We start from the raw sequence: 111,379 nt of genomic DNA on the forward strand, positions 1-111,379 counted from the left end.
AGGTGTACCGCGAGCGCTTCAAGCCTTCCGCGCAGCTGGACAAGCCCTATGCGCTGGTCGGCGTGAACATCATCGCCGCCCCCACCGACGAGGAGGCGCGCTTCCTCGCCACCTCGCAGCAGATGTCCTTCGCCGACATGTTCCGCGGCGTGCGCAACCTGACCCAGCCGCCGATCGCGGACATCGACAGCTACTGGTCGCCGCAGGAAAAGATGCAGGCTTCGCAGATGCTCGCCTGCAGCATCATCGGCGGCCCGGAGACGGTGCGAGCGGGCATGCGCGCGTTCGTCGAACGCACCGGGGCGGACGAGCTGATGGTGGTGTCCGACATCTTCGACCCGGCGCTGCGCCAGCGTTCGTTCGGGATCATCGCCGACGTCCGGCCCTGAGCTTCCAGGCTTGAGGACGGTGGGTACCTACGCACTCGAATCCGTGTTCGCCCCGGCATCGCTGGCCCTGGTGGGCGCGAGCCCGCGCGAGCGTTCGCTCGGGCGGCTGGTGCTGCGCCAGGTCATCGACGGTGGCTTCCCGGGCCGCATCGGCGTGGTCAACCGCAACTATCCCGAGATCGAGGGCGTGGTCACCGCGCCGCGGCTGGCGGAGCTGGGATTCGCGCCGGAGCTGGTGATCATCGCCACGCCGCCGGAGGCGGTGGCGCGCGCCGCGTCGTCGGCCGCCGATGCCGGGGCGCGCGCGGTGATCGTGTTGACGCGTGGCATGGGTGACGGCCCCGACTCGCATAACGCCGCGCTCGGTGCGATCGCACGCGCGCGCGGCCTGCGCGTGGTCGGACCGAACTGCCTGGGCGTGATCGCGCCGCATTCAAAACTGCATGCCAGCTTCGCCGCGCACCGGCCGCCGCCGGGTGACCTCGCGCTCATCTCGCAGTCCGGCGCCGTGGCCGCGGCGATGATCGAATGGGCCGGCACGCGCGGAGTCGGGTTCTCCGCGGTGGCGTCGCTGGGTGACGCGGTCGATGTCGATTTCGCCGACCTGCTCGACTGGTTCGCCACCGACCGCCACACCCGCGCAATCCTGCTGTACCTGGAGCGGGTGCGCGACGCGCGCAAATTCCTGTCCGCCGCGCGTGCGGCCGCCCGCGGCAAGCCGGTGGTGGTGGTGCGCCCGGGCCGCCACGCGCATGCAATGGGGCCGATGACCAGCCACGCCGCCGCGCTCGCCACGCCCGACGCTGTGTACGACGCGGCGTTCCGGCGCGCGGGCCTGCTGCGCGTCAACGCACTCGACGAGCTGTTCGCGGCCGCCGAAACGCTGTCGCATCTGGGCAGCGTGCCCGGCAAGCGCCTGGCGGTGCTCACCAACGGCGCCGGCACGGGGCTGCTGGCGCTCGATCGCCTGCAGGATCTTGGCGGCACGCCGGCGAAGCTGGCGCCGGCCACCATCGAACGCCTGGACGCCGGACTCGTGCGCGGCTGGTCGCGCGCCAATCCTGTCGACCTGCTGGGCGATGCCGACGGCCCGCGCTATGCCGCCGGCCTGGAAGCACTGCTCGACGACCCCGGCAACGACGCCGTGCTCGTGGTCAATGTTCCGACCGTGCTGTCCGATCCGCGCGACACCGCCGAGGCCACGGTGCGCGTGCTCAAGGAGCGGCCGCGTGGCGCGCCGCGCAAGCCGGTGCTGGCGCTGTGGCTGGGCGATGGCCACGGCGCCGCCGACCTGCTGGGTGCCGCCGGCGTGCCGACGTATGCCAACGAAGCCGAGGCCGTCCGCGGCTTCATGTACCTGGTGCGCCACCGCGAGGCTCAGGCGGCGCTGATGGAGACGCCGCCAAGCCTGCCCGAGGGCTTCGGCGTCGACCGCGCGGGTGCGCAGGCGCTGGTGGACGCGGCACTTGCCGAAGGCCGTGAATGGCTGGACCCCTGCGACACCGCGCGGCTGCTGGGCGCCTACGGTATCGCCATCGCCACGCCCGTGCTCGCCACCGATGCCGATGCTGCGGTGCGCGCCGCGCAGCCGCTGCTCGATGCCGGTCGCACCGTGGCGGTCAAGGTGCTCTCGCCCGACATCGGCCACAAGTCCGACGTCGACGGCGTGCGCCTGCACCTGGCCAGCGCCGCCGCGGTACACGAGGCCGCCGCCGACATCCTCGAGCGTGCGCGCCGGCTGCGGCCGGACGCCCGCATCGATGGCGTCAGCGTGCATCCCATGGTGCTGCGCCCAAAGGCGCGCGAAGTGATCGCCGGCATCGCCGACGACCCGGTATTCGGGCCGGTGGTGGTGTTCGGCCGCGGTGGCACGGCGGTCGAGGTGATCGACGACAAGGCGTTGGCGCTGCCGCCGCTGGACCTGCGCCTGGCGCACGAGCTGATCGGTCGCACGCGTGTCTCGCGCATCCTGCGCGCCTACCGCGACGTGCCCGCCGCCGATGAACGCGCACTCGCCCTGGTGCTGGTGAAGCTGGCGCAGCTGGCCGCCGACATCCCCGAGGTGCGCGAGGTCGACATCAACCCCCTGCTGGCCGACGCGTCGGGCGCGATCGCGCTTGACGCCCGCATCGCGGTGGCGCCTTCGACGCGCCTGCATCGCGGCCGCGGCCACCCGCGCTTCGCGGTGTTCCCGTATCCGACCGAGCTCGAGCGCACGCTGGCCCTGTCCAACGACCGCACGGCCGTCGTGCGCCCGGTGCGCCCGGAAGACGACGCGATGTTCCGCCGCTTCTTCGAACGCGTCAGCGCCGAGGACCTGCGCCTGCGCTTCTTCCGCGCGGTGCGCGACTTCAGCCACGACTTCATCGCCCGCCTGGTGCAGCTGGACTACGCGCGCTCGATGGCGCTGGTGGCGATCGATGTGGAGTCGGGCGAGATGCTCGGCGCCGTGCGCCTGCTCGCCGACTCCGACTTCCGGCGCGGCGAGTACGGGATCATGGTGCGCTCCGACCTCAAGGGTGCGGGCCTGGGCTGGCGGCTGATGCAGGAAATGATCGAAGTCGCGCGCTGGATGGGGCTGGAAGCCATCGAAGGCCAGGTGCTGCGCGAGAACAGCACCATGCTCGCCATGTGCCGGCGGCTCGGCTTCAAGGTCGTGCCGGATCCAGAGGACGCCACGCTGATGCTGGTGGAGCTGCCGGTGGCCGTCGCTGCGGGATAATGCGCATATGCGCAAGATCCTGCACATCGACATGGACGCCTTCTACGCGTCGGTGGAGCAGCGCGACGATCCCGCGCTGCGCGGCCGGCCGGTGGTCGTGGCCTGGCGCGGCGCGCGCTCGGTGGTGTGTGCGGCGTCGTACGAGGCGCGCGTGTTCGGCGTGCGCTCGGCGATGCCGGCGGTGCGCGCCGAGCGTCTGTGCCCGGACGCGGTATTCGTGCCGCCGGATTTCGCGCGCTACAAGGCGGTATCAAGGCAGGTGCGCGAGATCTTCCTGCGCCATACCGACCTCGTGCAGCCGCTGTCGCTGGACGAGGCCTACCTGGACGTCACCGCGCCGAAGATCGCTTCGCCCAGCGCCACCGAATCGGCGCGCATGATCCGCGCGGCGATCCGTGACGAAACCGCGCTCACTGCGTCGGCCGGCGTGGCGCCCAACAAGTTCCTGGCCAAGATCGCATCGGACTGGAACAAGCCGGACGGCCAGTTCGTGATCCGGCCGTCGCAGGTCGACGCCTTCCTGGCACCGCTGCCTGTCGGCCGCATTCCCGGCGTCGGCAAGGTGATGGAAGCGAAGCTTGCAGCGATCGGCGTGGCCACGATGGGTGACCTGCGCGGCTTTGCGATCGAGGAGCTGCAGCAGCGCTTCGGCAGCTTCGGCGCCAGCCTGCACCGTCGCGCGCACGGCATCGACGAGCGGCCAGTGGAGCCGAACCAGCCGGTGCAGTCGATCTCCGCGGAAGACACCTTCGCCATCGACCTGCCGCTGGAGGAGATCGAGCCCGCGATCCGCGCGTTGGCGGCCAAGGCCTGGGCGGCCAGCCGCAAGACCGAGCGCGTCGGCCGCACGGTGGTGCTGAAGCTCAAGACCGCGCAGTTCCGCATCCTGACGCGCAGCTACACGCCCGAATCGCCCCCGGCCACCGAAGCCGAATTCACCGCATTCGCGCTCGCGCTGCGCGAACGCGTCGACCTGCCCGGGTCGACACGCTACCGGCTGGTCGGCGTAGGCCTGGGCGGATTCCGCGAGCCCGCGGAGCTGCCGGAGCAGGCGACGTTGTTCCCGGAGTCGGATGTCGTGTCGACCGCCGGTTGAGCGCCGTGCCGATGCGTCGATGCGGGCCAGCGCATGCACCGACACATGATCGCGCGCGCCGCGGTGTAGCCTGCCATGGTGGCGTCGGCTCCCCGACCGGCGAAGGTACGCAACATGGCATTCGCCTGGCCCCTGGTGCTGTTCGACCTCGATGGCACGCTGGTCGACAGCGCCGCCGACATCGCCGAAGCGGTCAACCGCACGCTCGATGAGCTCGGCCACCCGCGCCAGCCCGAAGTGCTGGTGCGCAGCTGGATCGGCCTCGGCACGCGCGTGCTGATGGACAGCGCGCTGCAGCACGTCGGCAGCCGCACGCCGGTGGATGAGGTGTTGCCACGGCTGATGCGCCATTACGGCGATTGCCTGCTGCTGCAGGCGCGCCTGTACCCCGGCACCGTGGAGACGCTGGACGCGCTGCACGCCGACGGCGTGGCGATGGCGATCTGCACCAACAAGCCCGAACGCTACGTGCGCCCGCTGCTCGAAGCGATGGGCATCGGCGACCGCTTCGACGGCATCGTCGGCGGCGACACGCTTGCCGAGCGCAAGCCGCACGCGATGCCGCTGCTGCACCTGGCGGCACAGCATGGCCGCACCGTGGACGAATGCCTGATGGTCGGGGACTCCGAGGCCGATGCCGCCGCCGCGCACGCCGCCGGCATGGACCTGGTCCTGCTGCGCCACGGGTATCCGCGCGGCTTCGACCTGGAGCGCGCGGGAGCGGTGGCGGTGCTCGACGACTTGCCTGGGTTGTTGGCGCTTCGGGGGTAGGGGGCAACCCCTCACCGCACCGGCTGATACCTCAACGTCAGCCCGTACTCCCGCCCCGGCTGGTTGTACCAGCCCACCGTCTCGTAGTCGCGGTCGAAGACGTTGCTGGCGCGCGCCAGCAGGCTCCAGTCGCGGTGGAAGGCGTACTCCAGGCGCAGGTCGGTGGTGGCGTAGCCGCCCAGGCGCACGGTGTTGGCGGCATCGTCGTAGCGGCTGCCGGCGCCCTGCACGGTGATGCCGGCGCGCAGCGGGCCGAAGCCGCGGTCAAGGTCGATGCGGCCGGTGGTGCGCGCGCGGCGCGCGAGCAGGTTGTCGTCGTTGATGCCGCCGCTGCGGTCGCGCGGATCGGCGTGGCTGAGCTGGGTCGACAGGTCGAAGCCGGCGAACGAGGTGCCGAACGTCAGTTCGGCGCCGCGGATGCGGGCTTCGTCGATGTTCTCGCCCACGCCTTGCCAGGTCGGCGGCGCATAGGTGAACACGATCAGGTCTTCGATCCGGCTCTCGTAGATGTTGAACGACCAGTTGAAGCGTTCGGTGGCCTGCGACACCCCCAGGTTCAGGCTGGTGGACTCCTCGGGCTGCAGCAGGGGGCTTTCCGAACCCGGGTAGTACAGGTCGTTGAAGGTCGGCGCCTTGAAGCCGGTGCCGAGCGTCGCGCTGAAACGCAGGCCGTTGTCGAACGCCAGGCCCCAGCCGAGGCCACCGGTCACGTGGTCGCCGAACTGCTCGTTGTCGTCGTGGCGCACGCTGGCCTGCCAGCGCTGGCGGCCGGTGCCGCCGTCGTAGGCGAGGAACACGCCGGTGTTGTCGCGCTCGTCCACGATGAAGCCGGTGGTGCCATCGACGCGATCGCTGCTGTAGTCGACGCCCATGCTGAGCAGGTGCGCCGGCGCCAGCTGTACGTCGGCCTGCACCGAGGCGGTATCGCGGCGGGTATCGAAGGTGCTCACGAAGGTGTCGCCCTGGTAGTCGTCGGACGTGTCCTTGCTGCGGCCCACTGCCGCGGTCACGCCAAGGCGGCCACCCTCGGGGGCGTAACGCAGCTGCGCGCCGGTCACCTGCTGCCGCGTCTTCGAGCGGTTGGTCCAGGAGCCGTCGTACTCGTTCTCCCCGCTGGCATCGAGGAAGCTGCCTTCCACCGTCAGGGCATCGGTGACGTGCAGGCCGCCGCGCATGGTCACCGAGGCGCTGCGGTAGCCATCGTCGTCGGGCTCGTCGGTGAAGCAGCCGGTGAACAGCGTGCCCGAGCCGCGGCAGGCGTCGATGCCGTCGGTCTCCTGGTAGCCGCCGTGTGCCGCGACCCAGCCGCGCTCGCCGCCGTAGTCGAAGCCGCCGCTGAAGGCGCGGCTGTTGTTGCTGCCACCGCTCACCGACAGTTGCGGCGTGAAGCCGCTGGCCCTGCCGCCGCGGGTGAAGATCTGGATCACGCCGCCGATCGCCTCCGAGCCATACAGGCTCGAGCGCGGGCCACGCACGATCTCGATGCGTTCGATCTGCGCGACCGGAAAGTCCTGGAACGCCGCCATGCCGGAGCTGGCGGCGCCCACCTTGACGCCGTCGATCAGCACCAGCACGTGGTCGGACTCGGCGCCGCGCAGGAACACGCTGCTGAGCTTGCCGCGGCCGCCCTGGTTGCCGATGTCCACGCCGGCGCGCCCGCGCAGCAGCTCGATCAGGTCGCGCGCCTGGCTGCGCTCGATCTCGTCGCGATCGATGACCTGCGCCGGCACCAGGCTGTCGGCGAGCAGTATTTCGGTGCGGGTGCCGGTGACGATGACCTCGTCCAGGTCGGTGGCCTGCATTGCACCGCTGGCCATCGCGGCCGGGGACAGGGCGAGCGCCACTGCGAGGGAAAGGAACTGGTGCTGCGGCTTCATCGGGTTCTCCATGCGTCGCGCACGCCCGCGCGACTGTGTCGTGGGGTTGCGGGCAGGGAGCGGGGACGGGAGGGTGACGTGGACGACACGGCGCGCTACCGCCGCGACGCCCTCCGCGTCACAACCAGTGTGTCTTCCAGGCCGGTCTCCGGGCTCGCGGGCGGAGCGATGTCGCTGCTCCAGCCCCGGCGCCTTCCCATGCCTGTGCACAGTGGCGGTTTGCCGGGGTGTTCCACGCTTACCGTTGCGGGGGCAGCGCCGGAATGCCTCGTACGCCGTGACGGCGGGCGGAAGGTCACCGGCTTCCCGTTTCAACCGTTGGGGAGAACCCCGCCGGTCACCAGAAAGAGCGCGCAGTCTACGGCATCGCTCCACGGCGCGCCAAAGGCATCCGGCGTGCGGGGCGGGCAGGACGGGCCGCGGCGGGCGGATAGAATGCGCGGCTGCAATACGCACATCGGGGCGAAATGACGGAGTCATGGTTCACGCAGCGCTGCGCGCTGCCTTCAGAGGCGCACCGCGCCCGCGCGCGCGCGCGCCAGCAGCAGCTCACCAAGCCTGCCGGCGCGCTCGGCCGGCTGGAAACGCTGGCGATCGAACTGGCGGCGCTGCAGGCCAGCGACCGCCCCGCGGCGTCGCGTGCCCCGGTGCTGCTGTTCGCCGGCGACCACGGCGTGGTGGCGCAGGGTGTCTCCGCGTATCCGGCCGAAGTCACGGTGCAGATGCTCGCCAATTTCGCGGCTGGTGGCGCCGCGATCGCGGTGCTGGCGCGCGAGCTCGGCCTGCCGCTGCACCTGCGCGACGTCGGCACGCTGGCCGAAGCGCCCTTGCCCGGCGCCGTCGTCGACAAGCCCTGCCGCGGCACGCGCGACCTGAGCGTGGAGGCGGCGATGGCGGCCGGCGAGCTTGCGCATGCGCTCGACGCCGGGCGCCGCGCGGTCGACGAGGCGCTGGCCGATGGCGCCGACCTGCTGTTGCCCGGCGAGATGGGGATCGGCAACACCACGGCGGCGAGCGCGCTGGCCTGCGCGCTCGCCGCGCTGCCGGTCGCCGACCTGGTCGGCGCAGGCACCGGCCTCGACGCCGCGCGCATGGCCCACAAGCAGGCGGTGGTGGAGCGCGCGCTGGCGCTGCACGGCGCGGCGATCGCGGCGGCGCCGCTGCCGGCGCTGGAAGCGCTGCGCCGCGTCGGCGGCCTCGAGATCGGCGCGCTGGCCGGCGCGATGGTGGCGGCGGCGCAGCGCGGTATCCCGGTGCTGGTCGACGGCTTCATCGTTTCGGTCGCTGCGCTGGCCGCGGTGCGGCTCAATCCGGGCGTGCGCGCCTGGCTGCTGTTCTCGCACCGCTCCGCCGAACGCGGCCACCAGCGCGTACTCGACACCTTGGACGCGTCGGCGCTGCTGCAGCTCGACCTGCGCCTTGGCGAAGGCTCGGGTGCGGCGCTGGCGCTGCCGCTGCTGCGCCTGGCCTGCGCGCTGCACAACGACATGGCGACCTTCGCCGAGGCCGCGGTCGCCGACAGGCCGCCGGCATGATCGTCGACCTGGTGCGCCACGCCGATACCGGCCGCCGCGGGCACCTGGACGGGCGCCATGATCCGCCGCTGCGCGACGGTGCCATCCTCGCCCCGTGCCGGCGCCATGCCGGCATCGCCTGGGCACGCGTGACCAGTTCGCCGCTGCGCCGCGCGCACGACACCGCACTGGCGCTCGCGGCGCCGGCGGGCCTGGCGGTGCAGCGCGATGCTGGTTGGGCGGAATTCGACTTCGGCGACTGGGACGGCCGCGCGGGCATGGACCTGCCGGCTGCCGCGCTGGCCGCGTTCCACCACGATCCACGCGCCAATCCGCCGCCCAACGGCGAAGCCTGGGATGCGTTCGAAGCGCGCATCGGCAGGGGACTCCAAGCACTGCTCGCGTCCGCGGATCCCGGACCGCAGCTGGTTGTCAGCCACGGCGGCGCGCTGCGCATGGCGCTGACGCTCGCCTGCGGCCTGCCGCTCGCCTCCGCCTGGGCGCTGCGCATCGACTACGGCACGCGCCTGCGGCTGCGGCTCGAGACCGGCGACGACGGCCGCCCCTGGGGCGAAGTGCTCGAGCTGGCGCAGCCATGAGCCTGCGCCGGCTGATCCTGGCAGTACAGTTCCTGACCCGCCTGCCGACGCCGCAGGTGCGCGACTTCCGCGACGACGACCTGTCGCACTCCGCGGTGTACTACCCGCTGGTCGGCGTGCTGATCGGGCTGCTGCTGGCCGTGCCGCTGTGGGGATTCGACCAGCGCCCGTGGCTGGCGGCGGTACTCGCCCTGCTCATGTGGGTATGGGTGACCGGTGCGCTGCACCTGGACGGCCTCGGCGACGTGGCCGATGCCTTCGGCGCCGCGCATCGCGATCCGCAGCGTTTCCTGGCCGTGCTCAAGGACCCGCACATGGGCGTGTTCGGCGTGGTCTCGGTGGTGATGCAACTGCTGGTGAAGCTGGTGCTGCTGGCCGAACTCGCGGGATCGCCGTGGTGGTTCGGGATCGTGCTGGTGCCCGCCTGGGCGCGCTGGGGCACGCTGTGGTGGAGCCGCCTGCTGCCGCCGATCCAACAGGCCGGCATGGCCGAACGCTTCTCGTGGAAGCTGGACCTGCACGTGGTCTGGCTGTGGGCGATCGCGCTGGCTGCGGCCAGCGTGCTGGCGCCGCCGCTGCTGGTCGCGCTGCCGCTGGCGCCGCTGGTCGCGGCGTACTGGCGCCGCCGCCTGGGCGGGATTTCCGGCGACTGCCTGGGTGCCAGCGTGGAGGTGGTGGAAAGCCTGCTGCTGCTGGCGCTGGTGCTTGCCGCCGGCTGGTCGCCGGGCGCGTGGTGGCAGGCCTTCTAGCGCGCAGCGGGGTTCAGTCGCCGTCGGGCCGGTCGAAGTAGTCCGGCGAAGGCATCGCGTCGTCGTCTTCCTGCATCACCGTGGTGGTCACCGGCCCGGCGGGCGGGCGGTTGCGCGGGGGCGGCAGTTCCGCGATCGCGGCCTCCGCCGCAGCCACCAGTTCCACCCGGCGGGCGTCGGGGACGTCCTGCCAGTGGCAGTCGCGCAGCGCGCCTTCAAGCGAATACAGCAGGTTGAGGCTCGGCTTGAAGCCCGCGCGCTTGATGCGCATGAAGGCCTCCAGGGGCCCGGCCTCGATGAGGTCCTCGGGTGTTTTCAACCCGACCTGGCGCAGCCACGCGGCCGACTTCGGCCCGATGTTGCGCATCTTGAGCGGCTGCGCGCTCATGAACCCAGTGATTCGACGTACACCTGTGCGATCTCCTCGAGCCCCTTCTGGTCTTCAACGTGGAAGCGACCGGGAACCGGACTGTCGAGGTCGAACACCCCCAGCAGCGCACCTTCGTGGAACAGCGGAACCACCAGCTCCGAGCGCGATGCGGCATCGCAGGCGATGTGGTCGGGGACGGCGTTGACGTCCTCGACGCGCTGGGTTTCCCCACTGCGGGCAGCCGCGCCGCACACGCCGCGGTCGAGCGGGATGCGCACGCAGGCTGGCTGCCCCTGGAACGGTCCGACCACCAGTTCGGTGCCGTCGAAGAAGTAGAAGCCGACCCAGTTGAGCTCCGGCAGCGCGTGGTAGACCAGCGCCGAGAGGTTGGCGGCGTTGGCGATGCGGTCGTGCTCGCCGGCCAGGAGTGCGCGCGCCTGGGCGACGAGCTGGGCGTACTGCTGCGGCTTGTCGCCGCTTAGAATCTGCGTCGTGAACATGAGCACGAGTGTAGCGCGGGGCGTGTTGGTGACCGGCACCGACACCGGCGTGGGCAAGAGCATGACCAGCGTCGCGCTGCTGCACGCGCTGCGTGCACGCGGCCTGCGTGCGGTGGGCATGAAGCCGGTCGCGGCCGGTTGCGAGGCCACGCCGCAGGGACTGCGCAACGACGACGCGCTCGCGCTGCAGGCCGCCGCCGGCGATCCACGGCCCGCCTACGAAGACGTGAACCCCTGGGCCCTTCCGGAGCCGACCGCGCCCCAGCTGGCCGCGCGCAGCGCCGGGGTCCAGGTATCGATGCCGCCGATACTCGCGGCTTACGCCCGCCTGGCCACCAACGCCGACGTGGTCGTGGTGGAAGGCGCGGGCGGCTGGCTGTCGCCGCTGGCCGATGGCATCGAGCACGCCGATCTGGCGCATGCGCTCGAGCTGCCGGTGGTGCTGGTGGTGGGCCTGCGCCTGGGCTGCCTGAGCCACGCCAGGCTGAGCGCGCGCGCGATTGCCGCCGACGGCTGCCGCCTGCTCGGCTGGGTCGGCTGCGCGGTGGATCCCGCGTTCGACCGCCGCGACGACTATCTCGACCTGCTGCGTGCGGCGCTGGCCCTGCCGTACCTGGGCGTGGTGCCGCACGCGGCTCCGACAGCGGATCCGGCCACGCTGGTGCCGCATCTCGGCATGGCCGCGGCGGCGGTCGCCAACGTCAGCGGGCGATTTCCGCTGCGCCCCTGACTTCCTGCACGTTTGCCGAAGCAGGGCGATGCCATACTTGCGAGTTCGGAATTACCTCCCCCCAAGGACCTCCCTATGCGCCGCATCGTCCTGATCCCGATCCTGCTCGTGGCCCTCGTGGCCTGCGGAGGGGAGGAGCAGCAGCAAGCGCCGCCGCCGCCCGAACTCGGGGTCGTGACCGTGCAGCCGGTGGACGCGCCCCTGCGTCGTGATCTCGTCGGCCGCCTGGCCGCCTACCGCAGCGCCGATGTGCGCGCCCGCGTGCCGGGCGTGGTGCAGCGCCGCGCCTACCAGGAGGGCAGCGACGTCACCGAAGGCCAGGTGCTGTTCGAAATCGACCCGGCACCGCTGCGCGCGGCCGCCGGCGAAGCCCAGGCCGCGCTTGCGCAGGCGCGCGCCAACCAGGCAAATGCCGCCGCCTCCGCCAGCCGCGCGCGCGGCCTGGCGCCGCAGAAGTTCATTTCCCAGTCCGACCTCGACAACGCCCTGGCCGCCGAGCGCAGCGCCAACGCCGCCGTGCAGGCGGCGCAGTCGGCGGTGGAGAGCGCCAACATCAACCTCGGCTACGCCACCGTGCGCGCGCCCATCTCCGGCCGCGCCGGCAAGCAGCAGGTCACCGAGGGCGCGCTGGTGGGGCAGGGCACGGCGACGCTGCTGACCACGGTCGACCAGATCGATCCGCTGTTCGTGAACTTCAGCATGGGCGCCGGCGAACTCGACCAGGTGCACGCGATGCAGCTCGATCGCGAAGGTCCCGTCGCGGTGCAGGTGCTGCTGCCCGACGGCAGCGTCTACCCGCACGCCGGCGAGATGGACTTCTCCGGGGACAGCGTCGACCCGGAGACCGGCGCGGTGTCGCTGCGCGCCACCCTGCCGAACCCGGACCGCCGCCTGCTGCCCGGCACCTTTGTGACCCTGGTGGCAACACTGGGCGTGCAGCATGGCGTGTTCACGGTGCCGCAGGCGGCGGTGCAGCGCGACGCCACCGGCCCGTATGTGATGGTGGTCGGCGCCGACGACACCGTCGCACGCAAGGACATCACCACCGCCCGCGCCGAGGCCGGCAGCTGGATCGTCACCGCGGGCCTTGTCCCCGGTGATCGGGTGGTCGTCTCGGGCCTCCAGCGTGCGCAGGTGGGGCAAGCCGCGACCGCCACGCCGTGGCAGCCGTCGGCGGCACCCGCCACGCCCGGCGCAGCGCCCGCGTCGCCCCCCGCGCCCACACCTGCAGCGCCGTCCGGCGCCCACCCCGATGCAGCGGAACCGGCAGCGGATGACGCAGCGGCCGGCGACGACGCCTCCACGCAAGGCTGACGCCGATGCCCCGTTTCTTCATCGACCATCCGGTCTTCGCCTGGGTCATCTCGATCCTGATCGCGCTCTCGGGCGTGATCGCCGTGCTCAACATGGGCGTGGAGTCCTATCCGAACGTCGCGCCACCGCAGGTCACCGTGGGCGCGAGCTATCCCGGCGCCGATGCCGCGACGACGGAACGCGCGGTCACCCAGGTGATCGAACAGCAGCTCACGGGCATCGACAACCTGCTGTACTTCAGCTCGACCTCGAGCTCGTCGGGCCGCGCCAGCATCACCCTGACCTTCCAGACCGGCACCGATCCCGACATCGCGCAGGTGCAGGTGCAGAACAAGGTCTCGCTGGCCACCCCGCGCCTGCCGACCGAAGTCACCCAGCAGGGCGTGGTGGTGGCCAAGGCCAACGCCGGCTTCCTGATGGTGGTGGCGCTGCGCTCGTCGAATCCGTCGTTCGACCGCAACGCGCTCAACAACCTGATCGGAGCCAGCGTGCTCGAGCAGATCGCGCGCGTGCCCGGCGTCGGCAGCACCCAGCAGTTCGGCTCCGAGTACGCCATGAACATCTGGCTCAACCCGGAGAGGATGCAGGGCCTTGGGCTGTCGGCCAGCCAGGTGCTGGGAGCGGTGCGCGGTCAGAACGTGCAGTTCGCCGCCGGTTCGATAGGCGCCGACCCGGCGCCCGTGGGCCAGGGCTTCACCGCCACGGTGTCGGCCGAGGGCCGCTTCGCCAATCCGGAGCAGTTCGGCGACATCATCCTGCGCGCCGATTCCGACGGCGGCACGGTGCGGCTGAAGGACGTGGCGCGGATCGAGATCGGCGCCCAGGGCTACGGCTTCGACACCAAATTCAACGGCCAGCCGACCGGCGCCTTCGCCGTGCAGCTGCTGCCGGGCGCGAACGCGCTGACCGTGGCAGAGGGCGTCAGCTCGCGCATGGACGAGCTGCAGGGCAGCTTCCCGCAGGGCGTGGAATGGTTCTCGCCCTTCGACAGCACCACCTTCGTCACCATTTCCATCAAGGAAGTGGTGAAGAGCCTCATGGAGGCGATGGTGCTGGTGTTCCTGGTGATGCTGATCTTCCTGCAGAACCTGCGCGCGACCATCATCCCGACGCTGGTGATCCCGGTGGCGCTGCTGGGGACTTTCCTGGGGCTCAGCATGATCGGCTTCACGATCAACCAGCTGACGCTGTTCGCGATGGTGCTGGCGATCGGCATCGTGGTCGACGACGCGATCGTGGTGATCGAGAACGTCGAACGCATCATGTCCGAGGAACACCTGCCGCCGCGCGAGGCCACGATCAAGGCCATGGACCAGATCACCGGCGCGGTGGTGGCGATCACCGTGGTGCTGGCGGCGGTGTTCATCCCCAGCGCGCTGCAGGGCGGCGCCTCGGGCGAGATCTACAAGCAGTTCGCGATCACGATCGCGGTGGCGATGGGCTTCTCGGCCTTCCTGGCGCTGGGCTTCACGCCGGCGCTGTGCGCGACCTTCCTCAAGCAGCACGAACCGCATGACCCTGCTGCGCCTGAAGGTGCCGGCAAGCGCAAGAACGTGGTGTTCCGCACCTTCAACAAGTACTACGACCGCATCGCGGCGGTGTACGTGCGGCACATCGGCAGCGCCGTGAGCCACGCCCCGCGCTGGATGCTGGTGTTCGCCGCGCTGACCGTCATCGCCGGCCTGCTGTACGTGCGCCTGCCCGGCAGCTTCCTGCCCGAGGAGGACCAGGGCTACGCCATGGCCATCGTGCAGCTGCCGCCGGGCTCGACCCTGCAGCGCACGCAGGCGGTGTTCGAGGACGTGCGCACCACGCTGGAAGACGTGCCCGGCTTCGAGGGCATGATGCAGGTGGCCGGCTTCAGCTTCGTGGGCCAGGGCGAGAACGTTGGCATGGCCTTCATCAAGCTGACCGACTGGGGCGATCGCGACGGCACGGTGCAGGACTTCCTGCAGGCCGCGAACGGGGCGCTCCATGGCATCCGTGATGCGCAGATCTTCGTGGTCAACCTGCCCACGGTGCAGGGCCTGGGACAGTTCGGCGGCTTCGACATGTACCTGCAGGACCGCGCCGGCCTCGGTCGCGAGGCGCTCACGCAGGCCCGCAACCAGCTGCTCGGCTCGGCGTCGCAGGATCCGGCGCTCACCGCCGTGCGTCCGAACACGCTCGAGGACGCACCGCAGCTCAAGCTCACCGTCGACCGCGTGCAGGCCCAGGCCATGGGCCTGTCGGTCAACGACATCTACAGCGCGATCCAGCTGATGCTGGCACCGGTGTACGTCAACGACTACTTCGCAGACGGCCGCGTGAAACGCGTCAACATGCGCGCCGATGCGCCCTATCGCACCGACCCGGGTTCGCTGTCGCGCTTCTACACGCCGGCCGCGCCCTCGGCCGACGGCACGCCGAACATGATCCCGCTGACCAGCGTGGTGGACTCGGAGTGGGTGATGAACACGCCTTCGCTGACCCGCTACAACGGGTACTCGGCGGTGAACATCGTCGGCTCGCAGGCGCCCGGCCACAGCTCGGGCGAGGCCATGGGCGCGATGGAGCGCATCGTGACCGACGAGCTGCCCGCCGGCTTCGGCTACGACTGGGCAGGCATGTCCTACCAGGAGATCATCGCCGGCAACACCGCGACCCTGCTGCTGGTGCTGTCGGTGGTGGTGGTGTTCCTGTGCCTTGCCGCGCTGTACGAGAGCTGGTCGATCCCGGTGTCGGTGCTGCTGATCGTGCCGCTGGGCATCCTTGGCGCGGTGGTGTTCACCATGCTGCGCCCGGGGCTGACAAACGACATCTTCTTCAAGATCGGCATGGTCACGGTGATCGGCCTGGCGGCGAAGAACGCAATCCTGATCATCGAGTTCGCGGTGCTCGAGCGCGCCCAGGGCAAGCCGCTGCGCGAGGCGGTGATCGAAGCCGCGCGCATGCGCTTCCGCCCGATCCTGATGACGTCCTTCGCCTTCATCATGGGCGTGCTGCCGCTGGCGCTGTCCACGGGTGCCGGCGCCAACGCGCGCCATGCGCTGGGCACGGGCGTGATCGGCGGCATGCTGTTCGCGACCTTCCTCGGCCTGCTGCTGATCCCGGTGTTCTTCGTCAGCGTGCGCCGGGTGCTGGGCGAGCGGCTGGACGATCCGGCGCCCGCTACGCGGCGGAGTAACGGGACGCTGCCGCCCCCTGCAGCGGGTTGATTTGATGCACGCCTGCGGGCCGGAGTGATCCGGCCCGCTTCTTTTCTGCTGCGAGGACTTGCGGCGCTGCGCTGACGCGGCTCGATCCGTGACGCGTGCACGGGCCGGCTTCGCTCCGTGCGCGCATCTGGTAGAACGGTGGCGCAGCTGCCGGGAGACCGGCCACGGCGCGGCCGCAAGGGGAAGGGGTGGCCAGCGGTAGAAATATCCTGACAGGGAGGTCGGCGATGGTGTGCATCAGCGGACTGGCGGGCCGCGTGGCAAGGGCCGCCGTGGAGGGACCGGGTGCCGCGCCGGGGCGAGGGCGGTGCCATGCGGTGCTGGTCGTCCTGCTTGCCTTGTTGCTGCTGCCAGCCTGCCAGTCGACGGAGCCGCTCGGCCGGATCATCCTGCCGAACCAGGTCAACCCCTGGGATCCGCCAGTGAATCCCGATCCCAGGCATGTCGTGCGGCTCCATGGTCGCGCGCCGGCGACGTTGGACTTTCTGTTCAGCATCGGCTTCATGACCACGAACCAGGAAGGCGACTGCTACAAGCACCTCGGATTCTGGGAGGGCGGGGGCGCGAAGGGGTGGGAGTACGAGCTGCATCCGGTGCGCAATGGCGACGAGTGGGTAGCGGACTGGGTGGTTGATCGTTATCTGCCCGGACGCTGCGGGTGGAACATCAAGGGGAACGCCATGCTCATGGTGACGCCGCTCGAAGTCCGCGAAGGCGACTCGGCCGGCCCTGTCATGAGACTCGTAGTCGCGGACGCCAGGGCGCTGGATGAGAACGCGCCGCGCTGCGAGCCACGTAATCCGCGGTGTACGGAAGAGCGAAGCCGATTGCTCGCCAATACCGATGATGCCATTCCCGTGCAGGTCAGGTGCACGCGTGATGGAGGGAAAGTTCGAGGCCCAGGGGAGAGGGTAATTATTTGCGACCGGTTTCCCGAGCACAAGATCACGCATGGCCTGAAAGCGCATACGCAAAAGATCAGGATCGATCTTTACGACCTCGATCATGAGGAAGTGCCGTAATTTTTGAACCTGTGACGACAAGGAGGTCAGTCATGAGTGATCGAGTGCAAAATCCTGGCCCGCCCCCTGAGTGGTCGCGCCGCATCGACTATCGGAACGAGCTGGAACTGGCGCGATTCAGTCGCGTTAGCTACCTGGATGGAGTTGCAGCTTCCAACCGCGACAACAATCCGGATTTCGAACATCTGTTCGATGTAGCGCTTGGTGAAAAGTATTGGAAGAGCGAATCGGATTGGAACGTCGATCACCCCACTGGTTTGGTCGCCCAAGTCTTTTCCAACGACAATCAGAAGCGCCTTGTCATCGCCATCCGGGGAAGCGACAACGCCGCTGACTGGAGCGGCCCGAACCTGGCGCTCGCGCGCGATGGCGAGCTGCTCGACCTGCTCGGCCTGCCGTCTCCGGGTACTGACAGGACGCGGGCACAAATGGCCTCGATCCAGGAGAAGCTTCTACCCGGGGATGCGTGGGACCCGCAGTTTCGCGAGGCGCTGGACTTCGCGCTCAAGGTGCAGGACACCTACGGGGCACAGGGCTATCGGATCGAGGTGGTGGGTCATTCCCTCGGCGGCGCCCACGCGCAGGTTCTGAGCCATACCTTCGGCTGGGATGGGCGCTCGTTCGATGCGCCCGGGGCGGCCAATATCGTGCAGTCGCAGGGCTATCGGCAATGGCTGGAGGACAACGGCGCAACCCCTTCCCTCGTGCCCCGGTTCCGTCCATCGTTCTTCGCCGCGGACGGTACCGGCTTCCTGAACTACGAGGTCAACAACAGCGTGGTGTCCAAGAAGTCGGGGCCGCACCTTGGGGAGTCGCAGTCGATTTCCAGCTTCACCGGCCGCGAGGGGCTCGCGTCGCATACGCGCTATGCCGCAGGTGTCGTGGGAGGCGCGATCAACGAGACGCCGCTGCTCCGGCAAGCCCTGAAGACCATGGGGGGAGCGCGGCTGGCATCGACGATCGGCCACGCCGCGCACGGCAGCCATCACGGCATCGATGCGCCGGATCGTCATGGCACGGACCGCATCGTCGCGGGTTTCGAAGAAGCCGTGCGACGGCAGGAGCGTGGTGACCGACAGCCATTGCCGATCTGGGGCCACCATGAAGCGCAGGATCCGAAAGCGCTCGCCGGTGTTACGCAGTGCCGCCCGCTGCTCGCGCAAGCGTCCCTGGAACAGCAGCAGCGTGCGGTGCGATCCCTGTTCGACGGACCTGATGACGGGCCATTCGCGCGCTTTTTCGACGCGACCATGGCCGGTGATGCCGATGCCGTGCGCAGGGTCGCGCGGGAGCTGTGCGCGGGTCCCGAGGCAACGGCGTGGTTGCAGTCCGGACGCGAGCGGCTGAAGGCGCTGGAGCAGGCCGGCGCGGGGAGCCATCAGGCTATCGAGGCAACCGCAGAGGTGTCCCGGCAGGACGATGGCGTGCCCCCGCTCGGGCCGGAACGCATGTGTTGAGCAACGGCCGGTCCCTCGATGGCGGCGGCCCTTCGTGGGAGCCATCTTCTTTTGTGGGAGCGGCTATAGCCGCGACGGCCCGCCGAATCGCGGCTATAGCCGCTTCGTGGTCGAGATCGATGAGGCGGCCGCGCATGCGCCGTGGCCGTCGCGGACCATGCCGGCCTCACCGTGCCAGTAGCCGTTGCGGGCACCGAGCGCCGGCAGCGGAGCAGCGGCGTCGCGCGCGGCGTCGAAGCGTTCCACGATGTCGCGGGTGCCCTCTGCCTGCGGATAGATCCGCAGCAGGTCGACGCCGAGGTCCGCCAGCGCGGGCAGCTCCGGCCCGAGGTCGGTGGTTTCTTCGCCCTGCACCTGGATGCCGTTGATGCGCAGGAAGGGCCGCCCCTCGCGCGTGGCCAGCGGCATGCCGTCGGGGTAGTCGATGCAGCGGAAGCCGCACTGGTCCTTGGCGATGTCGAGCGCGCGCGCGGTGAAGCAGCGCGCCGACAGCGCCAGCGGCAGCCGGCCCCAGGCGATCACCTCCAGTTGGGGCATGGCGTGGCCGTCGGCAAGCATCGCGTCGCGCAGCTCGGCCACGAGCTGGCGGCCCTGCTCGACGCCCGGCACCCAGCGGCGCAGGCCGTCTTCAACCAGCATCGCCAGCGCCTGGTGGTTGTAGACGCTCAGCGTCGGCCCGCCCACGAATTCGAGTCCGGCGCGCCGGCACAGCTGCACCGCCGACAGGTCGTTGGCCTCGAGCCGGAAGCCGCCGTGGTCGACCTGGCGCTGCAGCACGCCGAGTTCGGACTCGGCCTCGATCAGGGCCAGGCTCGACAGCACGACCTCCTTGCCGGCGGCGGCCAGTTCCTCGGCCAGCGCCAGCCAGTCGACGGTGCGCAGCTCGCGGCGCTTGCTGCACACGGTTTCGCCCAGATAGACGACGTCGACCGGCCAGCCGGCGACCTCGCGGTAAAAGGCGAGGGTGCGTTCGCGCGGCCAGAAGTACTGCAGCGGCCCGAGACTCAGCTTCATGTGGATGGTCCTTTCGTTGCCGCGCGGGTCAGTGCCAGGCGCGGTGGTAGGGGCCGAGCGTGGTCTGGTGGCCCTCGGCGTGCGCCGACAGCTCGGTCTGCCAGCGCTCCTGCAGCGTCCATGCGGCGGGGTCGGCGCGGTAGCGGTCGATCGCCGCGCGCCAGGTGCGCGTGACCGAGGCGACGTAGGCCGCGCCGCGCTGCCGGCCCTCGATCTTCAGCGCCACCACGCCGGCGCGCGCAAGCCTCGGCAGCAGCTCCAGCGTATTGAGGCTGGTCGGCTCCTCAAGCGCGTGGAAGACCTCCCCGCCGACCTCGAAGCGCCCCTTGCACACCGTCGGGTAGCCCGCCGGTTCCTGGGGCTGGAAGCGGTCGATCAGCACGTTGTTCAGGCGCGCGGTGCGGGTGCCGTCGTCGAACTCGTCCCAGCGCACGAACTTCGCCGGCGAGCACACGCCGTGGCGGTTCGGCGAGGCGCCGGTGACGTAGCTCGACAGCTGGCAGCGGCCCTCGACCATGATGCACAGGCTGCCGAAGGCGAAGACCTCGATCGCCACCGGTGCGCGTTCGCACAGGCGCTCCACCTGCTGGATCGAGAGCACGCGCGGCAGCACCGCGCGACTGATGCCGAAGCGCTCGAAGGCGTAGCGCAGCGCCGGCTCGGTGGTGGCCGAGCCCTGCACGGACAGGTGCCGGGGCAGGCCGGGATGCGTGCGTGCGGCGTAGTCGAGCACCGACATCTCGGCGGCGATGATCGCGTCGCAGCCCAGTTCCGCGGCCTTGTCGACCGCCGCATGCCACTGCGCCACGCGCGCGCTGTCGGGATAGGTGTTGAGCGCGAGGTAGACCTTCGCGCCCCTGGCATGTGCATACCGGATGCCTGTGCCCAGTTCGTCGTCGCTGAAGTTCAGGCCGGGAAACGCGCGGGCGTTGGTCTGGTCGCGCAGCCCGGCATAGACCGCGTTCGCGCCGGCGTCGACCGCCGCCTGCAGGGCCGGCAGGTTGCCGGCAGGACACACGAGTTGCATGCGGGGATTCCCGGGCGCGGATGGATGCGCATCCTCGCCGCCGCGGTCCATCGGCGTCGTTGACCTGGATCAGGTGGATGGCATCGACGGCCCGCCCGGTGTGATCGCGGACCACAGCGCATCCACCCGCCGTTCCACGTCGGGATCGAGCCGGATCGGCTGGCTCCATGCGCGGCTGGTTTCGCCGGGCAGCTTGTTGGTGGCGTCGATCCCCAGCTTCGAGCCGACGCCGGCCACCGGGCTCGCGAAGTCGAGGTAATCGATCGGCGTGTTCTCGACCAGCATCGTGTCGCGCGCCGGATCCACCCGCGTCGACACCGCCCACAGCACCTGCGACCAGTCGCGCACGTCGATGTCGTCGTCGGTGACGATCACGAACTTGGTGTAGGTGAACTGCCGCAGGTAGGACCAGATGCCCATCATGATGCGGCGCGCGTGGCCGGGGTACTGCTTGCGGATCGAGACCACCGCGATGCGGTACGAACATGCCTCCGGCGGCAGGTGGAAGTCGACGATCTCCGGGAACACCTTGCGCAGGATCGGCACGAAGATGTCGTTGAGCGCCAACGCCAGCACCGAAGGCTCGTCGAAGGGCGCGCGGCCCATGTAGCTGCCCTGGTAGATCGCGTTGCGGCGCAGGCGCATGCGTTCGATGGTCAGCACCGGGAAGTGGTCCTGCGCGTTGTAGTAGCCGGTGTGGTCGCCGAAGGGGCCTTCCAGCGCGGTTTCTCCGGGATGGATCACGCCCTCGATCAGGATCTCGGCCCCGGCCGGCGCGTCCAGGCCGCTGCGCTCGCTGTGCCAGATGCGCGTGCGCTGGCCGCGCAGCAGGCCGGCGAATTCGTACTCCGACAGCGTGTCGGGCACGGGCGCCACCGCCGCCAGCGTGGTGGCGGGATCGGCGCCGATCGCGACCAGCACGGGGAAGGGCTCGCCGGGGCGGTCGGCCGTCCAGTCGGCGAAGTCCAGCGCGCCGCCCCGGTGCGGCAGCCAGCGCATGATCACTTTGTCGGGACCGATCACCTGCATGCGGTAGATGCCGATGTTCTGCCGAGGCTTCCGCGTGCCGCGGGTGACCACCAGGCCGAGGGTGATCAGCCGGCCCGCGTCGCCCGGCCAGCAGCGCTGCACCGGCAGTCGCGCCAGGTCGATGTCGCCGCCTTCCAGCACCTCGTCATTGAATGCCGCCTCGCGCACGGCCTGTGGCGCCACCAGCGCCAGCTGCGCGAGTTCCGGCCAGGTCGACAGCGCCTGCTTCAGGCTCGACGGCCAGCGCGGTTCCTTGATCGACGCCAGCAGTTCGCCCAACTCGCGCAGCGATGCCAGCGGCCGCCCGGCCAGCGCGGCCTCGATGCGATCGCGGTGGCCGAACAGGTTGCCCAGCAGTGCGTGCTGCGAGCCGGCGGGCCGCTCCATCAGCAGCGCGGGGCCGCCTTCGCGCAGCGCGCGCAGGCACAGCGCGGTTGACTCGAGCTCGGGATCGACCGGAGCCGTGACGCGTCGCAGCTGGTCGTCGCGCTCCAGCCGCGACAGGAATGAACGCAGGTCGTGGAAAGCCACGCGGGTGCCCCGGGATCGTGTCGAGGGCGACAGGGTCGCGCCCCGTCGCCTCTCGGCGCCCTGACCCCGGTCAAGCGCGCCGTGCATCGACGCTGGCCGGCAAGGATCGACCGCGGTTGATCCAGGTCAGTGCCGGCCTGGGCCGTGGAGTGGTCTGCTGGCAGTCAGGATCCAGAGGACCGTAGGCGATGGCATGGGCGTGATGGTTGACAGTTCGCTGGCGCGCGCGCGCCTGGCGATCGGAGGCATCGACCGCGCGCTGGTGCTGCTGCTCGGCTTGCGTGCACGAGTGGCTGCCCACGTTGGGCATTGCAAGGCGCGCGCCGGCCTGCCGCTGGTGGACGTGGAGCGTGAAGCCCGCGTCCACCGGCGTGCCGAAGCCATCGCACGACGCGTCGGGCTGCCGCCTGCGACCGCAAGCGGCCTGGCCACGCTGGCCATCGCCGATGCCCGCCGCGTGCAGGGCATCGCCGCGGATTCCCCCTCTTCCGTCCACGTCCCGCCCACTGGAATCGTCCCGGCCATGCATCGCGCCTCCGCATCCCTCCACGTCCCCACCACCCTGCTGCGGCTGCTGCCGCCGCCCACGCGCTGGGCGCCACTGCTGCGGGCGATTCCTGCCGGCCTGCAGCAGCGGCTGCTCGAACGCGCCATGGCCGCGGTGCTGGCGGCGCCGGTCGCCGACGGCAGCCTCGACTTCATGGCCGACCGTCGCCTGGGGATCGAAGTGACCGACCTCGGCCTGCGTTGGGTGGTGGAGCTGCGCGGCGGCCGGCTGCAAGCCGGCGATGGCGATGCCGAAGCGAGCGTTCGCGGCACCGCCGCCGACCTGCTGCTGCTGGCGAGCCGGCTCGAGGACGCCGATACCCTGTTCTTCCAGCGTCGCCTGGTGCTGACCGGCGACGTCGAGCTGGGCCTGACCGCGCGCAACACGCTCGAACGGCTGCCCTGGGAGTCGGTGCCGCTGGCGCTGCGCATCGGACTCAACCGCGGCGCCAGGTTCGCGCGCACCGCACGCGCCGTGCACCGGCGCGCGGAGGCATGAAAAAACCCGGCAGCGCGAGCTGCCGGGTCCTGTGATGCGGGCATCGAGCGGGGAGAGAGGTCGCGCGATGCCCCGGTCCCGTTGCCGGGACCGTCGACGCCTCTTACTTGCGGCTCTTGCCGGCAGCGGCCTTGGCGGCGCCCTGGACGGCGTCCTGCGCCTTGGCGGCGGCCTGCTCGACCTGGCCCTTGGCGATCTGGGTGATGGCTTCGTTGGTGGCCACGGCCTGGCCGAAGACTTCCTGGCCGGCGCTGACCGAGCGCTCGACGCTCTCGCGGGCCAGCTGCGCGCCCTTCGGCCACACGGCCTTCAGGCCGTCGACGTCACGCACCTGGGCCAGCTCGCCCCAGAAGGCGAAGGCGGCATTGGTGTTCGCTTCGATGGTCGACAGCTGCAGGCCGAAGGCCTTCTCGGCACTGGCCAGCGCCAGGCGGTTGACCTCGGCGGCGGTGTCGGCGAACTGGCGCGTGGCGCTGCCAAACTGCTCGTTGATGTTCTGGTACATGGCGGGTTCCTGCTGGTGTCCGGCAGGGATTGCCGGTTTGTGCGATGCAGCATAGTCGGCCTTATGTTGCGGTGCAACAACCGCTCGTCGGGACGTTCAGGTTCCCTGATGGCAGCGCGCTATGGTCTCAACCCCGGTAGCGGCACCCGGAGGTGCAGGTCTCATGCACCACCACTTCCGACAGCAGCGGGAGTGCCGGCTTCAGCCGGTCCCAGACCCACATCGCCAGGCGCTCGCTGGTCGGATTCTCCAGCCCCGGAACGTCGTTCAGGTAGTGGTGGTCCAGCTGCTCATACAGCGGCGCGAACGCGGCCTTGATGTCGGCGAAGTCCATCACCCAGCCCGACTCCGCGCCCGGCTCGCCGGAGACGTGCAACTCGATCCGGAACGAGTGGCCGTGCAGGCGCGCGCACTTGTGGCCCGCCGGCACGTTGGGCAGCAGGTGCGCGGCCTCGAGGGTGAAAACCTTGAAGATATCCATGGCGCGATTCTACCCGGGCACCCGAACCGTGCCTTCCATCAGCACCCGCGCGCTGCGGCTCATGATCGCCTTGGTCACCGTCCAGCGGCCATCGGCTTCGCGCGCCTCGGCGCCCACCCGCAGCGTGCCGGAGGGATGGCCGAAGCGCACCGCCTCGCGCGTGCCGCCGCCGGCGGCCAGGTTCACCAGGGTGCCGGGGATCGCCGCCGCGGTGCCGATGGCCACCGCGCAGGTGCCCATCATCGCGTGGTGCAGCTTGCCCATCGACAGCGCGCGCACGTTGAGATCGATGTCGGCCGCGGCGATGGCCTTGCCGCTGGATGACACGTAGTCCGCCGGCGGCGCCACGAAGGCGACCTTGGGCGTGTGCTGGCGCGTGGCCGCGCCGGCGATGTCGTCGATCAGGCCCATGCGCACGGCGGCGTGCGCGCGGATGGTCTCGAACATGGCCAAGGCCTTGGAATCACCGTTGATAGCGTCCTGCAGCTCGGTGCCGGCGTAGCCGATGTCGGCGGCGTTGACGAAGACGGTGGGAATGCCGGCGCTGATCATCGTCGCCTTGAGGGTGCCGACGCCCGGCACCTCCAGGTCGTCGACGAGGTTGCCGGTGGGAAACATCGTGCCGCCGTCGTCGCCGTCATCGGACGGATCCATGAACTCGAGCACGATCTCGGCCGCCGGGAAGGTGACGCCGTCGAGCTCGAAGTCGCCGGTCTCCTGCACTTCGCCGTTGGCGATCGGCACGTGCACCACGATGGTCTTGCCGATGTTGGCCTGCCAGACGCGGACGGCGAACGTGCCGTTGTCAGGCAGCCGCGCGCGGTCGATGAAGCCGTTGGCGATCGCGAACGGCCCCACGGCCGTGCTCAGGTTGCCGCAGTTGCCCGACCAGTCGACGAAGGCGCTGTCGATTGACACTTGGCCGTAGAGGTAGTCGACGTCGTGTCCCGGCTGCGTGGCCGGACCGATGATCACGCACTTGCTGGTGGACGAGGTCGCGCCGCCCATGCCGTCGGTGTGCTTGGCGTAAGGGTCGGGCGAGCCGATCACGCGCATCAGCAGCGCATCGCGGTCGGGGCCCGGCGCCTGCGCGGACGCCGGCAGGTCTTCGAGGCGGAAGAACACGCCCTTCGACGTGCCGCCGCGCATGTAGGTGGCGGGAATCCTCAGTTGAGGCGCGGGGTGCTGGGGGCCGTCGGTCATGGAATGCGCTCGGATGGTGCCTCGCGTCATTGTCCCATGGCATTCCGGGGCCGCGGCTGCGGGCCGCCCGGCTCAGCCGTCGGGGATTTCAGGTTCGACCAGCTGCGCAAGCTGGGCCAGCGAGTCCTGCCAGCCCAGGTAGCAGAAGTCCACGGGGATGACGTCCGGGATGCCCTGCTGGACGACGCGCAGCACCGTCCCGGCCACGCTCGCCTCCAGTTCCACGGTGACCGACATTTCGCCGGCAAGGGCAGGGTCGTCGAACCGGTCGGCGTGGACGATCTTCCGGTTCTCGACAAGCTCGGTGTAGCGGGCGCTGAAGGATTCGACCTTGCCGGTGCCGAGGTTGGTGAATGACATGCGATAGCCGCCGCCCACCCGCGCGTCCATCTCGTGGACCTTGCCGACGAAGCCGTGTGGCGGCAGCCACTTGGTCAGGGCGTCGGTGTCGACGAAGGCGCGGTAGACGCGCTCGGGAGGCGCGCGCAGCACGCGGTGCAGGGTGACGGTTCCGGGCATGCGGGTTCCTCCCCAGGAGTGAACCCGCCTGATACGCCCCCTGGCGTTACGCCGCTGTCGTGGCCGCCAGGAAATCCTGGGCGAAGCGCTGCAGCACGCCGCCGGCCTCGTACACCGAGACGTCCTCGTCTGAATCGAGGCGGCAGGTCACCGGCACTTCGGCGCTGCTGCCGTCCGTGCGGCGGATCACCAGCGTCAACGTGGCGCCCGGCGCGGGCGTGCCGACGACGTCGAAGGTTTCGGTGCCGTCGATGCCGAGCGTGAGTCGCGTGGTGCCCGGCTGCAACTCCAGCGGCAGCACGCCCATGCCGACGAGGTTGGTGCGGTGGATGCGTTCGAAGCCTTCGGCGACGATCACTTCCACGCCCGCAAGGCGCACGCCCTTGGCGGCCCAGTCGCGGCTCGAACCCTGGCCGTAGTCGGCGCCGGCGATGATGACCAGCGGCTGCTTGCGCGCCATGTAGGTTTCGATCGCTTCCCACATGCGGGTGACCTGGCCTTCGGGCTCGATGCGCGCCAGCGAGCCCTGGCGGATGTTGCCGTCGGCATCGCGCACCATCTCGTTGAGCAGCTTCGGGTTGGCGAAGGTCGCGCGCTGCGCGGTGAGGTGGTCGCCGCGATGGGTGGCGTAGGAATTGAAGTCCTCTTCCGGCACGCCCATTTTTGCGAGGTACTCGCCGGCGGCGCTCGAGGCCATGATCGCGTTCGAGGGCGACAGGTGGTCGGTGGTGATGTTGTCGCCGAGCACGGCCAGCGGACGCATGCCGGTCATCGAACGATCGCCGGCCAGCGCACCTTCCCAATAGGGCGGGCGGCGGATGTAGGTCGACATCGGGCGCCAGTCGTACAGCGGTTCCACGCGCGTGCCGTCATCCACCGCCAGGCGGAACATGGGCTCGTAGACGCGGCGGAACTGTTCGGGCTTGACGCTGGCCTTGACCACGGCGTCGATCTCTTCGTCGCTGGGCCAGAGGTCCTTGAGCGTGACCGGCTGGCCGTCCGTGTCGATGCCCAGCACGTCCTTCTCGATGTCGAAGCGGATGGTGCCGGCGATGGCATAGGCGATCACCAGCGGCGGCGAGGCCAGGAAGGCCTGCTTGGCATGGGGATGGATGCGGCCGTCGAAGTTGCGGTTGCCCGACAGCACGGCCACCGAATAGAGGTCACGGTCGATCACTTCCTGCTGGATCGCCGGGTCCAGCGCACCCGACATACCGTTGCAGGTGGTGCAGGCGAAGCCGACGATGCCGAAGCCGAGCTGTTCCAGTTCCGGCAACAGGTTCGCTTCTTCAAGGTATAGCTGCACCGCGCGCGAGCCCGGCGCCAGCGAGGTCTTCACCCACGGCTTGCGCGTGAGTCCGCGCGCGTTGGCGTTGCGCGCCAGCAGCGCGGCGGCAATCACGTTGCGCGGGTTGGAGGTGTTGGTGCAGCTGGTGATGGCCGCGATGATCACCGCGCCATCGGGCAGCAGGCCTTCGGCTTCCTGCGCGCGGGCGCCGGCGAGGTTGCCGGAGATTCCGCGCTCGGCCAGGTCGCTGACCGGAAGGCGGCGGTGCGGGTTGGACGGGCCGGCCATGTTGCGCACGACCGATGACAGGTCGAAATGCAGCGTGCGCTCGTACCGCGCGTTGGCAAGGTCCGTGGCCCACAGCCCGGCGGTCTTCGCATAGGTCTCGACCAGCGCCACCTGCTCGTCGGTGCGGCCGGTGAGGCGCAGGTAGTCGAGCGTGTTGTCGTCGATGAAGAACATCGCCGCGGTGGCCCCGTATTCCGGCGCCATGTTGGAAATGGTGGCGCGGTCGCCGATGGTCAGCGCAGCGGCGCCCGGGCCGCGGAATTCGAGATAGGCGCCGACCACCTTCTGCTGGCGCAGGAACTCGGTCAGCGCCAGCACCACGTCGGTGGCGGTGATGCCCGGCTGCGGCCTGCCCGCGAGTTCGACGGCGACGATCTCGGGCGTGCGCATCCACGAGGCGCGACCGAGCATCACGTTCTCGGCCTCAAGCCCACCGACGCCGATCGCGATCACGCCCAGGGCGTCCACGTGCGGCGTGTGGCTGTCGGTGCCGATGCAGGTATCGGGGAAAGCCACGCCGTCCTGCGTGTAGATCACCGGCGACATCTTCTCCAGGTTGATCTGATGCATGATCCCGTTGCCCGGCGGGATGACATCGACATTGCGGAAGGCCTTCTTCGTCCAGTCGATGAAGTGGAAGCGGTCGGCGTTGCGACGGTCCTCGATCTCGCGGTTGCGGGTGAACGCGTCCGGGTCGAAACCGCCGCATTCCACCGCCAGCGAATGGTCGACGATCAGCTGCACCGGCACCACGGGATTCACCTGCGCCGGGTCACCGCCGGCGTCGGCGATGGCATCGCGCAGGCCGGCCAGGTCCACCAGCGCGGTCTGGCCGAGGATGTCGTGGCAGACGACGCGCGCGGGGAACCAGGGGAAATCCAGGTCGCGGCGGCGCTCGACGAGCTGCAGCAGGTAATCATCGATACGCGCGGGATCGGCGCGGCGGACGATGTTCTCGGCGTGCACGCGGGCCGTGTAGGACAGGGCGTCCCAAGCGCCGGGCCGCAGTGCCTCCACCGCCTCGCGGGGATCGAACCAGTCGAGCGAGGTTCCGGGAAGGGGCTTGCGATGCTTGCTGTTCATCATGAGTTGCAGGGGCGCGGGTGGGGAACGCCCATTGTATCGCCGCGGCGCGCCTTGCCCTGGATCAATTCCAGGAACGGCTCGTCAGGCCAGTATGGATACACGGGCCAAGCCTGGCCCGGCGCGAGGAGGGCGATATGCCGGAATACAGCTGGATACTCGCTTCCATACTGCTGCTGGTGCCGTCCCTGGTCGTGGGATTCCTGCGCTTCGGACTGCGCAAGGAGCCTTCGGCAATCAGTGGCTGGGGCGGCGTGCTGTTCGCCCTGATGACGTTTGCCGCCGCGATCTGGATCATTCTCGAAAAAGTCTCCTGATCGCCGGGGAGGCATCAGCGACTCATTCATCCTGTCCGTCCTCATGCCCGGCCGACCGGCCGGCGGCGTCGTGGCGCCGCGGGCCGTACCAGAGCGGCAGTTTGTCCCGGGTGCGCGCCACGCGCCTGGGCGAAGCCAGGAACCGCAGGGTGAAGCGCAGCTTCTCGCCCAGCGAATAGGTGTGCATCTTCCGCGCCGAAGTGACGACGGGTGCGCGCAGGATCGCCACGCGCCCCAGCCGGGCCAACGCCCGCCCGAACGCCACGTCCTCGGCCACGTACAGGGCTTCGTCGAATCCGCCCGCGGCGTCGAACGCATCGCGCGTGCAGAAGATGAAGCAGCCCGGCGTCACGCGGAACAGCCGGAACAGGGCGATCGACGCCGATTCGAAGATCCGTATGTGCAGCGGCAACGGCCGCATGAAGCGGACGGCCGTGCCACCGCCCGGCGCGCCGGAATCCAGCGCCTGCATGGCCGCGTCCACTGCCTGCCGGGTGACCAGGGTATCCGCATCGATGAACAACAGCCGGTCGCCGGCGGCAGCCTTCGCCCCCGCGTTCCGGGCACCCGCGATATGGCGAAGGTCGACCTGCACCACGCGTGCCCCGCGGCCGCGGGCGATCGCTGCCGTCGCATCGGTCGAGGCGTCATCCACCACGATCAACTCGACAACGCGGCTGGATGCGACGGTGGCGATGGCCACCGCGTCGAGGGTGGCGCCGATGACCGGCGCTTCATCGTGCGCGGGAATAATGATTGAAAGCACGTCCGCTCCGGTGGATTGCCCTGAATATCTGGATCGCTTCCAGTCTGCCGCAGGCGCGTGAAGACAATCCGGATAATCCCCGGGGGCCGATTGATAACATTCGCAAATTCCGGATTCGACGCGGCCGGCATTCGAACCTAAACTGCGTCGTTTATCCCCCGATGAAACATGGAGTAATACCCGGTGGCCAATCTCGCAACCGTTCTGAAAGCCGAAATCGCCCGTCTTGCCCGCAAGGAAACCAAGACTCAACTCGACCCCCTCCGCAAGGCCAATGCCGGCTATCGGCGCGATATTGCCGCGCTCAAGCGCGAGGTGGCGGCGCTGTCGCGGCAGCTGAAGTCCGCCGGGCGCCCTGCGAAGAAGGTGCAGGCCGAAGGCGACGAAGGCCGCAAGCTGCGTTTTTCGGCCAAGGGACTGAAGACCCACCGCGAGAAGCTGGGCCTGTCGGCCGCCGAGTACGGCCAGCTGGCCGAGGTCAGTGCGCAGTCGATCTACAACTGGGAAGCCGGCAAGACCGTGCCGCGCCAGGCGCAGGTGCAGGGGCTCTCGGAGCTGCGCGGCATGGGCAAGCGCGAAGCCGCCAAGCGACTCGAAGCCGCCAGCGAGTAATCCGCGGGGTCAGGCGGCCAGCAGGCCGATGACCAGCGCGTTCACCAGGTCGATCACGAACCCGCACACCAGCGGCACCACGAGGAAGGCCTTGGGTGCCGCGCCATACTCGCGCGCCACGGCCGTCATGTTCGCCACCGCCGTGGCGGTCGATCCCAGGGTGATGCCGCCAAAGCCTGAGCAGATCACCGCGGCCTCGTAGTCGCGGCCCATGGCGCGGAACACGATGAACGTGGTGAAGCCCACCACCATCGCGATCTGCAGCGTCATCGCCACCGCGATGAAGCCCAGCATCGGCTGCAGCACCCACAGCTGCAGTCCCAGGCGTGTCCCAGCATCAGCGCAACGTTGAGCCAGAACACCGCCAGCAGCACGGCTTCGTAGTCGAGCGTGTCGCGCGAGTCGCCGCCGTACAGGCGGCCGACCTCGAGCGTGGCGTCGGCGGAGGGCATCACCGGGTGCCGGCGGCCGCGATCAGTCCCACCATGTTCGATGCCAGGCCGAGCTCGGCGGCTTCTGCGATGCCGAGCTCGTCGGTGAAGTGGGGCGCCCAGGCCAGCGTGGTGCCGACCCCGCCGGTCAGCGAGATCGAGCCCACCATCAGCCCCGCGCCGTAATACAGCGCGCAGACCACGGCCGCGCACAGCACGCCGCCCAACACCGGCTCCGGGATGCCGTAGCGGCCTAGCGTGCCGATCCGCGCGGCGAGGCCCTTGCCGGCGAACAGCAGCAGGATCGCCAGCGTGATGCTGACGAAGGCGTCGAAGGACAGGACGCCGTCGACGATGGCTTGGGGCATGGTTCCGTCCTCATCGCGGCACAGGCGCCCGCGACATGCATGCCATTGTCGCGCCCGCCGCACCGCGTGGATTGACCATCGTCATTGTCTCGCACGCCCGCTGCCGCGAAACTGGCCGCGTGGCGCTTGTTGCGCGACGCCGCCGATCCGCCCACCGCAAGGGACCCCGATGACCGCAGACAGCCCGTCGCTCGACACCATCCAGAACCGCACCTTCGACGAGATCTCCGTCGGCGACAGCGCCAGCCTCGCGCGTACGCTGACGCGGGAAGACCTGCGCATGTTCGCGCTGCTGGCCGGCAAGGCCATCGATGATCCCGAGGGCAAGGGCGCCGCGACGCCCGCCGCGCAGGACACCGTCGCCATGGGCATGTGGGCCGGCGCCTGGCTGGCGGCGCTGCTCGGTTCGCGCCTGCCGGGTCCGGGCACTGTGTACCGGCGGCAGGAGCTGCGCTTCAAAGGCCCGTTGGCGTCAGGTGACACGCTGACGCTTCGCATCACGGTGACGTCAAAGCACGACGCCAACCGCGCCGTGGTGCTGGCCTGCCTCGGCCGGAACCAGGACGGCGAGGCCGTGATCGAGGGCGAGGTGGAAGTGCTGGCGCGCGACGAGCGCATCGAGCGCGAGCGCGTCGCGCTTCCGGACATCCACGCCAGCGACGCCAACGGCAACGACGGCCTCGCGCGCCTGCTGGCGCACGTCGCCACGCTCGAGCCGGTGCGCGCCGCGATCGTCCATCCCTGCGATGCGCTGAGCCTTGCCGCGGCGCTGGACGTGCGCGACGCGGGTCTGGTGGAACCGGTGCTGGTGGCCCCGCGCGCGCGGCTCGAGGCCGTGGCGGAAGAGGCCGGCCTCGACATCTCCGGCATCGCCATCGAGGACGTCGCCCACAGCCACGCCGCCGCCCTGCGCGCGGCCGAGCTGGCCCGCAGCGGCGACGTGGAAATGCTGATCAAGGGCAGCCTGCACACCGACGAGCTGATGTCGGCGGTGGTGTCATCTGCATCCGGCCTGCGCACCAAGCGCCGCGTGAGCCACTGCTTCGTGATGCAGACGCCGCATTACCCGCGGCCGTTCATCGTCACCGATGCCGCGGTCAACCTCGCGCCCGACCTGCTGCAGAAGGCCGATATCGTGCAGAACGCGATCTTCCTTGCGCACGTGATCGGCGTGGCGCGACCGAAGGTGGCGATCCTGGCCGCGGTCGAGACCGTCAACCCGACGATGCCGGCCACGCTCGACGCCGCCGCTCTGTGCAAGATGTCCGATCGCGGCCAGATCACCGGTGGCGTACTCGACGGTCCGCTGGCCTTCGACAATGCGGTGTCGATGGCGGCCGCGCAGACCAAGGGCATCGAATCGCCGGTGGCCGGGCAGGCGGACATCCTGGTCGTGCCTGATCTGGAAAGCGGCAACATGCTGGCCAAGCAGCTGCTGTACATGGGCCAGGCCACCAGCGCGGGCATCGTGCTGGGCGCGAAGGTGCCGGTGGTGCTGACCAGCCGCGCCGACCCGCGCGAGGCGCGCATCGCCTCCTGCGCGATCGCGCTGATGCTGGCCCATCACAACCGCCGGAGCCCGCCGTGAGCGCACAGCCCGCGGCGCCCGCGGTCGAGTCTTCGGGCGCCGACCTGGTGGTGGTGCTCAACTGCGGCTCGTCGAGCATCAAGTTCGCCGTGTACGACAGCGGCGTCGACCCGCTGCCGCGCAAGCCGCTGTGGAACGGCAAGGTGCAGGGCATCGGTGGTCCCACGCCCGACTTCGGCGAGAGCGGCGTCGAGCCGTTCGCGGTCGAGCTCGACGCCGGCAAGCCCTATCGCAGCGCGCTGGCGCTGATCCGCGACCGCATCCTCGAAAGGCTGGCCGGCCGCCGCGTGGGCGTGGTCGCCCATCGCGTGGTGCACGGCGGCAGCAGGTACTTCGAGCCCGTGCGCGTGGACGCCGGCGTGCTCGACGACCTGCGCGGCTACATCCCGCTGGCGCCGCTGCACCAGCCTTTCGCGCTGGAAGCCGTCGCCATCCTGCTGCGCGAGTATCCGCGGCTTCCCCAGGTGGCCTGCTTCGACACCGGCTTCCACCACACCCTGCCCAAGGTCGAACAGATCCTGCCGCTGCCCTATGACGCCTGGGAGCGCGGCCTGCGTCGCTACGGTTTCCACGGATTGTCATATGCCTACATGGCGACCGCGCTGCCCGAGCGCCACGGCGACGTCGCGCGCGGCCGCACCGTGGTCGCACACCTGGGCAGTGGTGCCAGCCTGTGCGCGATGCGTGAGCTGCAGAGCGTTGCGACCACCATGGGCTTCTCCGCGCTCGACGGACTGATGATGGGCACGCGCACCGGCGCGCTGGATCCCGGCGCGGTGCTGTACCTGATGGAGATCGAGAAGCTGGGCCTGGAAGAGGTCGGCCAGCTGCTGTACCACCGCTCCGGGCTGCTCGGCGTGTCGGGGATCTCGGCGGAACCGCGCGTGATCGTGACGCACGAGGACGACGAAGGCGACAGCGGCGAGCGTGCACGGATTGCGCTTGAACTCTACGTGCGACGGATCGTGCGCGAGATCGGTGCGCTGGTGGCGGTGCTGGGCGGCCTCGACCTGCTGGTGTTCACCGCCGGCGTGGGCGAGCACAACGCCTTCATCCGCGAGCGCGTGTGCAGGGACCTGGAGTTCCTGGGCCTGCGCCTGGACGCGACGGCGAACGATGCGCATTCACCGGTGATTTCCGCGCAGGACAGCCGGGTACTGGTGGGCGTGGAACCCACGAACGAGGAGTGGATCGCGGCCAGTCAGGCGCTTTCCGCGATAATGGCCGCATGAGCACGAAAGCAGACCGCATCCGCGCCGCCCTCGGCGCCCTGTCGCCCACGCACCTGGACGTGCTGGACGAAAGCCACATGCACAGCCGTGGGCTGGAGACGCATTACAAGGCGGTGGTTGTGAGCGACACGTTCGACGGCAAGTCCCCCGTGCGCCGCCACCAGGCCGTGTATGCCGCAGTGGGCGGGCTGATGGCCGAGATCCACGCGCTGGCGCTGCATACCTACACGCCGGGTGAGTGGGCCGACCAGGGTGCGGCGCCGGACTCCCCGCGCTGCCTGGGTGGGAGCAAGCACGACAAGATCTAGGGGCTTGCACCGGTGCCGCGCAGTTGCACGGCACCGGCTTGAGCCAGTCGATGAACTCAATCGATCCGCACCCAATCTCCTGGACCGATGTGGGTACCGGGAATCACGGTATTCCCCAGGTCTTCCCAGACCATTGCCGTTGGCAGCACTTTCTGACTGCCGCCACTCACGACCACTTCGAAGCTTCCGCCCCAGCTGAAAGTGGTTCCGACGCTGTTGGCATTGTGCGTCGCATGGCCTGGCGCAATGGTCACAGTGATGGGGCCGGGTGCAACTTCCACTTTGCCCATGCCGATGCGCCATCTGTAAACCGTGACAGTGACCGTCTGCGGCGCGGCGTCATTGTTGATCAGCACCCAGTCCACCGAGCGCGCATTCGCAGGAAGCGAGAAAACGCCGGATGAGAGAGTCACGCGTTCCGGCTGCAGCCGGTCCTGCACGTCCTGGAGTTCCTGGAGAATCTCGATCAGCAGCGTCCGGTTGTCGATCGGTGACGGCACGGGGACGGGAATGGGCTGCCAGATTGGTGCAGCGCTGGCGAGGCAAGGCAGCGTCAAGGCAAGGGCCAGGCCCGAGCTGAGGAGTGGCTTGCCTGGCGCTCGGCGCCTGGAGGTAATGGTCTTCATTGGAATCCTTTTTTGCGATTGGGCGCGGTGGGTGTCTCCATGCGCAGGCCTGAAATCGCGGAAGAGAGCGATGGGCCGCCATGCAGGCGCGAGGCTGCACGCGCTGGCATCGCGCGCAGCTGACATCGGGGTGGTTGGGAGCGCGCCGGGCCGTCATTGCCGCCATCACTCCAGCAGGTCAACATGCGGTTTTCCCGTCAGGTGAAGCCATGGCCGGAATGTCAGGGCGGCGCAAATGGATGCTTGCAGCCGCGGCCGTCGTCGCGGTGCTGGTCCTTGCCTGGGGCGTGGGCAGATGGCGCGGCCCCGTCCTGCCCGGGTACGACGTGGTCGCTGGACCGATGGTGCAGAACGTCGTCGCCACCGGCCGCGTGGCCGCGCTGTCGCGCGTGCAGGTCGGCGCCGAGATCGCGGGGCTGGTGCTCGAGCGGCGCGTGATGGAGGGCGACCGGGTGGCCCCGGGCGATGTGCTCGTCACGCTGCGCGCGCGCGACCTGGAGGCCCGTCGCGACGAAGCGCTTGCCGCGCTCGCCGCGCTGCGCGAGGCCGAGCGCCCCGATGCCGAGGCGCGCCTGCGCGAGGCGAATGCCGAACTGGCGCAGGCGGAGCGTGAACTGGTCCGCCGCCGGGAGCTTGGCGAGCGCCAGCTCGTGGCCAGGGAAAGCGTGGAGCAGGCCGCGCAGGCCGTGGTCGCGGCGCGTGCCGCCACTGACCAGGCACGCGTGGCCGCGGCAGCGCTCAACGGCGGCGCCCGCGAGGCCCAGGCGCGCGAGCGCGTGGTCGCCGCCGAGGCCGACCTCGCGCGCGCGGTGATCCGGTCCACGGTGGCCGGCACCGTCCTCGTGCGCAACGTCGAGCCGGGCGACACGGTCAATCCCGGCGACGTGCTGCTGGAGATCGCGCGCGACGCCCCCGGCGAGGTCCTGCTGCCGCTGGACGAGAAGAACCTCGCCCGTCTTGCGCTTGGCCAGTCCGTCACCTGCATCGCCGACGCGTTCCCGGACCGTCCTTTTTCCGCGACCGTGTACCACGTCGCACCGGGCATCGATCCCGCGCGCGGAACCGTCGACGTCCGCCTGCGCATCGACCCGGGCACGGACTTCGTGCGCCAGGACATGACCGTGACCGCCACCATCCTCACCGGCAGCCGCGACAACGCGCTGGCCGTGCCCAACGACGCGCTGCTCGAGGCAAGCGAAGGTTCCGACCGTGCCACCGTCCTGCGTGTGCGCAACAGCCGGGTGGAACGCACGCCGGTCCGGCTGGGCCTGCGTGGTCTGGCGATGAGCGAAGTGCTTGAAGGCCTGGATGCCGGCGATCGCGTGCTGGCCGCGGGTGCGCTCCAATCCGGCGACCTGCCCGATGATGGCGGACGCGTCCGCATCGAAGGCCAGGCGCCGCCGGACGTCGGCGGCGACACGCGCGGCGAGCTGCCGGTCAAGTTCGACTGATCGATGTGGATCGAATCCACCATCGCGATGCGCTTCCTGCGCCACGGCCGGGCGCAGACCCTGCTGATCCTGTTCGGCATCGCGGTGGGCGTGGCGGTGATCGTGTTCGTGACCGCGCTGATCGCCGGGCTGCAGGACAACCTGATCGACCGCACGCTCGGGACCCAGGCGCACGTCAGGGTGGAGGCGCCGCGCGAGATGAACCGCATCGCGCCCGCAGCGCCCGGCACGCTGCAGCTGGTGCTAGAGGACCGCCGCGCGCAGGCGCTGCGGCCGATCGACAACTGGCTCCAGGTGCGTGACGTGCTCGACGGGCTTGCCGGTATCACGGCGGTATCGCCCGTGGTCTCCGGGCCTGCCTTCGGACGCCGCGGCGAGGCCGTCGAGTCGGTCGCGCTGGTCGGCGTGGACCTGCCGCGCTACCTGCGGGTGATTCCCCTCGGCGACAGCATGGTCGAGGGGCGGCTTGAAGTCGGTTCCGGCGATGCGGTGGTGGGCAGGCAGCTGGCCGAAGACCTCGGCCTGCGCCTTGGCGGCAAGCTCAGGCTCGATGCCGGCGACGGCCGCGAAGCCATCGTCAATATCGCCGGCATCTTCGAGCTCGGCGTGCGCGAGCTCGACGCGCGCTATGTCTACCTCGACCTGAAGCAGGCGCAGTCACTGCTCGCGCTGCCCGGGGGCGTCACCGTCATCGACCTCACCGTCGAGGACCTCTTCGGCGCCGACCGCATCGCCGCGCGCGTGCGCGGCCTGACCGGCCTGCAGGCCCAGAGCTGGATGGAGACCAATGCGCAGCTGATGAACGCGCTGACCTCGCAGAGCATGTCCACGCGGATGATCAGTTTCTTCGTCGCGGTGTCGGTCGCGTTCGGCATCGCCAGCGTGCTCGCGGTGAGCGTGGCGCAGCGCACGCGCGAGATCGGCATCCTGCGCGCGATGGGCACGCGGCGGCGGCAGATGCTGCAGGTCTTCCTGGTGCAGGGCGCGGTGCTGGGCCTGGTGGGCTCGGCGGTGGGCGGGCTGGCGGGTTGGGGATTGATCGCGGCCTTCAACAACTTCGGTCCCGGCCTGTTCTTCATCCCGATGCCGGTGGCGCTGGTGCCGGCGGCGATGGCGCTGGCCACCCTGGCCGGCGTGGGCGCGGCCCTGGTGCCGGCATCGCGCGCCTCGCGACTGGATCCGGTGGAGGCCATCCGCTATGGCTGACGCTGGCGAGGTGCTGCGGCTTGAAGGGCTGCGCAAGTCCTACAACATCGGTCAGCCGAACGAAGTGGAGGTGCTGCACGGCATCGACCTCCACCTGGACAGTGCGGACTTCGCGGCGCTCGTGGGCCCGTCCGGCTCGGGCAAGAGCACGCTGCTGAACCTGATCGGCCTGCTCGACTCGCCCACCGATGGCGAGCTCTACCTGCGCGGCAAGCCCACGCGTGACATGGACGACGAGGGACGCACCGCACTGCGGGGCGAGCACATCGGGTTCGTGTTCCAGTTCCACCACCTGATCGGCGCGTTCACCGCGCTCGAGAACGTGCTGATGCCCACGATGGTCGCGCGCGGGCGACCGGACCGCGAGACCGTCGACACCGCGCGCGGACTGCTGGCGGACGTGGGGCTCGAGAAGTTCGCCGACCGCCATCCCGACCAGCTGTCGGGCGGCCAACAGCAGCGCGTGGCGATCGCCCGCGCCCTGGTGACGCGACCGTCGCTGCTGCTGGCCGATGAGCCGACCGGGAACCTGGACACGAAGACTGCCGCCGAAGTCTTCGAGCTGCTGCGGCGCTTCAACTCGGAATACGGTTGTGCGGTGCTGGTGGTGACGCATGATCCGCGGCTGTCGGAGACCTGCGACCGCACGATCACGCTGGTGGATGGACAGGTGGTTTCCGACGAGCGCCGGTGATGTCGACCGGCTGTGCACGGACACGATCCGTACGCGTCACGCGGGCGGGCGGAATCCTGCCCGTCGCTCCGGGCGGGCGGTAGCCGGGGCCTTGGCTATACTTGCCTGAACGGGGGGCAGCCGCGGTCATGGGGCGCGTGCCATGCCCGCCCGGCCGGGGAGCGGTCGATGGATGATGCAACGCGCTGGAAGCGTGTGTGGGAGCTGTTCGACAGGGTGGCGGAGACGCCATCGGAAGGTCGCGAGGCGTTGCTGGCCGCGCTTGAGCCCGATGCACTGGTCCGCGAGGAAGTGCTGGCGCTGCTTGCCGCCGATGACGCCGCCACCGCCGGTCCGGGGCCCGGCCCGGGATCGACTCCGATGCTTGCGCCTGGCGCCCTCGTCGGCCACTGGCGGGTGGACGCGCTGCTGGGCCGCGGCGGCATGGGCGAGGTGTACCTGGTCACTCGCACCGGCGCCGATTTCGAGCAGCGCGCCGCGCTCAAGCTGATGCTGCGGATGCAGTCGGACGAAGACCGCGCGCGGTTCGCCGCCGAGCGCCGGATCCTGGCGCGGCTGGAGCATCCGGCCATCGCCCACCTGCTCGACGGCAGCGAGTACCAGGGCACGCCCTACGCGGTGATGGAGTACGTCGACGGCCTGCCGCTCAACGAGTACGCCCGCGACCTCCCGCTGCACGAGCGCCTGCAGCTGGTGCTGCAGGCCTGCGATGCGGTGGGCCACGCGCACCGCCACCTGGTGGTGCACCGCGACCTCAAGCCGGGAAACATCCTGGTGACCGCGGACGGCCAGCTCAAGCTGCTCGATTTCGGCATCGCCAAGCACCTGTCGGCGGATGACGGCCTGCCGCAGGATGCCACCCGGGTGATCCGCGCGTCGCCGGATTACTGCGCGCCCGAGCAGCTGAACGGCGGGGCGATCTCCACCGCCACCGATGTCTACGCGCTTGGCGTGATCCTGTTCGAGCTGGTCACCGGGGAGCGCCCCTGGCAGCTGGGCGGCATGCCGCTCATGCGCGCACTGGAACGACTGGCGCTGCAGGAACCGCCGCGCGCCAGCAACCGGCTCAGCGGCGCGTCCGCGCGGGCGCTGCGCGGTGACATCGACAACATCATCCGCAAGGCGCTGCAGCCGAACCCCGGGCAGCGCTACCGCACCACCGACGAGCTTGCCGAAGACATCCGCGCGCACCTGGACCAGCGCCCGGTGAAGGCGCGCAAGCCCACCATCGCCTACGTGTGCCTGCGTGCGCTGCGCCGCCATCGCGTCGGCTTCGCGGCGGCGGCGATCGCCGTGGCCAGCGTGGTCGCGGGCGTGACCGGCGTGGTGCTGCAGGGGCGCGAGGCGGCGATCGAGCGCGACCATGCGCGGCGGGAAATCGTGCGGAACAACGCCGTGCGCCAGTACATGACGCTGATGTTCCGCAGCGCCGGCGAGCTGCAGGCCGATGGCGACGTGACCGCGCGCGACGTGCTGACCCGCGCCGCCGCCCAGGTCGCCGACGAGTTCGGCAGCGATCGGGCGGCCTACGCGGACATCTCGCTGGCGCTGTCGGAGCTGTTTTTCCAGATCAACGACTACACCGGTGCACGGCCACTGCTGGAGCGCCTGGTGGCCGATGGCGCCGTGGATGACGACGTCCAGGCCATGGCCAGGCACGACCTCGCCCAGATCAGCTTCCGCGAGACCCGCCCCGACGATGCCGCCGGCCTGCTGCAGCAGGCGCAGGCATTCTGGGCCGGTGATCCGCGCCGCTACCGGTCCGAGCTGCTCGACAGCCGGCTACTGCAGTCGCAGCTCGAACGCACCCGGGGCGACATCGACCTCGCGGTTCGCACGCTGGAGGACGCGCTGCCGCAGCGCATCGAACTTTCCGGCCCGACGCACCGAGAAACCGTGGTGCTGGTGAACAACCTGGGCATCGCCTATTTCCAGGCCGGACGCCTGGAGGATGCGGCAAGCCGGTTCCAACAGGCGCACGGCCTCTGGCAGGAACTGGGACAGGACCGCAGCGCAGACGCGCTCAACACGCTCAACAACTGGGCCTCCGTGGAAGCCCGCCTCAGCCGGCCAGAGGTTGCGATCGGGATCATGGAGGACGCGCTGGCGCTGCGCCGCGAGCTGTATGGCCCGTCGGCCGCGATGGCGGCGCTGATGAACAACATGGGCAAGACGCTGAGCCAGCTCGGACGGCACGAAGAGGCCGTCCCGCTGCTGCGCGATGCGATCGACATGGGCCGCATCCATGCCGGTGGCGAGACCGGAGCCATCGCCGTGGCCGCCAGCCTGGGACTGGCCGACGCCCTGTCGGGCAGCGGGCATCCACAGGGGGCATGGGAGCTCATCGACGAGGTCGGCCCCGGCATACTGGAGACATACGGCACGCCGCATGTCCTTTCGGCGATGCTCGACATCTCGAGGGCGCGCGCACACCACGCAGGCGGTGCGGTCGCAGCGGCACAGGCGGCATTGGTGCAGGCGCGATCCGGGCTGGTGGCGCTTGGACCGGCGGGCGCGAACGCACTTCAGCAGCTGGAGGCGCTGCAGCAGGGCTGGAGCGATCAGCCCAGCGCGTCGGAATAGTCGACAAGCTGCGTCTGCAGCCATGCGCGCGCCTTGATCCAGTCGCGTCGCACGGTGCGTGAGGTGACGTTGAGGATGTCGGCGGTTTCGACCTCGGTGTAGCCGGCGAAGTAGCGGCACTCCACCACGCGCGCCAGCCGGGGCTCGATCTGTGCCAGGGTCTCCAGCGCCTCGCCGATGGCCATGTTGAGGTCGTCTTCGTCAGGGGATGACGACAGGGATGACTGTGCCTCCACGGCATGCACCGCCTCGTCCAGCGAGAGCGGGGCGACGCCCTCGCCGCGGCGCAGTCGCGACCGGGCGCGCGCCTGGTCCACCAGCACGTGCCGCATCGCCACGGCGGCGGCGGCCAGGAAGTGGCGACGGCTGGCCCACGGACCGCCGCGCACCACTTTCAGGTAGGTCTCATGGATCAGTTCAGTGGTCTGCAGCGTGCCGCCGCGGGACATCCGTGCGCGGATGCCGCGCGCCGCGCGCCGCAGGTCCGGGTACAGCAAGGGCGCGAGCTCGGCTGCGCTGACGCAGATTTCTTCCGTGACGTCGGGGGTGTCCATACCGTTCCTGGCGCTCGTGATCATGCACAACCATAGCCTGCCGGGGGTGCGTAAATCCCGGGAATGTCCTCTGCCGGGGTCAAGGTGGCGTAGTCCACAGATACAGATGGAGCCGCATCCCGCGAATCGCCGCGGCCAGGCTCCGCGCCGGGGGGCTGGAAATGGACTGGAGGCTGTCGGCACTGCTGTACGCGGTGACCGTGATCGTCGGCTACGGAAACGGTGCGCCATACACTGCTTCCCGGGCGGATGAGCCCACGCGCGTGCAGGTCGGAGTGCATGCAATACGGCAGGACTTCCCGTTTCCGGTCATGCCGGGGTGGATCGAACACAGCACCACGCAAGCGGAAGGCCCACCGCGACGCGTGCTTTCCAGCACCTGGATCCATGATGGCGATGCGGCCTCCCAAGCGATCGCGTACCGCCACGTGCTGGAAGCCGCCGGCTACCGCGTCGCGCCGGGGCGGCTCGCTCCCAACACCGAAATCGCGCTGACGGGCACGGGGATGGTCGCCGGGTGGCCGTACCGCTTTGCGGTGGATTTCTCGCGCGGGCCTGGCGGGGACCCGAGCGTGGTGCTGGTGTTCACGCCGTGTGCGTCGGTTTGCTGAGGCTTGTCCGCTTCCCGCCCCATGGGTCGTGTACAGGGTTCACGGAATGTTGCAGGGCGCCTCCCGGGAGGCGGCGTCCGGCACAAGGAGTGGTTCATGCGCGTGGTCGGGCTTGTCGTTGTCGTTCTGTTTTCAATGCTGCATTCGGGCTGCGCCACGATGACCCAGAGTGAATGCCTGGCCGGCAACTGGGCACGGGTGGGCTACGAAGACGGCGCCGCGGGGTATCCACCGTCGCGCCTGGGGGATCACGAGCGGGCCTGCGTCGCGCATGGCGTGGGCGTGGATGCGAGGGCCTACATGGACGCGCGAGAGCGCGGCCTGGATGTCTATTGCACCCCACACCGGGGCTTCACCGTGGGCAGCAACGGCCACAACTACGCAGGCGTCTGTCCCTACGAGCTGGAGCGTGGCTTCCTCGCCGGCTACACGGATGGGCGTTACGTGCACGACGCCAGGCAGCTGGTGAACCAGGCCCGGTCCGATGTCAGCTCCACCGAGCACCGGATCCGCACGCTTCGCAAGGACATCGACAAGACCCGCGACCGCATCGGCAAGCAGGACATCGCGGAAAAGGACCGCGACGCCCTGCGCAGCGAACTTCGCCGGCTCCGCGATGACATGCAGCGCGCCGAAGGCGAACTCTCGCGCGCCCAGCGTCGCCGGCAGATCGCGGAGCGGGACCTGGACGATGTGATGCACAGGTTCGCACCGGCATACGGAGGCTGGTGAAGCGGGCCGGGCCAGCAACGAGCGGCAACGATCCAATCAAACAACGAAAGGCAGGGGACACATCATGTTTCGACATCTCACGCTGGCGCTTGCCGTCGGCCTTGCCAGCCCGGCCGTCGGTGCCCAGGCCCAGCAGGCCAAGGCCCACGACACCATCCTGGTGTTCGATGGCTCCGGCTCGATGTGGGGGCAGATCGACGGCGTCGCCAAGATCAGCATCGCCCGTGATGTCGTGCAGGGACTGCTGAAGGACCTGCCGCCCGAGCGCCGGCTCGGTCTGGTGGCTTATGGACATAACCGGAAGGGCGACTGCAGCGACATCCAGACGCTGGTTCCAGTGGGGACCGATCGCAGCGCGATCGGCCAGGCCATTGCGCGCGTCAACCCGGTGGGCATGACGCCGATGACCAGGGCCGTGGAGCATGCGGCGGAAGCGCTGAAGTTCACCGAAAACGAAGCGACGGTCATCCTCGTGTCCGACGGCCAGGAAACCTGCCACCTGGACCCGTGCCAGGCCGCCGCGAACCTGGCGAAGCTGGGCATCGGCCTGACCGTGCATACGGTGGGCTTCGGGCTCGGTGCGGAAGAGGCGGGAGCGAAGGGTGAACTCAGCTGCATTGCCGAAGCCACGGGCGGTCGCTTCTTCGTCGCCGACGATGCCGACGAACTGCGCGACGCGCTTGACCAGATCAGCGCCGTGCAGGCCGCGCCAGCGCCTGCTGCTGAGCCGAAGCCAGCGCCCGAACCGAAAGTTGTCGCCACCGTGGAGGTCACCCTGGTTGCGACCGATCAGGTCAAGGGACCCGCCATCGAGCAAGGCCTGACGTGGACGGTGCGCCATGGTGCGACCGGCGAGATGCTCCACGAATCAGCCGATGCCGGGTCCATCAAAGTGGATCTGCCGCGTGGCGTGCATGACGTGAGCGTGCAGCGCATCTCCGACGGTGCGAGCGCGGAGGGTGAGGTCACCGGCACCAGGGTGACGCTGCCAATCGTCGTGGAACTGGACGCCAGCGTGAAAACGCCCGAGACCGGGGCGGCCGGCTCGAATGCGCGGGTGGTCTGGTCCGGTCCGGACGAGCCCTCCGACTACATCTCGGTGGCCAAGCCCGATGCGGCGGACAACAGGTACGAGAACTACACCTACACGACGAAGGGAAACCCGCTGCAGCTGCTGCTTCCCAAGGATGCCGGGGATTACGAAGTCCGTTACATCAGCCACAAAACCCAGACGGCACTGGCGCGGCAGCCCATCACGGTTACGGCGGTGGAAGCCGGTCTGACTGTTCCCGCCACCGCGGCGGCAGGCTCAACGATTACGCTGGCCTGGACCGGCCCGGATTATGAAAGCGACTACATCTCGGTGGCCAAGCCGGATGTGGCTGGAAACGCGTACGAGAACTACACCTACACCCGGAGGGGAAATCCGCTGCAGCTGCTGTTGCCCGCGAGCGCGGGAACATATGAAGTTCGCTATGTCCAGAACCAGGGGCGCAAGGTGTTGGCGCGGGAGGCCATCACCACCACGGCCGTCACCGCGAGCGTGGACGCTCCAGCAAGCGCCGGGGCCGGCTCGACGCTCACCGTGTCCTGGACCGGCCCTGATTATGAGAGCGACTACATCTCGGTGGCCAAGCCCGATGCGGCGGGCAACAAGTACGAGCGATACACGTACACCGGACGCGGAAATCCGTTGCAGCTGCAGATGCCTGCGGAAGCAGGGATATATGAGGTGCGCTATGTCCAGAATCAGGGAAGTATCGTGCTCGCACGAAAGACGATCAACGTGACACCGGCGAGCAGCCCTTGACGTCGATGCGCACAGCCCGCCGGTACCCAGACCAGACCGAGGAGACAGGAATGAATCAGCGTTTTCACCCCAGGTGGCCGACTGCAGTCGGTCGCGCCCGACGCATGCTGGCCCTGACGGGGCTTTGCTGCCTGGTCGCCGCATGCGGCGGGGCGCCCGGTGACACCGCCGCGCCCGGTACCTCCGGCAGCCCGGCCACGACCGGAGTCCAGGCATCTGAAAAATCCGCTGGAGCTTCGTTCCAGGCCGCGGTGTCCGGCGACCTGGAGATGACGGTCGCGGGCGAGGGCGCCATTGCCGGAACCAGGTATGGCCGTTACCACCTCAGCTTTTCCGGGCAGCCCGGGGGCGATGCCGGTGCGGTCATCATCTCGCTGGCGCGTGGCGACACCGCGTCTCCCGGGCCTGGCACTTACACGCTTGGAGAAGGCGGTGATTTCGACGGCAATATCGAAGTCCACCCTGGCCCGGCCGACTACGCCATCGACGACGGCGAGCTGGTGATCACTGCTGCATCGGGCGACGCGCTGGCGGGTCGGTACATGTTCTCGGCGCAGGAGCGCGGCGGTGCGGCAGCGATCACTGTCGAAGGCAGCTTCCAGACCCGCGCGGCGGACTGACGGTGCCCCGCTGGAATGCCCTGACCCAGCAAAAAGCCCCGCGGTAGCGGGGCTTCGGAATGGTGGCTATGGGTGGAATCGAACCACCGACCTCGGGATTATGAGTCTCGCGCTCTAACCGTCTGAGCTACATAGCCATGGCTCGCGCGCTGCTCGCGGCGAGCCCGTAATTGTCCACTGGGTCGGGTCCGGCGTCAAATTGGGCGGCCGCGGCTTGTCGCCCCCCGCGGCCCGTGGCAGAGTCGGTCGCAGTGACGCCGGAGGCGTCGTAAGACCTCAGGAGTCCGCATCGTGATCGATCCGGACGGCTATCGCCCCAACGTGGGCATTGTGTTGATGCACCCGGACGGCCGGGTGTTCTGGGCGCGCCGCGTGCGCCGCGACGGCTGGCAGTTCCCGCAGGGCGGGATGAACTCCGACGAGACGCCGGCCGAGGCCATGTACCGGGAGCTCGAGGAGGAAACCGGGCTGCTGGCCGGCCACGTCGACGTGCTCGGGGTCACGCCCGGCTGGCTGCGCTACCGGCTGCCACCGCGGGCCATCCGCCGCAACGACCGCCTGGTCTGCATCGGCCAGAAGCAGGTCTGGTTCCTGCTGCGTTTCACTGGCGCCGACGCCGACCTGCGCCTGGACCTGACCGACAAGCCCGAGTTCGACCACTGGCGCTGGGTGGACTTCTGGTACCCGCTGGAGCACGTGGTGAACTTCAAGCGTGGCGTCTACACCCGTGCCCTGCAGCATCTGGCGCCGTTCGCGCGGGAGGTGGCGGGGGCCAGGGCCGTGCCGACGATCAGTCTCGAGGCGCAGCGTTCCCGGGGCCGTTCGTCGCGGCTGGCGGGTCAGGGGCCGGCGCAGGGGCGGCGTCCGATCGCGCAGGATTGACAATCATTCTCATTCTCGATGACAATCGCGGCGTCCCATTCCTGCGAGCCTGCCGTGTACGTCTGTGTCTGCAACGGGGTTACCGATCATGAAATCCGCCAGGCGGCTGCCGCCGGCTGCGGCAGCATGACCGAGCTCACCATGCGCACGGGCTGCGGCGCCAGCTGCGGAAGCTGCGTCGGCACGGCGGTCGGGCTCCTGGAAGAAGAAACCGCGGCCCGCAAGGTCCTGCAGGTCCTGCCGCTCGCCAACGCGGCCTGAGGCCCCGCCCCGGCCGGATGCGGCTGGGGATGATCACGATTCGCGTTCCGCCACGCCCCGCGTGATGGCGCTACAGTCCCGGCATCTTCCCCACGCAAGCCGGAGACATGCCATGAAGGGCGATCCCCAGGTCATCAAGTACCTCAACCAGGCGCTGTTCAACGAACTCACCGCGATCAACCAGTACTTCCTGCACGCCAAGATGCTGAAGAACTGGGGCCTCGAAGACCTCGCCAAGCACGAGTACGAGGAATCGATCGACGAGATGAAGCACGCCGACCAGTTGGCGGACCGCATCCTGTTCCTCGAGGGGCTGCCGAACTTCCAGGCGCTGGGCAAGCTGCGCGTGGGCGAGTCGCCGCGCGAGATCCTGGAGTGCGACCTGTCGCTGGAGCTCGACGGCCTGCCGGTGCTGCGCGAAGCCATCGAGTACTGCGACAGCATCAAGGACTACACCAGCGGCCGCCTGTTCAAGGACATCCTCGATTCCGAGGAAGAGCACGTGGACTGGATCGAAACCCAGCTCGACCTCATCAACCGCGTGGGCGAGCAGAACTACCTGCAGTCGAAGATGGGCAGCTGACGCTGCTCAGGCCTGCGCCGGGCTCGCCGCCTTCAGTGCCGCGCGCGCCCGGGTGAATTCGTTGGCCACCAGCGCCACCGCCACGGCGGGGCGCTCGAGCAGGCGCTCGCGGGCGCCGAGCTCAACGCGCTTGGCCGCGGCCGAAAGCGACATCGCACCCAGGTTGGCACTCGAGGACTTGAGCGAGTGCGCGGCGTCGCGCAGGGCCTCGTAATCTGGACCGGTGGCAGCCTGTTCCATGGTGCCGATCAGGCGCGGCGTGTCGGCCAGGAAGACGTCGATCAGGTGGTCGAGGTCGCCGCCAAGCATGGTGCGCAGTTCTTCGAGGATCTCGTGGTCGAGCACCGGCGGCAGCACCGGTGGCACGGATGCGGTGCTCGGTGAGGCCGCGGGCGGGGGCGGGGCGACGGCCATCGGCGGCGTCGACGGGACCGGCACCGGTGCCGGGCTTGCCACGGTCGGCTGCACGGTCGCCTGGAACGCCATCGGCGGCGCGACCGCGTACAGCTCCGGCAGCGGCGGCACGTCGGGCGCATCGGGTTCAAGCACGGGCGGGATCTCGTCCACGACCTCCACGAAGGCCTCCGCGCCATCGCCATGGTCGATCATGTCGCCGGTGTCCGGGTCCACTTCGTACGACTCGCGCTGCGCGGCCAGCGCGGCCGTCTCGGCATTCCACCAGCGCGCCAGCGTCCGCTCGAGCTCGCTGCGGGTCACGGGCTTGGCGAGGTAGTCGTCCATCCCGGCATCCAGGCACTTCTGGCGGTCACCGGCCATCGCGTTCGCGGTCATGGCGATGATCGGCACGTGGCGGCCGTCGCCGGCGGCGGCTTCCATCTCGCGCCAGCGGCGGGTGGCGGTGTAGCCGTCCATGACCGGCATCTGGCAGTCCATCAGCACGATGTCGTAGCGCGAGGCTTCCATGCGCAGGATGGCGGCCTCGCCGTTGCTGGCGGTGTCGCAGGTGATGCCGAGCACCGACAGCAGGCGCTGGCCCACCATCAGGTTCACGGGGTTGTCTTCGACCAGCAGCACGCGCGCGGCGCGCACGGGTGCGGTGGATAGCGGTGGTGTCGTGGCGGTGGCCATCGCGATGGGTTCCCTGGCGGAGTCCGGTGTCTGTGCGACATTCCCGCCCAGCAGGGCGGCGCGGAGATCGGCATCGGGGGCCTGCCGGCTGAGTAGCGTGACGCTGCGTTGCAGTTCTTCGGGGACCGGGTCGTCCCCGTACAGGCAGACCAGCTTGAGGTCGCCGTACACGGCCTGGCGGCCGAGGTTGCGGTGCAGGGCCACCGCGGTGCTGCGCATGCCGGCAAGGTCCGCCAGCACGAGGGAGTAGGCCCAGGGCGCGCCCTGGTTGGCGGCCGCGCGCAGGCGGTCCAGGGCTTCCTGGGTGGTCTCGACCGAGCTCACGCGCAGGCCCCAGTTGGGCAGCAGCATCGACAGCCGCAGGCGCAGGCGCGGGTCCGCGCTGAGCAGCAGCAGGCGGCCGCGGGCGGTGCTGTCCTCGGCGGCGCTGGGCATGTCCCCGGTGGCTTTCAGCAGGGGGATCTCGAACCAGAACGTGGCGCCGTGCCCGGTCTCGGATTCGACGCCGATGCGCCCGCCCATCAGGTCGACGATGCGCTTGGAGATCGCCAGGCCCAGGCCGGTGCCGCCGTAGAGGCGGGTGGTGGACGCATCGGCCTGGCTGAAGGCCTGGAACAGGCGCGCCTGCGAGGCGGGAGCGATGCCGATGCCGCTGTCACGCACTTCGAATCGCAGCTGGTGCTGGGCGGCGGTCTCGCCGATGCGGCGCACCGTCATCGACACCGAGCCGCGCTCGGTGAACTTCACCGCGTTCGACACCAGGTTGCCCAGCACCTGGCGCAGGCGCACCGGGTCGCCGCGCACGGCCAGGCGCACGGCCGGGTCGATGTTGAGGCTCATGCGCAGGCCCTTGCCCTGGGCCGGGCGGTCCAACAGCTGCATCACGCCATCAAGCAGTTCGCGCAGGTTGAAGCCGGTGGTTTCGAGTTCGAGCTTGTCGGCTTCGAGCTTGGAGTAATCGAGGATGTCGTCGACGATGCGCAGCATCTGCTGCGACGAGGTATAGGCGGTGCGCACCAGCTCGGCGTGGTCGGCCTGCAGCTGTGCGTGCATCAGCAGGTCGAGCATCGGCACGATGCCGTTGAGCGGGGTCCGGATCTCGTGGCTCATGGTGGCCAGGAACTCGCCCTTGGCCATCACCGCCGATTCCGCCGCCAGCTTGGCCTGGCGCAGCTGGGATTCGAGCTGGGTGTGGTGGTCGATCTGCGCCTGCAGCTGCTCCATCACCGCTTCGTCGCGGCGTGCGCGCTCGTCGGCCTCGTCCATTTCCTGGTCGCGCTTGCGCACGCTGACGTGGATGGCGACGACCGCAAACAGCACCAGCAGCACCATCACCAGCGCCGCATGCTGCCAAGGGCCTTCGAGCCCGAACACGTCCAGCACCAGGGTCAGCGTGGCGCCTGCGGCCGCACCCAGGGCGAGCCAGCGGAGCATCAGGGCCGAGGGACGTCCGCGTGTCAGCATCGTCAGAGCACCGAGTGGTCGAAGTCATAGTCCAGTCCGCCCGCCGCGTGCTGCACCAGATTGCCCTGGATGAAATCGACGCCGCTCATCCAGAGCGTGGCCGCGGCCTGCGGATCCTCCACCTGCTGGCCGATGACGCACAGGCCCAGGCGGTGCGCGCGCTCGATCGCCTGGCGCATCTCGTCGCGCACCGCGGGATCGTCGAGCTTCTGCGAGTAGCGCGATGCCAGCCGCACGTAGCCCAGCGGCAACTGGCTGAGCAACGCATCGGCCTCGCGGCCGGAGTGGTACTGGCCCAGGCACAGCTGCACGCCCGCGGGGACCATGGCGTCGCAGAACTCGCGCAGGGCGAGGGCATGGATCAGGGCTTCGTCCTGGCGCACGTCGATCACGACCCGTTCGCCGGCGACGCCGTAGGCGGCGAGCATGCCGAGGACATGGTCGGCGTGGCCGTCGCGGGCCAGGCTGCGCGCGGACTGCGATACGAACAGGCGCACCGGCTTGCCCGCCTCCGCGCGCTGGTGCAGCACGGTCACGGCAAGTTCGAGCACGCGCGCATCGATGTCGTGCATGAGGTCGGCGGCATCCGCGGCCGGCAGGAACTCCGCCGCCGGCAGCAGGCTGCCGTCGTCCTGGCGCATGCGCAGCAGGGTCTGGAACTGGGCTTCGTCGCCACCGGCCACGGCGACCACCGGCTGGAAGGCGAGCTCGAAGCGGTTGTCGGCAAGCGCCTGGCGCACGGACTCGGCCACGGCCTGGTCGTGGTCGCGCTGGCGTGGCGGCTGGTAGCCGGCCACCGCGGTGGGCTGGGAGCGGGCCTCTCGCAACGCGCGTTCGGCCGCGGCCAGCGCGCTGCTGGCATCGCCATAGGCGTGGGCCAGGGTGGTGTAGCCGACGAAGGCGCGCAGGCGCACGGTTTCGTCCTTCACGGTGAATCCCTCGCGGCCGAGCGCGTCGCGCAGCGCGCGGGCGCTTTCGGGAAGCTGTTCGGCCTCGAGTTCGGCGGCGTGGACCAGGTAGATGCTGTCGCTCAGGCGCGACACGGCGTGTCCGGCGGCGGCTTCGCCGATGCGGCCCGCGGCATCGGTCAGCAGCTGTTCCAGGCCGGCATAGCCATAGCGGTCGCGCAGGGCGCCGACGCCGGCGACCTCGACCATGTACAGCGCGCCCTTGCCATCGCCGGGGATCATGGAGTTCAGCCGCTGCAGCATGTGCGAGCGCGTGTAGAGGCCGGTGACCGGGTGCCGTCCGCCGCCACTGCGCTCGCGCTGCAGCATGCGTGCGCGGCGCACGCGACTCTGCACCGCGGCGATGAGGTGGCGGGGACGCACGGGCTTTGTGAGGAAGTCGTCGGCGCCGGTTTCGAGCGCTTCGAACTGGCGCTCGGGATCCGGGTCGCCGGTGAGGAACACGATCGGCACGTGCCCGTGCAGTTCGTGGTTGCGGATCAGGTTGGTGAGCTCGACGCCGTCCATGCCCGGGATGTGCAGGTCCATCAGTACCAGGTCGGGGCGGAAGGCCTCCAGCGAGAGCATCACTTCGCTTGCCACCGACACCACCGCCGCCTGCATGCCCGCGCCGCAGAGCACGCTCTCGGCAAACAGGGCCTGGCTGAGGTCGTCTTCGACCACCAGTACGCGATAGGGCGCTTCGGTGGTGCCGTCGGGGGCGACCGGCGGAGCCACGGCCGGCGGAGGCGGCTCGGTCGGGGGCGCATCCACGCGCATGGCAACCGGAGGCGCGGCGTCTTCGCACCAGCGGCGCCAGTAGCCGGCCGGCGGGAACTCGGCGCGTGGCGGGACCCCGGGCAGCGGCGCTGTCGTGCCGGTGCCAGCCAGGGACCGTGTGCCGGGTGCTGCGCTCACTGCGGGGCTCCTCCGTGGGCGAAAACGGAGGCCCGCCGCGTCCAGCGCGTCCCCCGAATCGCCAAGCCTACAACGAACCGGAGCCGGGAGCGTGCGAAGCGCGTCGTGTCAGCGCGTGCTGGCCACCGGTGTGCGCCTGAACAGCCGCCGCCAGACCCACCACAGGGCCAGCGCAAGCACCAGGCTCAGCGTCAGCGCGATGCCGAGCGCCAGCAGCGGATTGGCCAGTGCCAAGGCCAGCAGGCCGATGGCGGCGATGTCTTCGGTGGCCGAGGCGCCGAGGTTGCTGAATGGTTCGGGCGAGGCGTTGATCAGCACCCGGCTGCCCGCCTTGAGCGCGTGGCTGCCCAGGGCCACGCCCGCTCCCGTGGCGAGCATGCCAGCCGACAGTTCGCCATCGGGCGACAGTGCGGCGGCGGCCAGGAAGGCACCTGCGGGCACCCGGGCCAGGGTCTGCAGCAGGTCCCAGCCGGAGTCGACCCCGGGGATCTTGTCGGCGAAGAACTCGACCACGGCCAGCACGCCGGAGACGCCCAGCACCCAGGGCGATGCGGTGACTTCAAGCGCTGCGGGAAGGTCCAGCCAGCCGAAGGCACCGGCCAGGCCGACGCCGAACACCGTGAGGTAGACGCGGATGCCGGCCAGCCAGGCGAGCAGGACGCCGGCGGCGAAGAGGTGGGCTTCGGACATGGACGCGCTCCCGGCGGGCTGCGATGGCGCGGAGTATATGCGGGGCCCGGGGCTCCCGGTGCCCGGCCCCGTGGCGCTACCATGCGGGGATGCCCGAGACGCCGCAGTCCGACGAAGCGCCCCCCGCGTCCCCGCCACCCGGGGACCTGCCGCCGCCTGTCCCGGCCCGCGGCGACGCGCCGCCCGAGCATCCGCATCCGCGCGCGCATGCGCTGCTGCTGGTCGTGCTCGCGGCGTGCCTGCTGTTTGGTGTCTGGGGCGCGTGGACGGTGTCCAGCGGTGCAGGGCGCGGTGATGACGCCGTGCTGCGCGCGGAAGTGGAGGACCTGCGGCAGCAGGTGGCCACCCTGGGGCGCTCCGACCAGGTCAGCCGTGATGCCAACCAGGACCTGCAGGGCACGCTCGCCGAGCGCGACGAAGAGATCTCGGCCCTGCGCGCGGACGTCGCGTTCTACGAGCGCCTGGTCGGCAGCACCAGCCAGCGGCGTGGACTGACCGTGCACGGCCTGCGGCTGCAGTCGCAGGGCGAAGGCGCCTGGCACTTCATCGCCACCCTGACCCAGACCCTGAACCGGGCGGCGGTCAGCAGCGGCAGCTTGACCGTGACCGTGGAGGGTTCGCGCAACGACAGCCTGGAGCGCCTGGCCTGGACCGACCTGCGCCAGCTCGAGGATGCGCCGGGCGTGGAGTATTCATTCAAGTACTTCCAGCAGGTCGAAGGCGACCTGATGCTGCCGGCGGACTTCAAGCCGTTGCGTGTGATCGTGCGCCTGGCGCCCTCCCGCGGCGCCGCGGTCGAAGAGTCGTTCACATGGGCCGAGGCCGTCGCAGCGACGCCGCGTTCCGCGCCGGACGCTTGAAGCCCGTCGCGGCACCCCCCATGCTTGACGGCATGAGCAGCATCACCACGATCGATCTCTCCGCCCCCGGCTACCAGGCGCTCGAGCGCCCGCTGGACTTCACGCCCGCGGCCGCGGCCAAGGTGCGCGAACTGATTGCCGAAGAGGGCAACGACGCCCTCAAGCTGCGCGTCTATATCCAGGGCGGCGGCTGTTCGGGCTTCCAGTACGGCTTCGAGTTCGACGAGGAGCAGGGCGAGGACGACCTGGCCGTGGCCACCGACGGCGTGACGCTGCTGGTCGATCCGCTCAGCCTGCAGTACCTGATGGGTGCGGCGGTGGATTACGTCGAGAGCCTGCACGGCGCGCAGTTCACCATCCGCAACCCGAACGCGAAGTCGACCTGCGGCTGCGGAAGCAGCTTCACCGCATGAGTCCGCGGCGCGCCGCGCCGTTCGCCTTCGTCGAGGCGCCGCTGGACCGCGCCGAGAACCTCCGTGACGACCGCGAAGCCCTTGCCCGGCTCTGGGCTGGTGGCCGCGCGCTTGTGCTCGACGCGCAGGGCTGCGCGCGGTCGACGGATGACGGTGCGCTGCTTGCCCTGCGCGCGGCGGACCTGGGCGATGCCCCCGGCGATGCGCTGTTCCTCGGCCTGCGCGGCGAGGAAGGCTGGTTCGCGCTTCGCGAAGAAGACATCGCTGCTGCGGATGCAGGAACTCCGGCTGCCAGCGCGTCCGCGGGGCCGCCGCGCATCGACCTGCGCAGCGCGGCTGCGCAATGGCCCGACTTCGAGGCCACCGCCTTCGCCCAGGCGCGTGCGGTACTGCACTGGCGCGCGCGGCACCGGTTCTGCGGCGCCTGCGGCGGCGTTCTGGAGTTCCTGCGCGCTGGCTGGCTCGGCCACTGCGGCGCCTGTGGGCTCGAGCATTACCCGCGCACCGATCCGGCGATGATCGTCGCCGTCAGCGACGGCGAGCGCCTGTTGCTGGGCCGCGGGCCGGGCTGGGCGCCGCGACGCTATTCGGTGCTGGCCGGCTTCGTGGAGCCGGGCGAATCGCTGGAGCAGACCGTGGTGCGCGAGGTGTTCGAGGAATCGTCGGTGCGCGTGCGCGCCTGCCGTTATCTGGCGTCGCAGCCGTGGCCGTTCCCGTCGTCGCTGATGCTCGGCTTCGAGGCCGAGGCTGGACCCGACGAACCGCACTGCCCCAGCGATGAGCTTGAGGACGCGCGCTGGTTCAGCCGCGACGAGGTCGGGGCCGCGCTGCGCGGCGAGTCCGGGCCGGAGGGCCTGTTGCTGTCGCCGTCGATCTCGATCTCGCGCTGGCTGATCGAGCGGTGGCACGCCGGGAGCTGAGCGCCGGCACCGTCGCGCGCGGTCGCTGGCGCTAGAATCGGGGGATGTTCTCGACCCTCTTCGCCGTGGTGGTCGCGCTGGTGCTGGGGCACTTGGCGCCTTCGTTTGCTTCCGCGGTGCGCGACGACGGCTGGTACCGCGCGCTGCTGCAGTGGCTGGACCGCCGCTTCCGCGACGACGGCTTCTGGCGCGGCCCCTGGGGCCTGCTGCTGGCGCTGGTGCCGGTGGTGCTGCTGGTCGGCCTCGTGCAATGGGCGCTGGATGGCGTGATGTTCGGGCTGCCGGCGCTGCTGTTCGGCGTCGCGATGGTGTTCTACGCCTGGGGGCCGCGCGACCTCGACGTGGACGTGGCCGCGGTGGTCGATGCCGAGGATTCGGCCGCACGTGGCGAAGCGCTGGCGCGGCTGCGGCCCGCGGCCGCGAGCGGTGCCGCGGACGGCGGCGACGATGTCGGTCGCGTCTTCATCGCCGCGCTGCGGCGCTGGTTCGGCGTGCTGTTCTGGTTCGTGGTGCTGGGCGCGGTCGGCGCCCTGCTGTACCGCCTGGTCGCGATCGCCGCCGAGGACGAGCCCGCCCTCTACCTGCCCGAAGGAACGGTGGATGGCGCGCGCAAGCTGCTGGTGCTGCTCGACTGGCCGGTGGCGCAGCTGATGGCGCTGTCGCTGGCGCTGGTGGGCAACTTCGACGTCGTGGTGTCGGCCTGGAAAGCCGCCGGGGGTGCGGGTCTGCGCCTGGCCACCCGCGTGCTTGCCGCCGCCGGTCGCGCCAGCGTGCGCTGGGAGCTGGCGGAAGAGTTGCATGAGTCCGCGGACGCGTTCGCCGCGGCCTCCGCGAGCGCGGTCGATCCTGGCGGTGCCGGCGTGCCGCCCGTGGGTTTCACCGCGGGTGACGTACTCGATGTTCCGCTGGCCCAGGCCATGCGCGATGCGATGTCCCTGGTCTGGCGCGTGCTGCTGGCATGGCTGGCGGTGCTGGCCCTGTTCGTCGTCGCCGGCTGGGTCAACTGACGCTTTTTTGTGGGAGCGGCTATAGCCGCTATCAACCACCGGAGTGACCCGGCGATCGCGGCTGTAGCCGCTCCCACACACGAGCGCCGCGCTGGCGCGCTGCATGGGAGCTCAGGGATTGTCGCCGCGCAGGGCGCGCACCCTCGCCTCCAGCATCGGGGCGTCGGCTGCGGCACCGGGAACCGGTGCGTCGGCCATGACCGCCACGTGGGCGCGGAAGCGGCGCGGCACGCGCATGCGGGCCATCCGCCCGCTGGCGGCGGATGCACTGCGACGGCTCCACATGCTGCTCCACATGCCGCGCAGCGCCATCGGCACCACCGGCACGGGGCGCCGCTGCAGGATGCGCTCGACGCCGGATTTGAACGTCGTGATCGCACCGTCCGTGGTCAGCCGGCCCTCGGGGAAGATCAGCACCAGCTCGTCCGCCGCCAGTGCGGCATCGATGGCGTCAAACGCGCGGTCCATCATCGCCCGGTCTTCCCGCGGGCTCGCGATCGGGATTGCGCCCGCGGCACGGAAGATCCAGCGCATCACCGGGATCTGGAAGATCCGGTAGTACATGACGAAGCGCACCGGTCGCGGGATGCTCGCCGCCAGGATCAGCGCGTCCATGTAGCTGACGTGGTTGCAGACCAGCAGTGCCGGGCCTTCGTCGGGCACGTGGCGCTCGATGCCGTGCAGCTCCAGCCGGTAGAGCGTGCGCACCAGCAGCCAGCTGACGAAGCGCATCGCGAACTCGGGCACGATGGTGAAGATCCACGTGGCCACCAGCAGGTTGGCGATCGCCACCGCCAGGAACACCTGCGGAATGCTCCAGCCCAGCACCTGCTGCAGCGCGAGGCCGATGACGGCCGCGGCGACGATGAAGGCCGAGTTCTGGATGTTGAGGCCGGCGAACACGCGCGCCATTTCATGCTTCGGCGTACGGCTCTGCACCAGCGCGAACAGCGGCACGATGAACAATCCGCAGGAAAAGCCGATGCCGGTGAGGTCGATGGCGATGCGCCAGCCGTTGTCGCCGGCGAGGAAGCCGGCGATGTCCAGCCCCGCCTGCGGCGCCAACCCGCTGCGCGCGAAGTACAGGTCGAGCATGAAGGCGCTGATGCCGAGCGCGCCCAGCGGCACCAGGCCGATCTCCACCGTGCGCGCGGACAGCTTCTCGCACAGCAGCGACCCCGTGCCCACGCCGATCGAGAACAGCGCCAGGCCAAAGATGTAGAGGCTGGTCGAACGCTCCGGTGCACCCAGGTGCAGCTCGGCATAGTTGGGCAGCTGCGCGGTCAGCACCGTGCCCACGAACCAGAACCACGACACGCCGAGGATCGCGTTGCGCACCGCCGGCGTGCGCCGGGTGAGCTTCCAGATCCGGACCGATTCCGGCACCGGGTTCCAGTTGACCTTGAGCTCCGGTGCGCCGGCGTCGACGCGCGGAATCATGCGCGCGACCAGGTTGCCGGCGATGGCCAGCGCGATCACCGAAGCCGCCGCCGCCTCCGCGCCCCACGTGCCCGCGACCTGGAACACCAGGCCGCCGTAGATCATGCCGGCGAGGATCGACAGCGAGGTGCCCATCTCCACCAGTCCGTTGCCGCCGGTGAGCTCTTCGGGCTTCAACACCGCCGGCAGGATCGAGTACTTCACCGGCCCGAACAGCGTCGACTGCATGCCGGTCGCGAACAGCGCCACCAGCAGCAGCGGCATGTTGCCGAGCAGGAAGCCGATCCCCGCCAGCGTCATGATCCCGATCTCCATCGCCGTGGTGATGCGGATCAGTCGCTGCTTCTCCAGCTTCTCGGCGAACTGCCCGGCGATGGCGGAGAACAGGAAGTAGGGCGCGATGAACAGCGCCGGCGCGAGGTTGGTGTAGAGCGTGCGCTGCCCGGCGTCGACGCCGAGGTAGAACAGCAGGCCGATGATGGCCTGCCGGTAGACGTTGTCGTTGAAGGCGCCCAGCGCCTGCACGGCGAAATAGGGCAGGAAGCGACGCTCCCGCAGCAGTTGGAACTGGTTGTACGCCATGCATTCCCCCATCGGTCCGCAGCGAGACTAGCGTCCCGTTTGCCATTCGTGAAGGCGTGCTAGCCTCGCCGGGCGCCATTCAGGAATGCGCCCAGCGACAGGAAGGATCCGTCATGCACAGAGCAGTTCCAGTCCTGGCGGCCGCCGCCGCCATGTTCGTCATGGTTTCATGTGCCGCTGGGCCGAGCAGCGCCAAGGAGGACACCCGGATGTCGGCAGTCGCTAAAACCCCTGATACCCCTTTCAAGGATCCTGCGGTACGGCCGATAGCCGATGCCGTGGCATCCGGTGATATATCGCGCATCCGCGCCCTGGCTCCCACAAGCGATCTTGCCGCTCACGGCGAGGACGACGTCACCCTCCTGGAGTGGGCGATCTGGAACCGGCAGCCGGAGGCGCTCGCGGCCCTGCTCGACGCCGGCGCGGATCCGTCGCAGCCCGGGATGGACGGCGAGACCGTCGCGCACATGGCCGCCATGGTCGACGACGCGCGCTACCTGCAGGTGCTCATCGACCACGACGCGCCGGTGGACATCGTGGGCGCGCGCGGTGGCCGGACTCCGATCTTTCGCGCCGTGCTGCATCGACGTGATCCGCAGGTCGCCATGCTGAAGACCGCCGGCGTCGACCTGCAACGCCAGGATTCCATGGGCAACGGGCTGCTGCACGTGGCCGCGAGCGTCAACGACGCGGGTCGGGTGCTGGAGCTGCTCGACGCGGGGGTCGCCCCCGACGCGGAGAACAGCCGCGGCGACACGTTCCAGGTCGCGCTGTTCGCCGGGTCCGATGCGCGGCTCAACGCGCAGACCCGCGCTGCGCGACAGGAGGTTCGCGAGTGGTTGGCGGCGCGGGACATTCCGCAGCCCTGATCCACCGACCGCAGTCAGGACAGGACGACCTGGAAGGGAGCCGCGATGGACGCGCCAATGGACAGACTTCCCGCACGCGCCGACACGGGGCTGGCAGCCGGGGTGGCCGGCCACGAGCCGCACGTGATCGACCGCGAGCTGTCGGCGGTCCTGCAGGACAACTACAACTGGACCGATGAGCGCAGGGGTCGCGGCTCCGTCGCGTCGCAGCCGCCGGAGGGCTGGACGCGGATGGACGACGAGGCGCTGCGCCAGGCGGGCATCGACCCGGCCCTGCTGCACGACACCAGGAGCGGCTTCGGCGCGAACGTCTATACCAACGCGCAAGGCCACGTGGTGCTCGCGTTCACCGGCACCGACGAGGGCCGCGACTGGCGACACAATCTGGGCCAGGGCCTGGGCCTGCGCGATGCGCAGTACGACCAGGCCATCGAGCTGGCGGGGGAAGCGCGCCGCGCATTCGGCCCCGACCTGGTCCTGACCGGCCATTCACTCGGCGGTGGCCTCGCGGCGGCCGCGGCCATGGTGCACGAGGTGCCCGCGGTCACCTTCAACGCCGCCGGCGTGCACGACCGCACGCTGGAGCGGCTCGGCTTCGACGCCGGCGTCCTGAAGCACGATGCCGCCCAGGGACTCGTCCGCAGCTACGCGGTGCAGAGCGAACTGCTCACCCACCTGCAGGAAGACAGCTTCCCGCTGAAGTACGTGATGCCGGATGCGCCCGGGCACCGCATCGACCTGCCCGACCCTGATCCGCTCGGCTTCTTCGAACGCCTGGTGCCGGGGAAGATGCTGATGCACCGCGTCGACCTGCACTACGTGGGTGCGGTGATGCGCGCGCAGGACGCGGCGGGACTGGAGATGAGGCCGTATGCACAGGCCCAGGCCGAGCCCGCCGCAACGCCGATGTCACGCCTCGACTTGCTGCTGGCCGGCGACGTCGACCCGACGGCGCGCAGCGCCTGGGAGCGCGACTTCGCCGCGAGCGGACCCGAGGCGCGGCCCACCGGCATCCGAGAGCAGGAGCCGGCGCCCGTCGAGCTTCCGGAGCAGGCCGCCTACGCGCGTTGACCGCCGCCCGACGCGCGTTCGCGCGCGATCGCGCGCCAGCCGATGTCATGCCGGTGGAACTCGCCCGGCCAGGAGATCCCGGCCACGGCTTCGTACGCGCGAGCCTGGGCTTCGGCGACGCTCCCTCCGATTCCGCAGGCGCAGAGCACGCGCCCGCCAGCCGTCACGGCATGGCTGCCTTCCAGGCGCGTGCCGGCATGGAAGATCCGGGTATCGGCAGGCACCGGCAGGTCGACGCTGTTGATGGCATCGCCCGTCCGCGGCGTACCCGGATAACCCTCGGCGGCCATGACCACCCCGAGCGCCGGGCGCGGATCCCAGTCGGCCCCCAGGCCATCGAGCGCACCGTCGATGGCGGATTCGATAAGTGACGCGAAGTCCGAGCGCAGCCGCATCATCACCGGCTGCGTTTCGGGATCGCCGAAGCGGACGTTGAACTCGATGACCTTCGGCGCGCCGTGGCCATCGATCATCAGCCCGGCGTAGAGGAAGCCGGTGAAGGGCACGCCGTCCGCGGCCATGCCGCGCACGGTCGGTTCGACCACCTCGCGCATGATCCGCGCGTGCACCTCGGGCGTGACCACCGGCGCGGGCGAGTACGCGCCCATGCCACCGGTGTTCGGGCCGGTATCGCCGTCGCCCACGCGCTTGTGGTCCTGGCTGGTGGCCATCGGCAACGCCGTCGTGCCATCGACCATGGAAATGAAGCTGGCTTCTTCGCCATCGAGGAACTCCTCGATCACCACGCGCGCGCCGGCCTCGCCGAAGGCGCTGCCGCCGAGCATGTCGCGCACCGCGGCCTCGGCCTCGGCCAGCGTCATGGCCACGATGACGCCCTTGCCGGCGGCCAGGCCGTCGGCCTTGACCACGATCGGCGCGCCCGTGTCGCGCAGGTAGGCCAGCGCCGGCTCGAGATCGGTGAACACCGCGTAGTGCGCGGTCGGGATGCCGTGGCGGGCCAGGAAATCCTTGGCGAAGGCCTTGCTGCCTTCCAGTTGCGCCGCCGCAGCGCTGGGTCCGAAGATGCGCAGTCCGGCGGCTCGGAAGCGGTCGACCACGCCAGCGACCAGCGGCGCCTCGGGGCCGACGACGGTGAAGGCCACGCCTTCGTCGCGGGCCAGCGCCAGCAGCGCCTCGATGTCGGTGGCACCCACGGCGACGTTGCGGCAGCGGTCTTCGACCGCTGTGCCGGCATTGCCCGGCGCGACCAGCACTTCATCCACGCCGGCCGACTGCGCCAGCTTCCACGCCAGCGCGTGCTCGCGCCCGCCGGAACCAATCACCAGGACCTTCATGTTCGACCTTGCTGTTCAAGCTGTTGGGAGCATAGCCCCCTGAGTCAGGGGGCGGTCCGCGCCGCAAGGCGCGAATGGGGGTGTGGCAGCGCGGGGGCGGGGCCCGAAGTTCGCGCAGCGAACTTCGGGATTGATGCCCGGCGCAGCCGGACATCAATGCCTGAAGTGCCGCACCCCGGTGAACACCATCGCGATGCCGTGCTCGTCCGCCGCCGCGATCACCTCCGCGTCGCGCATCGAGCCGCCCGGCTGGATCACCGCGCGGATGCCGGCTTCGGCGGCGGCGTCGAGGCCATCGCGGAACGGGAAGAAGGCGTCCGACGCCATCACCGAGCCCTCGACCTGCAGCCCGGCGTCGGCGGCCTTGATGCCGGCGATGCGCGCCGAGTACACGCGGCTCATCTGGCCGGCGCCGACGCCGATGGTGGCGTCGTCCTTCGCATACACGATGGCGTTGGACTTCACGTACTTGGCCACGCGCCAGGCGAACAGCAGGTCGCGCAGTTCGGCCGCAGTGGGCGCGCGCTTTGTCACCTGCTTCAGTTCTTCCACGGTCATGCCGCGGTTGTCGGCGGCCTGCAGCAGCAGGCCGGAGCCGATGCGCTTGCTGTCGTACAGGTTGCGGCCGTCGCCGTGCGGGATGCGCAGCACGCGCACGTTCGCCTTCTTCGCGCAGTAGTCGAGCGCTGCGGGCTCGTACTCGGGCGCGATCAGCACTTCCACGAACTGGCGGTCGAGGATCGCCTTCACGGTGGCGGCATCGAGCGTGGTGTTGAAGGCGAGGATGCCGCCGAAGGCCGACGTGGGATCGGTCGCATACGCGCGCTCGTAGGCCTCGCCGCAGCCCGATGCGGTGGCGACGCCGCAGGGGTTGGCGTGCTTCACGATCACGCAGGCGGGCGCGTCGAACTGGCGCACGCATTCCCAGGCCGCGTCGGCGTCGCCGAGGTTGTTGTAGCTCAACTCCTTGCCCTGCAGCTGGGTGAACGTGGCCAACGTGCCCGGCACCGGATGCATGTCGCGGTAGAAGGCGCCGCTCTGGTGCGGGTTCTCGCCGTAGCGCAGGTCCATCACCTTCACGAAGCCGCTGTGCATCTGCGCGGGGAACTCCTCGCGCGCCGGTACCGCGGCCGTGGCATCGGCGACTGCCGACAGGTAGTTGCCGATCGCCGCGTCGTATTGCGCCACGCGATTGAAGGCGGCGACCGAGAGCGCGAAGCGGGTGGCAGCGGAGAGCGCGCCGCCGTGGGCTTCAAGCTCATCGACGATGCCTGAGTACTGCGCCGGATCGGTGGCCACCGCCACGCGCGCGAAGTTCTTCGCCGCCGAGCGCAGCATCGCGGGGCCGCCGATGTCGATGTTCTCCACCGCATCGGCCAGGCTGCAGTCGGTCTTTGCCGTGACCTGCTCGAACGGGTAGAGGTTCAGCACCAGCAGGTCGATGGCGCCGATGCCGTGTTCGGCCATCACCGCGTCGTCCACGCCCAGGCGCCCGAGCAGGCCGCCGTGCACCACCGGGTGCAGGGTCTTGACCCGGCCGTCCATCATTTCCGGGAAGCCCGTCACCTCGGACACGTCGCGCACCGCCAGTCCGGCCTCGCGCAGGGCGCGGGCGGTGCCGCCAGTGGAAAGCAGTTCGATGCCGCGCGCGGCAAGCGCCCGGGCGAGTTCAACCAGCCCGGTCTTGTCGGACACGGACAGCAGGGCCCGGCGCAGGGGCAGGCGATCGGTGGTCATGGCGTGGGAGGCAGCGGGGACGCCGCGATTATACGGCGCGCCAGCGGCGCGGCCGGCCGCGTGGAGCTCAGACGATGCCGTAGTCGCGCAGCTTGCGGCGCAGGGTGGCGCGGTGGATGCCGAGCATCGCGGCGGCGCGGCTCTGGTTGCCTTCGCAGTGGTTGAGCACTTCCACGAACAGCGGGATCTCGAGCTCGCGCAGGGCGATGTCGTACAGGTTCTCCGCGTCGCAGCCGTCCAGGTCGCGGATGTAGCGGCGCACGGAGTTCGCCACGTGCTCGCGCAGCGGTGCCCGTTGCGTGCCGCGGGCCTGCGGCTCGTTGTTGTCGGCAGCGTTCAATCGGACCCCTGGAGCATGCTCGCGCGTCGCGCGCGAGTGGGTATCGAGTCTAGCGCGATGGCGCCATGGCCGCCATTGGCGGGCGATCAGTGGAAGTCGAAGGCGAAGCCGACGGCGCCGGTGCCGGGTTCGAGCACGTCCATGCGGATCACCGCGCCCTGGCCGCTGTCGAGCAGGTCGGAGGGAGGGGCGCCCGCCAGGTATTCCGCCGCCGTGAACGCACGGGTGCCAAGCGGGCGGCCGTCGATATCGGACAGCGTCAGCACCACGTCCGGCCAAGGCTGGGCCCAGGCGGCATCGTTGCGGAAGCTGGCGGTGATGCGCAGGGCGTTGGCGGCGTCCGGGTGCGGGCGCACGTCGCGCTCGAGCAGCACGAAGGCGGACGGTTCGCGCCAGGGCGGCAGGCTGCACTGCAGCACCGCGCATGCGCCCGCGACCAGCGGACGCCAGCCGGGGTCGGCGGCCAGGCGCGCGCGGTCGGCGAGCAGCCACTGCAGTGCGAGCAGCAAGGTGAGCCCGGCGATGGCCACGGGCATCAGCCAGCGGCGTCCGGGCGCGCGTTCGGAGGCGATGGCCGTCCGGCGGCGCGCGAAGCTCGGAGCCACGCGGCCGGGAGCGCGGCGCGTTCCGGTCGCGACCGGGGGAAGGCCAATTGGGGGGGTATGCGCGGCTTCCGGTGCTTCCGGTGCATCCGGGGCCTCCGGCGCCTCCCGGGCCTCAGCGACCTCCCGGGCTTCCGCGACCTCCACGACCGCCATGGCAGCCGGGACCTCAGGAACCTCCCGGACCGCAGCGTCGATGGCGGGCCCGTCGGCTGCCTCCACAGGCGGCTCAATGTCCACGGGCGTTCGCGCCGGTTGCTCGAGCTCTGGGGGAAGCGCGGGTTCCGGTCCGGGCTGCAGCAGCGTGGCGATCGACACCGCCGGCTGCGTCGCCAGGTCCGCGTCCACCGCGTCGTGCTCATGGACGATCCCGGCAATGGCGCTCGCCACGTTGCTGCGCGCATCGTCGACCACCGGTTGCACGGGCGCGCCGTCGCGGATGTGCGCCGCGCAGCGCGGGCAGCGCTCAGGGGGCAGGTCGGTCGCGGGATCCGTGGCGACCAGTGCGCGGCAGAACGGGCAGTTGACGAACATGCGCGCTATTCAAGCATGTGCCGCGGGCGGGCGGCAGCCGTCAGCGGCGGCGGATGCCGTCAATGCGAACCCAGTCACCTTCGACCACGACTTCGAGCGTGTCGAACCACGCGCCGTAGCGCTGCAGCAGCGGTTCCTGCTGGCCGTCGAGGATGCCCGACAGCGCCAACCGGCCGCCCGGCGCCACGCATGCGGCAATGGTGTCCGCGAGCGCGTCGAGCGCCGAGGCGAGGATGTTGGCGACCACGATCGGCCAGGTGCCGTCGGGCGCCGCGTCGGGGGCGTGCACGGACAGCCGCGCGCCGACCTCGTTGCGCTCGGCGTTGTCGGCGGTGGCCAGCAGCGCCTGCGGGTCGTTGTCGATGCCGGTGGCATGCGCGGCCCCGAGCTTGAGCGCGGCCAGGGCGAGGATGCCGCTGCCGCAGCCGAAATCGAGCACGCGTGCATCGGCGAGCAGGCCCGCGCAAGCCAGGTCGTCGAGCCAGCGCAGGCAGAGCGCGGTCGTCGGGTGCGTACCGGAGCCGAAGGCCAGGCCCGGGTCCAGCCGCACCACTGCGGCGGATGCTTCGTCGGCACCCGCGGGGAGTTCGTGGTTCCAGGGCACGATCCAGGTGCGCTGGCCGAATCGCAGCGGCACGTACTGGTCCATCCACGCCCGCTCCCAGTCCTGGTCTTCGACGTGGCGGAAGGAGACGCGACTCCAGTCCAGGCCGGGGTCGAAGCTCTCGAGCGCGGCCAGGAGCAGCAGCGCGTCCGCATCGTGCGGGAACAGCGCGCTCAGCGAGATGGAGTTCCACAGCGGCGTTTCGCCGACTCCCGGTTCCAGGATCGCGTCTTCGTTGCCGGTATCGGCGTCGGCATCGAGCATGGTTACCGCGAGCGCACCGACATCGTCGAACGCATGTTCGTAGCGGGGCTGCTCGGATTCGCGGCAGTGCAGGGTCAGTTCGAGGAAGGGCATCGCGGACGGCCGGGGCTGGGGGGCCTGCATGGTAGCGGCATGCCACGCCAGCACGCCGGCCCGGGGATGTCCCGGGCCGGCGCTGGAACTCAGGGCGCCGGGACGAGGGTCGCCACGTCGTATGCGGTCTCACGGCCGAAACCGTCGGCACGCAAGGTGGCGGTGCCGCTTGTCGGCCGCTTCGGGGACACGATGGTGAACGAGTACAACTCGCCCCAGCCGAGCGAACGACCGGCATCGCCCGCCTTCCATTCGACGCTGGAGGGGCCGGCTTCGAACGCCCAGTCGTTACCCGCGACCAGGTCGCCGTCACGGAAGACCGTCGAAGTGATGGCGCTGCCCGAGGCCGTGGCCAGTGCCAGGGCGTCGAAGCCCTGGCTCGACACGATGCGCAGGTTCGGCGAGTTGCCCTCGGTCTGCGCGAAGGCGAAGTCGAAGTTCATCAGCGCGTAGTGGTATTGCCAGTTGCCGCCGGGCAGGCGCGTCACCTTGACCGCGAGCTTGGCGTGCTGGTCGCCGGCCACGAACTCGGTCATCAGCTTGCGGCTGTCCTTCACCGGGTTCATGCGCGGGTTGCGCGGGTTGATGGGCACGCTGTTGTCCTGCCCGAACCAGCGGTCGATCGCAGACCCCAGGCGCTCGCTGTTGGTGCCGATGTTCCAGATGCTGCCGGTCCACGCGGGCGTGGTCGCTTTGGTGGACATCGAGTTGTAGATGTTGATGTCGCCCCGTGCCACGTACCAGGACTCGAACAGCCAGGTGGCCCCGGGGTTGGCGGCCGCCGACACCTGCGACTCGCCCACCAGCAGGCGGAACGTGTAGTTGTCGCCCGGCGCGGTGTTCTGGACGCCATTGCAGTCGGGGTCGAAGACCGAGCCGCAGCGGCCCCACAGGCCGGGCCCGGGCAGGATCTCGGCACGCGAGGTCATGCCCTGGGTGTAGTCGTTGTTGCCCACCGAGTAGGTGTCGGTGCAACCGCGGCCCAGCGCGTGGCCGTTGTGGTCGTTGCTGTCCAGGCAGCTGCCGTTGGTGGTCAGGTAGGCGTGCTTCACGCCCGAGCGACCGATCTGCTCGAGGCTGCCGTCGGCGTTGGTCCGGTACATGTTCCAGATCAGGTACGGATGCTGGTCGTTGTTGTACGGAGCGGAGTTGCCGGAGAACTTCTGGTGCCAGGGGATCGTGGCCGTCCACATCGCCGTGCTGGTGCCCAGCGGATCGCCGGGGACGGTGGCGTTGATGCTGCCCTCGTTGACGTTGTTCTTCAGCGTCGCCGACGGCGCGATGGCCATGGTGCCGCTGCCGGCGGGACCGCTGCAGCCCTGGCAGCGCAGGTACTGCGCGAAGGTGCTGAGCATGAAGATGTCGTTCTGGTAGGTGCCGCCGTTGGGGGCGGGATCGCCGTCCCAGGTGATGTGGTTGGCGAGCGGGGCGAGGTCGCCGCTGCCGCGGACCTGCACCGGCACGTCCAGCTGCAGTTCGGCGATCGCCATGCCGGCGGCATGGGGTGCGCCCAGGCGCTGTGCGAGGCGCTCGCTGATCCGGATGTCGGACGAGCCGATGGTGAACGACGGCGGATCGTCGAGCAGCTCGTGCATCACATGATCGACGTGGAACCAGGCATCGCCGCGGGCATCGACCAGGTCGAACTCGGGCTCGGCGCCGCGCTTCACGCTTCGCGGGACCAGGCGGAATCCGTCGAGGTCGATGGTGCCGCCCTTCAGCTGCACCACGTAGCCACCACGCGCCTGCAGGGCGCCGCCGGCCATCTCGCGGGCGTAGCCGTTGTCGACCATGAAGCGCATCTGCTGCGCCTCCTGCACCGCGAAGCGCTCGGAACCGTCGTTGGCGCGGCGGCCGTGGATGGAGCCGGGGACGATGCGCATGCCGAGGTCGGCGGCGAGGTCATGGTTCCAGCGGATGCCGATATCGCCACCGGCGACGCTCCACGGCCGCTCGGTCTGGGCACGGTCTGCACCCTTGGGCGCGGGAGCCGCGGTGTGCGGCTGTGCGAAAACGATCCCGGCGGTGGCCGTGACCAGCAGCCCGCCAAGCATGGCGGTCGCGATCTTGCTCTTGCTGAAGCGCATCGATCTTCTCTCCCTCTGCGGTGGTGCCGGCCCCCGTGCCCGGCGAACGTCCGAGCATATGCGAGGCCGGCCCGGCGCACCAAGGTGCGCTGCCGCATGGTCAGAGGATCGAGAGCGACTTCTCCTTCCGCTCGGCCAGGCGCTTTTCCAGGTAATGGATGTTGCGCCCGCCTTCCTCGAAGCCGCCGTCGGCCAGGATCCGCTGCTGCAGCGGGATATTGGTCCGGATGCCGTCGATCACCATCTCGCTCAGGGCCACCCGCATGCGGCAGATCGCCTGTTCACGATCGGCCCCGTGCACGATCAGCTTGCCGATCATCGAGTCGTAGTTGGAAGGCACCTGGTAGCCCTCGTAGACATGGCTGTCCACGCGCACACCCGGCCCGCCGGGGGCGTGGAAGTGCCTGATCAGGCCCGGGGAGGGCAGGAAGCTGTCCGGATCCTCGGCGTTGATGCGGCATTCGATGGCGTGGCCGCGCATCACCACGTCCTCCTGCCGGATCGACAGCGGGCGCCCGGCGGCGATCATCAGCTGCTCGCGGATCAGGTCGATGCCGGTGACCATCTCGGTGACCGGGTGCTCGACCTGGATGCGCGTATTCATCTCGATGAAGTAGAAGCGCCCGTCTTCGAACAGGAATTCGAAGGTGCCGGCGCCGCGGTAGCCAATGCGCAGGCAGGCCTCCACGCACACGCGCCCGATCTCCTCGCGCATCTGCTCGGTGATGCCCGGCGCCGGCGCTTCCTCGACGACCTTCTGGTGGCGGCGCTGCATCGAGCAATCGCGCTCACCGAGGTGGATGGCGTTGCCCTGGCCGTCGGCCAGCACCTGGATCTCCACGTGGCGCGGGTTCTCCAGGAACTTCTCCATGTAGACCATGTCGTTGCCGAAGGCGGCCTTGGCCTCCTGCTTCGTGGTCATGACCGCGGCCGGCAGTGCCGCTTCGGTGTGCACCACGCGCATGCCGCGGCCGCCGCCGCCGCCGGCGGCCTTCACGATCACCGGATAGCCGATCTCGCGCGCGATGCGGATGTTCTCCGCCGGCTCGTCGCCCAGCGGACCGCCGCTGCCGGGCACGCAGGGCACGCCCGCCGCCTTCATCGCCCTGATCGCCTCGACCTTGTCGCCCATCAGGCGGATGGTGTCGGCCTTGGGCCCGATGAAGACGAAGCCCGACTGCTCCACGCGCTCGGCGAAGTCGGCGTTCTCGGCCAGGAAGCCGTAGCCGGGGTGGATCGCCTGCGCGTCGGTGACCTCGGCGGCGGCGATGATGCTGGCCATGTCGAGGTAGCTCTGGGGCGATGGTGCCGGTCCGATGCAGACCGATTCGTCGGCCATGGCCACGTGCTTGAGGTTGCGGTCGACGGTGGAGTGCACCGCGACCGTGCGGATGCCGAGCGCATGGCAGGCGCGCAGGATGCGCAGCGCGATCTCGCCGCGGTTGGCGATGACGACCTTGTCGAGCATCGTCGCCGCCTCAGCCGATCACGAACAGCGGCTGGTCGAATTCGACCGGCTGCCCGCTCTCGGCGATGATCGCGAGCACGGTGCCGCCGACATCGGCCTCGATCGGGTTGAACATCTTCATCGCCTCGACGATGGCCAGCGTGTCGCCGGCGTTGACGCTCTGGCCCACGGTCACGAACGACGGCTTGTCCGGCGCCGGCGAGGCATAGAAGGTGCCCACCATCGGCGAACGCACGACGTGGCCTTCGGGTAGCGCGGGACCGGTGGGTTCGGCCGGGCGGCCACCGGTGGCTGCCTGCACGGGCGAATGCATCGGCATGACCTGGCCCTGGTGCGGGTCGACGGCCACGTACTGCGGCGGGGGCGACGCATGGCCGGCGCGCGGCGTGCGCGCCAGGCGCACCGATTCCTCGCCTTCCTTGATCTCGATCTCGGCGAGGTTGGATTCCTCGAGCAGGTCGATGAGCTTCTTGATTTTTCTCAGGTCCATGCGGGCCTCTACGGGTGGGGCCGGGCGCGGGCGCCGGCGGAGGAAAGGGTCAGGATGCCGGCGCCAGGCGGACCAGGGCGGCATCCAGGGCAAGGGAATAGCTGGCCGCGCCGAAGCCACAGACCACGCCCACCGCCAGGTCGCTGAAGAAGCTCTGGCGGCGGAAGGGTTCGCGGGCGTGCGGGTTGGACAGGTGCACTTCGATGAACGGGATCGCGACGGCGGCCAGCGCGTCGCGCAGCGCCACCGAGGTGTGGGTGAAGGCGGCGGGGTTGAGCAGGATGAAGCGGGTGCCGTCGCCGGCGGCGGCCTGGACGCGATCGACCAGGACGTGCTCGGCGTTCGACTGCAGGCTCTCGAACCCCAGGCCCGCCGACTCGACGCGCGTGCGCAGGCCGGCGTCGATCGCGGCCAGCGTGTCGCGGCCGTAGACCTCCGGCTCGCGGGTGCCGAGCAGGTTGAGATTGGGGCCGTGGAGGACGAGGAGCCTGTGCATTCGTGGCGCGGAATCGCCTTCGCGAAAACGGCGGCCAGTCTGCGTCAAGCGGCCGATCGTGTCCAGATCGCCGAAGTTTTGCGAATTAGGCCTGTTTTAAGCGGCCGTTTGAATCAGCCGCCCGGCAGCGCCCAGTCGTCGAGTTCACCGTCGACGAAGGGCCCGATGCGCTGCTTCAGCAGGCGACCATCGGCCGACAGCAGCACCGTGTACGGCAGCACGCCGCGCAGGTTGCCGAGCTGCACGCCGGCGTCGCGCGGCCCCGCGGCGTCGATCAGGATCGGGTAGCGCACCGGGATGCGCTGCAGGAACTCCTCCACCGCGGCCTGGTCGTCAAGCGCGATACCGATCACCTGCACACCGTTGCCACCCTGTTCGGCGGCGAAGCGGTCGAGTTCCGGCATTTCCTCGATGCACGGCCCGCACCAGCTGGCCCAGAGGTTGACCAGCAGCGGCCGGCCGCTGAATTCGGCGGGCAGGGTACGCGGGGCGCCGAAAAGGTCGGGCAGGGTGATGGCCGGCACCTGCTCGCCGCGTTTCGCCACGAGCAGGCCTTCGGGGGGCGGCGGCGCGACGGCATCCATGGCCTGCTGCACCGCGCGCTGCCCGAGTCCGGTGCGCAGCAGCGGGCCGGGGCCGTTCACGGCCAGGCCCGCGACCACGCCGAGGATCCCCGCGGCCAGCGCCACCAGCAGGATGCTGCGCGTGCGCATCAGCGCGCCGCCCGTTCCAGCGCCGCGATCGCGGTGCCGCGGTCGAGCACGGCCGGCAGGATTTCGCCCTCGCCGCCGTCGGCCGGGTAGACCACGTACAGCGGCACGCCGACGGCGCGATGCCGTTCAAGGAAGGCGCTGATCTCGGGATCGACGTTGGTCCAGTCGCCCACCATGTACGTGGTCCCGGTGCGGCGCAGGGCATCGCGGAACGCGTCGCTGGACAGGGTGCTGCGTTCGTTGGCCTTGCAGGTCACGCACCAGTCGGCCGTCATGTTGACGAACACCGGGGTGCCGGCGTCGCGCAGCGTGCGCAGGCCTTCGGTGGAATAGGGGACGCTGCCGTCAGCGACCGTCGCTGCGGCGAGCGCGGGCGCCGGCAGGCGACCCACCAGCCAGGCCGAGGACAGCGCGACCAGCAGCAGGGCGATCGCCGGCAGCCGCCGCAGCCAGCCGCCGTGCAGGCGCGCGCGCTCCAGCCACCACAGCGCCAAGGCCATCACCGCCACGCCGACGGCCACCAAAGCCATGGCATCGACGCCGCGCTGGCGGCCCAACACCCAGGCCAGCCAGATCGCGGTGAGGTACATCGGGAAGGCCAGCACCTGCTTGAGCGTTTCCATCCAGGCGCCGGGCCGCGGCAGGCGGTCGGCCAGCGCAGGTACGAAGCCGATCAGCAGGAACGGCAGCGCCAGGCCCAGGCCCAGCGCCAGGAACACCAGCAGTGCCGCGGCGGGCGATGCGGTAAAGGCAAAGGCCAGGGCGCCGCCCATGAAGGGTGCGATGCAGGGACTGGCGACCACGCAGGCCAGCACGCCGGTGAAGAAGTCGCCGACCGGACCGGTGCGCGTGGCCAGGCCGTGCCCCAGGTTGGCGCTGCCGCCGACGCTGAACACCCCCGACAGGCTCAAACCCACGGCGGCCATCAGCAGCACCAGCGCCGCCACGAAGCCGGGCTGCTGCAGCTGGAAGCCCCAGCCCATCGCCAGGCCCGCCGCGCGCAGCGCGAGTACCGCCAGGCCGATGAGCGCGAACGCCACGAGCACGCCGGCGGTGTACCAGAGCGCATGGCGGCGGGCGGATGCGCGACTGGCGCCGCCCTGGGCCAGGCCCAGCACCTTCAGCGACAGGATCGGCAGCACGCAGGGCATCACGTTGAGCAACAGGCCGCCCGCGAGTGCCAGCAGCAGTGCCAGCGCCAGTCCGATGCGGGGCACGGCGGGGGGCGTGCTGCGCGCGGCGTTGTCCGCGGTGGCGGTGGCGCCGTCCGTGCCGTCCGCGAACGTGCCGGCTGCCGGGATTTCCGTGTCGCCGTTCGCCGCGGCGTCGGCCTGCGCTGCGTTGGTGTCGCCGGCCCCTGCGTCGACGGGGGTGCCTGCATCCGCGGCGTCGGTTCCGGTGCCTGCGTCGGGGTCGGCAGCGGCTGCCGTCGCCACCGTGCCCGCAGGCAGCGATACGCGCACGCGCCGGGTCATCGGCGGATAGCAGATGCCGTCGTCCTGGCAGCCCTGGAAGGTCGCGGTGAGCGTGGCCTCGCGCGGGCCGGCATGGCTGCGAAGCAGGGGCAGCGGGACGTCGACCTGGTCGAAATAGACCACGACGTTGCCGAAGTAGCCGTCGTTGTGGGGCACGCCGCGCGGCCAGCGTGGGGCGCCGGCGCGGATGTCCTCGGCCTCGAGCGTGAAGCTGCTGCGGTCGCGGTAGAGGTAGTAGCCCGGTGCCGGGGTGAAGCGCATCAGGATCGTGTCGCCGTCGCCGGCGATGGCCTCGAAGGCGAACGCCTGCTCCTCGGGCAGCGGCAGGGTGTCGCTCGCCCCCGGCAGGGACAGCGGTCCGCTGCCCGCGCTGCCGGAGCCCAGGGCCTGGCCCAGTGCGGCGAAGCCGGCGTCGGGCTTGCCGGCTGCGGCTGCGGCCACGACGGGCAGGGCGACGGCCACGGTGCGGGTCTGCGGTGGATAGCAGATGCCGATGTCCGCGCAGCCCTGGTAGCGGATCTTGAGCTCCGTGCGCGCTGCCGCCGCGGTGCCCGGCAATACACCGCTCACGCGGCCACGATAGGTCTCGACCTCGCCAAAGAATTCGTCCGTGTGCCGCGTTCCGGCCGGGAGCTGGAGCCCTGCGGGATCGGCGCGGAATCCGGCATCCAGCGACTCGGCGCCCATGCGGTGGCGATACAGGTAGTAGCCGTCGGCGATCGTCCAGCTGAGCTGGATGCCGTCGGGGCCGGCTTCGGCGCGCAGCACGAAGGCCTCGTCGACCGGCAGCAGGTCCTCGAGGTCGACCGCGGCATGGGCCGTCCCTGCACACGCCGCGAACAGCGCAAGCGCTGCCAGGGCCGCGCGTGCGCGCTGCCAGAGCTGCGAGGATGCGATCACTTTGCGGGTGCCTGCTTGGGACAACTGCGGTGGCAGATCAGCACGGGGCGTGTTCGTTCATGGGCGCGGACCGGGCCGTCTAGGGTATCCCAAGGGGCTTGCCGAAGTTCGCCGAATGGGTCCTCGCGCACGGAACCTTGATGGGCCTCAGGGCAGGCTGGACCGTGCGACGGGCGCCACCGGCGCCCGCGCGTTGCCTAAGGAGAGACAACCATGGTGAAGATTCTTGCCGGAGTGGCCGGCGCGACCTTGTTGCTGGCGAGCATGCAGGCCGATGCATTGGATGTGCTGAGCACCCAGGGCACCGGTGCCGCGGGAAATTGCCAGGCTGCACTACCCGCGTACGAGGGCGTGATCCGCAAGCGCCCGCTTGCGCTGGCGAACGAGGGCGACACGGCCGCTTTCGTGACCTGTGCGCTCACCACCGAGGAAGTTTCACTGAACGTGCAGAGCTTCCGCACCGATGTGCGCAACCTTTCGAACGTTCCCGTCACGATCAGCTGCACCGCGGTGATCGGGGAGGACGCCGGTTCCGCGGACTACGTGGTGAAGTCGATCAACCTCGCGCCGCTGGCGTCGGGGACCCTGAGTTGGACCGGGCTTGATGCGGGTGGGCTCGTGCTCGCCGATTCGGTGGCCCTGAGCTGCAACCTGCCTCCGCTCACCGCGCTCAATCGCAACCGCATCACGACCCTGCTCTCGCTCATCTGAGCCGGCAAAACAAGAAGGGGCGCCGATTTCCCGGCGCCCCTTTTTTACGCGTGGTGCCTTTGGCTCAACGCATGCGCAGCGTGGTGCGCGGCTTGGTGCCGACCACGGGCGCGGCCGGTGCCGGCGCCACCACCTGCGGCCGCGGGTCGCGCAGCCTCGGGTTGCGCGGCTCCGGGTTCGGGTTCGACGGGGTACCCAGCTCACAGGTGGCCGGAGTGGTCGAATTGAACAGCGCCGCCGTGGCCCATTCGGGGTGGTCGATGAACGGGTTGCGGTTGCCCTGGTAGGCGAACACCACCTCGTTGCGGGCACGCTCGGCGTCATCCGGCGGATCGGCCAGGTGCCACTCGACGAGGGTGGACAGCAGGCCCATGTAGGCCGGCGCGTTGAGCGAGCTGGTGCCGACGATCAGGCTGCGGTTGTCGGTGAGTTCGAGGTTGGGCTCGGACTGGCCGCTGGTCGGATGCTGGCCGCCCTCGTAGCGGATTGCCATGTACATCACCGCGCGCGCCATGTCGCCCTTGCGTGCGCCCCAGACCTGGAACGAGCCCTGGTTGCCGTTGTTTCCCTGGACCCAGTTCGAGTTGCCCGGGTAGGTGCCGCTGCCGCCGCCGCGGCCGTTGTTGAACTCCGTCGCGCGCTCCGCACAGCCGCTGCTGCAGTCCGCGAACGGCATGTTGCCGCGGTTGCTGTTGTAGACCTCGTCGCTCAGGTAGAGCATGTGGGTGTCGGTGTACGGCGCGTTGGGCAGGCCGCCGACGGAGTTGGAGGGGAAGCCCAGCGAATTCGGCCAGGTGTGCTCGCGGTTGTACTTGTTGCTGCCGCCGCTGCCGGCGCGGTCCTGTCCCTTGGTGTAGCTGCGGTTGCGGTAGACGTCGAGGATCTTGGCTGGATCGTTCGGGTCCTCGTCGGCGATCTCGAGGATCGTCCAGGTGTTGGTGCCGCTGCCGCTGTAGGGGTAGGCGACGTGGCCACGGATGGTCTCGTGCAGCGAGCAGCGCAGCTGGCCCGGGCTGGAGTCGTTGACCAGTCCGTAGTACTCGCCGCTGCCGGTGCCACGGTCGGCGCGCTTGACGAGGAAGTCGACGGTGGCGCCGGACTCGGGTGCGGTCTCGTCGAGGTCGACGATCAGGCCGGCGTCGATGTGCAGCGCGCAGGCCTGGCCGGGGACCAGCGGGGTCGCGGGCGTCAGCGTGAAGGTGGTGGCCTGCGCGACGTGGTCGAGCCTCGGAGAGCGGCGACGGGCCAGGCCTTCGCAGGCCAGGGTGAAGGCACCCGGCTGGGCGATGACGGGCTCGCTGAAGGTGACCGTCAGGTCGGCGGCGTAGGGGAAGTTGCTGGAGTCCTGCGTCGGGAAGGTTTCGACCACGCGCGGAGCGGCGTTGCCGGGTTCGCCGAAGGTCTGGTTGTTGTTGCAGGTACCGAAGGTCGCGGTGGCCGATTCGGCCCAGGCGAAGTCGGCGGAGACGTTGCCTGCGCCACCCAGCTGCAGCGACAGGCCCACCGGCGTGTCGTTGGCCTGGGAGACGATGATGTCGGTGCTGGTCACGCCGGCAGCGGGGCCGTTGGCCGCGGTCATCGTGCCTTCGTAGCTCAGGAACTGGACCACGCCGCCTTGCGGGTCGATCAGCGCGATGCCGTCCGGGGAGCCGTTCTGCAATCCGTCCTGCGGATAGTTGACGACCGCGAAGCGCACCTGGCCGCCGCACGTCGCGAGGTTGCCCTCTGGCAGGGTGTCGGTCCGGTAGGTCTGGTTGTTGCTGCCGTTGTATAGAACGAGCTGGTAGCCGGCGAGGTTTTCGCCTGCGCTTCCCACCACCTCGATCGCCTCGCCGACGTCGGCGCCGAGGTTGTCGTAGTGGATCTCGTTGATGAACACCTCGGCCTGGGCCGGGAACGCGGCGGCGAATGCCAGGGCGATGGCGCAGCCCAGCCTGGAACTTTCAAGACGCATGGATCTCTCCCCGTTGTGGACCCGGCAATCTAACCGCCATTTGTGACGCTTGCCAGACAGAAGGCGCACACAGTATTCCGCCCGTCTGCACGCTGATGCGACACGTCGCCCTTATCCTCTGCGTGGCGCGCTTCTTTCCCAATTCATCCAGGTGTTCCCCCCATGCACGTTTCATTCCTCCCCGCCGCCCTGCGCGCGGGGCTCGCCTGTTCGATGTTGCTGTTGTCCGCTGCGTTCCCCGCAGCGGCAGCCACCGACATCGAACTCGCCGCGGGCGTCTCCACCACCACCGACCGCGAGTTCACCCGCGCGGCCTCGGTGGCCTGGCTGCCCGAGCTGCGGCAGCTGGACAATGCCGTGCTCCGCGCCGAAGTGGGCGCGGTCTACATCGACGGTCGGGGCGAGGTGCGCGGCCGTGACCTTGCAGACGACGTCTGGGTCGGCTTCGTCGGCCTGCGCTACGAGCGCACCGACAACGGCCTGACGCTGGGCGCCGCGATCGGCGCGCAGTCCGGCGAAACCGACGCGGTTTCCGGCGACCCGCAGTTCGTCACCACCGCCGGCTGGCGCTGGGACCGCTTCTCCCTGATGCTCCGCCACATCTCGAACGCCAGCCTGCACAGCCCCAACAACGGCGAGACCGGCCTGGTGGCGGCCTGGCGCTTCTGAGTCCGCCTTGCGCGGGGGGCCTTGAACCCCGGCTGGACCACCCCATCTAACAGGCATCCCGGCTTTGCCGGGTTTTCGCGGCGCGCGTTCTGGCACTCGGCTGGCCCGACTGCCAGAATACGCGACCGATTTGCTCCTTAGACGTAACAAATCAATCACTTGTGAGGATTGCATGAACCTGAAGCCGCTCTATGACCGCGTGGTCGTCAAGCCGATCGAAGCCGATGAAGTCTCCGCCGGCGGCATCCTGATCCCCGACAACGCCAAGGAAAAGCCGACCAGGGGCGAAGTGATCGCCGTGGGCGAGGGCAAGGCGCTGGACAACGGCAGCCTGCGCGCGCCGAAGGTGAAGGTTGGCGACAAGGTGATCTACGGCCAGTACTCCGGCTCGGCGTACAAGCACGAAGGCACCGAATACAAGATCGTGCGCGAAGACGACATCCTCGCCATCGTCGGCTGAGCGCGCTCGCGCATCGCAACTCCATTCCCTGATCCAATTTCGAGGTAACTGCAATGTCCGCGAAGGAAATCCGCTTCGGCGAAGACGCGCGCGCCAAGATGGTGCGTGGCGTCAATGTGCTCGCCAACGCCGTCAAGGCGACGCTTGGCCCCAAGGGTCGTAATGTCGTGCTCGACAAGAGCTACGGCTCGCCCACGATCACCAAGGACGGCGTGTCCGTCGCCAAGGAGATCGAGCTGGCCGACAAGTTCGAGAACATGGGCGCGCAGATGGTGAAGGAAGTCGCCTCGCGCACCTCCGACAACGCCGGTGACGGCACCACCACCGCCACCGTGCTCGCCCAGGCCTTCATCCACGAGGGCATGAAGGCGGTCGCCGCCGGCATGAACCCGATGGACCTCAAGCGCGGCATCGACCAGGCCGTGATCGCCGCCGTGGCCGAGCTGAAGAAGATCAGCAAGCCGTCGTCGACGTCGAAGGAAATTGCCCAGGTCGGCACCATCTCGGCCAACTCCGACGCCAACATCGGCGACCTCATCGCCCAGGCGATGGACAAGGTCGGCAAGGAAGGCGTGATCACCGTTGAAGAGGGCTCGGGCCTGGACAACGAGCTCGACGTGGTCGAAGGCATGCAGTTCGACCGCGGCTACCTGTCGCCGTACTTCATCAACAACCAGCAGTCGATGTCGGCCGAGCTGGATGATCCCTTCATCCTGCTGCACGACAAGAAGATCTCGAACGTCCGCGACCTGCTGCCCGTGCTGGAAGGCGTGGCCAAGTCGGGCAAGCCGCTGCTGATCGTCGCCGAGGAAGTCGAGGGCGAGGCCCTGGCCACGCTGGTCGTCAACACCATCCGCGGCATCGTCAAGGTCGTGGCCGTCAAGGCGCCGGGCTTCGGCGACCGTCGCAAGGCGATGCTGGAAGACATGGCCATCCTCACCGGTGGCACCGTGATCTCCGAGGAAGTCGGCCTCTCGCTCGAGAAGGCGACCATCAACGACCTCGGCCGCGCCAAGAAGATCCAGGTCTCGAAGGAGAACACCACGATCATCGACGGCGCCGGCGAGAGCACCGACATCGAAGGCCGCATCAAGCAGATCAAGGCGCAGATCGAGGAGACCTCCTCGGACTACGACAAGGAAAAGCTGCAGGAGCGCGTGGCCAAGCTGGCCGGCGGCGTTGCGGTGATCAAGGTCGGTGCCTCGACCGAGATCGAAATGAAGGAAAAGAAGGCCCGCGTCGAAGACGCCCTGCACGCCACGCGCGCAGCCGTCGAAGAGGGCGTGGTCCCGGGTGGCGGCGTCGCGCTGCTGCGCGCCAAGACCGCCGTCGAAGGCCTGAAGGGCGCCAACGAAGACCAGAACCACGGCATCGTGATCGCCCTGCGCGCCATGGAAGCGCCGCTGCGCGAGATCGTGGCCAACGCGGGTGAAGAGCCGTCGGTCATCGTCAACAAGGTCAAGGACGGCAAGGGCAACTACGGCTACAACGCCGCCAACGGCGAGTTCGGCGACATGGTCGAGTTCGGCATCCTCGACCCGACCAAGGTCACCCGCACCGCGCTGCAGAACGCGGCCTCGATCGCCGGTCTGATGATCACGACCGAAGCGATGGTGGCCGAGCTGCCGAAGAAGGACGAGCCCGCCATGGGCGGCGGCGGTGGCATGGGCGACATGGGCGGCATGGGCTTCTGATCCGCCTGTCTCGCACGAGACTGCAACACTGGAAGGCCCGCCTCGCGCGGGCCTTCTTCTTTTTGGTCAGGGAAGGGCGAGGCAGCTGGTTTCGTTCGGCTGCGCGAGGCAATGCGACAGCGGCGGCGTGGTGGCGTGTTCCCCGAGCTCGGCGGTCAGCGAAGCCACTGCGTCCGCTTGGCCGCGCTGATGGGCGAGCAGTACGGACAGCATCCAGGGCCGCATCCAGTAGCGATCACCGGCCTCTGGCGGCCTGGTCTTGCGGACTTCGGTCGCAAGGGCCGCGGCTTCATCCAATCTGCCGAGGGCGCGGTGCAGCTCCGCGCGGGCCTGGGCATGCTGCAGCTGCGAGACGTCACCTTCGGCGGTGGGACAGGCGGCCAGCGTGGATTCCGCGCCGCGGAGATTGCCTAGACGCAGCTCGATCGCCGCCTGCGTGCCGCAGGTCGCGTATCCCATGGGTGATTGGCGGTAGTCGTGCTGCCCGACGATCTCCCAGCTGCGCTGCACGTCTTCCAGCGCACCCTGGTAGTCCCCCGTGACGGCGCGGGAATACGCCCCGAACAGGAAGCAGGCCTGCACGTGCAGGTCGCTGAGCTGGAGCTGCCTGGCAATGTCGTTGGCGATCGCGAAATGCTCCACGGCTTCCGCATAGCGTCCGCGCCACTGGAGATGGGCGGCCAGCTGGCAGTGCACGCGGGCCCTTCCCGAGTGCGGCTTCGTGTACGCGCGATCCGCGATCGCGGCCGCCTCGAATGCGACCTGCTCCGCGCGCACATGGTCGCCCGCCCGGCCCAGGTCCGGGACCATGTCCGACAGCGTGGTCGCGTAATGGCCGCTTTCGGGACCGTCGATGCGTCGCGACAGGCGAATCTGTTCTTCGGCCACTTCGAGCACCCGCCGCGTGTCCTCCGGATCGGTGACGCCGAGCGTGACCCCCAGGCCATCGAGTGCGGTGATGTGCAGCACGGTGTCCTGCAGGCCATGCGACGGCAGGGCAGCGAGGACTTCTTCGAACAGGATCTTCGCGGCCTGCGGGTCGCTGGCGAACAGGGTCATGCCCAGGCTGACCTTGGCAGCAAGCAGCGTTTCGGGGTCGCCGTGTTCTGCGAGCGCACGTTCCCCGAGCGCCATGGCTGCACGGGAATGGAGCAGCGCGGCGTCGACTTCACCGCGCACGCGCGCCACCTGGGCCAGTTCGCCCTCGATGTCGGCGCGTTCCCGGTAGGCTTCGGGCGCGGTGGCGGCGAACAGTGCGCGTGCCTGCTCCAGGTCCGCACGGGCGTCGTCGTGCTCGCTCAGCGCCAGGCGCGCCCGGCCGGTGAGCATCAGGATGTCGGCGGCGGCCAGCGGGTCGGTGCTTAGCACGTCGGCCCGTGCGCGGCGCGCGCCTTCGTCCAGCAGCTCCAGCGCATCCGGCACGCCGCCCGCTGCCGGCTCGGTGGACTCGAACACACGCTGCAGGAAGTCGCGCACGCGCGTTGCCCGCTGCGCCTGGATCCTGGCGTTCTCCGCTTCCCGCTGCGTTTCCCGGGCCTGCCACAGCGTGGCCCCGATGCCGCCGGCCAGGCTGGCCGCCAGCAACACCGCCGCCGCCACGCCCACCCGGTTGCGCCCCACGAACTTCCGCGCGCGATAGCCCAGGCCCGGTTTCTGCGCCATCACCGGCCGCCCGTCGAGCCAACGACGCAGGTCGTCGGCCAGGGCCTCCGCCGTGGCGTAGCGCTGCTCCGGCTCCTCGGCGAGCGCCTTGAGCAGCACCCGGTCCAGGTCGGTCTTCAGCGGCAGGTAGTGGCGGTGGTAGGCATCGTCGGTCGCGCGCACCAGCAGCGAGGGGCGCGTCGTATCGGCGCCTCCGGTCGTTCCCTGCGGCGTCCGGCCGGTCAGCAGCCGGTGCAGCAGGGCACCCAGGCCGTAGATGTCGATGGCGGTGCTGGGCGGATCGCCGCGCAGCTGTTCCGGGGCGGCGTAACCGGGCGTCAGCGCGCGCCACATCGTGTGCGTGCGCTCGCTCTCCACATCGGTGAACTGGCCGATGCCGAAATCGAGCAGCCGCACCTGGCCGTCCGCATCCACCAGCACGTTGGAAGGCTTGAGGTCGCGATGGATCACGAGGTTGCGATGCGCATACGCCACCGCGCCGCAAACCTGCAGGTGGAGCCGCACGATCGCCCGCGCATCCAGCGCCTTCGCGTCGCACCAGTGATCGATGCGTTCGCCGTCGACCAGCGGCATCGCCAGCCAGAACGTGCCGTCTTCGGCCACCCCGGAATCGACCAGTGCGGTGACGTTGGGGTGGTTCAGGCGCGCCAGGATCTCGGCCTCGCGCCGGAAGCGCTCGCGCCCGATCGCGCCGAGCGCGCCCAGGGTCAGGATCTTGACCGCGGCCTGCTGGCGCGCCACGCCCTGCTCACGCCAGGCGCGGTAGACCACGGCCATGCCGCCGCGGCCGAGTTCGCTGTCCAGCGTCCAGTCGCCGAGCTGGCAGCCCGCGAGGTTGCTGCCGTCGGGAGCCAGTGCCGCGCGCGGGCGCTCGTGGGCGGCAATGAGCTGCTCGAGCCGGCGTCGCACGGGCGGCGTCAGGTCCTGCGCCGCCAGCCAGTCGTCGCGTCCCGATGCGGGCAGGTCCAGCCAGCGGTCGAAGGCGATGTCGGCCGCCTGCCACTGGGCGAGCTGTTCATGGTCCATCCGCGTCCCCGTCCAGCATCGCGAGCAGGAAGGCGCGCGCGCGCTCCCACTCACGCTGGGCCGTGCGCTCGGAGATCTCCAGCAGCTCGGCGACCTCCTTGAACTCCAGGCCCGCGAAGTAGCGCAGCTCGACCACCTGGCGGCGCTGCGGGCTGATTTCTCCCAGCGCGTCGAGGCCTTCGTGCAGGGCAAGCACGCCGGTATCGGCGCTGCCCGCGGGCGCGGCCGGGGACAGGTCTTCGTCGAGTTCGATGTGGATGGCGCCGCCCCCCCGCTTCTGCGACAGGTGCCTGCGCGCCTCTTCCACCATGATCCAGCGCAGCGCCTGCGCCGCGGCCGCGAAGAAATGGCGGCGGTCGACCAGGCTCAGCTGTTCCGACGCGGTCACGCGCAGGAACAGTTCGTGGACCAGCACGGTGGGCGTCATGGTGGCGTCCCGCCCGCGCAGCCGCGAGCGCGCCATGCGCATGAGTTCGGGATACAGCGCCTTGAATACTTCGCCCATGAGTTCGGGCTCGCCACTCCGGGCACGCACCAGCAGCTGGGTGATTTCCTTTTCGGCCACGCGACTCCCCTCCCGGAGACGTGTGAAGCGGGCGACGGTAGCAGGGGCCGTCGCCTGGTCGCAATCGGAGCGTCCCCGGGGTGAGGGGCCGTCATGCGGGGCCGGTCCGGGCGGTGCGACAATCCGCGTCCTGCCCGAATCCCCGGAACCCGCATGGCTGGTGCCTCCCTGCTCACCCTCCTCGACGACATCGCCACGCTTCTCGATGACGTCTCGATCCTGACCAAGGTGGCGGCGAAGAAGACCGCGGGCGTCCTGGGTGACGACCTCGCCCTCAATGCCCAGCAGGTGGCCGGCGTGAAGGCGCACCGCGAGCTGCCGGTGGTCTGGTCGGTCTTCAAGGGCTCGCTGGTCAACAAGCTGATCCTGGTGCCGGCGGCCCTCCTGATCAGCTGGCTTGCGCCGGTGCTGGTGGTGCCCTTGATGATGGTGGGCGGCGCCTACCTCTGCTACGAAGGCTTTGAAAAGGTGGTGCACAAGCTGTTCCATCGCGAAGCGAAGCCTGATCCGGAGGCGCGGGCGAAGGCCGTGCTGGAATCGGGCGAAACCCCGGAGGAACTCGAGAAGACGAAGATCCGGGGCGCGGTGCGCACCGATTTCATCCTGTCCGCCGAAATCATCGTGCTGTCGCTGGCGGTGGTCGCCGCCGAGCCGCTGCTGACCCGCGCCACCACGCTTTCGGTGATCGCGCTGGGGGTGACCATCGGCGTGTACGGCCTGGTGGCGGCGATCGTGAAAATGGACGATGCGGGCCTGTGGATGGCCCAGAAGCGGGGCGTTGTGGTGCCGGCCCTGGGCCGGGGACTTGTCTACGCGGCCCCATGGCTGATGAAGACGCTCGGCATTGTCGGCACCATCGCGATGTTCCTGGTGGGCGGGGGGATCTTCGTGCACAACATCGATGTCCTGCACCATGTGCTTGAAGTGATGGAGGGCGCGGGCGTGCCCGCGTTCCTCGCCGACATGCTGGCCAGCCTGATGGTGGGCCTGGTGGTGGGCGCGCTGGTGCTGGGCGCGGTCGCCCTGGTCGGGAAGCTGCGCGGCAAGACGGCCGAGGTCGCGCATTGAACACGGGCGTCGGACGCGTGCGTGGGACGGTGGGCCTCGCCGCCGGCGGTACCGGTGGCCACCTGTTCCCGGCCGAGGCGCTGGCGCGCGAGCTGCAGGCGCGCGGCCACGGCGTGGTCATCTATACCGAGCGCCGCGGCGCGCAGTTCACGCAGGCACTTGCCGGCCTGCCGCACCTGGTGCTGCCGGCGCGCAGCCTGGCGGGCGGCCTCGGCGGCAAGCTCGCTGCCGCGGCGGTGATCACGCGGGCCGCGGCGATCGCGCGCGCGGACATGAAGCGGCGTGGCGTGGCACTGGTCGCGGGTTTTGGCGGCTATCCCAGCTTTGCGCCAGTGATGGCGGGGCGCAGCCTGGGCCTGCCGCTGCTGCTGCACGAACAGGGCACGCGGCTGAGCATGGCCAACCGGCAGCTGCTGCGCTTCGCCGACCGTGTGGCGACCTCGTTCGGTGACATCGGCGGGGTGGACGTCGGCGCGCGCGGCAAGCTGGTCGAGACCGGCAATCCGGTGCGGGCGACGATCCTCGAAGCCGCGCGGGCGCCGTATCCGCCGCTGACCGGCGATGCGCCGCTGCATCTGCTGGTGGTCGGCGGCAGCCAGGGCGCGGCGGTGTTCGGCCGCGTGGTGCCGCCGGCGCTGCTGGCGCTGCCCGCCGCACTGCGCGCGCGGCTGCGCGTGTCGCTGCAATACCGCGGCGACGATGCCGATGCGGTGGCCGCGCAGCTGCGGGATGCAGGCATCGCGGTCGACCTCCAACCCTTCTTCGACGATATGTCCGCGCGGCTGCGCGACGCACACCTGGTCGTGACCCGTGCCGGCGCGACCACCATCGCCGACCTGCTGGTGGTGGGGCGCCCGGCGATCGTGGTGCCGATCCCGCAGGGCGGTTCGCGCGACGAGCAGCGCGGCAATGCCGAAGCGCTGGAGCGTCTGGGCGCCGGCTGGTGCATGGCCGAGGACGCCGGCGGGTTCACCGCGCCCGCGCTGGCGGCGCGGCTGGATGCGCTGTTCACCGATCCGACGGCCTTGGCTGCGGCCGCCCATTCCGCCGCGCGGCTCGGACGGCCGGATGCCGCGGCACGCCTGGCCGATGAGGTCGAGGCGCTGCTGCAGTCGCGTGCCGGGTCTGCCCGGGGCTGACGCCATGGCCGCGCGCGACGACGTCCTCATCATCGGCGGCGGCCACAACGGTCTGGTGTGTGCGGCCTACCTGGCGGGCGCCGGCCTGAAGGTCCGGGTGCTCGAGCGCCGGGGCATCGTCGGCGGGGCCGCCGTCACCGAGGAGTTCCACCCCGGTTTCCGCAACTCGGTGGCGAGCTACACCGTGAGCCTGCTCAACCCGCAGGTGATCGCCGACCTGCGCCTGGCGCAGCATGGCCTGTGCGTGGTGGAACGGCCGTATTCGAACTTCCTGCCGCTGCCCGACGGCCGCGCTTTCCGCCTCGGTGGCGAGCACGGCACGGCCGAAGTGGCGAAGTGGTCGGCCCGAGACGCCGCGCGGCTGCCCGACTACTTCGCGATGCTCGAACGCGTGGTCGTGGTGCTGCGCGAACTGATGCAGCTGACGCCGCCGAACGTGTCCGATGGCTTCGTGCTCGCCGACTGGCTGGCGTCGGCGTCGGTGGCGCGGCGCCTGGGCCGCCTCGACATGCGCGGCCGCCGCGACCTCCTGGACCTGTTCACCAAGTCGGCGGGCGAACTGCTCGACCACTGGTTCGAGTCCGAGCCGCTGAAGGCAGCGCTGGGCTGGGACTCGGTGGTCGGCAACTTCGCCAGTCCCTACACGCCGGGGTCGGCCTACGTGCTGCTGCACCACGTCTTCGGTGAGGTGAACGGCAAGCAAGGCGCCTGGGGCCACGCCATCGGCGGCATGGGCGCGATCACGCAGGCCATGGCCGCTGAATGCGCCGCGCGCGGCGTTGCCATCGAAACCGACGTCGAGGTCGCGCAGGTGCTGGTGGAGGGTGGCCGCGCCGTGGGCGTCGCGCTGGCCGACGGCCGCGAGCTGCGCGCGGCCGCGGTGGCGAGCAATCTCAATCCCAAGTTGCTGTACACGAAGCTGGTGCCGCGGGAACACCTCGACGACGACACCGCGCAGCGCATCGAGCGCTACCGCTGCGGGTCCGGCACCTTCCGCATGAACGTGGCGCTGTCGGAACTGCCGGACTTCACGGCCGCGCCGGGCACCGCGCTGCAGCCGCACCACCAGAGCGGCATCCTGGTCGGCCACTCGCTGCGCTATTTCGAGCAGGCCTACTTCGATGCGAAGTCGAAGGAACACAACGCCGGCTGGTCGCGCGCGCCGATCGTCGAGCTGGTAATTTCCTCGACGCTCGACGACACCCTGGCGCCGCCGGGACAGCACGTCGCCAGCCTGTTCTGCCAGCACGTGAATCCGGACGTCGACGGGGGCTGGGACGCGCACCGCGACACCGTTGCCGGCCTGATGATCGATACCGTCGACACGGTCGCCCCCAACTTCCGCGCCAGCGTGCTCGGCTACGAAGCACTGACGCCGCTGGACCTGGAGCGCCGCTTCGGCCTGGTCGGCGGCGACATCTTCCACGGCTCGCTGGGGCTCGACCAGCTGTTCTCCGCCCGGCCGCTGCTGGGCCAGGGAAATTACCGCGGCGCGCTGAAAGCCCTGTACCTCTGCGGTTCCGGCACGCACCCCGGTGGCGGCGTCACTGGATTGCCGGGTCGAAATGCAGCGCGCGAAATGCTCCGCGACTTCGGCCGCAAGGCGGCCACCAGCACTTGACAGTTCCTGTACTCGCCGGTTTCGTTTTGCGCTGCAGCGTGCACTTTGGATAACGTTTCCTTCACGATCACTGCGCACCCGACGTGGGGGAGGGAGCAAAGCCCGGAACGGTCCGCCGTTCCGGGCTTTTTTTCGCCTGGTCAACGCATCGCGTGAACGTCGTACCAGCCTTGGCGGCCATTCATTGCACTGCTTCGCGTCCATCTGTCGAGCAGGACTGCGGCGGAATACCAGTCGCCGTCGCTCTCCCACGGCCCGGGGCCACTGCTGTGCATCAGGGGGAACCACTGGCCGCTGCGCCGCGTCAGGCCGGGCTCGCCGTAGCCGAGCCACGTCATCACGCGGTTGCGGGCCCGGTAGCCGACACCGCGTTCGCGGCTTATTTCCAGGAAGCTGGTCTGCCCGATCAGCTTGAACTTCGTGTAGCCGATCGCGGCCGTGTGATCAACCAGTTCGGCCACGTCCTCGTCGACCTCGAACGAGAGGTAGCGCGGCGCGACGTCGGGCGTCAGCGGCAGGATGCAGTGCCGGTCGGCGCCCTCGATGTCGATCTTCATGAAGTCCGGCGTGCCGTGCCTCGAGATCAACGACAGGATCGTCGTCGCGGCGACCCGCAGCGTGCCGCCGTGGCGCAGGCCGCCCAGCTTCCCGGCGACGATCGAGCTCGAGCCGATGTCGTCGCTGCACAGGGCGAGATCGGCCACCCCCTCCCTGCCTGCGATGGCGACGTTGGCGACCGTCAGTCGGCCTTCCCCGATTTCCTCCGCGAACCGCGTTTCCGCCTGGCTGCAGAGGCCGGGCTGGGCCTCGATGGCGACGACCCGGAAACCCGATCGCAGCAGATAGTCCGTATCCGCGCCGTCGTACATGCCGATATCGAATGCCAGCTTCAAGCGACCCCCCCGTCCCGGCGCGTCCCGGTGTCGGCATGCTCTTGGCAGGAACGCGGCAGACCATCCTGCTCGGCCAAGTGCGCGGCGACCGGGAGGGCGGGGTGCCACAATCCCCCGGATGGATCCCTCCACCGTTGCCGCCCGCGCCCCGTCCCTGGCCCTGAGCGCTCACGTTGCGCGTGCGTTCGCGCGACTGCCGCCAGGACTGGCCGAACGCGGGAGCGAACCGCTGCGTCGCGTGGCCGGCGCCAGCGATTTCGCGCTGGACGTGTTCATCCGCCGGCCGTCCACCTTGGAAGCGCTGCTGGCCGATCCGGTGGCGCAGGTTCCCCTGCCCCTGCTGGACCCGGATGCGCCCGACACCTGGCCCGCGCTGCTGCGCAGGTACCGCATGGCGGCCTCGGCGCGGCTGGTCTGGCGCGACGTGAACGGGCTCGACGATGTCGCCGACACCCTTGCGGGCAGCACCCGTCTTGCCGAGGAGTGCCTGCAGCTGGGACTGGAGGCGCTTGAGGGCGAATTCATCGGCCGCCACGGCGTGGTCCGCGACAGCGAAGGAACCCCGGTCCGCCTGGTGGTGTTCGCCCTGGGCAAGCTCGGCGGTGGCGAGCTCAACTTCAGCTCCGACGTCGACCTGGTCTATGCCTACGCCGAGGCCGGCGAGAGCGATGGCCCGCGCCCGCTGGCCGCCGAGGAGTACTTCGCGCGCCTGGGACGTGCGCTGGCGAAGCTGCTCGACGAACCCACCGTCGACGGCTTCTGCCATCGCGTCGACCTGCGCCTGCGACCGTTCGGCAATGCCGGGCGCGTGGCGCTCAGCTTCGCGGCGATGGAGCAGTACTTCCAGCGCGAGGGCCGCGACTGGGAGCGCTATGCCTGGCAGAAGGCGCGGCCGGTGGCCGGCGACCTCGACGCCGGCGAGCGCTTTCTCGTAGCGCTGCGCCCCTTCGTCTACCGCCGCTACTTCGACTATGGCGCGCTGGCCGGCCTGCGCGAGATGAAGTCGGCGATCGAGGCCGAGGTCGCGCGCAAGGAGCTGGCCGACGACGTCAAGCGCGGCTCCGGCGGCATCCGCGAGATCGAATTCCTGGTGCAGGTGCTGCAGCTGATCCGCGGCGGCCGCGAAGCCGCGCTGCGCGGCCGCCGGCTGCTGCCGATGCTCGATGCCCTGCGCGCGGCGCGGCAGGTGGAGCCGGACGCCGCGCGCGATCTCGCCGAGGCCTATCTGTTCCTGCGCCGGGTGGAAAACCGCCTGCAGATGCTGCGTGACGCGCAGACCCATGTCCTGCCCGACGATCCGCTGGACCGGCTGCGCATCGCCGACGGCCTGGGCTATCCCGACTGGCCTGCGCTGGTCGCCGACGTCACGCGGCGTCGCGCGCTGGTTGCCGCGGAGTTCGACGCCCTGCTGTCGCACCGCGACGAATCGCGCGGCGCGGTCAGCGGTGACCTTGCAGGCTACTGGCGCGCCCTGCCCGAGGGCGGCGATGCCGGCGTGCTCGCCGCGGCCGGCTTCGGGGATCCAGCCGAGGTCGACGCCGCGCTGCGCGACTTCGCGCGGTCGCCCAGCGTGCGCGAGCTGTCCGACGCCGCGCGCGCGCGCCTGGACCGGGTGATGCCGGTGATGCTGCAGGCCAGCGTGCCGGCCGACCGTCCGCTGCAGGCGATTCGCCGCCTGCTGGCGCTGCTGCACAACATCCTGCGCCGGGCCAGCTACCTGGCCCTGCTCGATGAGCAGCCCGCGGCGCTGTCGCGGCTGATCGGCCTGGTCACGCGTAGCGCCTTCCTCGCCGAGCGCGTCGCGGCGCACCCGCTGCTGCTCGACGAGCTGCTCGATGCGCGCGTCGAGGGACCGATGCCCGGGCGCGGGCAGGTCGACGCCGCCTGCGCCGCGGTGCTGTCTCGCGACGATCTCGAGGGCGCGCTGTTCACGCTCAATGAAACCCGCCAGGCGCTGAGCTTCCGCATCGCCCTGGCCACGCTCGATGGGCGCATGCCCGCGGTCGACAGCGCCCGCCAGCTGGCCTGGCTGGCCGATGCCGTGGTCGCCACCGTGGTCGAGCTGGCACAACGCGAAATGCGCGCCGCCCACGGGACGGTGCCCGACGCGCCCTTCGCCGCGATCGGCTACGGCAGCCTCGGTGGCGAAGAGCTCGGGGTCGGCTCCGACCTCGACCTGGTGTTCCTGTATGACGCGTCGGCCGATGCGCAGTCGGACGGCCCGCGACCGCTGGAGGCACAGCGCTGGTTCGCGCGCCTGGCGCAGAAGATCGTGCTCCTGCTCGGCACCCCCACCGGTGCCGGGCAACTGTACGAGGTCGACGTCCGCCTGCGCCCGGATGGTGGCAGCGGACTGCTGGTGTCGTCGCTGGCGGCCTACGACGCCTACCAGCGCGAGCGCGCATGGACCTGGGAACACCAGGCGCTGGTGCGCGCGCGCTGCGTGGCGGGCGACGCGTCGCTGCACGCCGCATTCGAACGCGTGCGCGCGGCAGCCTTGGGGCGTCCCCGCGATCCGGTCGCGCTGGCCGCCGACGTTTCGGGAATGCGCGCGCGCATGCGCGCCGAACTCGACCGCGGCCGCGACGGCCTGTTCGATCTCAAGCAGGGCGAAGGCGGCCTGGTCGACCTGGAGTTCCTGCTGCAGGCCTTGGTGCTGGGTGGTGCGGCCTCACATCCGGAACTGCTCGGCCCGCGTTCGACGCCGGCCCTGATCGACGCCTGCCGCGGTGCCGCCCTGCTCGATGGCGATGCGGCATCCGCCCTGCGCGATGCGCACGCGCTGCTGGTGGCGCTGGGCCTGGAGCGCACCCTGGACCGGCGCGCGCGGGTCGTGCCCGCGGCCGACGACGCCCTCGACGCGGCGCGTGCGGCGATCCGCGACGCGCTGCACGGCGCCGGACTCAGCCCCGGCTAGCGCCCGCGCTGCCCGAGCGGACTTCGCTGCCCGCGGCGGTGTCATCGTCGATGCTGATGCCGGCGAGGCGCTGCAGGGCTTCGGCGTACTTCGCCCGCGTGCGATCGATGACGTTCGCGGGCAGGCTCGGGCCGGGCGCGGTCTTGTCCCAGTCCTGCGTTTCAAGGTAGTCGCGCACGAACTGCTTGTCGTAGCTCGGCGGGCTGGTGCCCACCTCGTACCCGTCGGCAGGCCAGTAGCGCGACGAGTCCGGCGTGAGCATTTCGTCCATGACGTATAGACGGCCATCGGCATCGGTGCCGAACTCGAACTTGGTGTCGGCGAGGATGATGCCGCGCTCGGCGGCGTAGTCGGCCGCGAACGCGTACAGGCGCAGGGTGGCGTCGCGCACCTGCTCGGCGAGCTCGGCGCCGATGGTGCGCACCATGGTGTCGAAGTCGATGTTCTCGTCGTGGTCGCCGGCGGCGGCCTTGGTCGAGGGCGTGAAGATCGGCTGCGGCAGCTTCTCGGCCTGGCGCAGGCCGTCGGGCAGCGCGATGCCGCTGACGCGCCCGGTGCGCTGGTAGTCCTTCCAGCCGCTGCCAATCAGATAGCCGCGCGCGATGGCCTCGACCGGCACCGGCTTCAGCCGGCGGGTGACGACGGAGCGCAGGCGGTAGGCGTCGGGATCGACGCCGGCCGGCAGCACCGAGGCCACGTCGATGCCCGTGAGGTGGTTGCGCACCAGGTGCTCGGTCATGTCGAACCAGAAGTTCGACACCTGGCAGAGCATCTCGCCCTTGCCGGGAATCGGGTCGGGGAGCACCACGTCGAAGGCGCTGAGGCGGTCGGTGGCGACCATCAGCAGCAGCGGGCCGAACGCCTCCGGCCCGGAGCCGGGAGGGAGCGCGTACACGTCGCGGACCTTGCCGCGGTGGAGCAGTTCGAGGCCGGGCAGGCGGGCTTCGATCAGGGTCGTTGCCATGGGTCGTATCGCAGCCGTCGGGGGGGCATTGTAGCGATGCGTGGCGCGTGCGTGCTCACCGGACGGTAGAATCACGCGCATGAAGCGCTGGTACGGGAAACTCCTCGGGTTCATTGCCGGCTGGCTGCTGATGCGCCACCCGGCCGGCGGTCTCATCGGCCTGTTGATCGGGCATGCCTTCGACAGCGACTGGTTCCGGCGCCCGGCGCACGATGCCTACGACGTGCTGGGCGTGGACAACGACGCCAGCGACACCGAGATCGACCTCGCCTACCGCCGGCTGATGGCCCAGTACCACCCCGACCGCATGACCGGCGCCGCGCCCGAACTGCTCGAGCAGGCCCAGCAGCGCGCCGCCGAGGTCAACCGCGCCTACGACCGGATCCGGAAGCAGCGCGGCGGCCGGTAGAATCGATCCCCGCAGCGCCGCCCGCGGCTTCGCGCCGGGCCGGCATGCACTCCCCATCGTCGCCACGAGCACCGCCATGCTGCCCACCGTCATCGCCCCCTCCATCCTCTCGGCGGACTTCGCACGCCTCGGCGAAGAGGTCGACAACGTGCTCGCCGCCGGCGCCGACTGGGTGCACTTCGACGTGATGGACAACCATTACGTGCCCAACCTCACGATCGGGCCGCTGGTGTGCTCGGCGCTGCGGAAGCACGGGGTGACCGCGCCGATCGACGTGCACCTGATGGTGTCGCCGGTGGACCGCATCGTCGGCGACTTCGCCGAGGCCGGCGCGACGCTGATCAGCTTCCATCCCGAAGCCACTTTGCACGTGCACCGCACCATCCAGCTGATCCGCGCCGCGGGCTGCCAGCCCGGCCTGGTGCTGAACCCGGCGACGCCGGTGGACGTGCTGGATTACGTGCTCGACGATCTCGACCTGGTGCTGCTGATGTCGGTCAATCCCGGCTTCGGCGGCCAGGCCTTCATTCCCTCCGCGCTCGACAAGCTGCGCGCGGTGCGCAAGCGCATCGACGCCAGCGGGCGCGACATCCGCCTGGAGATCGACGGCGGTGTGAAGCCGGACAACATCGGCGCCATCGCCGCCGCGGGCGCGGACACATTCGTGGCCGGCTCGGCGATCTTCAGCCAGCCTGACTACGCTGCGGTGATCGCGCGCATGCGCGAAGAGGTCAAGGCGACGGTATCGCGATGAACTCGCCGCGCTGGCTGCTGGTCCTCAACGGCAAGTCCGCCGGTGACGACGACCTGCGCGACGCCGTCCAGGCGATGCGCGCGCGCGGCGTCGCGCTGGACGTGCGCGTGACCTGGGAAGACGGCGACGCCGAGCGCGAAGTGGCGGCGGCGATCGAACGCGGCGTGGATCGCGTCATCGCGGCGGGTGGCGACGGAACGCTGAGCACGGTCGCGGCCGTGCTCGCACATCGCGACGAGCCGGCCGATGCGCTGCCGTCCCTGGGGCTGGTGCCGATGGGCACGGCCAACGATTTCGCATCCGCAGCGGGCATTCCGGACACGCCGCTGGCGGCGCTGGAGCTGGTGCTGCAGCAGCCGGCGCGTCGGATGGACTTGCTGAAGCTCGAAGCCGACGGCGGCAGCGTGCACTGGGCGGCCAATCTGGTCAGTGGCGGCTTCGGCACGCAGGTGACGCTGGAGACAGACGAAGGCCTGAAGAAGCTGCTCGGCGGCCTGGCCTACCTCGTGACCGGCATGGCCAAGCTGGGGCGCATCGAACAGCTCACCGCGCGCGCGCGCGGCCCGGGATTCGAATGGGCAGGAGACTTCATCGCGCTGGGCATCGGCAATGGGCGGCAGGCCGGCGGCGGCCAGGCGCTGTGCCCGGATGCGCTGCTCGACGACGGGCTGCTCGATCTCACCATCGTCCCGACGCTTGAAGGCGAGGTCGGCGCCACGCTGGGCGCGGTGATGACCGAGGGCCGGCACGCCGCGCTCGACCGCGTGGCCGTCCGCGCGCAGCTGCCCTGGATCGAAATCGAGGCCGACCAGCCACTGGCGTTGAATCTCGACGGCGAACCGGTCGAGTCCTCCCGCTTCCGGATCGAAGCCGTTGCCGGTCGGCTGTGCATGCACCTGCCTGCCGACTGCCCGCTGCTGGTGGCCCGATGACGCCCGAACAGTTCCAAGACCACGCCGCCGCCGGCCATACCCGTATTCCCGTGGTGCGCGAGGTGCTGTCCGACCTCGATACGCCACTGTCGGTCTATTTGAAGCTCGCCGACGGCCCGCACAGCTGCCTGTTCGAGTCGGTCGAGGGCGGCGAGCGCTTCGGCCGTTACTCGATCATCGGCCTGCCGGCGACGCGCGTGTACGAGTTCCGGGGCCATCGGTTGGCGGTGCGCGAGCATGGCGAGATCGTGGACGAACGCGAGGTCGCCGATCCCTTCGCCGAAGTGGAGCGGCTGCGCGCAGCGCAGTCGGTGCCCGAGGTCGAGGGGCTTCCCGGCTTCAGCGGCGGCCTGGTGGGCTGGTTCGGCTTCGAGACCATCGGCTACATCGAACCGCGGCTCGCGCAGGGCGCGCTGCCCGACGACATCGGCACGCCCGACATCCTGCTGATGCAGTGCGACGAGCTGGCGGTGTTCGACAACCTCAAGGGCCGCCTGTACCTGGTGGTGCACGCCGATCCGGCCGAACCGCAGGCGCTGGCGCGCGCGCAGCGGCGGCTCGATGCGCTGGTGCACCGCCTGCGCCAGGCCGGCGCGGGCTATCCCGAAACGCTGCGCCCTGCGGCGCTGGTCGAAGGCGACTTCGTCTCCGGGTTCACGCGCGAGGGTTTCATCGACGCGGTGGCGAAGGTCAAGGACTACATCGCCGCCGGCGACGTGTTCCAGGTGGTGCTGTCGCAGCGCCTGTCGGTGCCGTTCGAAGCGCGCCCGGTGGATGTCTACCGCGCGCTGCGCGCGCTCAATCCCTCGCCGTACATGTATTTCCTCGACGTCGGCGGCACCCAGGTGGTCGGCAGCTCGCCGGAGATCCTGGTGCGCATGCAGGGCGGTGAAGTGACCGTGCGCCCGATTGCCGGCACGCGCCCCCGCGGCGCCACGCCGGCCGAGGACGTCGCGCTGGAAGCGGAGCTTCTGGCCGATCCCAAGGAGCGCGCCGAGCACCTGATGCTGGTCGACCTCGGCCGCAATGACGTCGGCCATGTCGCGAAGCCCGGCACGGTCGAGGTCGGCGAGCAGTTCGTGGTCGAACGCTACAGCCACGTCATGCACATCGTCAGCGAGGTCACCGGTCGCGTGCGCGACGGGCTGTCCTATGCCGACGTGCTGCGCGCCACGTTCCCCGCAGGCACCGTCAGCGGCGCGCCCAAGATCCGCGCGCTGGAGATCATCCGCGAGCTCGAGCCGACGCGCCGCAACGTCTACGCCGGCAGCATCGGCTACATCGGCTGGAACGGCGACGCCGACATGGCGATCGCGATCCGCACCGCGGTGATCCAGGACGGCCGCCTGCACGTGCAGGCCGGCGCCGGCATCGTGTACGACTCGGACCCGGTGAAGGAGTGGGAAGAAACGATGAGCAAGGGCCGCGCGTTGTTCCGGGCGGTGGCGCAGGCGGCAGGGGGGCTCTGACTCCGGGGCGTGGCTCGGCTGTCCGGTTGAGACCAGGGACGTCGTACATCAGGCTACCTCAGTGAAAGCGGTACCGGACCATGAAACTCCACGCGCCACTCCTCGCTTTATTTCCGCTGCTCCTGCTGTTCGCGGGCGATGCCGATGCCGATGCCGGAATGGACATCCAGAACGCGACCGGCAACTGCCAGTCTGCCCTGCCGGTATTCGACGGCCAGATCCGCAAGCGCCCCATGGCGATCGGCAACGAGGGCGATGCTCCGGCCTTTGTCACATGTTCTCTAAGCGGCGACTTCATGTACCAGGACGACACGTCTGCGCTCCAGGTTCTGGTGCGCAATCACGGTGCCGGTACGAGCACGATCAATTGCACGTTGGTAGGCGGCTGGGAAAAGGAGGGAGCCGTTCCGCTGTACCTCCCGCAGTCCAGGGTGGTGGCGGAGAACGGGTTCTCTGTTTTCCAATGGTGGCCAACTGAAGACCAGCCCTTGACGGGGCCCATGAATCTGAGCTGCATGTTGCCGCCCGGTACGACGCTCAACACCACGTTGCGTAGCTGGTACGGGAGCCCGAACCCCTGACAGGGCCAGCGTCGCCACCTGCGCGGCGGCTGTCAGGACCCGCGCCGCGCCAGCCGCGCGAAGCCGTGCCACAGCAACCACATCGCGCCGGCAAGGTAGGGAATGCAGCTGGGCACCCACATCAGCACGCCGGCGAGCTGCTGGTCGGCCATGACGTCCAGGCCTAGCTGCGGCGCGCGTTCCGCATAGATCGGATACAGCGGCCGCGGGGCAAAGGTCAGCAGCGCGCCGAGAAAGCCCATCTGCATCATCACCGCGACCATCGCCACCACGCCGGCGCCGGCGCCGACGCGTGGGTCGCGGATGCGCCGCCACATCGCCGCCCACAGCCAGAGGCCGGTGGCGAGGAAGCTGCCGTGCATGGCCCAGTGCACGGGATCGCTCTCGAGCGCGGCGGTGGTGGCGACCGGCAGGTGCCAGGTCCAGAGGACGGCTCCGTGCGCCACCGAGGCGGCAGTGAGGGCATTCGTGGCCCATGCGCGCGCCGCGCCGAGCCATCGATGCACGCGCCCCGCCATCCTGCTGGAGAGCGCGTGCGCGGCGACTGCCAAGGGCTGTCCGGCCAGCAGCAGCGGCGGCACGAACGCGATCAGCAGCATGTGCTGCGCGATGTGCGCCGCCAGCGACCACTCTCCGTACGCATCAAGCGGCCAGGTGGTGGACAACAGGAGAACGACAAGCCCGGCCGCGGCACAGGCGACGCCGCTTGCGCCCACGCCGGCGCCGATGCCGGCCCGGCCCCACAGCCGGTGCAGGCCCACGGAATAGAGGACCACCCACGCCGCCAGCGGCACCAGCAGCCACGCAGACGGCGTCCACGCAGTTGCCAGCGTCGGGGGATGTTCGTGCCCGGCGTGCGCGAAGGCCGGGCCGGTGGCCAGCGACAGCGACAGCGCGACCACCAGCGTCGGGCCCGCCCGCAGTGGCCATGCCGGCACGCAGGCCCGCCGCCACCACGGCCGCTTCGCACGCACGCGTGCACACTGGCGTGAACCGAGCGGGGGCGCACCGTGTATTTCTGGCTGAAGATCCTGCATGTGTCGGCGATGGTCCTCTGGTTCGCGGGGCTGTTCTTCCTGCCGCGCCTGTTCGTGGCCCGCCACCGCGGTGAGCGCGACGGCGCGGCGTCCTACTTCAACGTGGCCGCCAACACCGTGTTCTTCCGCGTGGCGACGCCGGCCGCGCTGGTGGCGGTGGCGTCGGGCATGGTGCTGATCGCGTTCGGCCCGACCGGCGCGTGGCTGGTGATGAAGCTGGTGGTGGTGACCTGCGCGGTCCTGCTGCACCTGTACATGGGCATGGTGCTGTACGAACTCGGCCAGGGACGCGAACGCCATGGCCCGGCGCTGTACCGGCTCCTTGGCTGGGCGCCGCTGTTTATCGTGCTGGCGGTCGCCGGGCTCACCGGTGCCAAGCCCGAAACCGTCGGGGACCTCCCGCCGCCGCCCAGTGCCGGGGCCGAGCGCTGAGGGTCGGACACGATCAGCGTCGCGCACGGAGTCATCCCTCGGGGGGCGCGTCCGGCCCCCGGTCTTCTCCACCCTCATGGCCCGCCACGCCGATGCCGTGGTGGAAGCTCAGGCCGCCGCCGAGCCAGCCGGCAACGCCCACCAGCACCAGCATCACCGCCGACAGCATCAGGCCCCAGGGCCATACGGCGGCTACCGGATCGGGCCAGCGCAGCCAGGTGTTGGCCGCGGCGACCGCCAGCAGCATCACCGCCGCGATCGCGTGGCTCCACGCCGAGACATGCCGCCGCACCACGCGGATCAGCAGCAGGTCGACGCTGCCCACGACCGCCGCCACCAGTCCGATCGCCAGCCCCGCGGCATTGAGCACGGCGCCCATCTGGGCCCAGAACGGCAGCCCGCTCCACAGGTGCAGCAGGTCCAGCGGCATCACCACGGACAGGAAGGCGATGGGGAACACGACCAGCATCGGATGGATCGGATGCTTGCGGATCGCCATCCGGCTTTCGACGGTGCGGGTGAGCTGCGGTGGCGTCGGCTGTTTCAGCGAGCGGCGCATGTCAGGCGCACCCCGGCAGCAGCAGGACAGGGATGGTGGTGAAGCACACCGCGACGATCGCCATCAGCGAGAGCGCGCCCGTCACCGCGGCCGCGAAGCGGCGTCGCGCCGCGCGCGCCGGAACGTCGCTGCCCGGCGGCGCGTCGCGCCAGCCGCGCCATGCACGCAGGCCGAGCCAAGCGAGGGCGGCGAGGGTGACGAGCGTCATGCCGCACAGCCACCAGGCCAGCGCCTCCATGCCGGCGAAGCGGACGTGGTCCAGGCCTTCGGCGCAGGTCACGCCCTGCAGCGAGTAGACGGCTACAAGGTGCAGGGCCCAGACCGCCATGGGGGCGGCGATCCCGGTCAGCCGGTACGGAGACAAGGGCTCCTTCATGTCAGCCTCGGGAACAGGTGGAGCACGCCCCAGGCCAGCAGCCCTTGCGCGACGGTGTAGCGCCATAGCCCGGCCGTGACGCGCGATTCCAGCGGGCGCGCCGCAGAGACCAGCCCACGCTGCAGCCGCGCGGCCACGAAGACGGCGAACAGGGCGGCGATCACCACGTGCAGGGCATGGAAGCCGGCCAGGGTCCACGCCACGGACGCATAGGCATGCATCTGCGGCCGGCCCGAAGGCAGCAGCGCCCAGCCGTGTGCGATGACGAAGGCCATGCCGCAGGCGGCCGCGGCCAGCCAGCACAGCGCCGCCACGCGCCGCGCGTCGCGCCGGAGCGCGCGGGCCGCCAGGCGCGTCGCCGCCGCGCAGGCCAGGAGCAGGCCGAGCGCCACCGCGGCCACCCCCATCGACGACACGCCCAGGCCTGCGGGCGGCCAGGCCTCGGTGCCCAGCCACAGATAGAAATAGCTGAAGACCAGCGAGGCGAAAAGCGAGCCATCCACCAACAGCGAGATCACCAGTGCCCACCAGCCCGGCGCATTGCGTGCGGCGTAGTGGCTGGGCAGGGTCATGCCGGGCCCGGCCTCGAGCATCGCTGGCGCACCGGGATGGCCGGTGGTCCATGCCCAGCGCCAGAGCAGCGCCAGCAGCGGGACGACCAGGGCCAGCGCGAACCAGTAGGCCTTGGCGATGAAGCAGGCCAGCAGCACCGCCAGCGCGAGCGCCGCGAGCAGCGGCAGCCAGGTCGGTCCCGAGATACGGATGACCTGCTCCGGCTTCGCGTCGAGCAGCCCGGTGCCGAGGATTTCGCGGTGCCCGTGGCGGGCATCGCCCAGCAATCCATCGGGCTTCGCGCTGGCCTGCGCCAGCATCGGATCGGCCCAGAGCGGATCGCGCCCCTGCACCTGCGGGATCGAAGCGAAGTTGAACGATGGCACCGGCGCTTCGATCGCCCATTCCAGCGTGCCCGCGCGCCAGGGATTGCGCCTGCAGCGCGGCCCGTGGCGGAAGCTCAGCACCACGTCGAACAGCACCGCCACCATGCCGATGGCGAGCACGAAGCCGGCCGCCGTCGAGACCAGGTTGAGCCAGTGGAAGCCGAGTTCGGGGAGATAGGTGTATGCGCGCCGCGGCATGCCCAGCAGCCCGGTGAGGTACATCGGCAGGAAGGTCAGGTTGAAGCCGATGAACACCAGCCAGAACGCGGTGCGACTGAGGCTCTCCGACGGCTCGCGTCCGCTGGCCAGCGGCAGCCAGTAGTACAGGCCTGCGAACAGCGGGAACATCAGCCCGCCGATCAGCACGTGGTGCAGGTGCGCCACGATGAAGTGGCTGTCGTGCGCCTGCCAGTCGAAGGGCACCATCGCCACCATCACCCCGGTCAGGCCGCCGGGCACGAACACGAAGAAGAAGCCGAACAGGTACAGCGTCGGCACGCGCAGCCACGGACGCCCCGCCCACAGCGTCGCGATCCAAGCGAAGACCTGGATGCCCATCGGGATCGCCACCGCCATGCTCGCCGCGCTGAAAAAGGCCAGCGCCAGCAGCGGGATGCCGACGGTGAACATGTGGTGCACCCACAGCCCGAAGCTGAGGAAGCCGGTTGCCACCAGCGCAAGCACGACCCAGGTGTAGCCCACCATCGGCCGGCGCGCGAAGGTCGACACCACCATCGACACCACGCCCGCCGCCGGCAGGAAGATGATGTAGACCTCGGGGTGGCCGAACAGCCAGAACAGGTGTTGCCAGAGCAGGGGGTCGCCGCCGCGCGCGACATCGAAGAACACGAAATCGAACGCGCGCTGGATCTCCAGCAGGATGCTGGCGAGGATCAGCGGCGGGAAGCCGAAGGCGATCATGAAGGAGGTGACCAACATCGCCCATGCGAACAGCGGGATGCGGCGCAGGTCCATGCCCGGCGCGCGGCAGATGAGGATGGCGACGATCATCTCCACCGCCGCCGCCACCGCCGCGATCTCGGAGAAGGTCACGCCGATCAGCCAGAAGTCGGCGTTGAGGCCGGGCGACCAGGTCGAGTCGGTCAGCGGCACGTACATGAACCAGCCCGAATCCGGTACCGCGTCGAACAGGAAGCTCGAGTACAAGAACAGCCCGCCGAACAGATAGCACCAGTAGCCGAAGGCCGACAGCCGCGGGAAGGGCAGGTCGCGCGAGCCGATCATCTTCGGCACCAGGTACAGCGCGAAGCCCTCCATCACCGGCACCGCGAACAGGAACATCATCGTGGTGCCGTGCATGGTCACGAACTCGGCGTAGCGCTGCGGATCGAGCACCTGATTGCCGAACCAGGCCAGCTGCAGCCGGATGAACATCGACAGCAGGCCGCCGATCAGGAAGAACACCAGGCCGGTGACGATGAAGCGCAGGCCGATGGTGGAGTGGTTGACCGCCGTCAGCGTTCCGCGCCAGCCCGGCGGCGTGGCCCAGGTGGCGTGGAGGGCGCGCAGGCGTTCGTCCATGTCGCCGGTTGCGACGTCGTTCGTCGTAGTGCTCAAGGCGCGCTCCCGTCCACCGGGCGTTCGGCCAGTCACGCCGCGTGCGCCGCGTCGTCGTGCACCAGGACGTTGAAAGCCATCACCGCATGTCCCGTTCCGCAGTATTCGGCACACTGGCCGCGGATCGGCCCGACGCGATCGGCGCGCAGGCGCAGGTGGTTCACGCGCCCGGGGATGGCATCGATCTTGCCGCCCAGGCGCGGGATCCAGAACGAGTGGATGACGTCGTTGCTGGTGATATGGAACTCGACCATGCGCCCGCGCGGCAGCGACAGCGCGTCGAGCGATTCGGCCACCACCTGGCCCTTGTCGTCCAGGTAGCGGAAGCGCCAGCGCCAGCGTTCGGCCACGACTTCGATGCGCGCATCGACCTGGTCCGCCGAACCGGTGATGCGCGCGCTCGAGACCGAGCCATACACCAGCAGGCCCGCCAGCAGGACCGGCGGCAGCACCAGGCCGCCGCCGACGATCAGGCGCTCGGGCCTGGCCAGCGCGCGCGTGTTGCGGCCGCGGTAGAGCGCCCAGGTCACCAGCGCCATCACCAGCAGCCAGACCGCGAGCGCGCCCCAGAACATCAGCCACCAGATGTCGGCGATGGCGGCCGCGGACGGGCCGGCCGGGTCCAGCGCCGACTGCGGGCCGGCGCAGGCGCCGACGGAGAGCGCCACGGTAAGCGCGGACGCGGCGGATGCGCATCGGAAGCGTGACCTGGACGCGATGATCTCCCCTCCTCATGGATGCCGCACCGGACACGGTGTGCGCGAGTGCGGGACAGGCTAGCCATGTCCCGCGGCAGCCGGCGTGAATACGCCGTGGCGCGGCACTTTTGCGAGAGAATGCGGGGATGGGAGGCACGGGCCGCCACTCGAACGGAGCGCGCAGCCGATGCTGCTGATGATCGACAACTACGACAGCTTCACCTTCAACCTCGTGCAGTACCTGCAGGTGCTCGGCGCCGAGGTCGAGGTGGTGCGCAACGATGCGCTGACGGTCGATGCCATCGCGCACCGCGCGCCCAGCCATATCGTGATCTCGCCCGGCCCGTGCACGCCCAACGAGGCCGGCGTCTCGCTGGAGGTGATCGAGCGGCTCGGCGCGACCACGCCGATCCTCGGCGTCTGCCTTGGCCACCAGGCCATCGGCCAGGCCTACGGCGGCCGCGTGGTGCGCGCGGGCCGCATCATGCACGGCAAGACCTCGCCCATCCGCCATTCCGGCAACGGTGTGTTCGCCGGGCTGCCAGACGCCTTCGAGGCCACGCGCTACCATTCCCTGGTGGTGGAGCAGGCGGGCCTGCCCGGGTGCCTCGAAGTCACGGCCTGGACCGAGAACGACGACGGCAGCCGCGAGGAGATCATGGGCCTGCGCCACCGCGAGCACCCCGTGCAGGGCGTGCAGTTCCACCCCGAGTCGATCCTCAGCCAGCACGGCCACGCGCTGCTGAAGAACTTCCTCGAGGCTTGAGCCTCCCCCCGATACGCAGCCAGAACGAAACGATGCCCATCACCCCCCAGGAAGCCCTGCAGCGCGCCATCGAACACCGCGAGATCTTCGAGGACGAGATGTTCGACCTCATGCGCCAGATGATGCGTGGCGAGGTTTCGCCGCTGATGACGGCGGCGATCATCATCGGACTGCGGGTCAAGAAGGAGACGGTCGGCGAGATCACCGGCGCCGCGCGCGCGATGCGCGAACTCGCGCGCAAGGTCGAGGTGGCCGACCGCACGCACCTGGTCGACATCGTCGGCACCGGCGGCGATGGCGCCAACACGTTCAACATTTCCACCGCCTCGAGCTTCGTGATCGCCGCCGCCGGTGGGCGCGTGGCCAAGCACGGCGGGCGCAGCGTGTCGTCGACGTCGGGCAGCGCGGACGCGTATGAAGCGCTGGGCGTTGCGATCGAGCTTCCGCCCGAATCGGTGGCCGAGTCCATCGCGCGCACGGGCATCGGCTTCATGTACGCGCCCGCCTACCACCCGGCGATGAAGGTCGTCGCCCCGGTGCGTCGCGAGATGGGCGTGCGCACGCTGTTCAACATCCTCGGGCCGCTGACCAATCCGGCCGGCGCGCCCTCGATCCTGATGGGCGTGTTCCATCCGGACCTGGTTGGCATCCAGGTGCGCGTGCTGCAGGAGCTCGGTGCCGAGCGCGCGCTGGTGGTCTGGGGCCGCGACGGCATGGACGAGATCTCGCTCGGCGCCGGAACGCTCGTCGGCGAACTGCGCGACGGGAAGGTGCGCGAGTACGAGGTCCATCCCGAAGACTTCGGCATCCCGATGGCGGCCAGCCGCAACCTGCGGGTCGACGGCGCCGCGGAATCCAAGGCGATGGTGCTGGAGGCGATCACCAATGCAGACGGACTGCCGGGCCGCATCGTCGCGCTCAACGCCGGCGCGGCGCTGTACGTCGCCGGCGTCGCGGATTCGATCGCCAGCGGCGTCAAGCTTGCGCGCGCAACCATCGCCTCGGGCGCTGCGCGCGCGAAGCTGGACGCATTCGTGGCGGCGACCCGTGCGCTCGCCGCCGACGGGAGCGTGGCATGAGCGCGTCAGGGACGCCGGACGTGCTCGCGCGCATCCTCGCCCGCAAGGTCGAAGAGGTCGCCGAACGCAGCGCACGCATGCCGCGCCGCGAGTTGGCCGCGCGCCTGGCCGATGCGCCTGCGCCGCGCGGATTCGCGGCGGCGATCGAAGCGAAGATCGCCGCCGGCCACGCCGCGGTGATCGCCGAGGTCAAGAAGGCCAGCCCGTCGAAAGGCGTGATCCGCGCCGATTTCGATCCCGCCGCCATTGCGCGCAGCTACGAGGCGGGCGGCGCGGCCTGCCTTTCGGTGCTGACCGACGTCGACTTCTTCCAGGGTTCCGACGCCTACCTGCAGCAGGCGCGCGCCGCCTGTTCGCTGCCGGTGCTGCGCAAGGAATTCATCGTCGATGCCTACCAGGTCGACGAGGCGCGCGTGCTCGGCGCCGACTGCGTGCTGCTGATCCTTGCCGGCCTGGACGATGCGCGCCTGCACGCGCTGTCGGTGCAGGCGCTGGCGCTGGGCATGGACGTGCTGGCGGAAGTCCACGACGCCGGCGAGTTCGAGCGCGCGCTGCGGCTGCCGGCGGTCGATGGTCGCGCGCCGCTGCTGGGCGTGAACAACCGCGACCTGCGCAGCTTCGATGTCTCGCTGGACACGACGCTGGCGCTGAAGGCCCAGACGCCCAGGGGCCGCCGCCTGGTGACCGAGAGCGGCGTCATGACCCCGGACGACGTGGCGCTGCTGCGCGGCGCCGGCATCGATGCCTTCCTGGTCGGCGAAGCCTTCATGCGGGCGGAGGATCCGGGAATCGCGCTGCGCGGGATGTTCGGGACGTGAGCGGCGACCCGTTCGCCGCTGTAGCGGCTCCCACAAATGCTCCGGCCGCTCCGGCCGCTCCGGCCGCCCCTGGCGCCCCTGTAGGAGCAGCTACAGCTGCGACCTCGAAGGCCTCCCGATACGCTCCGCCCCGCGACGACGCGCCGCTGGTCGTCTTCGACTTTGACCACACCCTGTACGACGGCGATTCCGGCAGCCACCTCTTCGCGTGGCTGATCAAGCGCCGCTGGTGGCGGCGCCTGCTGGCCCTGCTGCTCGCGCCGGTGTTCGGACCGATGGTGGCTTTCCTGCCGACGCGGCGCGTGGGCATTTCCGGCTTCGTCTGGGCCGGCACCGTCGGCCTGCATCGCGTGCGCGAACTCGATGCGTTGATCGACGCCTATGTCGCCCGCCACGTCGACGACATCCGCGCACGGCTGCTGCCGGTGGCGCTGGAGGTCTTCCACGCCCACCGCGCGCGTGGCGACCGCGTGGTGGTGGCCACTGGCGCGCCGCCCGAACTGGCACGCGCCATCCTCGCCTTCGTCGCCCACGAGGACGCGCCCGTGGTCGGCACCATCGCCGGCCCGCGGCTGGGCGCGGTGGTGGCCGCCCGCCACTGCCACAACGAAGAAAAGATGCGCATGCTGCGCGAACTGGGCTGGGGCGATATCGACGCCGCCTATTCCGACTCAAGCGCCGACCTGCCACTGCTGCGCGCCGCGCGTGCGCCGGTGGTGGTCAATCCCAAGCACGGCGCGATCGAACTTTTCCGCCGCGAGCTGCCGGCCGGCACGCCGATCCTCAACTGGGGCTGCCCGGCGCGCGGTGGCCAACCCGTGGCTGCCGGCATCGATGCCGGTGCGCCGCTGCCCGGCGACCGCGCCTAGGCGACCAGCGCCCGGACGATCTGGACGCCGGCGATCGCCATCACCAGCCCGCCGACCGCGAACAGCACCACGCGTTCGCGCACATGGCGCACCAGCAGCGCCGCCAGCGGCGCCGCGATCACGCCGCCGACCAGCAGGCCCGCGATCACCCGCCAGTGCTCGAGTCCGATGGTGAGCAGGAAGGTGATCGAGATCGCCAGCGTGACCGCGAATTCCGACGCGCTCACCGATCCGATGGTGGTGCGTGCTTCGCCGCCCTTGGCGAGCAGGGTGGACGTCGCCATCGGGCCCCAGCCACCGCCGCCGATCGCATCAAGCAGACCGGAGATGAAGCCGAGCAGGCCCACGCGACGTACTTCGCCCCGCGGCACCCGGCGCCCCGCCGCGCGCAGCAGGATCAGCAGCGCGAGCACGAACAGGTAGGCATGGATCCAGGGCTTGATGGCATCACCGTCGATCTGGCTGAGCACGGTGGCGCCGATCACGCCGCCCACCACGCCAGGCAGCGCCAGGCGCAGCATCAGCCGGCGGTCGACGTTGCCGAGCATGCCGTGGGCCGCGCCGGACACTCCGGTGGTGAACACTTCCGCGGTGTGCACGCTGGCACTGACCGCAGCCGGCGGCATGCCCATGGCCAGCAGGATCGAGGACGACACCAGGCCATAGGCCATGCCCAGCGCGCCGTCGATGAGCTGTGCGCACAGGCCGATGGCCACGAAGACGAGGAAATGGCTTCCGAGCAGGTCCATGCGGTTCGATCCTGACGCCGGCGGGGCGTCCCAGGCCGGCAGGGTATGCGCGCGGGTGTCAGCGCGCAGTGCGCTGGATCAAGCGTCGCCCAGGCGCTTGACGAAGCGCAGGGTGCCGTCGCCGTAGCCGCAGGCTTTATAGAACGCGTGGGCCTCGCTGCGCTGCGAGCCGCTGGTCAACTCGATCCGGGCGGCGCCTGCCGCGCGGGCGCGGCGTTCGGCCTCGCGCAGCAGCTGGCGGCCCAGGCCGCGACCCTGTGCGTCGGGCGACACCACCAGGGCGGTGATCCTGCAGGTGGTGGTGTCCAGCGGCAGGTAGTACATGAAGTCCAGCGCGATCAGCCCGCTGACCATGCCGCCGCAGCGGGCGACCACCAGGGCCTGGCGGTCGTTGGCGGTGATCGCGGCGATGCGGCGCGTGGCGTCCGTGGTATCGCAGGGATAACCCAGCGCGCTGAGCAGGGCGGCGACGTCGTCGGCGTCGATCGACGACGCGCTGCGCAGGTCCGCGTCCGGCAGCAGGCCCCTGGGCTCGAACGCCGCCATCGCCCTCAGCGGGTGCCGAACAGGACGATGGTCTTGCCGCGGGCGTGCAGCTTGCCATCGATCTGGAGCTTCTTCAGCACGCGCCCGGCCATCTCGCGCGAGCAGCCGACCAGCCGTGCCAGCTCCTGGCGCGACACCCGCAGCTGGGTGCCGTCTGGATGGGTCATGGCCTCCGGCTCACGCGTGAGGTCATGCAGGGTGCGGGTGATGCGGTCGGTGACGTCGAGGAAGGCCAGGCGGCCGGCCTTGCGGCTGGTGTCGAGCAGGCGTCGCGACAGCTGGGCACCGATCGAGTACACGATCTGGGTGGCGTCACCGGAGAGCGAGCCTTCGAACAGCTGGTACAGCCGCTCGTAGCTGATCTCGGCGAGTTCGGTCTGCACGCGGGTGCGCAGGACCACTTCGCGGATGTCCGATTCGATGAAGAGACCCATCTCGCCGACGAATTCACCGGGGCCGAAGTAGCCCAGGATCAGTTCGCGACCGTCGTCCTCCTCGGTGATGATGCTGACCGAGCCGCTGACCACGTAGTACATGGTCCCGGCCTGGTCGCCGGGGCGGAAGACCTCGGTGCGGGGCGGGTAACGGCGCCGATGGCAGTGAGCCAGGAAGCGCTCGATCGTCGCCGGCGTGGGCATGAGTGGATGCTGGGGGCGTCGGTGTGTGCTGATGATGGCCACAGGGCTCGTTGTCATAAGGAAGTTAAACGGGGGATGAAGCAAGAGTAGGCCGTCCGGCACCATCCGGCAAACCGTTGATCCTCCGTAGGGCGACTCAAGTCCCGCTTCGCTCGCGGTACCGGCCCCTTTGTCGCATAATCGCGCACTTTCCGCCCGAACCGGGATCGCATGACGTGGTCAAACCGCTGCCTCGCCTGAAGCTGCAGGGATTCAACAACCTCACCAAGGCCCTGAGCTTCAACATCTACGACGTGTGCTACGCCGTCTCCAAGGACGAGCGCCAGCGCTACATCGAGTACATCGACGAGGAGTACAACGCCGACCGGCTGACGCAGATCCTGACGGATGTCGCCGAGATCATCGGCGCCAACATCCTCAACATCGCGCGCCAGGACTACGATCCGCAGGGTGCGTCGGTGACGATCCTGATTTCCGAGCAGCCGGTGATCGACAAGGCGGACGCGAAGGGCGTGATCTCCGACGCCGTGGTCGCGCACCTGGACAAGAGCCACATCACCGTCCACACCTATCCGGAAACACATCCGCAGGCGGGCATCGCGACCTTCCGCGCCGACATCGACGTGGCGACCTGCGGCGTGATCTCGCCGCTGAAGGCGCTGAACTACCTGATCGAGAGCTTCGAGTCGGACATCGTGATCGCCGACTACCGCGTGCGCGGCTTCACCCGCGACATCAAGGGCAAGAAGCATTACATCGACCACAAGATCAATTCGATCCAGGACTTCCTGGCGAAGAACATCAAGGCGCGTTACGAGATGTTCGACGTCAACGTCTACCAGGAGAATATCTTCCACACGAAGATGCACCTGAAGGACTTCGACCTCGACCAGTACCTGTTCGAGGAAAAGGCCCGGAACCTGTCGTTCAAGGAGCGCATGAAGATCGAGGCGCTGCTCAAGCGCGAGATCGAAGAGCTGTTCCACGGCCGCAACCTGGTGGAGTGATCCCGCCGCCGCGGGTCAGGCGGCGTTGAGCGGGCTGGTGGGAGGATGATCCCGCCACGAAAGAACCAGCGGGACGGCCCGCGCGCGGACACGGTCCGCGGAACGGAGACCGACGGCGGTCCGGAGCGAAGGCTCCGGGCCGCTTTTTTTTGCGACGCTGCTGCCGGACCCCCGGCCAGCGACGGGAGACAGAGACATGGCGTGGATCTATCTAGTGGTGGCGGGCCTGTTCGAGGTGGTCTGGGCGCTCGGGCTGAAGTACACCGAAGGCTGGACCCGGCTTTGGCCGAGCGTCGGCACCGTCGGGGCGATGGTGGTGAGCTTCTGGTGCCTGTCGCAGGCACTCAGGGTGATCCCGATCGGTACCGGCTACGCGATCTGGACCGGCATTGGCGCGGTCGGCGTGGCGGCCTTCGGCATCCTGGTGTTCGGCGAGAGCGCGTCGCCCGCGCGGCTGGCGTGCATCGCCATGATCGTGGGCGGGGTGGTCGGGCTGAAGCTCGTGTCGGGCTGAGCGATGGTCAGTGGAGCACCGGGGCGGCGACCCCCGCGCAGTGCCGCTGCGCATGATCGCGGCTGTAGCCGCTCCTACAGGCGGTAGGCGACGGTCTTCATGACCTTCGACGCCGTGGCCATCAGCATCGGAATCGGCTGCGGCAGCACGCGGGCACCAGCGGCTTCCGCGTTGTCGGCGTGGCGCGCCTCGTCGGCCTTCATCGTCTCGAGGATGGCGCGGCTGCGCAGGTCGGCCCCGGGCAGCGTCTGCAGATGCTCCTCGAGATGGGCTTCCACCTGGCGTTCGGTCTCGACCACGAAGCCCAGGTTCCAGCCATCGCCGCGCAGCCCGGCCAGCAGCCCGATCGCATAGCTGCCTGCATACCAGAGCGGGTTGAAGATGCTCGGCCGGCTGTCGAGCTCCCTCAGGCGGTCGTCGCACCAGGCGAGGTGGTCGGTTTCCTCCTGCGCCGCCTCGAGCAGGTGCGCCCGCGTCGCCGGATCACGCGCCACGGTGGCCTGCCCGACATACAACGCCTGCGCGCAGACCTCACCGACGTGGTTGATCCGCATCAGTCCCGCGGCGTGCCGCCGCTCGGCGTCGTCGAGCTCCACTTCGGGCTCGCCGGCACCGGGATTGGGGCGCTCGGCCCGCGGCCGCCCGGCCACGGTTTCCAGCGCGTTCTGCGCATCCGCCAGCAGACGGTCGAGGGGGGAAAGGGTGCGGGTAGCCATTCGCGCATTGTGGGCCGGGGAGGGCGGGGCGTACAGGCACTCCGCGGACTGACCACGTGGTGGTCTTTATGTCCGCCGCGCACCTGTACGCCCCGCCCGCGCACCCGTCCCGCGGCGTGGGGAAGAGCAACTGCCCGCACCGCCGGGAGGGGGGTGTCCGGGGCCGCGCGGCGTCGCGTGTGCTCAACCCCGCGACGGCGGTTGCAGCCAGGGGTTGTCGGGTCCGCAGCCGGCATGAAGACCACCACGTGGTCAGCCGGCGGAGGACCCGGCAACCCCTGGCCCCCGCCAAGCCAGGCAAGTTGCAGTGCCCGCCGCAGGCCGGTACAATTCCGCCTCTTGCGTTCCCGGAACGTGAAAACGCGAGGCGAAGTTCCGCCGGCGATGGCCAGCGCAACCAGCCCGACCAGTCACCCCTGAGAGTTTCCTGATGAAGACCTTTACCGCCAAGAACGAGACCGTCCAGCGCGACTGGTTCGTGGTCGACGCCGCCGGCAAGACCCTCGGCCGCCTGAGCACCGAGATCGCGCGTCGCCTCCGTGGCAAGCACAAGCCCGTCTACACCCCTCACGTCGACACCGGTGATTACATCATCGTGATCAACGCCGAGAAGATCCACGTCACCGGCAACAAGCTCGCCGACAAGATGTACTACCGCTTCACCGGGTACATCGGCAACCTGAAGTCCGAGACCCTGGGGCAGGCGCTTGAGCGCCACCCCGAGCGCGTCATCGAGCATTCGGTCAAGGGCATGCTCCCGAAGAACACCCTGGGCCGTGCGATGTATCGCAAGCTCAAGGTCTACAAGGGTTCCGAGCACCCGCACGCCGCCCAGCAGCCGCAAGTCCTGGATATCTAAGTCATGGCAATCACCCAGAATTACGGCACCGGCCGTCGCAAGTCCTCCACCGCCCGCGTGTTCCTGCGCCGCGGTACCGGCAACATCACCGTCAACGACCGTCCGCTCGACGAGTTCTTCGGCCGCGAGACCGCGCGCATGATCGTGCGCCAGCCGCTCGAGCTGACCAAGAACACCGAAAGCTTCGATATCAAGGTCACGACCCACGGCGGCGGCACCACCGGCCAGGCCGGCGCCATCCGCCTGGGCATCGCCCGCGCGCTGGTGGAGTACGACGAGACCCTGAAGTCCGAGCTGCGCAAGGCGGGCTTCATGACCCGCGATGCCCGCGAGGTCGAGCGCAAGAAGGTCGGTCTCCACAAGGCCCGCCGCGCGACCCAGTTCTCGAAGCGCTGATCGCGGTATTCAGGGTCGCTTTTTGCGATCCTGCGCTACAATTGCTGCATAGCCCCGTCGCCAAGCGGTAAGGCACCTGACTCTGACTCAGGCATTCGGAGGTTCGAATCCTTCCGGGGCTGCCACATCGCCAGAAAGCCCGAAGCCCGCCACGTGCGGGCTTCGTCCTTTCCGGGTCCGGGTGCCCGGCGGCGGCGGCCGGACCCGTCGCCGCGGCCGCCAGGGATATCGCCATGGCCATCATCTTTCCGCCGCCGTACACGCCCGAAGGTGCGGAGCGCACCGCGCTTCGCGACGACGGCTACGCAGTGCTGTCGCCCGCGGCCGTGGCCGGCGCCACCGGACTGGCGCCGTCGGAGATCGCCGGCTTGGACGTCGGCTGGGACGAGTTGCCCCCGGACGAATACCTGCGCGACGGTGGCCGCTATCGCCACCGCCGCCACTCCTGCTTCGTGGTCGACGATGGCCAGGCGCGACTGGCGCCGCACCGGGCGCACTGGCAGTCGCAGGACTACAACGCCCTGCACGGCGGCATGGAGCGCATGTACCAGCCGCTGTCGAGCGGGCTTGCGTCGCAGCCGGCGTGGTCGCGCCTGCTCTCGGCGCTGGGCGCGGTGTGCAGCGACGTGCGTGCCACCGGCCCCTGGTACGTCGAAGCCCACCAGTTCCGCATCGACACCAGCGACGGCATCGGCCGGCCGACGCCGGAAGGCGCGCACCGCGACGGCGTCGATTTCGTGGCCGTCTTCATGGTCGGTCGCAAGGGCATCAAGGGCGGCGAAACCCGCGTCTTCGACGCCGCCGGCCCCGACGGCCACCGCTTCACCCTGGAAGAGCCGTGGTCGCTGCTGCTCCTGGACGACACCCGCGTGATCCACGAGTCCACCCCGATCCAGCCCCTCGACCCCGACGGCCACGGCCATCGCGACACCCTGGTCCTGACCTACCGTTCGGGCGCGTTCCAAGGGGAGGATTGAGGAGCCTTTGCCACGGATCTACGCGGATGAGGGCGGATTTGCACGGATAGGCCAAACGCTTTTTCAGCCACGGATTTGCGCGGATAGGGTAAAGGGCGGATAAGGCAGAAGCGGGATTGACCAACAGCATCCCGGTGTCCGCGAGCACACCGCAAGCTTGTATTGATCCATCCATCGGTGGGCTTTTCGCCCTATCCGCGTTTATCCGCGCAAATCCGTGGCAAAAAATGCTCTCCCCGCACGGCACCCACCGCCCCGCTACAATCAGGGGATTGTGACTTTTGCGGAGTGGTGATGAAGCTTGGTTCCCTGAAGGAAGGCGGGCGGGACGGCACCCTGGTCGTGGTCTCGCGTGACCTGTCGAGCGCGGTGCGCGCCACCGGGATCGCCACGACGCTGCAGCAGGCGCTCGAGGACTGGTCCAACATCGCGCCGCGCCTGGTCGCGCTGTCGGATGCGCTCAACGACGGCAGCGCCGACGGTGCCTTCGACCTGGAGCCGACGCAGTTGGCCGCGCCGCTGCCGCGCGCCTACGAATTCGTCGACGGCAGCGCCTACCTGCCGCACGTCGAGCGCGTGCGCCGCGCCCGTGGCGCCGAGGTGCCCGAAAGCTTTTACACCGATCCGCTGATGTACCAGGCCACGAGCGCCGGCTTCCTTGGTCCGCGCGACCCGGTGCGGGTGATGAGCGAGGACTACGGCATCGACCTCGAGGCCGAGATCGTCGTCATCACCGATGACGTGCCGATGGCGGTCACGCCGGAGCAGGCTGCCGGCCACATCCAGCTCATCGGGCTGGTCAACGACGTCTCGCTGCGCAACCTGATCCCGGGCGAACTCGCCAAGGGCTTCGGCTTCCTGCAGTCCAAGCCGCGCTCGGCGCTGTCGCCGGTGTTCGTGACCCCCGACGAGCTGGGCGACGCCTGGCGCGGCAGCAAGCTGCACCGGCCGCTGGTGACCCACATCAACGGGGAATGGTTCGGCGCGCCGGAGGCCGGTGTCGACATGCAGTTCGATTTCGGACAGCTGGTCGCGCACGCGGCGAAGACGCGGCCGCTTTCGGCCGGAACCATCGTTGGTTCGGGGACGATCGCGAACCAGGACACCTCGTTGGGGGCGTCATGCTTCGCCGAAAAGCGGACCGTCGAGGCGCTGGAGCACGGGGCGCCGAAGACGCCGTTCATGTCGTTCGGCGACCGCGTGCGCATCGAGATGTTCGATGCCGGCGGTGCGACGATCTTCGGTGCCATCGAGCAGTTGATCGAACACCAGCCCGCGCCCTGAGCGCGGCTGGGCCTTGGGGCGGCATCACGGGGAGGGGGATGCATGGCGGCAGCAGGGGAGGTGGTCGCGGGCGGCAGCACCGGCAACGGCGCGCTGTGCCTGCATTCGTACTGGCGGTCGAGCGCTGCGTACCGCGTGCGCATCGGGCTCAACCTCAAGGGCCTGAAGTACGACATCGCGCCCGTGCACCTGGTGCGCGGCGGCGGTGAGCAGCATGCCCCTGGCTTCGCCGAGCTCAATCCGCAGGAGCTGGTGCCGGTGCTGCAGCATGGCCACCGCAACCTGCGCCAGTCGCTGGCGATCCTGGAATACCTGGACGAGATGTGGCCGGAGCCCTCGCTGCTTCCCGCCACGGCGCGCGATCGCGCGCGCGTGCGCGCCCTCGCGCAGGTGGTGGCCTGCGAGATCCACCCGCTCAACAACCTGCGCGTGCTGCAGTACCTCGAACACGACTGGGGCGTGCCCCAGCCCGAGCGCGAAGTGTGGGTGAAGCACTGGATCAACGGCGGCTTCCGCGCGCTCGAATCGCTGCTGGCCGACAATCCCTCGACCGGTGAATTCTGCGATGGCAACCAGCCGACCATCGCCGACTGCTGCCTGGTGCCGCAGGTCTACAACGCCCGCCGCTTCGGCGTGGACATGGCCGCCTATCCGGTGATCACGCGCATCGAGCAGCGCTGCCTGGCCGTGCCGGCCTTCGATGCCGCACGCCCGGAGCGGCAGCCGGACGCGCCTCCCGCCTGAGAGGCGCGCCTGCCGGCGTCAGTGCGAGGACTGGCCGATGTCGAACATCTCGGCGTAGGGGTCGTGCTCGCCGTCGCCGCCCTCGGAAAGGCGGAACTTCAGGTCCAGGCCATCGCGCGAGTCGGAGGCGCGCAGCGCGGTTTCGCGCTCGATCCGGCCTTCCTTGTACAGCCGGAACAGGCACTGGTCGAAGCTCTCGATGCCCTCTTCCAGCGACTCCTCCATCGCCTGCTTGATCTCGTGCACCTGGCCGCGGCGCAGCAGGTCGCGGATCATCGGGGTGTTGATCAGGACCTCGGTCGCCGGCATGCGGCGGCCGTCGGTGCCCACCACCAGGCGCTGGCTGACCACCGCGCGCAGGTTGAGCGCCAGGTTCATCAGCACGTTC

General features: G+C 69.9%; 105 protein-coding genes, 2 tRNA genes, 2 pseudogenes and 1 riboswitch (2 of these 110 only partly in view). Of the genes and pseudogenes, 61 read left to right on the forward strand and 48 right to left on the reverse strand.

What is annotated here, in order from left to right; all coding sequences use genetic code 11:
- The 4 genes from ACW5E8_RS00530 to gph form a co-directional block, all read left to right on the forward strand.
- A protein-coding gene (locus ACW5E8_RS00530) for an LLM class flavin-dependent oxidoreductase (RefSeq protein ID WP_456963558.1) crosses the window boundary here: on the forward strand, positions 1-389 show its 3' portion. Its footprint begins 610 nt before the window's first position; 389 of the gene's 999 nt are visible here — the last part of the coding sequence; its start codon lies off the left edge, out of view; the stop codon is at positions 387-389.
- A gap of 19 nt (positions 390-408) precedes the next feature.
- On the forward strand, positions 409-3,111 hold the full coding sequence (locus tag ACW5E8_RS00535) for a bifunctional acetate--CoA ligase family protein/GNAT family N-acetyltransferase (RefSeq protein ID WP_456963559.1): 2,703 nt from the start codon (positions 409-411) through the stop codon (positions 3,109-3,111).
- Positions 3,112-3,118: 7 nt separating this feature from the next.
- Positions 3,119-4,207, forward strand: a complete 1,089-nt coding sequence (gene dinB, locus ACW5E8_RS00540) for a DNA polymerase IV (RefSeq protein WP_456963560.1) — start codon at positions 3,119-3,121, stop codon at positions 4,205-4,207.
- Between the two features lie 114 nt (positions 4,208-4,321).
- Positions 4,322-4,978 (forward strand): phosphoglycolate phosphatase, encoded by a 657-nt coding sequence (gene gph / locus ACW5E8_RS00545; protein WP_456963561.1) that lies wholly within the window; start codon positions 4,322-4,324, stop codon positions 4,976-4,978.
- A gap of 11 nt (positions 4,979-4,989) precedes the next feature.
- On the opposite strand, the gene ACW5E8_RS00550 is transcribed toward gph, so the two are convergent.
- Positions 4,990-6,855, reverse strand: a complete 1,866-nt coding sequence (locus ACW5E8_RS00550; protein WP_456963562.1) for a TonB-dependent receptor domain-containing protein — start codon at positions 6,853-6,855, stop codon at positions 4,990-4,992.
- Between the two features lie 122 nt (positions 6,856-6,977).
- A riboswitch (cobalamin riboswitch) is annotated at positions 6,978-7,215 on the reverse strand.
- A 107-nt stretch (positions 7,216-7,322) separates the two neighbouring features.
- Between ACW5E8_RS00550 and cobT the strand changes: the two genes are divergently transcribed.
- The 3 genes from cobT to cobS are packed head-to-tail and all read left to right on the forward strand — an operon-like array spanning position 7,323 to position 9,717.
- Entirely contained in the window at positions 7,323-8,390 is a 1,068-nt protein-coding gene (cobT, locus tag ACW5E8_RS00555; RefSeq protein ID WP_456963563.1) for a nicotinate-nucleotide--dimethylbenzimidazole phosphoribosyltransferase, read from the forward strand.
- Positions 8,387-8,968 (forward strand): histidine phosphatase family protein, encoded by a 582-nt coding sequence (locus ACW5E8_RS00560; RefSeq protein WP_456963564.1) that lies wholly within the window; start codon positions 8,387-8,389, stop codon positions 8,966-8,968. The genes cobT and ACW5E8_RS00560 overlap by 4 nt, the downstream gene beginning before the upstream one ends.
- Positions 8,965-9,717 (forward strand): adenosylcobinamide-GDP ribazoletransferase, encoded by a 753-nt coding sequence (gene cobS, locus ACW5E8_RS00565; protein WP_456963565.1) that lies wholly within the window; start codon positions 8,965-8,967, stop codon positions 9,715-9,717. Before ACW5E8_RS00560 ends, cobS begins: the two co-directional genes overlap by 4 nt.
- Before the next feature lie 13 nt (positions 9,718-9,730).
- On the opposite strand, the gene ACW5E8_RS00570 is transcribed toward cobS, so the two are convergent.
- The gene (locus tag ACW5E8_RS00570) at positions 9,731-10,105 is read right to left on the reverse strand and encodes a TfoX/Sxy family protein (RefSeq protein WP_456963566.1); all 375 of its coding nucleotides are present in this window, start codon (positions 10,103-10,105) and stop codon (positions 9,731-9,733) included.
- Positions 10,102-10,587: a GAF domain-containing protein gene (locus tag ACW5E8_RS00575; RefSeq protein ID WP_456963567.1), complete on the reverse strand. Its 486-nt coding sequence runs from the start codon at positions 10,585-10,587 to the stop codon at positions 10,102-10,104. Before ACW5E8_RS00575 ends, ACW5E8_RS00570 begins: the two co-directional genes overlap by 4 nt.
- Here ACW5E8_RS00575 and bioD point away from each other — a divergent pair.
- The 5 genes from bioD to ACW5E8_RS00600 all read left to right on the forward strand — a co-directional run bounded on the left by bioD (position 10,586) and on the right by ACW5E8_RS00600 (position 18,307).
- Positions 10,586-11,317: a dethiobiotin synthase gene (bioD, locus tag ACW5E8_RS00580; RefSeq protein WP_456963568.1), complete on the forward strand. Its 732-nt coding sequence runs from the start codon at positions 10,586-10,588 to the stop codon at positions 11,315-11,317. The two genes, ACW5E8_RS00575 and bioD, sit on opposite strands and share 2 nt — an antisense overlap.
- Before the next feature lie 75 nt (positions 11,318-11,392).
- Entirely contained in the window at positions 11,393-12,631 is a 1,239-nt protein-coding gene (locus ACW5E8_RS00585; protein ID WP_456963569.1) for an efflux RND transporter periplasmic adaptor subunit, read from the forward strand.
- Between the two features lie 5 nt (positions 12,632-12,636).
- Positions 12,637-15,828 (forward strand): multidrug efflux RND transporter permease subunit, encoded by a 3,192-nt coding sequence (locus ACW5E8_RS00590; protein WP_456963570.1) that lies wholly within the window; start codon positions 12,637-12,639, stop codon positions 15,826-15,828.
- Between the two features lie 227 nt (positions 15,829-16,055).
- On the forward strand, positions 16,056-16,850 hold the full coding sequence (locus ACW5E8_RS00595; RefSeq protein WP_456963571.1) for a hypothetical protein: 795 nt from the start codon (positions 16,056-16,058) through the stop codon (positions 16,848-16,850).
- Between the two features lie 32 nt (positions 16,851-16,882).
- Positions 16,883-18,307, forward strand: coding sequence for a hypothetical protein (locus tag ACW5E8_RS00600; protein ID WP_456963572.1), 1,425 nt, complete (start codon positions 16,883-16,885; stop codon positions 18,305-18,307).
- Between the two features lie 93 nt (positions 18,308-18,400).
- Here ACW5E8_RS00600 and ACW5E8_RS00605 read toward each other — a convergent pair whose 3' ends face one another.
- The 3 genes from ACW5E8_RS00605 to ACW5E8_RS00615 all read right to left on the reverse strand — a co-directional run bounded on the left by ACW5E8_RS00605 (position 18,401) and on the right by ACW5E8_RS00615 (position 21,908).
- The gene (locus ACW5E8_RS00605) at positions 18,401-19,321 is read right to left on the reverse strand and encodes a U32 family peptidase (RefSeq protein ID WP_456963573.1); all 921 of its coding nucleotides are present in this window, start codon (positions 19,319-19,321) and stop codon (positions 18,401-18,403) included.
- 28 nt (positions 19,322-19,349) lie between these two features.
- Entirely contained in the window at positions 19,350-20,348 is a 999-nt protein-coding gene (gene ubiU, locus ACW5E8_RS00610; RefSeq protein ID WP_456963574.1) for a ubiquinone anaerobic biosynthesis protein UbiU, read from the reverse strand.
- A 69-nt stretch (positions 20,349-20,417) separates the two neighbouring features.
- Complete coding sequence (locus ACW5E8_RS00615) at positions 20,418-21,908, reverse strand: UbiD family decarboxylase (RefSeq protein WP_456963575.1); 1,491 nt, start codon at positions 21,906-21,908, stop codon at positions 20,418-20,420.
- 193 nt (positions 21,909-22,101) lie between these two features.
- Between ACW5E8_RS00615 and ubiT the strand changes: the two genes are divergently transcribed.
- Entirely contained in the window at positions 22,102-22,953 is an 852-nt protein-coding gene (gene ubiT / locus ACW5E8_RS00620) for a ubiquinone anaerobic biosynthesis accessory factor UbiT (protein WP_456963576.1), read from the forward strand.
- 103 nt (positions 22,954-23,056) lie between these two features.
- Here ubiT and ACW5E8_RS00625 read toward each other — a convergent pair whose 3' ends face one another.
- The 5 genes from ACW5E8_RS00625 to acnD form a co-directional block, all read right to left on the reverse strand.
- Positions 23,057-23,458, reverse strand: a complete 402-nt coding sequence (locus ACW5E8_RS00625) for a phasin family protein (RefSeq protein WP_456963577.1) — start codon at positions 23,456-23,458, stop codon at positions 23,057-23,059.
- A gap of 127 nt (positions 23,459-23,585) precedes the next feature.
- Positions 23,586-23,939, reverse strand: a complete 354-nt coding sequence (gene queD, locus ACW5E8_RS00630; RefSeq protein WP_456963578.1) for a 6-carboxytetrahydropterin synthase QueD — start codon at positions 23,937-23,939, stop codon at positions 23,586-23,588.
- Positions 23,940-23,948: 9 nt separating this feature from the next.
- On the reverse strand, positions 23,949-25,142 hold the full coding sequence (prpF, locus tag ACW5E8_RS00635; protein ID WP_456963579.1) for a 2-methylaconitate cis-trans isomerase PrpF: 1,194 nt from the start codon (positions 25,140-25,142) through the stop codon (positions 23,949-23,951).
- 72 nt (positions 25,143-25,214) lie between these two features.
- Positions 25,215-25,661: an SRPBCC family protein gene (locus ACW5E8_RS00640; RefSeq protein WP_456963580.1), complete on the reverse strand. Its 447-nt coding sequence runs from the start codon at positions 25,659-25,661 to the stop codon at positions 25,215-25,217.
- Positions 25,662-25,707: 46 nt separating this feature from the next.
- Positions 25,708-28,320, reverse strand: a complete 2,613-nt coding sequence (acnD, locus tag ACW5E8_RS00645) for a Fe/S-dependent 2-methylisocitrate dehydratase AcnD (RefSeq protein ID WP_456963581.1) — start codon at positions 28,318-28,320, stop codon at positions 25,708-25,710.
- Positions 28,321-28,457: 137 nt separating this feature from the next.
- Here acnD and ACW5E8_RS00650 point away from each other — a divergent pair, with 137 nt between their 5' ends.
- Positions 28,458-28,637: a hypothetical protein gene (locus ACW5E8_RS00650; protein ID WP_456963582.1), complete on the forward strand. Its 180-nt coding sequence runs from the start codon at positions 28,458-28,460 to the stop codon at positions 28,635-28,637.
- Between the two features lie 22 nt (positions 28,638-28,659).
- On the opposite strand, the gene ACW5E8_RS00655 is transcribed toward ACW5E8_RS00650, so the two are convergent.
- Positions 28,660-29,403, reverse strand: coding sequence for a glycosyltransferase (locus ACW5E8_RS00655; protein ID WP_456963583.1), 744 nt, complete (start codon positions 29,401-29,403; stop codon positions 28,660-28,662).
- A 183-nt stretch (positions 29,404-29,586) separates the two neighbouring features.
- On the opposite strand from ACW5E8_RS00655, the gene ACW5E8_RS00660 reads away from it, so the two are divergent.
- Entirely contained in the window at positions 29,587-30,015 is a 429-nt protein-coding gene (locus ACW5E8_RS00660) for a helix-turn-helix domain-containing protein (RefSeq protein WP_456963584.1), read from the forward strand.
- 9 nt (positions 30,016-30,024) lie between these two features.
- On the opposite strand, the gene ACW5E8_RS00665 is transcribed toward ACW5E8_RS00660, so the two are convergent.
- From ACW5E8_RS00665 to ACW5E8_RS00675, 3 genes are read right to left on the reverse strand one after another with little or no spacing between them, the layout of a single operon-like run.
- Positions 30,025-30,321 (reverse strand): sodium/glutamate symporter, encoded by a 297-nt coding sequence (locus tag ACW5E8_RS00665; protein ID WP_456963585.1) that lies wholly within the window; start codon positions 30,319-30,321, stop codon positions 30,025-30,027.
- Complete coding sequence (locus ACW5E8_RS00670) at positions 30,282-30,467, reverse strand: hypothetical protein (RefSeq protein WP_456963586.1); 186 nt, start codon at positions 30,465-30,467, stop codon at positions 30,282-30,284. The genes ACW5E8_RS00665 and ACW5E8_RS00670 overlap by 40 nt, the downstream gene beginning before the upstream one ends.
- Positions 30,467-30,814: a sodium/glutamate symporter gene (locus ACW5E8_RS00675; RefSeq protein WP_456963587.1), complete on the reverse strand. Its 348-nt coding sequence runs from the start codon at positions 30,812-30,814 to the stop codon at positions 30,467-30,469. The genes ACW5E8_RS00670 and ACW5E8_RS00675 overlap by 1 nt, the downstream gene beginning before the upstream one ends.
- A gap of 169 nt (positions 30,815-30,983) precedes the next feature.
- On the opposite strand from ACW5E8_RS00675, the gene ACW5E8_RS00680 reads away from it, so the two are divergent.
- From ACW5E8_RS00680 to ACW5E8_RS00690, 3 genes are read left to right on the forward strand one after another with little or no spacing between them, the layout of a single operon-like run.
- Positions 30,984-32,402 carry a bifunctional enoyl-CoA hydratase/phosphate acetyltransferase gene (locus tag ACW5E8_RS00680; RefSeq protein WP_456963588.1) on the forward strand — a complete coding sequence of 473 codons (1,419 nt, stop codon included), beginning with the start codon at positions 30,984-30,986 and terminating at the stop codon, positions 32,400-32,402.
- Positions 32,399-33,634, forward strand: coding sequence for an acetate/propionate family kinase (locus tag ACW5E8_RS00685; protein WP_456963589.1), 1,236 nt, complete (start codon positions 32,399-32,401; stop codon positions 33,632-33,634). The genes ACW5E8_RS00680 and ACW5E8_RS00685 overlap by 4 nt, the downstream gene beginning before the upstream one ends.
- On the forward strand, positions 33,631-33,942 hold the full coding sequence (locus ACW5E8_RS00690; RefSeq protein ID WP_456963590.1) for a BolA family protein: 312 nt from the start codon (positions 33,631-33,633) through the stop codon (positions 33,940-33,942). The genes ACW5E8_RS00685 and ACW5E8_RS00690 overlap by 4 nt, the downstream gene beginning before the upstream one ends.
- Before the next feature lie 56 nt (positions 33,943-33,998).
- Here ACW5E8_RS00690 and ACW5E8_RS00695 read toward each other — a convergent pair whose 3' ends face one another.
- Positions 33,999-34,568: a hypothetical protein gene (locus tag ACW5E8_RS00695; protein WP_456963591.1), complete on the reverse strand. Its 570-nt coding sequence runs from the start codon at positions 34,566-34,568 to the stop codon at positions 33,999-34,001.
- Positions 34,569-34,807: 239 nt separating this feature from the next.
- Here ACW5E8_RS00695 and ACW5E8_RS00700 point away from each other — a divergent pair, with 239 nt between their 5' ends.
- The 4 genes from ACW5E8_RS00700 (at position 34,808) to ACW5E8_RS00715 (ending at position 40,502) form a co-directional block, all read left to right on the forward strand.
- On the forward strand, positions 34,808-36,019 hold the full coding sequence (locus tag ACW5E8_RS00700) for an efflux RND transporter periplasmic adaptor subunit (RefSeq protein WP_456963592.1): 1,212 nt from the start codon (positions 34,808-34,810) through the stop codon (positions 36,017-36,019).
- 3 nt (positions 36,020-36,022) lie between these two features.
- The gene (locus ACW5E8_RS00705) at positions 36,023-37,225 is read left to right on the forward strand and encodes an ABC transporter permease (protein ID WP_456963593.1); all 1,203 of its coding nucleotides are present in this window, start codon (positions 36,023-36,025) and stop codon (positions 37,223-37,225) included.
- Positions 37,218-37,919, forward strand: a complete 702-nt coding sequence (locus tag ACW5E8_RS00710) for an ABC transporter ATP-binding protein (protein ID WP_456963594.1) — start codon at positions 37,218-37,220, stop codon at positions 37,917-37,919. The genes ACW5E8_RS00705 and ACW5E8_RS00710 overlap by 8 nt, the downstream gene beginning before the upstream one ends.
- Positions 37,920-38,087: 168 nt before the next feature.
- Positions 38,088-40,502 carry a protein kinase domain-containing protein gene (locus ACW5E8_RS00715; protein WP_456963595.1) on the forward strand — a complete coding sequence of 805 codons (2,415 nt, stop codon included), beginning with the start codon at positions 38,088-38,090 and terminating at the stop codon, positions 40,500-40,502.
- Here the strand turns inward: ACW5E8_RS00715 and ACW5E8_RS00720 are convergent.
- Entirely contained in the window at positions 40,481-41,056 is a 576-nt protein-coding gene (locus ACW5E8_RS00720) for an ECF-type sigma factor (protein ID WP_456963596.1), read from the reverse strand. The genes ACW5E8_RS00715 and ACW5E8_RS00720 overlap by 22 nt on opposite strands.
- A 161-nt stretch (positions 41,057-41,217) precedes the next feature.
- Here ACW5E8_RS00720 and ACW5E8_RS00725 point away from each other — a divergent pair, with 161 nt between their 5' ends.
- From ACW5E8_RS00725 to ACW5E8_RS00740, 4 genes are all read left to right on the forward strand, one after another.
- Entirely contained in the window at positions 41,218-41,667 is a 450-nt protein-coding gene (locus tag ACW5E8_RS00725; RefSeq protein WP_456963597.1) for a hypothetical protein, read from the forward strand.
- Positions 41,668-41,826: 159 nt separating this feature from the next.
- A complete protein-coding gene (locus ACW5E8_RS00730; protein WP_456963598.1) occupies positions 41,827-42,399 on the forward strand; it encodes a DUF2799 domain-containing protein in 573 nt (190 codons plus the stop codon).
- 64 nt (positions 42,400-42,463) lie between these two features.
- Entirely contained in the window at positions 42,464-44,209 is a 1,746-nt protein-coding gene (locus ACW5E8_RS00735) for a vWA domain-containing protein (RefSeq protein WP_456963599.1), read from the forward strand.
- A 104-nt stretch (positions 44,210-44,313) separates the two neighbouring features.
- A complete protein-coding gene (locus tag ACW5E8_RS00740; RefSeq protein ID WP_456963600.1) occupies positions 44,314-44,829 on the forward strand; it encodes a hypothetical protein in 516 nt (171 codons plus the stop codon).
- 60 nt (positions 44,830-44,889) lie between these two features.
- Here ACW5E8_RS00740 and ACW5E8_RS00745 read toward each other — a convergent pair.
- A tRNA-Met gene (locus tag ACW5E8_RS00745) sits at positions 44,890-44,966 on the reverse strand.
- Positions 44,967-45,120: 154 nt separating this feature from the next.
- On the opposite strand from ACW5E8_RS00745, the gene ACW5E8_RS00750 reads away from it, so the two are divergent.
- From ACW5E8_RS00750 to bfr, 3 genes are all read left to right on the forward strand, one after another.
- Positions 45,121-45,711 carry an RNA pyrophosphohydrolase gene (locus ACW5E8_RS00750; RefSeq protein WP_456963601.1) on the forward strand — a complete coding sequence of 197 codons (591 nt, stop codon included), beginning with the start codon at positions 45,121-45,123 and terminating at the stop codon, positions 45,709-45,711.
- Positions 45,712-45,765: 54 nt separating this feature from the next.
- Positions 45,766-45,972 (forward strand): (2Fe-2S)-binding protein, encoded by a 207-nt coding sequence (locus ACW5E8_RS00755; RefSeq protein WP_456963602.1) that lies wholly within the window; start codon positions 45,766-45,768, stop codon positions 45,970-45,972.
- Between the two features lie 112 nt (positions 45,973-46,084).
- The gene (gene bfr, locus ACW5E8_RS00760; RefSeq protein WP_456963603.1) at positions 46,085-46,555 is read left to right on the forward strand and encodes a bacterioferritin; all 471 of its coding nucleotides are present in this window, start codon (positions 46,085-46,087) and stop codon (positions 46,553-46,555) included.
- A gap of 6 nt (positions 46,556-46,561) precedes the next feature.
- On the opposite strand, the gene ACW5E8_RS00765 is transcribed toward bfr, so the two are convergent.
- The 3 genes from ACW5E8_RS00765 to ACW5E8_RS00775 all read right to left on the reverse strand — a co-directional run bounded on the left by ACW5E8_RS00765 (position 46,562) and on the right by ACW5E8_RS00775 (position 51,663).
- Positions 46,562-49,108 carry an ATP-binding protein gene (locus tag ACW5E8_RS00765; RefSeq protein ID WP_456963604.1) on the reverse strand — a complete coding sequence of 849 codons (2,547 nt, stop codon included), beginning with the start codon at positions 49,106-49,108 and terminating at the stop codon, positions 46,562-46,564.
- A gap of 2 nt (positions 49,109-49,110) precedes the next feature.
- Positions 49,111-50,973 (reverse strand): EAL domain-containing protein, encoded by a 1,863-nt coding sequence (locus tag ACW5E8_RS00770; protein ID WP_456963605.1) that lies wholly within the window; start codon positions 50,971-50,973, stop codon positions 49,111-49,113.
- Between the two features lie 108 nt (positions 50,974-51,081).
- The gene (locus ACW5E8_RS00775; protein WP_456963606.1) at positions 51,082-51,663 is read right to left on the reverse strand and encodes a DUF4126 domain-containing protein; all 582 of its coding nucleotides are present in this window, start codon (positions 51,661-51,663) and stop codon (positions 51,082-51,084) included.
- 89 nt (positions 51,664-51,752) lie between these two features.
- Between ACW5E8_RS00775 and ACW5E8_RS00780 the strand changes: the two genes are divergently transcribed.
- Genes ACW5E8_RS00780 through ACW5E8_RS00795 form a run of 4 tightly spaced genes read left to right on the forward strand, consistent with a single transcriptional unit; the run spans position 51,753 to position 54,863 of the window.
- The gene (locus ACW5E8_RS00780) at positions 51,753-52,523 is read left to right on the forward strand and encodes a DUF6776 family protein (RefSeq protein ID WP_456963607.1); all 771 of its coding nucleotides are present in this window, start codon (positions 51,753-51,755) and stop codon (positions 52,521-52,523) included.
- Between the two features lie 32 nt (positions 52,524-52,555).
- Positions 52,556-52,936 carry an iron-sulfur cluster insertion protein ErpA gene (erpA, locus tag ACW5E8_RS00785; protein ID WP_456963608.1) on the forward strand — a complete coding sequence of 127 codons (381 nt, stop codon included), beginning with the start codon at positions 52,556-52,558 and terminating at the stop codon, positions 52,934-52,936.
- Positions 52,933-53,856 (forward strand): NAD(+) diphosphatase, encoded by a 924-nt coding sequence (gene nudC, locus ACW5E8_RS00790; RefSeq protein WP_456963609.1) that lies wholly within the window; start codon positions 52,933-52,935, stop codon positions 53,854-53,856. The genes erpA and nudC overlap by 4 nt, the downstream gene beginning before the upstream one ends.
- 44 nt (positions 53,857-53,900) lie before the next feature.
- Entirely contained in the window at positions 53,901-54,863 is a 963-nt protein-coding gene (locus tag ACW5E8_RS00795; RefSeq protein ID WP_456963610.1) for a hypothetical protein, read from the forward strand.
- 111 nt (positions 54,864-54,974) lie between these two features.
- Here ACW5E8_RS00795 and ACW5E8_RS00800 read toward each other — a convergent pair whose 3' ends face one another.
- Complete coding sequence (locus ACW5E8_RS00800; protein WP_456963611.1) at positions 54,975-56,885, reverse strand: MFS transporter; 1,911 nt, start codon at positions 56,883-56,885, stop codon at positions 54,975-54,977.
- A gap of 113 nt (positions 56,886-56,998) precedes the next feature.
- Here ACW5E8_RS00800 and ACW5E8_RS00805 point away from each other — a divergent pair, with 113 nt between their 5' ends.
- Both ACW5E8_RS00805 and ACW5E8_RS00810 read left to right on the forward strand, forming a co-directional pair.
- Positions 56,999-57,754, forward strand: a complete 756-nt coding sequence (locus ACW5E8_RS00805; RefSeq protein ID WP_456963612.1) for an ankyrin repeat domain-containing protein — start codon at positions 56,999-57,001, stop codon at positions 57,752-57,754.
- A 57-nt stretch (positions 57,755-57,811) separates the two neighbouring features.
- Positions 57,812-58,825: an Mbeg1-like protein gene (locus tag ACW5E8_RS00810; protein WP_456963613.1), complete on the forward strand. Its 1,014-nt coding sequence runs from the start codon at positions 57,812-57,814 to the stop codon at positions 58,823-58,825.
- On the opposite strand, the gene purD is transcribed toward ACW5E8_RS00810, so the two are convergent.
- From purD to ACW5E8_RS00865, 11 genes are all read right to left on the reverse strand, one after another.
- Positions 58,813-60,120 (reverse strand): phosphoribosylamine--glycine ligase, encoded by a 1,308-nt coding sequence (gene purD / locus ACW5E8_RS00815; protein ID WP_456963614.1) that lies wholly within the window; start codon positions 60,118-60,120, stop codon positions 58,813-58,815. The genes ACW5E8_RS00810 and purD overlap by 13 nt on opposite strands.
- Positions 60,121-60,273: 153 nt before the next feature.
- Positions 60,274-61,857 (reverse strand): bifunctional phosphoribosylaminoimidazolecarboxamide formyltransferase/IMP cyclohydrolase, encoded by a 1,584-nt coding sequence (gene purH, locus ACW5E8_RS00820; RefSeq protein WP_456963615.1) that lies wholly within the window; start codon positions 61,855-61,857, stop codon positions 60,274-60,276.
- Positions 61,858-61,924: 67 nt separating this feature from the next.
- Positions 61,925-62,197 carry a DNA-binding transcriptional regulator Fis gene (gene fis, locus ACW5E8_RS00825; RefSeq protein WP_456963616.1) on the reverse strand — a complete coding sequence of 91 codons (273 nt, stop codon included), beginning with the start codon at positions 62,195-62,197 and terminating at the stop codon, positions 61,925-61,927.
- A gap of 86 nt (positions 62,198-62,283) precedes the next feature.
- Positions 62,284-63,333 (reverse strand): DUF3426 domain-containing protein, encoded by a 1,050-nt coding sequence (locus ACW5E8_RS00830; protein WP_456963617.1) that lies wholly within the window; start codon positions 63,331-63,333, stop codon positions 62,284-62,286.
- A 40-nt stretch (positions 63,334-63,373) separates the two neighbouring features.
- Positions 63,374-64,294, reverse strand: a complete 921-nt coding sequence (prmA, locus tag ACW5E8_RS00835; protein ID WP_456965197.1) for a 50S ribosomal protein L11 methyltransferase — start codon at positions 64,292-64,294, stop codon at positions 63,374-63,376.
- 89 nt (positions 64,295-64,383) lie between these two features.
- Positions 64,384-66,381: a hypothetical protein gene (locus ACW5E8_RS00840; RefSeq protein WP_456963618.1), complete on the reverse strand. Its 1,998-nt coding sequence runs from the start codon at positions 66,379-66,381 to the stop codon at positions 64,384-64,386.
- Between the two features lie 100 nt (positions 66,382-66,481).
- The gene (gene accC, locus ACW5E8_RS00845) at positions 66,482-67,849 is read right to left on the reverse strand and encodes an acetyl-CoA carboxylase biotin carboxylase subunit (RefSeq protein ID WP_456963619.1); all 1,368 of its coding nucleotides are present in this window, start codon (positions 67,847-67,849) and stop codon (positions 66,482-66,484) included.
- Between the two features lie 10 nt (positions 67,850-67,859).
- Positions 67,860-68,339: an acetyl-CoA carboxylase biotin carboxyl carrier protein gene (gene accB / locus ACW5E8_RS00850; protein WP_456963620.1), complete on the reverse strand. Its 480-nt coding sequence runs from the start codon at positions 68,337-68,339 to the stop codon at positions 67,860-67,862.
- Positions 68,340-68,388: 49 nt separating this feature from the next.
- Positions 68,389-68,835: a type II 3-dehydroquinate dehydratase gene (gene aroQ, locus ACW5E8_RS00855; RefSeq protein WP_456963621.1), complete on the reverse strand. Its 447-nt coding sequence runs from the start codon at positions 68,833-68,835 to the stop codon at positions 68,389-68,391.
- 113 nt (positions 68,836-68,948) lie between these two features.
- Positions 68,949-69,548, reverse strand: coding sequence for a TlpA family protein disulfide reductase (locus tag ACW5E8_RS00860; protein WP_456963622.1), 600 nt, complete (start codon positions 69,546-69,548; stop codon positions 68,949-68,951).
- A complete protein-coding gene (locus ACW5E8_RS00865) occupies positions 69,548-71,920 on the reverse strand; it encodes a protein-disulfide reductase DsbD family protein (RefSeq protein WP_456965198.1) in 2,373 nt (790 codons plus the stop codon). Before ACW5E8_RS00865 ends, ACW5E8_RS00860 begins: the two co-directional genes overlap by 1 nt.
- Before the next feature lie 219 nt (positions 71,921-72,139).
- Between ACW5E8_RS00865 and ACW5E8_RS00870 the strand changes: the two genes are divergently transcribed.
- The gene (locus ACW5E8_RS00870; protein WP_456963623.1) at positions 72,140-72,634 is read left to right on the forward strand and encodes a hypothetical protein; all 495 of its coding nucleotides are present in this window, start codon (positions 72,140-72,142) and stop codon (positions 72,632-72,634) included.
- Between the two features lie 190 nt (positions 72,635-72,824).
- Here ACW5E8_RS00870 and ACW5E8_RS00875 read toward each other — a convergent pair.
- A pseudogene (locus ACW5E8_RS00875) lies at positions 72,825-74,588 on the reverse strand (endonuclease); the annotation flags it as partial.
- A 162-nt stretch (positions 74,589-74,750) separates the two neighbouring features.
- Here ACW5E8_RS00875 and ACW5E8_RS00880 point away from each other — a divergent pair.
- The 3 genes from ACW5E8_RS00880 (at position 74,751) to groL (ending at position 77,411) form a co-directional block, all read left to right on the forward strand.
- Positions 74,751-75,257, forward strand: a complete 507-nt coding sequence (locus ACW5E8_RS00880; RefSeq protein ID WP_456963624.1) for a hypothetical protein — start codon at positions 74,751-74,753, stop codon at positions 75,255-75,257.
- A 172-nt stretch (positions 75,258-75,429) separates the two neighbouring features.
- Positions 75,430-75,717 carry a co-chaperone GroES gene (locus tag ACW5E8_RS00885; protein WP_132986752.1) on the forward strand — a complete coding sequence of 96 codons (288 nt, stop codon included), beginning with the start codon at positions 75,430-75,432 and terminating at the stop codon, positions 75,715-75,717.
- A 53-nt stretch (positions 75,718-75,770) separates the two neighbouring features.
- On the forward strand, positions 75,771-77,411 hold the full coding sequence (gene groL / locus ACW5E8_RS00890; RefSeq protein ID WP_456963625.1) for a chaperonin GroEL: 1,641 nt from the start codon (positions 75,771-75,773) through the stop codon (positions 77,409-77,411).
- 66 nt (positions 77,412-77,477) lie between these two features.
- Here the strand turns inward: groL and ACW5E8_RS00895 are convergent, their stop codons facing one another.
- Both ACW5E8_RS00895 and ACW5E8_RS00900 read right to left on the reverse strand, forming a co-directional pair.
- Positions 77,478-80,099 carry a protein kinase domain-containing protein gene (locus ACW5E8_RS00895; protein WP_456963626.1) on the reverse strand — a complete coding sequence of 874 codons (2,622 nt, stop codon included), beginning with the start codon at positions 80,097-80,099 and terminating at the stop codon, positions 77,478-77,480.
- Positions 80,089-80,664, reverse strand: a complete 576-nt coding sequence (locus tag ACW5E8_RS00900) for an ECF-type sigma factor (RefSeq protein ID WP_456963627.1) — start codon at positions 80,662-80,664, stop codon at positions 80,089-80,091. The genes ACW5E8_RS00895 and ACW5E8_RS00900 overlap by 11 nt, the downstream gene beginning before the upstream one ends.
- Before the next feature lie 153 nt (positions 80,665-80,817).
- Here ACW5E8_RS00900 and ACW5E8_RS00905 point away from each other — a divergent pair, with 153 nt between their 5' ends.
- From ACW5E8_RS00905 to ACW5E8_RS00915, 3 genes are read left to right on the forward strand one after another with little or no spacing between them, the layout of a single operon-like run.
- The gene (locus tag ACW5E8_RS00905) at positions 80,818-81,732 is read left to right on the forward strand and encodes a DUF808 domain-containing protein (RefSeq protein ID WP_456963628.1); all 915 of its coding nucleotides are present in this window, start codon (positions 80,818-80,820) and stop codon (positions 81,730-81,732) included.
- On the forward strand, positions 81,729-82,871 hold the full coding sequence (locus tag ACW5E8_RS00910) for a UDP-N-acetylglucosamine--N-acetylmuramyl-(pentapeptide) pyrophosphoryl-undecaprenol N-acetylglucosamine transferase (RefSeq protein WP_456963629.1): 1,143 nt from the start codon (positions 81,729-81,731) through the stop codon (positions 82,869-82,871). Before ACW5E8_RS00905 ends, ACW5E8_RS00910 begins: the two co-directional genes overlap by 4 nt.
- A 4-nt stretch (positions 82,872-82,875) precedes the next feature.
- Positions 82,876-84,492 carry a phytoene desaturase family protein gene (locus ACW5E8_RS00915; RefSeq protein WP_456963630.1) on the forward strand — a complete coding sequence of 539 codons (1,617 nt, stop codon included), beginning with the start codon at positions 82,876-82,878 and terminating at the stop codon, positions 84,490-84,492.
- 140 nt (positions 84,493-84,632) lie between these two features.
- Here ACW5E8_RS00915 and ACW5E8_RS00920 read toward each other — a convergent pair whose 3' ends face one another.
- Positions 84,633-85,361, reverse strand: coding sequence for an FkbM family methyltransferase (locus ACW5E8_RS00920; RefSeq protein WP_456963631.1), 729 nt, complete (start codon positions 85,359-85,361; stop codon positions 84,633-84,635).
- A 142-nt stretch (positions 85,362-85,503) separates the two neighbouring features.
- Between ACW5E8_RS00920 and glnE the strand changes: the two genes are divergently transcribed.
- Positions 85,504-88,302 carry a bifunctional [glutamate--ammonia ligase]-adenylyl-L-tyrosine phosphorylase/[glutamate--ammonia-ligase] adenylyltransferase gene (gene glnE, locus ACW5E8_RS00925; protein ID WP_456963632.1) on the forward strand — a complete coding sequence of 933 codons (2,799 nt, stop codon included), beginning with the start codon at positions 85,504-85,506 and terminating at the stop codon, positions 88,300-88,302.
- A gap of 46 nt (positions 88,303-88,348) precedes the next feature.
- Here the strand turns inward: glnE and ACW5E8_RS00930 are convergent.
- Positions 88,349-89,266, reverse strand: a pseudogene (locus tag ACW5E8_RS00930) (phosphoribosylaminoimidazolesuccinocarboxamide synthase); the annotation flags it as partial.
- A gap of 79 nt (positions 89,267-89,345) precedes the next feature.
- Between ACW5E8_RS00930 and ACW5E8_RS00935 the strand changes: the two are divergent.
- From ACW5E8_RS00935 to ACW5E8_RS00955, 5 genes are all read left to right on the forward strand, one after another.
- The gene (locus ACW5E8_RS00935) at positions 89,346-89,675 is read left to right on the forward strand and encodes a J domain-containing protein (protein WP_456963633.1); all 330 of its coding nucleotides are present in this window, start codon (positions 89,346-89,348) and stop codon (positions 89,673-89,675) included.
- Between the two features lie 76 nt (positions 89,676-89,751).
- Positions 89,752-90,429, forward strand: coding sequence for a ribulose-phosphate 3-epimerase (gene rpe, locus ACW5E8_RS00940; protein ID WP_456963634.1), 678 nt, complete (start codon positions 89,752-89,754; stop codon positions 90,427-90,429).
- Positions 90,426-91,361, forward strand: coding sequence for a lipid kinase YegS (gene yegS, locus ACW5E8_RS00945; protein WP_456963635.1), 936 nt, complete (start codon positions 90,426-90,428; stop codon positions 91,359-91,361). The genes rpe and yegS overlap by 4 nt, the downstream gene beginning before the upstream one ends.
- On the forward strand, positions 91,358-92,830 hold the full coding sequence (trpE, locus tag ACW5E8_RS00950) for an anthranilate synthase component I (RefSeq protein ID WP_456963636.1): 1,473 nt from the start codon (positions 91,358-91,360) through the stop codon (positions 92,828-92,830). The genes yegS and trpE overlap by 4 nt, the downstream gene beginning before the upstream one ends.
- A gap of 80 nt (positions 92,831-92,910) precedes the next feature.
- Positions 92,911-93,411, forward strand: a complete 501-nt coding sequence (locus ACW5E8_RS00955) for a hypothetical protein (protein ID WP_456963637.1) — start codon at positions 92,911-92,913, stop codon at positions 93,409-93,411.
- Positions 93,412-93,443: 32 nt separating this feature from the next.
- Here ACW5E8_RS00955 and ACW5E8_RS00960 read toward each other — a convergent pair whose 3' ends face one another.
- Entirely contained in the window at positions 93,444-94,349 is a 906-nt protein-coding gene (locus ACW5E8_RS00960) for a cytochrome c oxidase assembly protein (RefSeq protein WP_456963638.1), read from the reverse strand.
- 72 nt (positions 94,350-94,421) lie between these two features.
- On the opposite strand from ACW5E8_RS00960, the gene ACW5E8_RS00965 reads away from it, so the two are divergent.
- Positions 94,422-94,880 (forward strand): CopD family protein, encoded by a 459-nt coding sequence (locus tag ACW5E8_RS00965; protein ID WP_456963639.1) that lies wholly within the window; start codon positions 94,422-94,424, stop codon positions 94,878-94,880.
- 31 nt (positions 94,881-94,911) lie between these two features.
- Here ACW5E8_RS00965 and ACW5E8_RS00970 read toward each other — a convergent pair whose 3' ends face one another.
- The 4 genes from ACW5E8_RS00970 to coxB are packed head-to-tail and all read right to left on the reverse strand — an operon-like array spanning position 94,912 to position 98,999.
- Positions 94,912-95,439, reverse strand: coding sequence for a DUF2231 domain-containing protein (locus ACW5E8_RS00970; RefSeq protein WP_456963640.1), 528 nt, complete (start codon positions 95,437-95,439; stop codon positions 94,912-94,914).
- 1 nt (position 95,440) lies between these two features.
- Complete coding sequence (locus ACW5E8_RS00975) at positions 95,441-95,815, reverse strand: hypothetical protein (RefSeq protein ID WP_456963641.1); 375 nt, start codon at positions 95,813-95,815, stop codon at positions 95,441-95,443.
- Positions 95,812-98,331, reverse strand: a complete 2,520-nt coding sequence (gene ctaD, locus ACW5E8_RS00980; RefSeq protein WP_456963642.1) for a cytochrome c oxidase subunit I — start codon at positions 98,329-98,331, stop codon at positions 95,812-95,814. Before ctaD ends, ACW5E8_RS00975 begins: the two co-directional genes overlap by 4 nt.
- Before the next feature lie 32 nt (positions 98,332-98,363).
- On the reverse strand, positions 98,364-98,999 hold the full coding sequence (gene coxB / locus ACW5E8_RS00985; RefSeq protein ID WP_456963643.1) for a cytochrome c oxidase subunit II: 636 nt from the start codon (positions 98,997-98,999) through the stop codon (positions 98,364-98,366).
- 217 nt (positions 99,000-99,216) lie between these two features.
- On the opposite strand from coxB, the gene ACW5E8_RS00990 reads away from it, so the two are divergent.
- From ACW5E8_RS00990 to ACW5E8_RS01005, 4 genes are all read left to right on the forward strand, one after another.
- Complete coding sequence (locus tag ACW5E8_RS00990) at positions 99,217-99,795, forward strand: anthranilate synthase component II (protein WP_456963644.1); 579 nt, start codon at positions 99,217-99,219, stop codon at positions 99,793-99,795.
- Positions 99,796-99,827: 32 nt separating this feature from the next.
- Positions 99,828-100,874 carry an anthranilate phosphoribosyltransferase gene (trpD, locus tag ACW5E8_RS00995; protein WP_456963645.1) on the forward strand — a complete coding sequence of 349 codons (1,047 nt, stop codon included), beginning with the start codon at positions 99,828-99,830 and terminating at the stop codon, positions 100,872-100,874.
- Entirely contained in the window at positions 100,871-101,692 is an 822-nt protein-coding gene (trpC, locus tag ACW5E8_RS01000) for an indole-3-glycerol phosphate synthase TrpC (protein WP_456963646.1), read from the forward strand. Before trpD ends, trpC begins: the two co-directional genes overlap by 4 nt.
- A 146-nt stretch (positions 101,693-101,838) precedes the next feature.
- Positions 101,839-102,561, forward strand: coding sequence for a haloacid dehalogenase-like hydrolase (locus ACW5E8_RS01005; protein WP_456965199.1), 723 nt, complete (start codon positions 101,839-101,841; stop codon positions 102,559-102,561).
- Here ACW5E8_RS01005 and ACW5E8_RS01010 read toward each other — a convergent pair.
- The 3 genes from ACW5E8_RS01010 to crp all read right to left on the reverse strand — a co-directional run bounded on the left by ACW5E8_RS01010 (position 102,558) and on the right by crp (position 104,494).
- Entirely contained in the window at positions 102,558-103,310 is a 753-nt protein-coding gene (locus ACW5E8_RS01010; RefSeq protein ID WP_456963647.1) for a sulfite exporter TauE/SafE family protein, read from the reverse strand. The genes ACW5E8_RS01005 and ACW5E8_RS01010 overlap by 4 nt on opposite strands.
- A gap of 78 nt (positions 103,311-103,388) precedes the next feature.
- Complete coding sequence (locus ACW5E8_RS01015) at positions 103,389-103,856, reverse strand: GNAT family N-acetyltransferase (protein ID WP_456963648.1); 468 nt, start codon at positions 103,854-103,856, stop codon at positions 103,389-103,391.
- 5 nt (positions 103,857-103,861) lie between these two features.
- Positions 103,862-104,494, reverse strand: coding sequence for a cAMP-activated global transcriptional regulator CRP (gene crp / locus ACW5E8_RS01020; protein ID WP_456963649.1), 633 nt, complete (start codon positions 104,492-104,494; stop codon positions 103,862-103,864).
- 215 nt (positions 104,495-104,709) lie between these two features.
- On the opposite strand from crp, the gene speD reads away from it, so the two are divergent.
- Complete coding sequence (gene speD, locus ACW5E8_RS01025; protein ID WP_144891047.1) at positions 104,710-105,501, forward strand: adenosylmethionine decarboxylase; 792 nt, start codon at positions 104,710-104,712, stop codon at positions 105,499-105,501.
- Positions 105,502-105,697: 196 nt separating this feature from the next.
- Positions 105,698-106,015 (forward strand): quaternary ammonium compound efflux SMR transporter SugE, encoded by a 318-nt coding sequence (gene sugE, locus ACW5E8_RS01030; protein WP_456963650.1) that lies wholly within the window; start codon positions 105,698-105,700, stop codon positions 106,013-106,015.
- 74 nt (positions 106,016-106,089) lie between these two features.
- On the opposite strand, the gene coq7 is transcribed toward sugE, so the two are convergent.
- The gene (gene coq7 / locus ACW5E8_RS01035) at positions 106,090-106,731 is read right to left on the reverse strand and encodes a 2-polyprenyl-3-methyl-6-methoxy-1,4-benzoquinone monooxygenase (RefSeq protein ID WP_456963651.1); all 642 of its coding nucleotides are present in this window, start codon (positions 106,729-106,731) and stop codon (positions 106,090-106,092) included.
- 430 nt (positions 106,732-107,161) lie between these two features.
- Here coq7 and rplM point away from each other — a divergent pair, with 430 nt between their 5' ends.
- The 6 genes from rplM to maiA all read left to right on the forward strand — a co-directional run bounded on the left by rplM (position 107,162) and on the right by maiA (position 110,991).
- Positions 107,162-107,590: a 50S ribosomal protein L13 gene (gene rplM / locus ACW5E8_RS01040; protein WP_456963652.1), complete on the forward strand. Its 429-nt coding sequence runs from the start codon at positions 107,162-107,164 to the stop codon at positions 107,588-107,590.
- Positions 107,591-107,593: 3 nt separating this feature from the next.
- Positions 107,594-107,986, forward strand: coding sequence for a 30S ribosomal protein S9 (rpsI, locus tag ACW5E8_RS01045; protein ID WP_456963653.1), 393 nt, complete (start codon positions 107,594-107,596; stop codon positions 107,984-107,986).
- Between the two features lie 50 nt (positions 107,987-108,036).
- A tRNA-Gln gene (locus tag ACW5E8_RS01050) sits at positions 108,037-108,111 on the forward strand.
- A gap of 108 nt (positions 108,112-108,219) precedes the next feature.
- Complete coding sequence (locus ACW5E8_RS01055; RefSeq protein WP_456963654.1) at positions 108,220-108,963, forward strand: 2OG-Fe dioxygenase family protein; 744 nt, start codon at positions 108,220-108,222, stop codon at positions 108,961-108,963.
- 294 nt (positions 108,964-109,257) lie between these two features.
- Positions 109,258-110,247 carry a fumarylacetoacetate hydrolase family protein gene (locus tag ACW5E8_RS01060; RefSeq protein ID WP_456963655.1) on the forward strand — a complete coding sequence of 330 codons (990 nt, stop codon included), beginning with the start codon at positions 109,258-109,260 and terminating at the stop codon, positions 110,245-110,247.
- Positions 110,248-110,289: 42 nt separating this feature from the next.
- Entirely contained in the window at positions 110,290-110,991 is a 702-nt protein-coding gene (gene maiA, locus ACW5E8_RS01065; RefSeq protein WP_456963656.1) for a maleylacetoacetate isomerase, read from the forward strand.
- 18 nt (positions 110,992-111,009) lie between these two features.
- Here maiA and ACW5E8_RS01070 read toward each other — a convergent pair whose 3' ends face one another.
- A protein-coding gene (locus ACW5E8_RS01070) for a PilT/PilU family type 4a pilus ATPase (RefSeq protein ID WP_456963657.1) crosses the window boundary here: on the reverse strand, positions 111,010-111,379 show its 3' end. The gene runs 749 nt beyond the window's last position; 370 of the gene's 1,119 nt are visible here — the last part of the coding sequence; the start codon falls outside the window, past its right edge — the gene reads right to left on this strand; the stop codon is at positions 111,010-111,012.

This window comes from Luteimonas sp. A649, from assembly GCF_054072735.1.

Excerpts from the sequence above, each read along its gene's own strand:
- dinB (WP_456963560.1), top strand. The coding sequence starts at position 3,119 with ATGCGCAAGATCCTGCACATCGACATGGACGCCTTCTACGCGTCGGTG.
- gph (WP_456963561.1), top strand. The coding sequence starts at position 4,322 with ATGGCATTCGCCTGGCCCCTGGTGCTGTTCGACCTCGATGGCACGCTG.
- ACW5E8_RS00550 (WP_456963562.1), bottom strand. The coding sequence starts at position 6,855 with ATGAAGCCGCAGCACCAGTTCCTTTCCCTCGCAGTGGCGCTCGCCCTG.
- cobT (WP_456963563.1), top strand. The coding sequence starts at position 7,323 with ATGACGGAGTCATGGTTCACGCAGCGCTGCGCGCTGCCTTCAGAGGCG.
- ACW5E8_RS00560 (WP_456963564.1), top strand. The coding sequence starts at position 8,387 with ATGATCGTCGACCTGGTGCGCCACGCCGATACCGGCCGCCGCGGGCAC.
- cobS (WP_456963565.1), top strand. The coding sequence starts at position 8,965 with ATGAGCCTGCGCCGGCTGATCCTGGCAGTACAGTTCCTGACCCGCCTG.
- ACW5E8_RS00570 (WP_456963566.1), bottom strand. The coding sequence starts at position 10,105 with ATGAGCGCGCAGCCGCTCAAGATGCGCAACATCGGGCCGAAGTCGGCC.
- bioD (WP_456963568.1), top strand. The coding sequence starts at position 10,586 with ATGAGCACGAGTGTAGCGCGGGGCGTGTTGGTGACCGGCACCGACACC.
- ACW5E8_RS00575 (WP_456963567.1), bottom strand. The coding sequence starts at position 10,587 with ATGTTCACGACGCAGATTCTAAGCGGCGACAAGCCGCAGCAGTACGCC.
- ACW5E8_RS00585 (WP_456963569.1), top strand. The coding sequence starts at position 11,393 with ATGCGCCGCATCGTCCTGATCCCGATCCTGCTCGTGGCCCTCGTGGCC.
- ACW5E8_RS00590 (WP_456963570.1), top strand. The coding sequence starts at position 12,637 with ATGCCCCGTTTCTTCATCGACCATCCGGTCTTCGCCTGGGTCATCTCG.
- ACW5E8_RS00595 (WP_456963571.1), top strand. The coding sequence starts at position 16,056 with ATGGTGTGCATCAGCGGACTGGCGGGCCGCGTGGCAAGGGCCGCCGTG.
- ACW5E8_RS00600 (WP_456963572.1), top strand. The coding sequence starts at position 16,883 with ATGAGTGATCGAGTGCAAAATCCTGGCCCGCCCCCTGAGTGGTCGCGC.
- ACW5E8_RS00605 (WP_456963573.1), bottom strand. The coding sequence starts at position 19,321 with ATGAAGCTGAGTCTCGGGCCGCTGCAGTACTTCTGGCCGCGCGAACGC.
- ubiU (WP_456963574.1), bottom strand. The coding sequence starts at position 20,348 with ATGCAACTCGTGTGTCCTGCCGGCAACCTGCCGGCCCTGCAGGCGGCG.
- ubiT (WP_456963576.1), top strand. The coding sequence starts at position 22,102 with ATGGGCGTGATGGTTGACAGTTCGCTGGCGCGCGCGCGCCTGGCGATC.
- ACW5E8_RS00625 (WP_456963577.1), bottom strand. The coding sequence starts at position 23,458 with ATGTACCAGAACATCAACGAGCAGTTTGGCAGCGCCACGCGCCAGTTC.
- queD (WP_456963578.1), bottom strand. The coding sequence starts at position 23,939 with ATGGATATCTTCAAGGTTTTCACCCTCGAGGCCGCGCACCTGCTGCCC.
- prpF (WP_456963579.1), bottom strand. The coding sequence starts at position 25,142 with ATGACCGACGGCCCCCAGCACCCCGCGCCTCAACTGAGGATTCCCGCC.
- ACW5E8_RS00640 (WP_456963580.1), bottom strand. The coding sequence starts at position 25,661 with ATGCCCGGAACCGTCACCCTGCACCGCGTGCTGCGCGCGCCTCCCGAG.
- acnD (WP_456963581.1), bottom strand. The coding sequence starts at position 28,320 with ATGAACAGCAAGCATCGCAAGCCCCTTCCCGGAACCTCGCTCGACTGG.
- ACW5E8_RS00650 (WP_456963582.1), top strand. The coding sequence starts at position 28,458 with ATGCCGGAATACAGCTGGATACTCGCTTCCATACTGCTGCTGGTGCCG.
- ACW5E8_RS00670 (WP_456963586.1), bottom strand. The coding sequence starts at position 30,467 with ATGCCCTCCGCCGACGCCACGCTCGAGGTCGGCCGCCTGTACGGCGGC.
- ACW5E8_RS00675 (WP_456963587.1), bottom strand. The coding sequence starts at position 30,814 with ATGCCCCAAGCCATCGTCGACGGCGTCCTGTCCTTCGACGCCTTCGTC.
- ACW5E8_RS00680 (WP_456963588.1), top strand. The coding sequence starts at position 30,984 with ATGACCGCAGACAGCCCGTCGCTCGACACCATCCAGAACCGCACCTTC.
- ACW5E8_RS00690 (WP_456963590.1), top strand. The coding sequence starts at position 33,631 with ATGAGCACGAAAGCAGACCGCATCCGCGCCGCCCTCGGCGCCCTGTCG.
- ACW5E8_RS00695 (WP_456963591.1), bottom strand. The coding sequence starts at position 34,568 with ATGAAGACCATTACCTCCAGGCGCCGAGCGCCAGGCAAGCCACTCCTC.
- ACW5E8_RS00700 (WP_456963592.1), top strand. The coding sequence starts at position 34,808 with ATGCTTGCAGCCGCGGCCGTCGTCGCGGTGCTGGTCCTTGCCTGGGGC.
- ACW5E8_RS00705 (WP_456963593.1), top strand. The coding sequence starts at position 36,023 with ATGTGGATCGAATCCACCATCGCGATGCGCTTCCTGCGCCACGGCCGG.
- ACW5E8_RS00710 (WP_456963594.1), top strand. The coding sequence starts at position 37,218 with ATGGCTGACGCTGGCGAGGTGCTGCGGCTTGAAGGGCTGCGCAAGTCC.
- ACW5E8_RS00715 (WP_456963595.1), top strand. The coding sequence starts at position 38,088 with ATGGATGATGCAACGCGCTGGAAGCGTGTGTGGGAGCTGTTCGACAGG.
- ACW5E8_RS00720 (WP_456963596.1), bottom strand. The coding sequence starts at position 41,056 with ATGGACACCCCCGACGTCACGGAAGAAATCTGCGTCAGCGCAGCCGAG.
- ACW5E8_RS00725 (WP_456963597.1), top strand. The coding sequence starts at position 41,218 with ATGGACTGGAGGCTGTCGGCACTGCTGTACGCGGTGACCGTGATCGTC.
- ACW5E8_RS00730 (WP_456963598.1), top strand. The coding sequence starts at position 41,827 with ATGACCCAGAGTGAATGCCTGGCCGGCAACTGGGCACGGGTGGGCTAC.
- ACW5E8_RS00735 (WP_456963599.1), top strand. The coding sequence starts at position 42,464 with ATGTTTCGACATCTCACGCTGGCGCTTGCCGTCGGCCTTGCCAGCCCG.
- ACW5E8_RS00740 (WP_456963600.1), top strand. The coding sequence starts at position 44,314 with ATGCTGGCCCTGACGGGGCTTTGCTGCCTGGTCGCCGCATGCGGCGGG.
- bfr (WP_456963603.1), top strand. The coding sequence starts at position 46,085 with ATGAAGGGCGATCCCCAGGTCATCAAGTACCTCAACCAGGCGCTGTTC.
- ACW5E8_RS00765 (WP_456963604.1), bottom strand. The coding sequence starts at position 49,108 with ATGCTGACACGCGGACGTCCCTCGGCCCTGATGCTCCGCTGGCTCGCC.
- ACW5E8_RS00775 (WP_456963606.1), bottom strand. The coding sequence starts at position 51,663 with ATGTCCGAAGCCCACCTCTTCGCCGCCGGCGTCCTGCTCGCCTGGCTG.
- ACW5E8_RS00780 (WP_456963607.1), top strand. The coding sequence starts at position 51,753 with ATGCCCGAGACGCCGCAGTCCGACGAAGCGCCCCCCGCGTCCCCGCCA.
- erpA (WP_456963608.1), top strand. The coding sequence starts at position 52,556 with ATGAGCAGCATCACCACGATCGATCTCTCCGCCCCCGGCTACCAGGCG.
- nudC (WP_456963609.1), top strand. The coding sequence starts at position 52,933 with ATGAGTCCGCGGCGCGCCGCGCCGTTCGCCTTCGTCGAGGCGCCGCTG.
- ACW5E8_RS00795 (WP_456963610.1), top strand. The coding sequence starts at position 53,901 with ATGTTCTCGACCCTCTTCGCCGTGGTGGTCGCGCTGGTGCTGGGGCAC.
- ACW5E8_RS00800 (WP_456963611.1), bottom strand. The coding sequence starts at position 56,885 with ATGGCGTACAACCAGTTCCAACTGCTGCGGGAGCGTCGCTTCCTGCCC.
- ACW5E8_RS00805 (WP_456963612.1), top strand. The coding sequence starts at position 56,999 with ATGCACAGAGCAGTTCCAGTCCTGGCGGCCGCCGCCGCCATGTTCGTC.
- ACW5E8_RS00810 (WP_456963613.1), top strand. The coding sequence starts at position 57,812 with ATGGACAGACTTCCCGCACGCGCCGACACGGGGCTGGCAGCCGGGGTG.
- purD (WP_456963614.1), bottom strand. The coding sequence starts at position 60,120 with ATGAAGGTCCTGGTGATTGGTTCCGGCGGGCGCGAGCACGCGCTGGCG.
- purH (WP_456963615.1), bottom strand. The coding sequence starts at position 61,857 with ATGACCACCGATCGCCTGCCCCTGCGCCGGGCCCTGCTGTCCGTGTCC.
- ACW5E8_RS00830 (WP_456963617.1), bottom strand. The coding sequence starts at position 63,333 with ATGTTCGTCAACTGCCCGTTCTGCCGCGCACTGGTCGCCACGGATCCC.
- prmA (WP_456965197.1), bottom strand. The coding sequence starts at position 64,294 with ATGCCCTTCCTCGAACTGACCCTGCACTGCCGCGAATCCGAGCAGCCC.
- ACW5E8_RS00840 (WP_456963618.1), bottom strand. The coding sequence starts at position 66,381 with ATGCGCTTCAGCAAGAGCAAGATCGCGACCGCCATGCTTGGCGGGCTG.
- accC (WP_456963619.1), bottom strand. The coding sequence starts at position 67,849 with ATGCTCGACAAGGTCGTCATCGCCAACCGCGGCGAGATCGCGCTGCGC.
- accB (WP_456963620.1), bottom strand. The coding sequence starts at position 68,339 with ATGGACCTGAGAAAAATCAAGAAGCTCATCGACCTGCTCGAGGAATCC.
- aroQ (WP_456963621.1), bottom strand. The coding sequence starts at position 68,835 with ATGCACAGGCTCCTCGTCCTCCACGGCCCCAATCTCAACCTGCTCGGC.
- ACW5E8_RS00860 (WP_456963622.1), bottom strand. The coding sequence starts at position 69,548 with ATGCGCACGCGCAGCATCCTGCTGGTGGCGCTGGCCGCGGGGATCCTC.
- ACW5E8_RS00880 (WP_456963624.1), top strand. The coding sequence starts at position 74,751 with ATGCACGTTTCATTCCTCCCCGCCGCCCTGCGCGCGGGGCTCGCCTGT.
- ACW5E8_RS00885 (WP_132986752.1), top strand. The coding sequence starts at position 75,430 with ATGAACCTGAAGCCGCTCTATGACCGCGTGGTCGTCAAGCCGATCGAA.
- groL (WP_456963625.1), top strand. The coding sequence starts at position 75,771 with ATGTCCGCGAAGGAAATCCGCTTCGGCGAAGACGCGCGCGCCAAGATG.
- ACW5E8_RS00895 (WP_456963626.1), bottom strand. The coding sequence starts at position 80,099 with ATGGACCATGAACAGCTCGCCCAGTGGCAGGCGGCCGACATCGCCTTC.
- ACW5E8_RS00905 (WP_456963628.1), top strand. The coding sequence starts at position 80,818 with ATGGCTGGTGCCTCCCTGCTCACCCTCCTCGACGACATCGCCACGCTT.
- ACW5E8_RS00915 (WP_456963630.1), top strand. The coding sequence starts at position 82,876 with ATGGCCGCGCGCGACGACGTCCTCATCATCGGCGGCGGCCACAACGGT.
- ACW5E8_RS00920 (WP_456963631.1), bottom strand. The coding sequence starts at position 85,361 with ATGTACGACGGCGCGGATACGGACTATCTGCTGCGATCGGGTTTCCGG.
- glnE (WP_456963632.1), top strand. The coding sequence starts at position 85,504 with ATGGATCCCTCCACCGTTGCCGCCCGCGCCCCGTCCCTGGCCCTGAGC.
- ACW5E8_RS00935 (WP_456963633.1), top strand. The coding sequence starts at position 89,346 with ATGAAGCGCTGGTACGGGAAACTCCTCGGGTTCATTGCCGGCTGGCTG.
- rpe (WP_456963634.1), top strand. The coding sequence starts at position 89,752 with ATGCTGCCCACCGTCATCGCCCCCTCCATCCTCTCGGCGGACTTCGCA.
- yegS (WP_456963635.1), top strand. The coding sequence starts at position 90,426 with ATGAACTCGCCGCGCTGGCTGCTGGTCCTCAACGGCAAGTCCGCCGGT.
- trpE (WP_456963636.1), top strand. The coding sequence starts at position 91,358 with ATGACGCCCGAACAGTTCCAAGACCACGCCGCCGCCGGCCATACCCGT.
- ACW5E8_RS00955 (WP_456963637.1), top strand. The coding sequence starts at position 92,911 with ATGAAACTCCACGCGCCACTCCTCGCTTTATTTCCGCTGCTCCTGCTG.
- ACW5E8_RS00970 (WP_456963640.1), bottom strand. The coding sequence starts at position 95,439 with ATGCGCCGCTCGCTGAAACAGCCGACGCCACCGCAGCTCACCCGCACC.
- ACW5E8_RS00975 (WP_456963641.1), bottom strand. The coding sequence starts at position 95,815 with ATGAAGGAGCCCTTGTCTCCGTACCGGCTGACCGGGATCGCCGCCCCC.
- ACW5E8_RS00990 (WP_456963644.1), top strand. The coding sequence starts at position 99,217 with ATGCTGCTGATGATCGACAACTACGACAGCTTCACCTTCAACCTCGTG.
- trpD (WP_456963645.1), top strand. The coding sequence starts at position 99,828 with ATGCCCATCACCCCCCAGGAAGCCCTGCAGCGCGCCATCGAACACCGC.
- trpC (WP_456963646.1), top strand. The coding sequence starts at position 100,871 with ATGAGCGCGTCAGGGACGCCGGACGTGCTCGCGCGCATCCTCGCCCGC.
- ACW5E8_RS01010 (WP_456963647.1), bottom strand. The coding sequence starts at position 103,310 with ATGGACCTGCTCGGAAGCCATTTCCTCGTCTTCGTGGCCATCGGCCTG.
- ACW5E8_RS01015 (WP_456963648.1), bottom strand. The coding sequence starts at position 103,856 with ATGGCGGCGTTCGAGCCCAGGGGCCTGCTGCCGGACGCGGACCTGCGC.
- crp (WP_456963649.1), bottom strand. The coding sequence starts at position 104,494 with ATGCCCACGCCGGCGACGATCGAGCGCTTCCTGGCTCACTGCCATCGG.
- sugE (WP_456963650.1), top strand. The coding sequence starts at position 105,698 with ATGGCGTGGATCTATCTAGTGGTGGCGGGCCTGTTCGAGGTGGTCTGG.
- coq7 (WP_456963651.1), bottom strand. The coding sequence starts at position 106,731 with ATGGCTACCCGCACCCTTTCCCCCCTCGACCGTCTGCTGGCGGATGCG.
- rplM (WP_456963652.1), top strand. The coding sequence starts at position 107,162 with ATGAAGACCTTTACCGCCAAGAACGAGACCGTCCAGCGCGACTGGTTC.
- rpsI (WP_456963653.1), top strand. The coding sequence starts at position 107,594 with ATGGCAATCACCCAGAATTACGGCACCGGCCGTCGCAAGTCCTCCACC.
- ACW5E8_RS01055 (WP_456963654.1), top strand. The coding sequence starts at position 108,220 with ATGGCCATCATCTTTCCGCCGCCGTACACGCCCGAAGGTGCGGAGCGC.
- ACW5E8_RS01060 (WP_456963655.1), top strand. The coding sequence starts at position 109,258 with ATGAAGCTTGGTTCCCTGAAGGAAGGCGGGCGGGACGGCACCCTGGTC.
- maiA (WP_456963656.1), top strand. The coding sequence starts at position 110,290 with ATGGCGGCAGCAGGGGAGGTGGTCGCGGGCGGCAGCACCGGCAACGGC.